The sequence below is a fragment of the Streptomyces manipurensis genome, assembly GCF_049570255.1.
GTDB lineage: Bacteria > Actinomycetota > Actinomycetes > Streptomycetales > Streptomycetaceae > Streptomyces > Streptomyces manipurensis.
Map to the genome: position 1 here is coordinate 3150684 of NZ_CP186950.1, position 112143 is coordinate 3262826.

Consider the following 112143-nt stretch of genomic DNA (forward strand, 5'->3'; position numbering starts at 1 on the left):
CAGCACAATGCGTTCCGGCGGAATCCCGCCGCCCGCACCCCTCTGGAGGAAGAATGCGCATCCCCGCCCGCCGAATGGCCCTGGCCGCCTTCTCCGCGGCCGCCGCGACGGCCCTTTTCACCGCCCCGGCCGGCGCGACCGTTTTCGAGCAGGGCATTTCCGTGCACGACGACGCCCGCATCACCGAGGACGGCGGCGTCATCCTTTCCGGTACCTACCACTGCGAGCAGGCGTCACCCGAGGGGGCGATGCAGGTCAAGGCGACCGTCGAGCAGGACGGCGGCCGGCTGAGCATCGGCGGGGAGCAGATCGTCTGCGACGGCACGGAGCGCCGCTGGGTCGCCCACGCGCCGGGCGCGTACGCGAACGTGCGCGCGGGCACGGCCAAGGTCACGGCGGAGCTCCAGGAGATCCACCTGTCGGGCCTGTTCCCCCGCTCCGTGGACACCGTCGCGCTGGACAGCAGGGACGTCACGTTCCGCCGGGGGAACTGAGACCGCGTCGGCCGGTACGGCGCCCGAGCGCCCGAGCCCTCCCGGGCGGTCCCGGGCCGTCAGCGGCACTCGGGCGCGGCGCCCGTCATCGACATGAACTCCACCGACCGGCACCCGGGATCCGCGTGCGGGCGGCCCGTCGTCCAGTCCAGGACCCTCGGCACCCCGGCGGCCAGCAGGAGCACGGCGAGGACGCCCGTCACCGCTCCCCTGCTCAGCCTGCGCACAGCACGTTCCGTTCCATGGTCCGCATCATGGACCCGCCCCGGACGGCCCACAACTCGGCGTCGCCGTCCGGTCACGCCGTGCTCCGCGGATTCCCCCCGACGTCGAACTCGCACCACACCGCCTTGCCGTCGCCCCGGGACTCCACGCCCCAGTGCGTGGCCAGCGCGTCCACGAGCAGCAGCCCGCGCCCGGTCGTGGCCGCCTCCCCCGGGCTGCGCCGCCGCGGCCACACGCTGGAGCGGTCCTTGACCCACAGGCGGATCCGCCGCACCGGCTCCGGCAGCACCTCCATGGTCAGCACGGCTCCGCCGTCGGTGTGCAGGAGGGCGTTGACCAGCAGTTCTCCGGCGGCGACCTCCACGTCGTCGGCGAGTTCGGGCACCCCCCAGTCGCGCAGGGCCTGGCGCAGGGCGTAGCGGGCCTCGGACAGCCCCTCCGGGTCGGCCTGGTGGACGTACTGGTGGATCCGCGGGGCCCGGTGGGTGCCCGGATCGGGGGCCCGGCGCAGGACCAGCAGGGCCACGTCGTCGCCGGAGCCCCAGCGCTCCCACAGCCGGTCGGAGAGGTGGTCGGCGAGCGCCCCCGCGTTCTGGGGGCCGCTGCGCACGGCCTGCGCGAGGGCGTCCATGCCCGCGGTGATGGTGGTGCCGGGCTCCTCCACGAGGCCGTCGGTGCAGAGCACCAGCGTCTCCCCGGGGACGAGGTCGAGCTGCGTCTCGGGGAACTCCTCCTGCGCGAAGGCAGAGGCCACCCCCAGCGGCAGCCCGCCCCGTACGTTGGGCCAGCCCGTCCGGCCGTCCGTGTGGCGGATCAGCGGGCCGAGGTGGCCCGCCCGGACGGCGCGTACGCCGCCGGTCTCCAGGTCGACCTGCGCGTACAGGCAGGTCGCGAAGCGCTCGGTGTCGAGCTCGGCGAGGAAGCGCGAGGCCCGCGCCAGGACGGTCGACGGGGGGTGGCCCTCCCCCGCGTACGCCCGCAGCGCGATCCGCAGCTGGCCCATGATGGCGGCCGCGTGGGTGTCGTGGCCCTGGACGTCGCCGACCACGAGGCCGACGCGGTTGCGGGGCAGGGCGATCACGTCGTACCAGTCGCCGCCGACCTCGCGCCCGCTCCAGGCGGCGTGGTAGCGCACGGCGATCTCGCCGCCGCTGATCTCCGGAATCCGGCGGGGCAGCATCGCGGCCTGCAGGCCCGTCGCGAATTCCCGCTCCTGGTCGAAGAGGAGGGCCCGCTGGAGGGACTGGGCCACGATGCCGGCGAGGCCGAGGCACAGGTTGCGTTCCTCCGGGCTGAACTCGCTGCGCCGCCGGTAGAACAGCACCAGTCCCCCGATCGCCTTGGCCTGGGCGATCAGCGGCAGGTAGGCGGCCGCGTCGAAGCGGATGCGGCTCAGATAGTCCGCGAGCAGCGGGAACTCGCCGCCGAGTTCGGAGAGGGAGGTGACGAAACGTGCCTGCCGCGTCAGCACCACGTGGGACAGCGGCAGCGAGCCGTCCAGCCGGGTGAACCGGCGCTCGCTGAGGATCTCCAGCGACTCCCCGCTCAGCGCGATGATCTTGATGGTGCCGCCCTCGACCAGCCCGAGTGCGAGCCCGTCCGCGCCCAGCCGTTCCAGCGCGCCCGCCCCGGTCAGGGCGGCCGTGACGTCGTCGACCGTCACCGCGCGCGACAGGGCCTCGGTGGTCCGCTGGACGATGGTCGTCTGCTGGGCGCGGGCCGCCTCCAGCTTGCGCAGCAGCGTCGCGTGGGCGAGCTCCGCCGCCGCGTCGCGGACGATCCCCGCGATCCGGTCCGGCTGCCCGTCACCACCCCTCAGCACCCGGCCCGAGGTGTGCGTCCACTGGTCACGGCCGTCGCGCCGGTGGACCGTGAAGTAGGCGCCGTAGGTGTCCCCGCCCTCCTCCAGGACCCCGGTGACGGTCTCGCGCAGCCGGGCGGCGTCCTCCGGCCGGACCCGCACCGCCAGCCCGTCGGCCGTACCGGCGAACTCCGCGGGCTCCACGTCGAAGAGGGCCAGCGCGGCCGGGTCCGTCGTGACCCGGCCCGAGCGCAGGTCCCACTCGAAGCTGCCCATCCCGTTCAGCGCGAGCCGGTCCCCCGGGTCGGTCGCCGGGGACCGGCCGGCCGGGCCGGGTCCGTCGCGCTCCGCAGCCGCCACCTGCCCCGCCCCCTAACGGCCGGGCCAGTACGGCTGTGAGATCAGCCGCTCCCACTCCTCGTCGGGATGGCCCGGCAGGGTGCGCCCGGCCGCGCGCCAGCGCTCGACGACGGAACGGTAGATCGTGGGCTGGTCGGCGGGGTGGGGCGGCGCGTACGACCCGCCGTACGACGCCCCGTACGACGACGCCCCGTACGGACCCGCGTACGGGGCACGGTCGTACCCGGCGGGTCTGGCCGGAGCGGTCTGCTCCGCACGGCTGGCGGGAATGCGCACCCAGCCGCGGCCCTGTGCTCGCTCGGCGCTCATCACGGACCCCTCTCACCGCGGATCTCACCGCAGATACGTCTTCGGATGCCCCGGGGGTACCCCCGGACGCCGCCCGGGGACGGCGACCCGGCCGGACCGGGCACCGCCGGAGGACCCCGGCCGCGGACCCCGGGCGCCGAGGCGCTTGCGGACTCCTCTCACCAGTCTCCCCGCCGTGAAGCCCGCGCCGTGCACGAATCGCATGGAAGGGCCGAATGAGGGAGCCGTGAGCAGCCCCGCGAAGAACAGCCCGGGCCACGAGGACTCGAATCCGGGGCCCAGCTCGGGCGCCCGGCCGCTGCCCACGGTCGCCAGGGCGGCGCGCAGCCCCGCGTCCAGGAGCTCCAGCCGGGCCAGGTCCGGGGAGAAGCCGGTCGCCGCGATCACGTGGGCGGCGTCCAGGGCGACGGACTGCCCGTCCGCGGCGGTCAGCTCGAGCCGGGTCCGCTCGCCCACCGCCGCCGCCCGGCGCAGCTCGTGCCCGAGCAGGACGGGCACCCGCGGCTCGAAGCGGTCACGCAGCCACCAGGCGCCGGCCGGACCCAGCGCGGTCGCCGCGATCCGCTCCCGGCTCCGCGCGGGCAGCCGGCGCACCGCCCACGGCAGCTCGGACCACACCCAGCTGCGCCAGCCCGTGCCCAGGCCGCTGTGCGGTTCCCGCAGCGCGCGCAGCGGGGGCCGGCCGAGCGGCTGCGGGACGGTGTTCCAGTTCAGCCGGGGGCGCCGGGCCACCAGGGACGGCCGCGCCCCCTGCTCGGCCAGCAGGGCGGCGGTCTCCAGGGCCGCCTGCCCGGCCCCGAGCACGGCGACCTCCTGTCCGGCGAAACGGGCCAGGTCACGGTGGCCGCTGCTGTGCGAGTAGTGCCCGGGCGGCAGCTCCCGCAGCGCCTCGGGGTACTGCACGAACGGCATCACCCCGACCGCGAGGGCGACCGTGCGCGCGAGCAGGGGCGGGCCCTCGGCGGTGCGGATCCGGAAGCCCTCGCCCTGCGGGGTCACCTCCGTGACGGTCACCTCCTCCACCTCGGGCGCGGCGTGCCGGGCGAACCACATCCCGTACGCGCTGAACGTGTCGATGGGCAGCGGAGTGCCGTGTTCCGCGACCGTGCCGCGGGTCGCGCAGTAGTCGGCCAGGGTGTGCCGCCCGTCCGGCGCGGACAGGTTGGAGGACCAGGGCTCCGACTTCAGGTACATCCCGTCCGGCATGTGGTCGCGCCACGAGGCCATCGGCCGCCCCAGCAGCCGTACGGTGAGCCCCGCGCCCGCCGCGTGGGCCGCGATGGACAGCCCGTACGGACCCGCGCCGATCACCACGAGGTCCTCGATCCGCGTCACCGCCGCTCCTCCCGCTCCATGGTCACCGCACCGGACGGCCCCGCCGCACCGGACCTCGTCAACGTGTCACCAGCTCGTCCGGCTCGGACGGAGCCTCCGGTGGGGCCGGCCGGGAGGCCGCCCCTCCGGGAGGCGGCTGCTCCCGCTGCCGGGGCGCCCGGACGACCGCGCGCGCCGTGCGCCGCCCCTGCGCCGGAACCCCCCGCAGGGCCCTCGCGCCCTTGCCCGCGCCGCGCCCCACGAGCGCGGCGAGCATGGCCACGAAGGGGCCCGGGTCGTCGGCCGCGAACCACGCCGTCTCCACCCGGCCCCGCCCGGTACCCGGCCGGACCGCCGGGGAAGCGGCCCCGGTCGCGGCGGTCCGCGCCGGGGCGGTCCGCGCCGGCCCGGTGGCACGCCCCCGCGGCAGGGACCCGCCGCGGACGGCCGCCAGCAGCGCGTAGTTCTCCGCGACGAACACCCGGCCGGGCCCGCCCGAGGGCTGCGGCACCTGCTGGCCCGTCAGGTCCAGGTACGTCGCCCGGACCACGTCCAGCCCCGCCGCGTCCGCGAACAGCCGGAACTGCGCCCCCGGACGGGGGTTGAAGTCGACCAGGCGGAAGACCCCGTGCTCGTCACGGCGGAAGTCCAGGTCCAGGATGCCCTGGTAGCCGAGCCGTTCGGCCAGCCGCAGCGCCGCCTCCTCCACCGCCGGGTCGGGCAGCCAGCGGCCCACCGCGGTCAGACCGGTCCGCACCGGCCAGGACAGCTCCTTGCGGCCCGAACCCGCGAGCAGCGGGCGCCCGCCCCGCGCGAAGGCCCCGTGGAAGAACCAGTCGGTGTCGGGGCCGGCCGGCAGGAACCGCTGGAGCAGCAGCCGGCTCCCGGCCTCGGCCGAGCGCTCGTACAGCCGGCGCGCCTCGGCGGGGGTGCGCACCAGCGTCGTGCTGCGCAGCCCGTCGGCCCCGGCGGGCAGCAGCCAGGGCCGGCTCCACTTGGCCACCACGGGCGGGCCGAGCCGCCAGGCCGCCTCCGCGGCCTCCGCACCGCTCGCCGGGACCACCGTCTCGGGGTGCGGGACGTCCCAGCGCGAACACAGGCGCGAGAGCTCGGCCTTGTCTGCCACCCGGGCGGGCAGGTTGTCCGGCTGGTGGGGGACGCGGAACCGTTCGCGGAGCGCCGGCGCGATCCGGGACACGGCGATGGCGCTCAGGTCGTCCATCGCGATGAGCACGGCCGGGCGGCCGATCCGCTCCGACACCCCGGTCAGACACTCCAGCAACGCCTCCGGCGCCTCCGGGTCCAGCCCGCCGGCCGGACCGGCGTGCACGGCGCGCAGATAGCGCGAACGCACCACGGGACCTCCCCCGGCCTCGACGACGGCATGCACCTCCACGCCCTTGCGGCCAAGGGATCTGACGGCGCCGAGGGTTCCGTGGTGGAACGGATTGCGGTCGAGTCTCAGCACAATGGCGGGCACATGGTTGGCGAACGCGTGCATGGAAACGGTGTCTTTCACCTAGTCGGACCAAGCGGGGGTGGCGTGCAACTGCTAATGGCCTAGGCGGGCGTCACCGAACAGGCCATTCGTCAGATCTGATGCCTAACGTCTCTGCCAAGCACACCGATTCGGTAAAGCTCGGGAGACGCCATGCGCAGACCACGCCGCCGACTGGCGAGCACCTGTGTCGGTACGGTGACGGCCGGCCTGCTGGCCACCGGAGCCGCCCTCGCGGCACCCGGCGAGGGCGCGGCCCGGGGGTCCCGGGCGAGCGACACCGCCATGGGCGCCTACCTCGACTACGGCCCGAACGGGGTGGCCCGCATCGCCCAGCTGTCCCGCTGGCTGGGCGGCAAGGAGATCCGCGTCGGCCACACCTATCTCCCGGGCGACGTGTGGCCGGCCATCGAGGGACGCGTCTCCTTCCTGGAGGACTGGGCGAAGTGGCGCCGGGCCAAGGACGACCGGATGTTCGTCCTCAACGTGCCCATGCAGGCCCGCAACGAGGCGCGCGTGCCCGACCGCGAGGTGGCCCGGCTGATCCGGGCCGGCGCCCAGGGCAAGTACGACGTGCACTTCGAACGGCTGGCCGAGCGGCTCGTGGAGCTGGGCGTCCCGGACACCGTGATCGTCCTCGGCTGGGAGATGAACGGCATCACCTACACGCACCGCTGCGCCCCCGACCCGGAGAACTGGAAGGCGTACTGGAGGCGCATCGTGCGGACGATGCGCTCCGTGCCCGGCCAGGACTTCCGCTTCGACTTCGCCCCCAACCGGGGTACGGACGCGATCGGCTGGACGAAGTGCTACCCCGGCGACGACGTGGTCGACATCATCGGGATGGACTCCTACGACCAGGAGCCGGGCCAGGACTTCGACGACCAGATCACCCAGCCGTACGGACTGCGCCATCACGTGGACTTCGCGGCGGAGCACGGCAAGGAGATCTCGTACCCGGAGTGGGGGCTGTTCCGGCGCGGTGACAACGCGGAGTACGTACGGCGCATGCTCCAGTGGATCGAGCAGCACGAGCCGCTCTACCACACCATCACCGACTACTGCCCGCACGGCGTCTGGCAGTGCAAGCAGAACCCGGCGGCCTCGAAGGTGTTCCGTGCGGCGATGACGCCCGTGCCGGACCCGGTGGTCCCGACCCCGGTCGTGCCCACGCCGGTGGTCCCGACGCCGGTGGTGCCCACTCCGGTGGTCCCGACGCCGCAGGTGCCGACCCCGCAGGTCCCCACGCCGCAGGTGCCGACCCCGGCCGTCCCGACCCCGCAGATCCCGACGCCCGCCGTCCCCACCCCGGTCGTCCCCACCCCCGTGGTCCCGACCCCGGTGGTCCCGACCCCGGTGGTCCCGACGCCCCAGGTGCCGACCCCCGAGGTCCCCGTGCCCGTGCCGACGCCCGTGGTGCCGACGCCCTCCCCGGTCGCGCCCAGCCCGGCTGTCCCCGTCCCCGTACCGAGCCCGGAGGTCCCCGTACCGGCCAGTCCCACACCGAGCGGCAGCACGAGCCCGGGTCAGAGCCCGGCGCCCACGCCGCCGGCACCGCGGCCCCCCGCTCCCCCGCTCAACAGCCGGCAGTGGTGCGTGCCGCTCAACTTCGGCGAATGGCTCTCCAAGATGGTCGGCACGCAGTCGGTCTGCTTCAAGGTCGACTGGCCCTTCTAGGCGGGTCATCGCACCCGCAGTTCGTTGAGCCGCGCCCGCCAGTCCCTGGCGGCCGGCAACGCCTCCCGCAAGGCGTCCACGGCCCGCTCGCGCCCCGTGACCTGCGACTCGTGCAGCCGCAGCAGGGGCGCGAGCGCGTGCGTGGCCAGCAGCAGCCGCTGGTTGACGACCGTCTCGGGCCGCCAGTGGTTCTTGTACGGTTCGCTGCCCCGCAGGAAGCTCACCACCGGCCGGCCGTCCGCGAGGGCCCGCCCCGCCTCGTAGCGCAGCAGCAGCGTCGCCACGTCCACCTTCCGGGCCCGCAGGTCCGGATCGGCCCCGTACAGGTAGCCGCCGCTGAGCCCGGCGGACAGCAGCGTGACGTTGGCCGCGACCACCTTCCCCTCGAGGCGGAACTCGGTCAGCCGGCCCTCCCCCGCCCGTACCATCCGGCGGGTGGCCCGGGTGAGGTGCTCGGCGAAGCGGGGCCTCATGTGCTCGGGGGTCACCCCGCGCCCGCGCCACTGCTTCTCGTGCAGCCGCAGCAGGGTCCGTACCGCGCGCGGCACCTCCTGCTCGGTGACCTCGTGCTCCTCGATGCCCGCGGCGTCGGTCTTGCGCAGCTTGGCCCGCACCCGCTGGGCACCGGACGCCGGCATCCGCTTGACCAGCTCGTCGAACGGCAGCGTCGGCAGCTCCATGCAGGTGGAGTCGGTGAGCCTGCGGCCGATGCCGGGCCACCGGCGGTACAGCTCCTCCGCGACGGCCCCCGGACGCACCTCCCGCAGGTCCACCACCGCTCCGCGGGCCGCCCGGTGCAGCCCCTGGGCCAGTGCCGCGACGACCTGGTCGGCGCACTCCGCGGCGGCGAGCACGTCGAAGTAGTCGGTGATGGGGCCGCCCAGCGGGACCAGCAGCGGCATCGGCCGGTGGACGAGCATCAGCGGGGCCGCGCCGACCAGCTCCTCGCCCCGGCGGACCAGGACGATCCGCAGGCGGCCCTCCTTGCCGTAGGAGAGCCACCAGGAGTGCAGCCAGGCGTGGGTCTGGAAGGGGGTCGCGGTGGGACAGGCGCGGACCAGGCGGTTCCACGACTCCTCCAGCGCGGCGAACTGCCGGGGGTCGCGGCACAGCGTCACCGACAGGGCACCGGCGGAGCCCGCACTCATCGCACGGACTCCTTCTCCTTGGTCTCGGTGTGCTCACCCTGCGCGGGAAGGCTCGCGTACTCCTCCCCCACCGGCTCGGTCCGGGGGCTCCCCACCGGACCGGCCGCGCCCTCCTCGGGCCGGCGCGCCCGGCCGGGCCGGGCCAGCAGCCACAGCCCGCCGAGCAGACCGCCGGCGCACGTGCCGACGGCCGCGCTGATGGCGGCGGACGGGGACGCGGGATCGGTCGGCGCCACGGCCTGGTTGAAGAGGAGCAGCTGGACACCGGTGTTCTTGGCGGCCTGGTTGCTGCTCAGCGAGAGGGCGTCCGCGACCGCGTTGGCGATGTCCGCGGCCTGCGCCGGGCTCGTGGACGTACCGGTCACCGCGATCATCGGGGACTCGGGCGAGGTCTCGGCCCGGACCAGCGTGCGCAGCTCGCGGGCGGTGACGCCGGCCCGCGGCTGGGCGTAGGCGAGCGTGGAACTGCTGGTGGCGATACGGGCGTACGCCTGGGCGAAGCCGAGGGCGGTGGCGGGCTCGGTGGTGTCGTCGGGCACGGCGACGACATAGCTGGTGGCGGCGTACTCGGGGGCCTTGAGCACCCCGTACGCCCCGCCCGCGGCCAGGCCCAGCAGCGCGCAGGCGGGCAGCGGCCACCACGCGGGCACCGGACGGCGGCGCGGCCTGCGCTCGGAGCGGTGGTCCGGCTTCTTCCCGGACTTCTTCTCGGACTTCTTCTGATCGGCGGTATCGGCCATGGACCTGCTCGCTTCCTTGGGTGGAGGGGGGTCCCCGGGGTCCCGTGGGGACGGCTTGCGGTGGTGCGGACGGATCAGGCGGTGCGGACGGGTCAGCCCGTGCGTGCGGACGGGTCAGCCGGTACCGGACGGCTCCCCCGGACCGGGGCTCCCCGGTTCGCGGCGGGCGCCGACGACGGTCGTGGCGGCGGAGCCGGCCGACGCGCCGGGTCCCGTCCCCGTGCCCCGCGGCTCCGGGCCGGGCCCGGGCACCCGGGCCGCCGCGGAGCCCGCCCGCGCGGAGCCCGGTGCGGCCGACAGGGCGAGTTCGTACACGTCCAGCAGCTGCCGCGCGCTGCGGGCGATGTCGTAGCGGCGGACCACCGGCGGCGCGGGCAGCCGGCGTGCGCCCGCCTCCATGTGGCCGCGCAACGCGGCGACCAGCTCCTCCGTGCCGGTGCCGATGCGCCGGGCGCCGGGGGCGTGCGCCGCGGGCAGGTCGTCGATGGCCGGGCAGGTCACGTGGAGCACCGGCAGCCCGGCCGCCAGCGCCTCCACGACCGCGAGCCCGAAGGCCTCCTCCCGCGAGGGCGAGACGAAGACGTCCATGGCGGCCAGCAGCGCCGGGATCCCGGGGGTGCGGCCGTCCGCGCTGTCACCCAGCGGGTCGCGCTCGCCGAGCAGGTGGATCCGGCTCTGCGCGCCCAGCTCGGCGGCCAGCCGGCGCAGTCCGGCCCGTTCGGGTCCGTCCCCGGCCAGCAGCAGGTGGGCGCCCGGCAGGGCCGCCACGGCCCGCACCAGCACGTCGAACCGCTTGCCCGGGACCAGCCGGCCGACCCCGCCGACCACGAAGGCCCGTTCGGGCAGCCCCGTACGGGACCGGGTGGCCCGCCGCACGGCCTCGTCGAAGCGGAACCGCGCGGCCTCGATGCCGTTCGGGACGACGTGGACGCGCGCGGCCGGCACGCCCCAGCCCTCCAGCCGGGCCGCGACGGTGTCCGAGACGGCGACCGTCGCCGCGCCCAGCCGTTCACTGGCCAGGTACAGCGCCCGGACCCCGCCCGAGAGGGGGCGCCCCTCGATCTCGCCCTCGCCGAGGGAGTGTTCGGTGGCCACGGTCGCCCGGGTGCCCGCGAGCCGGGCCGCGAGGCGCCCGTACACGCAGGCCCGGTACAGGTGCGTGTGCACGAGGTCGTAGCGTCCCCGGCGGATGAACCGCACCAGCCTCGGCAGCGCGCCCAGGTCCCGGTTGCCGCTCATGCCGAGATGGACCACCCGCACCCCGTCGGCGCGCAGGCCCTCGGCCACCGGCCCCGGGTTGGTGAGCGTCAGCACGTCGCAGCGCATCGGCAGGTGGCGCAGGACCAGGCGCAGTTGCTGCTCGGCCCCGCCGACTCCGAGTCCGGTGATGACGTGCAGGGCCCTGACCGACTCGATCCCCTTCACCGGTGCACCGCCCTGCGCAGGCACCGGACCCGGTGGCGCAGCTGCTTGACGCGCAGCCGCGCGCCGCCGTCGGCCTGGCTGACGTGGGTGCGTGGCAGGGCGTACGGGCCGGTGAGGCGGCCGGGGTCGATGGCGCAGGCGTATCCGTAGCCGGCGGCCCGGGCGGCCTCGACGACGCGCGCGTCGAGGTGGCCGTACGGGTAGCAGAAGCCTTCGGGGAGGGTCCCGGTGAGCTCGCGCAACAGGTCGCGGCTGCCGCGCAGTTCCTGCTGGAGGACGTCGTCGGGGGCGGCGGTGAGGTCCTGGTGGAGCAGTCCGTGCGAGCCGATCTCCTGTCCGGAGGCGGCGACTTCGCGGATCCCCTCGGCGGTGAGCAGGGACTTGCGCGGGCCGAGCGGGTCCCACACGTTGTCCACGCCGAGCCGCCCGGCCAGCACGAAGAGGGTGGCGGTGCAGTCGTGGCGCAGCAGCAGCGGCACGGCGTGGGTGAGGAAGTCGGTGTAGCCGTCGTCGAAGGTGAGGCCGACCAGTCCGGCGTCCCGGCCGGCGGCGCGGGCCTTCAGCAGCTCGCCGACCGACACCCCGCGCAGGCCGCGCGAGTGCAGCCACCGCAGCTGCGCCTCCAGGGTGAGGGGGGTGACGGTGATGCCGTACGGGTCCTCGGCGGGGTCGGTGAACTCGGCGACCGAGTGGTACATGAGGACCCACGGCGGGGCGGTCCTCCGGGCGGGGACCACCCCGGCGGGGGCCGTGTCGGTGTCAGCGGGCATTGCGGAACCTCTGGGTGAACTGGGAGATCTGACCGGGCAGGGCGGTGACTTCGAGGGCGCGTATGGCCGTGCCGGCGGCGCCGAACATGGCCGGGACCAGCAGGCAGCCGAGGGCCGCGCTGAGCAGCGGGTCGGGGATCATGGGCCCGGCGATCCAGCCGGTGGCGCACGCGGCGGCGGCGGCCACCGCGAGCCGACCGATGCTGACGGCGACCTGGCGGACCTGGATGTCGATGATGCGCCGGCCGAGGCCGGTGAGCAGCAGCACGGCGGTGGTGGTGATGCCCGCGGCGTTGGCCGCGGCGATGCCCCAGGTGCCCCACCAGCCGACGGCGAAGGCCCCGGCCGCGATGTTGACGAGCAGTCCGGCACTCATCGCGAGCGCCGGGAACCAGGTGGGCCGGGCGGTCGAGAAGAAGGGCCGGGACAGCGCGCCGACGAGGCAGTGGCCGAGCAGTCCGAGTGCGTAGACCCGCATGACGGAGGCGGTGGCGAGGGTGTCCTCGTGGCTGAAGGCCCCGCGTTCGAAGAGGACCTGGATGATCTGCGGGGCGTATCCGATGACGAGGGCGCTGCCCATCAGGACGGCGAGGGAGGCGAGCGCGAGGTCCTGCTCCACCCGGCGCCGGGCCTTGTCGCGCTCGCCCGCGGCCATGGCCTGGGCGACGACGGGGAAGGTGACGGTGCAGATCATGAGGGAGAGCACCATCGGCATCTGCGCGACCTTCTGCGCGTAGTTGAGGTGGGAGATCGCCCCCGAGGGGAGGGAGGCGGCCAGGAACCTCTCGACGAGCACCTGCGACTGCCGGAAGACCGCGAAGAGGATGACGGGGGCGATGACCCCGAGGGCGATCAGGGTGGGGCGGTCGCGGTCGCGCCGGCTGCGGGGGGCGGCGACCCGTCTGGCGCGGGGCGGTCCGAAGCCCACGTGGCGGACGAAGGAGGGCAGTTGGACGAGGGCCATCAGCAGTCCGCCGACGGCGACGCCCGCGGCGGCGGCCCGTACGCCCCACAGGGAGTGCAGCGCCAGCATCGTCGTGATGATGCCGATGTTGTACGAGACGTAGATCGCGGCGGGCGGCAGGAAGGAGCGGTGGGCCCGCAGCGCGGCGCTGAAGTAGCCGGCGATGCCGAAGGAGAACACGGTCAGGGCCGTCAGCCGGGTGCACTCGACGGCCAGCGCGGGATCGGGCAGCCCGGGGGCCAGGACGGCGACGACGGCGGGCGCGGCGGCGACGAGCAGGGCGGCCACGAGGGCGAGGAACACCGTGAGCCGCGGCAGCGTCGCGCCCACCAGCAGCCGTACGGGGTCCTGGGCGCGGGCCTCGGTGCGGGTGAGTTCCGCCCGGCCGGCGGCCCGCCGGGCCAGGGCGTGGCTGAAGGCGGGCACCATCAGCAGCGCCATGGCGTCCTCGATGAGCAGCGTGGAGGCCATCTCGGGCACGGTCCACGCGATCAGGAAGGCGTCGCTGGCGTGCCCGGCGCCGAAGAGGTGCGCGATGGTCTGGTCGCGGACCAGGCCGAACACGGCGCCGGCGGCGGTCAGACCGGCCGTGACCGCGGCGGCCTTGGCCAGGAACCGCCCGAGCGGGGCGCTCCCGGCCGCGGCGCCGCCCCCGCCCTCCCGGGGGGCGGCTCCGGCCGTGCCGCCGGGGGCGGCGGGTCCTGGCCGGGCCGTCGCGGGGACCGGTCCGCCCGGTGCGCCCGCGCGGCGGGCCCGGGCGCGCGCCGCCCGGCGCCCGGCGGCCGGGGCCGCCTCCGCGCTCTCGCCGGTACGGCAGGCGGAACCGTCCACGGCACTGCTCCCCCCGGAGGTGATGGTCCGCCGGGCGGGTGCCCGCCCGGCGGGGGCCGGTCCGGCGACCGCCGTCCCGCGCCCTGCGGGGGTAACGCGGCCGGCGCCCTCGCCGACACGGCGTGCGCGGGAGGCGCCGGTGGCGGACGCGGCCGGGACACGGGCGGGGCCCGCCCCGGCCGGGAGGCCGGCGGCGGGCCGCCAGGGCGTGGCGCCCGTCACCGGCCGCTCGAAGCGTCGGCGGTCGCCGGGGAGGGGGACGGGAGCGCCCACCAGGCCGCCAGGCCGACGATCACGCCGGTCAGCACGGTGGACGGGCCGCCGATGTCGGCGTACAGGAAGTCGGTGAGCTGCCACACGAGCAGTCCGGTCGCGATCAGGCCGCAGTCCCTGGCCGCGCGGCCCGCGTCGGCGCCGAGCCGCCGCAGTCCGGCGACCAGCAGGGCCGCCCAGCCGCCCACCAGCGCGGTCAGTCCGATCAGCCCCTGCTCGCTCAGGACCAGCAGGTACATGTTGTGCGGGGACAGCAGGGGCTGGCGGATGTAGCCCTGGCCCGCTCCGGCGGTGTCGCTGCCGGAGGACAGGCCCAGCGAGGCGTGCCCGTCGCGGTGGGCCGGGAAGCCCTTGAGCCCGACCCCGACGGCGGGCCGCTCGCGCCACATGGACTCGGCGGCGGCCCACATCGTGTAGCGGTCGGTCACGGACTGGTCGGGGGCGCTGGAGACCTGGGTGATGGAGGTGAGCCGTTCGGCGACCATCTCGGAGCCGACGCCGAGCCCGCCCACCAGGACCACCCCGGCGGCGGCCAGCGCGGTCAGCACGGCGAGGGCCCGCCGGATCCCGGCCAGCGCCATGACGAGGAGCGCGGCGGCGAAGGTGGCGATCCAGGCGCCGCGGCTGAAGGACAGCACCAGGGGCAGGACCAGGACGAGGGCGCAGGCCCCCGCGATCCGGCGGGTGCGCCGGGACAGGCCGGGGGCCAGGGCGGCGGCGGTGGCGACGACCAGCCCGTACGCGACGACGGTGGCCATGCCCATCACGTCGCCGGGGCCGAAGGTGCCCACGGCGCGGACGTCCTCGCCCTGGTAGGAGGCGCCGGTGTGGGTGGCGTACTGGACCACCCCGAGCGCGCCCTGCACCAGGGCCAGCACCACGAAGCACCCGGCGGCCAGCCGGAACTCGCGGGCGTCCCGCACCAGCAGCACCACGGCCGCCGGGACCAGGACGAACACCTGGAGGTAGCGCACGAAGCCGGGCAGCGCCGCGTAGGGGTCCCCGGCGGTGACCGTCGCGACCGCGAGGCCCACGGCGGGCGTCCCGAGCACGAGCACGCCGAGCGGGGTCAGCGTCCGCACCCGGCCGCGCAGCGCCTGCGCCGCGCAGACGAGCACCAGCAGCAGCGAGGCGGCGTCGGCGGGGCCGACCTTCCCGGAGGCCGTCGCGTCGCCCGCGGGGAGCGGGGCGAGCAGGAGCAGCACGGTCGCGGCGAGCGGCAGCAGCGGCCAGTGCCGGCGCAGGGTGCCGGGCAGGTCGGGCCGGGCCCACGGGCCGGGGACGGCGAGGCTCATCAGCTGCCCCCCAGCCTGAAGCGGAAGAAGGAGGCGGCGGTGCGGGCGAGGATCCACAGGTCCTGCCACAGCGACCAGGTGTCGATGTAGTGGTTGTCGAAGCGGGCCCGGTCCTCGATGGAGGTGTCGCCGCGCAGCCCGTTGACCTGGGCGAGGCCGGTGATGCCGACCGGCATCCGGTGGCGGGCCTCGTAGCCGGGGTGGACGGTGGAGAACTTGGCGACGAAGAAGGGGCGTTCGGGCCGCGGGCCGACCAGGCTCATGTCACCGCGTACGACGTTCCACAGCTGCGGGAGCTCGTCGAGGGAGGACTTGCGCAGGAAGGACCCGACGGGGCTCATCCGGCGGTCGCCGGCCACGGTCCACCGGGTGGCGGACTCGTGCGCGTCGGCGCGCAGGGTACGGAACTTCAGCAGGGTGAAAGGCCTCCCGTACAGGCCGACCCGTTCCTGACGGAAGATCACCCCGGGTCCGTCCCACAGGCGTACGGCGAGCGCGCACAGCCCCATCACGGGTGCCGCCGCGACCAGGGCGATCAGGGCGAGCACCGAGTCGACGGCCCGCTTGGCGGCGCGCTCCACGGGCCGGGCCGGGCGCGGCAGCAGTGGCTGCACGGCGTGGCCCCACAGCTGGTCCGCGGGGTTCGCGGACCGCATCCCGGTGATCCGGGTGGTGCCGGCGGGGTCGGCGAGCCACAGCCGGCAGCCGTGGTCGTGGAAGAGCCTGACCAGGGAGGCGGTGCGCTCGTCGGCCTCGGGCGGGCGGGTGAAGACGGCGTGCCGGACGGAGTTCTGGATGACGGCGCGCCGGATGTCCTCGTGCGTGGTGAGCAGCGGCAGGGTCCCGGTGTCCCCTTCGGCGGGGACGGTGCCGACGAGCCCGACCGGGCGCAGCCCGAGCTCGGGACGGCCGTGCAGGGCGGCGGCGATGGCGCCGGCTCCCGTCCCGGGGCCGACGACGAGGGTGGAGGCGGGCCTGCGCAGGGCGGAGCGCCGGTGCAGCTGGTTGACGAGGCCGCGTCCCGCGCACACCAGGACGGTCTGCAGGCACACGGCGGTGAGCAGGGCGCTCCAGCCGAGGGGGTGGGTGGGTCCGGCGGCGGCGATCGCTGCGGCGGCGGCGCACCACAGGACGGCGGACCGGCCCGCCACGGCGGGGAGTTCGAGGAGGGCGGAGGGTGCGAGCCGCGGCCGGTAGAGGCCGGCCTGGGCGTGGAGCGCGGCGAGCGCGGCGGGGAGGGCGGCGACGACCGGCAGCGCGGCCGGGGCGGCCGCCAGGTGCCCGGGGAGCGCCGTGGCGGTGAGTACGGCGGCCAGCGCGTCGGCGGTCAGCAGCGGGAGCACGCGGCCGCGACGGCGGACCCGGCGGGGGCGCAGGGCGGCGCGGGCGCGGTCCGTCCTGGGGCCGCGCGGGGGGTGGATGGCGGTCGCGGAACGGCGGGCGGCCGGGTGGGGGGCGGCCGCGAAGGCGCCGCCGCCCGTGCCGCCCTGCCCGGGGTGCCGGGCTGGTGCGCTGTCCATCGTCATCGGCTGTTGCGCTCCTGGTTCAAGGGCCGGGGCCTGCCCAGCAGTTCGTGGTACAGGCCGGTGACCGCGTCCGTGGTCCGCCGCACGTCGAAGTCGGTCCGGGCGTGCTGCCGGGCCTGCTCCCCCAGTTCGGCGAGGAGCCGCGGCTCGGCGAGCAGCCGTCCCAGGGCCTTGGCCAGGGCCGTCGGGTCCTCCGGCGGCACCAGGCACAGGCGTCCCTGGCCGGGCGGCAGGCTCTCCCGGGCACCGCTGACATCGGTGACCAGGACCGGGCGGCCGCAGGCCATCGCCTCGAGCGGGGCGAGCGCCATGCCTTCCCACCGCGACGGCAGTACAACGAGATCGGCCGCCCGAAGCCACGGTCGGATGTCGGCGGCGGCTCCGGCGAAGTGGACGCCGGGTGGTGGGGTGGCGCGCAGCCGTTCGGTGTCGGGGCCGTCGCCGACGAGGACCAGGCGTGCTCCGGGGACGGTGGCGGAGGTCTCCGGCCAGGCCCGCAGCAGGACGTCCTGGCCCTTCTGGGGGCAGATCCGGCCCACGCAGACGGCGAGCGGCCCGTCGCCGGCGAAGCCGGGGGGCAGGGGCAGTGCGGCGCGGGCCGGCGTGCGGTCCCGGCCGGGACCGGGCTCGCCGGGCGTGAAGTGGCCGAGGTCGACTCCGTTGCGGATCACCGTCCAGTGGGCGGTGATGCCCTCGGTCTCGCCCGCGCGGCGTTCGGCCTCGCTGACGCAGAGCACCCGGTCGGCCCAACGGGCCCCGTACCGCTCCCAGCGCAGGGCGAGTGCGGCGGTGGCTCCGCCGACGGCGTCGAAGGACCAGGCGTGCGGCTGGAAGACGGTGGGCAGGGTGCCGCGTGCGGCCAGCCGGCCGGCCAGTCCGGCCTTCGCACTGTGGGCGTGCAGGAGGTCGGGGCGCACGCGGCGCAGCAGCCGCCGGGCGCCGAGGAGTTCGGCGGGGAGCGCGGGGCCCGGGGAGCGTCCGGCCCGCCAGGTGAGGACCTCGGCCCCGGCCGAGCGGGCGGCGTCGCCGAGCGTGCCGCCGGGCGGGCAGCCGACGACTGCGCGGATCCCCGCGGCGGTCTGGGCGCGGACGAGGTCGGTGACGACCCTGGCCACACCGCCTTCTACGGGCTGGACGAGATGGAGGACGGTCGTGGGCTGCGTCGCCCCGGGGTGCGTGGGCACGTGGAGGGGTCTCCTGCGTTCAGCGGCGCGCGTCTGTCTGAACGAAGAGCACACCGAGGAAATGGCCTTGGCTTTCGCCCGTGAACCGGAAGTTCAGCTTGCGGGCTCCCTCGGACAGGGCGGGACTCAGGTCGAACACGTCCGCGTCATATCCGAGGTTATTCATATGTTCGGGCTGTCGCACGAACGACTGACCACCGAATTCCGTGATCGTAGAATTCATAACATCATTAAAAGGATTTTCTTCATCACTGAGGCTGGTCCGGCGCCCGCTGTCGGCCGTCACGGTGAGTGAGTCACCGAGGGTGCCCCGGTCCCCGTCGTAGGCCACCACCCCGACCCGGCCCTCCGAGCCGGCCGGGGCGTCCAGGCCGTCGACCTCGACGACCCCGTCCCCGGCCCGGGCGGCGAGCAGCTCGAAACCGTCCCACAGCGAGATCCTGCGCAGCGGCTCCTGCGGGTGCTCGTAGGCGACGACCAGCGTCCAGCCGCCCCAGGCCCCCACCTCGGAGTGACCCATCGCGATGTTCAGCTGGGAGACCGTCCACATCCCCGCGCCGCCCTTGCGGACCAGCGGGGTCACGTCGGCGGAGGCCTGGTAGGCGTCGCTGCCCGCGTCGGTGCGGTGGCCGATCACGGTGTCGGCGAGCACCTCCTTGTAGGCACCGCCGGGCTCGGCGACCAGCACCCGGCCGTTGTCCTCCGGCGGCTTCTGCTCACCCACCCGCAGGTTCCCGCCCCAGTAGAGGCGGGCGTACGAGACCTTGGCGCCCTTGGGGACCTTGAGGTCGGCCCGGGTGGAGTTGTAGGTGTCCGGGTCCTTGTCGACCTCGCTGTAGAACATCTCGAAGTCGCTGTTCACCCCGGCCGCGCCGCGCTTGACCTCGGCGCACGGCTCGGCCTGCGCGGACTCCTCCCGGCGGCAGCTGATGCCGGAGTTGGAGGCGCGCACCACCCCGCCGTGCTGCACGGCCTGGTAACGCTGGGTGAAGGGGATCCGGGGCAGTTCCTTCGGGGCGGGCACGGTGGCTGCGACCGCGGGGGCGTTCACGGAAAGTGCGAAGCAGGACATCAGGCCGAGCGTGCCGAGGATTCTGCCGGAGGAACCCATGACCCTGTCTCCATTTTCGATCAAGGGGACAAAACAGGAGTGCACTTTGTCAGAAATCGGGCTGGAAATCACGTCGGACTCGCTCGTACGGCCTTTTGAGCGACGGCACACACCCTGCCGGCGAACGGCTCGTTACCCGGAGCACCATTGTTCGAACCGAGAAAGAAATACGGGCCGGGGCGGTCCCGCGCACGGACGCCCGCGCGCGGACGCCCGCACGCGCGCACGCGCGCCCGTACGCGCACGGTTCCGAGCCGGCTCCAGCGGCCCCGTCCGAGCGCCTGAGCGTCAATCACATGGCACGAAACGCCTGCATCCGGGTGAAGCCACGCAACCCGAACCGGGGCCCGGCCGTTGATCCGGGTGCTCCACTACCGGGCAATCCTGCAAAAAAGGGACGACAATGATCAAGAAGATGATGGCCTCGGCCGCGGTTGCCGCCTCGGTCGTGGGCATGGGTGCCGCCATGGCCCCGCAGGCGATGGCGATCGGCAACGACAACGGCGTCAACTCCGTCAACGGCAACAACTCGGCGCAGATCTACGGCAACCAGGCCACCTACGGCAACATGAGCCCGCAGATGGCGCTCATCCAGGGCTCCTTCAACAAGCCCTGCATCGCCCTGCCCGCGAAGGCCAACGTCCAGTCGGTCCTCGCCCTGGTCAACGTCGGCGTCCAGGACATCCCGGTCCTGTCCAGCCCGCAGAACCAGCAGTGCACCGAGAACTCCACCCAGGCCAAGGGCGACGAGGCTCTCTCGCACATCCTCAGCAACATCCCGATCCTCTCCGGCAACGCCTCCGCCGGCAGCTGATCGAGCCCCGCGCCAGCGAGGCCGCCGCACCTTCGGGTCGCGGCGGCCTCGCCGCATGTCGGGCCCTGTTCCCGTAATACGGGAAAACAGTGGAGAAATGTTCCGCCAGAGAATTCGGCCGGGCGGCGGAGTGAATTTACCGAGGCACCGGAAAATCCGGTTTCTTTTGCCCCGGCCACTCGTTGTTGATTCTGCAGTGGATACGCCTCTGCGGGAAGGATCGGAAGCAAAATGACGTACAAGAAGGCATTCGTGCTGGCCGCCGGCGTTCTGATGGCCGCCGGAGCCGCCTCCCCCGCCATGGCCGACGCCGCGGCCGAGGGCGCGGCCGTGGGTTCCCCCGGTGTCCTCTCCGGCAACCTCGGCCAGGTCCCGGTCCACGTTCCGGTCAACGTCTGCGGCAACACCGTGAACGTCATCGCCCTGCTGAACCCGGCGTTCGGCAACACCTGCGTCAACGCCTGACGCAGAGCGTGCGCCCGCGAGGGCAGACCTCCTCGAAGTGGTCCCGGAGTGCGCGGCGGTGCACTCCGGGACCGTCTTCGACACAGCACCGGCGCTCCTGCCGGTAGACAGGGAAGGACCCATGCGACAGGTACTGAGCCGACAGGTACTGGGCAAGGGGATGCTCACGGCCGCGGCCGCGTCGAGCCTGCTCTCGATCGCGACCGGCGCCGCCTACGCGCACAACGGCGCGACGGCAGAGGCCTCGCATTCGCCGGGCGTGCTGTCCGGCAACAGCGTCTCGGTACCCATCACGTTCTCCCCGAACGTGTGCGGCAACAGCGTGGACGGCGGCGCCGCCCTGAACCCCGCCATGGGGAACACCTGTGTCACCGGCGGCGGCTCGCACTCCGACGGCGGCCACGACTACGCACGCCACCTCAGCCCCGAGCACGCCGAGGCCTTCGAGCGCTACCTCGACGAGCGGCAGGGCCGGCACGCGGTCCCCGGGCAGCGCCACCACGAGGTGCCGCGCCCCGAGGCCGCCCCCGAGGCCCCCCGGTACGAAGCGCCCCGTCACGAGGCCCCCCGTCACGACGGCCCGCGCCATGCCAAGCCGCGCCACGAGGAGCCCCGGCACGAGGGCGGTTACGGCAGCCCCGGCGGACAGCAGGGCGAGGAGGAGTGCGACGACCACCCCGCGCCGGCCCCGCCGGCGCAGCACGGACCGCCCGCACCCGAACACCCGCACCCGATGCCGGTGCCGGTGGAGGACCACCCGGCGCCGCTGCCCGTCCCGGAGCCGTTCCCCCAGCCGCTCCCGGAGACGCCCGCCCCGCCCGCCGCGGAGCAGCCCGCGCCGCTGCCGGCCCCGGCCCCCGCCCCGCAGCCGCCGGCCGAGGAGACGCCCCACACGCTGCCCGCCCCGGCTCCCGCGCCCGAGGCCCCCACGCCCGTGGACGAGGGCCCCGCACCGGCCCCGCCGCACGGCAGCCAGCCCGTCGAGCACCCGGTCCCGGCGCCCGGTCCCGAGGTCGTACCCCCCGGCGACCAGCCTCCGGCCCCGCCCGCCGGCGACACCCCCGTCCACATGCCCCCGGCACCCGCCCCGGCTCCGGCGCCCGCCCCGGCCCCCCTCCCCGCGCCCGCGCCCGTACCGGCGCCGGCGCCCGAGCAGGCTCCCGCCCCGGCGCACGTGAGCGCGCCCGTCCTGGCGGAGACCGGTGCGGGCTCGACCGCGGCCGCGGCGGCCCTCGCCACCGCGCTGGTCCTGGGCGGCGCCATTCTGTACCGGCGCTCCCGCGAGGTCTGAGCGGCAATACCGGTAATCGCAAGAAATATCGGCCGGAGAATCCCTCGTCGGATTCTCCGGCCGCTGTCATGTACTCGCGCTTCCGCGTTTCCGGGCCGCCCGGGAATCGTTAGCCACGGCGAAAGCGGCGCGACGGTCGCCGCTGACGCCTCTGTCCAGGAAAGAAGAGGATTCCGATTATGAAGCTCTCGAAGGTCGCCGCTGTCGTCGCCGGCTCCGTCGCCGCCCTCGGCGCCTCCGCCGCCGCCCCCGCCTTCGCCGCCGAGCCCGCGGCCGCGATGCCCCCGATGAGCCTGACGAGCGGGGTGACGGAGACGCTGAACGCGGCGGGCCCGGTCACCGAGTCCCTGCCGCAGACCGTGGGCAACGGACTGGCGGAGCAGGGCGACACCGTCAACAAGGTCGTGGGCACCGCCCAGAAGGTCAACAAGGTGCGCAACGACGTGCCGGGCACGGTGCTCGGGGTCGCGAACAACGCCACCCAGGCCTCTCCGCTGCTCGGCGGTGTGAAGCTCAACGGCGGCCAGGGCTGACCCGCTCCGGCGGGACCGGCCGGAGCGGCCGAACCTGCCGGACCCCGCCCCGACATGACTGTGGGCGCCACCGGCGATGCCGGTGGCGCCCACAGCGGGTTCCGCGGACGACGTCAGTCGTTGACGCAGACGTTGCCGAACGCCGGGTTCAGCAGGGCGATCACGTTCACGGTGTTGCCGCAGACGTTGACCGGGACGTGGACCGGGACCTGGAGCAGGTTGCCGGAGAGGACGCCGGGGGAACCCACGGCCGCGCCCTCGGCCGACGAGTCGGCGACGGCGGAGCCGGCAGCGCCGGCAGCGGCGAGACCGGCGGTGGCCAGGACCAGGGCGGCCTTCTTGGCAGAGTTCATGGGAAGTGCACCTTCTGTTCGATGTTCTGCCCCGCTCCGGGGCTCACACCGAGCGAAACGGTCCACCACCTCAGAACGACACGGCTTCACACATGATCAGACCTGTTCGGCTCAATTGTCGTAAGCATGTTGCCGTGTTGCCGTGACGCCGGCCGCCCCGTGCCCTACGGGACGGGAACGTCCGGGACCTCCGGGATCTCGGGAAGCTCCGGGAGCGGCGGGACACCGGGGATCTCGGGGAGTTCGGGCAGCTCGGGCAGCGGCGGGAGCTCGGGCAGTCCGGGGATCTCGGGCAGCTCGGGCAGCTGGATCGGCGGCAGCGTCACCCCGTCGGGCAGCAGGTCGCCCAGTGAGGCCAGGAGGTCCGCGAGGGTCTTGTTGAGTCCCGCCAGGAGGTCGTCGATGGGACCGGCCGCCGCCGCCCGCTGCTCGATCTTCTCGATCTGCTGCTGGACGGAGGCCACCCGTGCGGCCGGCGCCGTACGGTCCGCGTCCGCGGCGACCGCGGGAGCTGCCGCGCCGGCCAGTATGACGGCGGCGAGGGCCGACGGGACGAGGAGTCGGGCGCGGGACGGCTTCGGTCGGTGCATGGGCGTTCCTTCGCGTGGGGACAGGGAAGCGGATTCGGGCGATCCGATTCATCACCTACCGTGCACCAGTCCGCACGGAGCGCAACAGGATCTTGAACCGGTGCGGGCTGCGTACGGGCTTCGCGCACGCGTCCGCAGGCCGCTCACCCGGGGCGGGGAAAACCCCGCGCGAGGCAGGCCGTTTGAGTGAAGCGGCGGAACCAAAGCAGGGAAGGGCAGTTGACCAGGGCGCTCCATCAGCGGGCACTCGTGCGACAGAAGGATCAAGATGTTCAAGAAGTTCATGACCGCCGCCGCGGTTTCCGCCGTTGCCGTCGGCGCGGGCGCTGCTGCCGCTGCTCCGGCCATGGCCATCGGCAACGACAACGGCATCAGCACCGTCAACGGCAACGGCGCCGTGCAGGCCTACGGCAACCAGAAGACCCACGGCGACCAGAGCCCGCAGCTCGGCCTCGTCCAGGGCACGCTGAACAAGCCCTGCATCGGCCTGCCGGCGAAGGTCAACGCCCAGTCGCTGATCGCCGCGCTCAACATCGGCGTCCAGGACATCAACGTCCTGTCCAACCCGCAGAACCAGCAGTGCACCGAGAACTCCACCCAGGCCAAGGGCGACGAGCCGCTCTCCCACATCCTGGACAACATCCCGGTCCTCTCCGGCAACGCCTCCGTCGGCAGCTGATTTCCGCTCCCCCCGCCCCGCGCGGGGGTCCGGGCCCCCGGGCCCGCGGAGTGACGTGACGAGGGCCCCGGCAGCGTCCAGCTGCCGGGGCCCTCGCGCACGCCCGCGCACGGGCCGGGATCAGCCGGTCCAGAAGTCCCACCACCGGGTGAGGACCAGCATGCCGATCACCCCGATGTGCAGGGCGGGCGGTGCCCAGCCGAACTCGTCGAAGAAAACCCGCACGGGACGGGGGGCGGGCAGGACGCGCGTACGGACGTTGTGCGCGGTCACCGCCCAGAACATCAGCAGGGTCGCGACCCAGGCCAGACTGCACCACAGGCAGAGCGCGTTGATCTCGTAGAGGGACTGGACCATCAGCCAGGTGCAGAACGCGACACCGAACGCCGTGCCGACGTTCAGTCCGAGCCAGAACCAGCCCCGGTAGCGGGCCCCGGAGAGGAGGCCGGCGCCGACGCACACGACCACCGCGTACGAGACGAGCCCGAGCATCGGGTTCGGGAAGCCGAAGGCCTGGGCCTGGTCGCTCTGCATCACGCTGCCGCAGGAGACGACCGGGTTGAGACTGCAGGCGGGCTTGAAGTCCGGGTCCTCCAGCAGGAGGAACTTGTCGAGGGTGATCACCCAGGAGGCCAGCACGCCGGCCGCGCCGGTGAGGACCAGCAGCCAGGCGAGCCCCTTCGGGGCGGCCCCCCGCTCGCCCTCGGGCCCGCCGCGGGAGCGGGTCAGCTGTCTGGGGACGCCCACAGTATTCGTTGCCATGCACCCCATAGTCCCCTGATTCCACCCAGAGCGGGCCCAACCGTGTGCATCCGTAAGCAAGTTGACCTGAAGGTGTGGCGGGAACCGCCGATGCTTCCCGGACGTTTTACCGAACCCCGGACGTGATGTCAGAACCAGGGGTTACGTTGAGCATCCGCGAAGTGACAAGCTGCGACGGCCTGGAGACCCCCCTTGAGCGATCCGTACGAGACAACCGAGGCGCACCTCGGCCGACTCCTCGGCCGCGCCCTGAACTCCTTCGACCTGCCGGACCGGCTGGTCGAGCGCCTCGGCACGGCGCTCGCCCACAGTTCTTCGCTCTACACCACGCACCACAGTCCGGCGGCGGGGACCTGGCGGGAGACCCACCGGCACACCTACCTGCTGGCCGACGGCGGAGCGGTGTCCCTGTGGGAGCTGTCCTACCGGCCGGAGGTCGACGGGGCCGTACGGCACGAGGTCTTCGCGAGCAAGGCGGAGGCCTGCCTCGCGGTGACGCGCCTGTTCGGGGAGCCGGTGGCCGGGACCGCCCAGGACGCGGTGCTGCTGCCGGGTGACGAGGAGCCGGAGGGCGACGCGGCGGCGCTGAGCGCGCTGTTCGTCCCGGCGACGCCGGTGCACCGGCACCGGGAGTACGCGGTGGAGGAGTCCGCCGACCACGCCCGGCGCGTGCTGCGCCGGGCGGAGAATCCGGACCGGCCCGGCGAGCGGATCGCGGCCCGCCTGCGCGGGGCGTACGCACACCAGATCACCCAGGCCTTCGGTGCGCGGCAGGCCCTGTCGAACGGGCGGGACGCCGGCTTCAACCTCTACGAGCACGCCTTCGTGCTGCTGGACGGGACCGAGCTCAGCCTGTGGGAGGTCGAGCACACGGCGACGCCCGACGGGCGGCACATGTGCGAGGTGTACGAGAGCGAGGCCGCCGCGCGGGAGGCCATGGAGCTGCGCGCCCGCGTCCGCTGACCCCGGGGTGCCCGCCCGAGGCGGGCGGGCACACCGCGGCGCAGTGCGCGAGGCCCGCCCCTCGGGAGGGGCGGGCCTCGCGCGCTGCGTACGGCCGGGTCCGGGTCGACGGGATCCGGCGTCCGCGTCCGGCTAGTGGGCCGGGACCTTCTCGGTGACGGCGCCCGCGTGCTCCGCGGCGCCCTCGCGCTCGTCCATCGGCAGGGCCCTGCGCGGCAGGAAGAACATCACCGCGAAGATGGCGACCAGGACGGCCACGACCCACCACAGCGCGCCCCGGAAGGCCTCGACGTACGGCGGGCCGAAGATCATGTCGTCGTCCATCTGCCCGAAGAAGACGACGGAGGTCAGGGCGAGCCCCAGGGCGTTGCCGGTCTGGCCGGTGGTGTTGATCAGGCCGGAGGCCGATCCCGCGTCGCGTCGCGGCACCTCGGACAGGATCGTGTCGTTCAGCGGCGCGACGATCAGGCCCATGCCGACGCCCATGACGACCAGCGGGGTGGCCATCTGCCAGGAGGTGATCTCCATGCCGTAGTGGTCGGAGAGCCAGATGTAGAGCAGGAGGCCGGCGGCCATCGTCAGGGCTCCCGCCTGGAGGACCTTGCGGCCGAAGCGGGGGACGAGCTTCTCGACGGACAGGCCGGCGGCGACCGAGACGGCGATGGAGAACGGGATGCCCGTACAGCCCGCGCGCAGGGCGCTCCAGCCGAGGCCCATCTGCATGTACATCGTCCAGACCAGGAAGAAGATGCCGGTCGCGATGCCGAAGGTCAGCTGGACGGCGATGCCGCCCGCGAAGCTCTTGACCTTGAAGAGCGAGAGCTCCACGAGCGGGGAGCCGTCCTTCTTGATCTTGTACTTCTCGTACGCGATGAAGGCCGCGAACACCAGCGGAGCGGCGGCCATGCACACGAAGCCCCACACCGGCCAGCCGTTCTCCCGGCCCTGGGTGAGCGGGAAGATCAGCAGGACCAGGGCGGAGGTGGCGAGGACCACGCCGACCAGGTCCAGGCGCAGGGCCTGGGGAGCCTTCGACTCGGTGATGAACTTGCGGCCCAGGATCACGCCCGCGATGCCGACGGGCAGGTTGATCAGGAAGATCGGGCGCCATTCGAGGCCGAAGAGGTTCCACTCGGTGAGCAGCGCGCCGAGCATCGGGCCGGAGACCGCGCCCAGACCGACGATCGCGCCGAACATGCCGAAGACCTTGCCGCGCTCCTGGGGCGGGAAGGTGACGTGGATGATCGCCAGGACCTGCGGCACCATCAGCGCGGCCATGCCGCCCTGGAGCAGGCGGGAGGCGACCAGCATGCCCGGGTTCGCGGCGATGCCGCAGAGCAGCGAGGCGGCGGTGAAGCCGGCGATGCCGATGAGGAAGAGGCGCTTGCGGCCGAAGATGTCACCGAGACGGCCGCCGGTGATGAGGCCTGCGGCGAAGGCGAGTGCGTAGCCGGCGGTGATCCACTGGATCGCGCTGGTGGAGGCGCCGAAGTTCTGGCGCATGCTCGGTATCGCGATGTTGACGATCGTGACGTCGACCAGGTCCATGAAGGCCGCGGTCATCACGATGGCGAGCGCCAGCCAGCGGCGGCGGTCGGCGGGTGAGCTGGGTGCGTCGGGAGCCGTGTCGATCCGCTCTTCCGGTGCGGGCCCGTTCTCTCTTTCGGGCGATGTCTTGGACGTCTCGGTGGTCATGAGGAGAAACCTAGACGGGATATAGGTCAGATGGTGTCCGCTTTCACTGGCAGCCTGGTGACATGACCGACACCCCGGCACGGCTGCTCTCCCTGCTGTCCCTCCTCCAGACGCCCCGCGAATGGCCCGGCAGCGAGCTCGCGCACCGCCTCGGCGTGAGCCCGCGGACCATCCGCCGCGACATCGAACGACTGCGCGACCTCGGCTACCCCGTGGAGGCCACGCTGGGAGCCGGGGGCGGCTACCGGCTGGTCGCCGGCGCGGCGATGCCCCCGCTCCTCCTCGACGACGAGGAGGCGGTGGCGATCGCGGTCGGGCTGCGGGCCGGGGCCGGGCACGCGATCGAGGGGGTCGAGGAGGCCTCCGTACGCGCCCTGGCCAAGCTGGAACAGGTGCTGCCTTCACGGCTGCGGCACCGGGTCGGCGCCCTGCAGTCGGCGACGATCGCCCTCACCCGGGGGGACGGGGCCAGCGTGGACCCGCGCACGCTGACGACGATGGCCTCCGCGGTGGCCGGCCCCGAGCGGCTGCGCTTCGCCTACCGGGCGAAGGACGGGGCCGAGTCCCGGCGGCTGGTGGAGCCGTACCGGCTCGTGAGCACGGGCAGCCGGTGGTACCTGGTCGCCTACGACCTGGACCGGGAGGACTGGCGGACCTTCCGGGTGGACCGGGTGGAGGAGGCCTTCGCGACGGGGGCCCGGTTCGCGCCGCGGGAGCTGCCGATGGAGGCGGAGGAGTTCGTGCGGCGCGGGCTGAACGGCCGCGGCACCTGCCCGGTGGAGGTCACCTTCGCCGCGGAGCCGGCCGTACTGCCCCCATGGCTGCGCGACCACGCGCAGGCCTGCGGGGACGGCGGGGCCCGGGTGCGGTTCGAGAGCGGGGACGCCCCCGAGTGGCTGGCGGTCCGCCTCGCCCTGTCGGGCGTCCCGTTCACCGTGCAGGCTCCCCCGGCGCTGGTGGAGGCGGCCCGCACGCTGGGGGCGCAGCTCACCTCGGCGGCGGGAGCGGGCGCGCCCTGACGGCGGGCGGGCACGGGGCCGCGCGGGGCAGAAGGGAGCCCCGGCACCTGGGGGGATAGGTGCCGGGGCTCGTTCAGGGGGGCGGCGCCCGCGCCGCCCGGGGCGGTTACGCGACCGCGTCGAAGCCGGTGTCGCGCGCCATCCGCTTCAGCTCCAGCAGGGCGTGCTTCTCGATCTGGCGGATCCGCTCCCGGGTCAGGCCGTGCTGCTTGCCGACCTCGGTCAGGGTCCGCTCGCGGCCGTCGTCGATGCCGTACCGCATCTTGATGATCGACGCCGTGCGCTGGTCGAGCTTGCCGAGCAGGTCCTCCAGCTCCTCGCTGCGCAGCAGCGAGAGCACGGACTGCTCGGGCGAGATCGCCGAGGTGTCCTCCAGGAGGTCGCCGAACTGCGTGTCGCCCTCGTCGTCCACGGACATGTTCAGGCTGACCGGGTCGCGCGCCCAGTCCAGTACGTCACCGACGCGCTTCTCCGTGGAGTCCAGCTCGGCGGCGATCTCGGCGTGCTCCGGGTCGCGGCCGTTCTCGCGGTTGAACTCGCGCTGGACGCGGCGGATGCGGCCGAGCTCCTCGACCAGGTGGACGGGGAGGCGGATGGTGCGGGACTGGTCGGCGATGGAACGTGTGATGGCCTGGCGGATCCACCACGTGGCGTACGTGGAGAACTTGAAGCCCTTGGTGTAGTCGAACTTCTCGACGGCGCGGACCAGGCCGGCGTTGCCCTCCTGGATCAGGTCCAGCAGGGGCAGCCCGCTGCGCGGGTAGCGGCGGGCGACGGCGACGACGAGACGGAGGTTGGAGCGGATGAAGATCTCCTTGGCGCGCTCGCCCTCCGCGGCCAGCGCCTCCAGCTCCTCGCGGGTGGGGGGCTCCCCCTTCCGCTCTGCCTCACCGTCCAGGATCTGCCGGGCGTAGACGCCCGCCTCGATGATCTGGGAGAGCTCCACTTCCCTGGCTGCGTCGAGGAGCGGGGTGCGCGCGATCTCGTCCAGGTACATGCCGACCAGGTCGCGGTCTGCGATCTCCCCGCCCGCAGCGCGAGCGCTGCTCGTGGACTGACGACGGGCGACGGCGCGGGTTGCCATGCGTGCTCCCTTGCGATGAGTTCGGTCGCGGTGCGGCTGCCGGACGCCACCGGTGGTGCGCTGGTGCGTCCCCGGACACTCTCCCGAGTGCCCGCTTCCGAAGGAAACAACGACTGGAATCGGGACAGAATTCCCGCGCCGCCCCCTCTTTCTCGAGATCTTGCAGTATCCTGCCCCGCCCTCAGCGGGACGCCGGCCGCAAAAACCCGAAGAGCCGCAGGTCAGGCCGGAAGAGCGAACCGTTCCGGCGCCGCACTCGACCACACGCTCACCCATGAGGACGGCCCCTGCCACCGTTTGGTTGCCCGCCCCGGCACCCGAACCCCATACGCCCCACAACCGGGACCTTCCCCGCGAACCGGTCCCCCGCGAGCGCGCCCGGACCGGAGGCGGACCGCTAGCCGAACTGGAGGCTGCGCTTCGAGAGGCCCATCCAGAAGCCGTCCACCGTGTCGCGGCGGGCGTCGAGGTCGCCGGCGGCCTCGGCCGCGCCGAGGGTCACGAAGAGCGGGGCGAAGTGTTCCGTGCGGGGGTGGGCCAGGCGGCCGGACGGGGACTTGGCCTCGAAGTCCAGCAGGGCGTCCAGGTCGCCGGCGGCCAGCGCCTCGTGGCCCCAGGCGTCGAACTCGGCGGACCAGCCGGGGACGCCCGGGCCCTGGTGGCGCAGGGCGGCCAGGTTGTGGGTGAAGAAGCCGCTGCCGACGATCAGGACGCCCTCGTCGCGCAGGGGGGCGAGCCTGCGCCCGAGGTCCATCAGCCGGCGCGGGTCCAGGGTGGGCAGGGACATCTGCAGGACGGGTATGTCGGCCTCGGGGAACATCTCGACGAGCGGTACGTACGCGCCGTGGTCCAGGCCCCGGTCGGGCAGGTCCTGGACGGGGGTGCCGGGGGTGCGCAGGAGGCGGCGGACCGAGGCGGCGAGCTCCGGGGCGCCGGGGGCGTCGTAGCGGACCCGGTAGTAGTGCTCCGGGAAGCCCCAGAAGTCGTACACCAGCGGTACGCGCTCGGTGGCGCCGAGGGCCAGCGGGGCCTCCTCCCAGTGGGCCGAGACCATCAGGATCGCCGTGGGGCGGGGCAGCCGCGCGGACCAGGCGGCCAGTTCGCCCGGCCAGACCGGGTCGTCGGCGAGCGGCGGCGCGCCGTGGCTGAGGTACAGCGCCGGCATGCGGACGTCCCGCCGGGGCGGGCCCGCCGGGTCCGAGGGGGTGGGGGCCGGGGATGCGGGGGCCGGGACCATGGGGTGCTCCTCCGTGGTGCGTGCTGCGGGGCCGGTGCCGGAAAAGACCAACCCCACCTGGTTCAAATTTGAACCAGGTGGGGTGTGCAGTCATTCCCGGGCGGGCGCCGCCGTCAGTGGGCGATCACCGGCACCTTGAACTCGGCGTCCTCGGGCGAGCCGGAGGCCACCGGACCTCCCGCACCCGGACGGCCGGTGTTGATCAGCGTCACGGCGATGGCCGCGCTGGCGGCCAGGATGCCCACCGCCCACCAGATCGCGGAGGAGTAGCCCTCGACCATGGCCTGCGCCTGCACCAGCTGCGCCGCGGGACCGCCGGCGGCGGCCTCGGCCGCGTGGTCGGCCAGGTACGCCGTCGTCGCCGAGGCGGCGATGGTGTTCAGCAGGGCCGTGCCGATGGCGCCGCCGACCTGCTGCGAGGTGTTGACCATCGCGGAGGCCACTCCGGCGTCGGCCGGGTCCACACCGTGCGTGGACAGGGACATCGCCGGCATGAAGGCCGTGCCCATGCCGAGGCCGAGCAGCAGCTGCGCCGGGAGGATCAGCGTCGCGTACGAGGATCCGACCTCCAGCTGGGTCAGCATCAGCATGCCGGCCGCGGCCACCAGGAAGCCCGGGCCCATCAGCAGGCGCGGCGGGACGCGGGTCATCAGACGGGCGCCGATCTGCGTGGAGCCCGTGATCATGCCCGCGATCATGGGCAGGAAGGCGAAGCCGGTCTTGACGGGCGAGAAGCCCTTCACGACCTGGAGGTAGTACGTGAGGAAGAGGAACAGGCCGAACATCGCGATGACGGCCAGGCCCAGCGAGAGATAGACACCGCCGCGGTTGCGCTCCAGCAGCACGCGCAGGGGCAGCAGCGGCGACTTCACCAGGGCCTCGACCAGGACGAACCCGGCCAGCAGGAGCACGGCGGCGGCGAACATGACCAGGGTGACGACGTCGGTCCAGCCCTCGGACTCGGCGCGGGTGAAGCCGTACACCAGGGCCACGAGGCCGAGGGTGGAGAGCAGCACGCCGGGGATGTCCAGCGGGGCGCGGTTGCGGGAGCCGGCCGGCTCGCGGATGACCATCCAGGCGCCCACGGCCGCGACGATCGCGAACGGGATGTTCACGTAGAACGTCCAGCGCCAGTTGAGGTACTCGGTCAGGACGCCGCCGAGGATCAGGCCGACGGCGCCGCCGCCACCGGCGATCGCACCGTAGATGCCGAACGCCTTGGCGCGCTCCTTGGCGTCGGTGAACATGACGGCCAGCAGGGACAGGGCGGCCGGGGCCAGCAGTGCGCCGAAGGCACCCTGGAGGGCGCGGGCGCCGAGCATCATGGCCTCGCCGTTGGCGGCGCCGCCGAGGGCGGAGGCCAGGGCGAAGCCGATGAGGCCGACGACGAAGGCGTTGCGGCGGCCCCACTTGTCGGCGATGCGGCCGCCGAAGAGGAGCAGTCCGCCGAAGGCCAGCGCGTACGCGGTGATGACCCACTGGCGGTTGCCGTCGGAGATGCCCAGATCGGTCTGGGCGGAGGGGAGGGCGATGTTCACGATGGTCGCGTCGAGGACGACCATCAGCTGGGCCAGGGCTATGAAGACGAGGGCCTTCCAGCGACTGGGGTCGGCAGCCGGCGGGAGCGTCGCGGCCGTTTTTGGCATGGGGGTACCCACTTCACTGTGCGGAATGACTGAAAAAGGCTAGTTCGGGAGGGTTGGCGGTGTCACACGGTTTTCCGTGCCAGGTCTTCCAAGGTGGCCGCCGTACCGGGGAGTTCGGAGGAGGCCGGCGCCCTCAGCCCGTCGAGGAACAGCTGGAGGTGGCGGTGGGCGAACCGGTCGGTGTCGAGGCAGGCGGTCCCGGGGAGGGGCCGGCTGAGCTGGGAGAGGGCGACCATCAGGTCGCCGGCGCCGATGTCCGTGCGGACCAGCCCGGCCTCCTGGCCCGCGGCCAGCAGGCGCTCGACGGCAGCCTGCAGGGCGATGCGGGCGTCGAGGAGTTCGGGGTGCTCGCGGTCGAAGCCGTCGGCGAGCATCGGGCACAGGGCTCCGATCCGCTCGTCGGCCGCGGCGTGCGTGAACCGGCACAGCGCGGCGAAGGCGTCGGCCTCCTCGGCGAGCGCCGCCTCGGCCGAGGCCGACACCCGGTCCATCGTGAACAGCACGACGTGGTGGACGAGGGTGGGCCGGTCGGCGAAGTGCCGGTAGAGGGTGGCGTTGCCGATGCCCGCCCGGCGGGCGACCTCGTCGAAGGGCGCCCCGGAGCCGAACTCCACGAACACCTCGCGCGCCGCGGCCAGGATCCGCTCGCGGTTGCGGACGGCGTCGGCGCGCGGGCGCGGCAGGGCGCCGGCCGGCTCGGCGACGGTGGTGGCCGCCGGTGCGGCGGTGGTGGCGCTCTTCATTCCGGGGCCTCCTCGGGCGGTCGACGGCATCGGGCGGATCGGACTGCGGGGCCGGCACGCCACAAACGGGGATTCGGTCCCCGCTTGGCGGGACTCACGTACAAACGGGGATCCAGTCCCCGGTTATTTCACCCCCTCGTGTGATCCGGGTCACAAGCCCCTCCACGTTCGGCCTCTCCCGGCGCGCGGGCGCGCCACGCCCGGCGGAGGGTGGGCGGACAGGGCGCAGTCCGGACAGGGCCGGCTGCCGCGGACCCGAAGGCGATCTCCATGCCGCAGACCCGCCACCGGATACGCAGACCACGCCTGACCGGCGCGTACATCGGCCTGACCGCGCTGGCCCTCGGCATCACGGCGACCGCCAGCACCGGCACCTCCGGCCGAGGCCAGTCGGCGGCCGGAGCGGTGGCCACGACCGTCGAGGCGGCCCTCGCACCCTGCCGGATCGCCGGCACCATGGGCGTGCAGTTGTCCGAGGGGCTGCCGACGCCTCCGGGGTACTCCCGCTCGACGGGTGAGGTCCGGGCACTGAACCTGATGATCGACTTCCCCGACGCCAAGGGGGAGGGCACGGCCGCGGACCGGCTGGCGGAGTTCTTCCCGCAGACCGCGGAGTGGTTCCGCACCAGTTCCTACGGCCGCCTGTCCTACCTGGCCGAGGCGCCGATAGGGGGCTGGCTGCGGATGCCGATGCCCTTCGCCGCGTACGGGATCGAGCGCGGGTCCTCGTACGAGCCCGGCTACCGCCAGCTGGTCGAGCACATCGCGAAGGCCGCCGACCCCGAGGTGGACTTCAGCCGGTACGACCTGGTCAACGTCCTGGTCACGCCGAACGCGGGACCGTCCGCCCTGGACACCGTCCTGTCGGTGACCTTCTCGGGCAACGGCGAGGCACCGGTGGCCGACGGGGTGCCGCTCGCCAACACGTCCTTCGTCTACAGCCGCCAGGACGACGGCTCCGGGACCTACCGGGAGACCGGCTACCGCGTCCTGCCGCACGAGAACGGACACGTCTTCGGGCTGCCCGACCTCTACACGGCGGACGGCGGGAGCACCGTCGGGCACTGGGACATCATGAGCGAGGACTGGGGGGCCAACAACGACCTGCTGGGCTGGCACAAGTGGAAGCTGGGCTGGCTGGACAGCACCCAGATCAGCTGCGCCTCCAAGCCGGGCACCAGCGACCACGTCCTGTCCCCGCTGGCCGTGGAGGGCGGCACGAAGCTGGCCTTCGTCCCGCTGTCGGAGAGCGCCGGGTACGCCGTGGAGGTGCGGACCCGGGCCGGGAACGACGAGGCCGTCTGCAAACCGGGCGTCCTCATCTACAAGGTGGACTCCGACGTGGACACCGGACGCGGCCCGGTGACGGTGTCGGACAGCGCCCAGGCCAGCGGCGGCTGCACCCGGCGGCCCAACGTGCACGCCGAGCTGTCGGACGCGCCCTTCCGGCCCGGCGAGACCTTCACCGACGAGCAGGCGGGCATCAGCGTCTCGGTGGTGGGAGAGCTGCGCAACGGCAGCTACCAGGTGCGCATCACCCGGCCCTGACCTCGTGGCGGGGTCTGCCGCGCCCCCGCCACCGGGCCGGGGCCGCCACGGGGTTCAGTGGTCCGCGAGCGCCCGGCGCAGGACCTCCACGACCTCGCCGCGGTGTGCCGCGGCCAGCAGGAAGAAGTGGTCGCCGTCGAAGCGCCGCACCCGGCAGGAGCCCGTGGTGTGCCCGGCCCAGCCGTCCAGCGGCTCGTGCGGGACCAGTGGGTCGGCCGTCCCTCCCAGGGCGTGCAGTGGCACGTCGAGCCGTACGTCCTCGAAGCCCGCGGCGGCCTCCCGGCCGAGCTCGATGTCGGCGCGCAGCACCCGGGTGACGTGGGCGAGCATCTCCGGGTCCTCCATGACCCACGCGGGCGTTCCCCCGCCGTCCCGCAGCAGCCGTACGGCGTCCTCGTCGCTGCTGGTGGCGTGGGCCCGCCGCGGGGTCCGGCCGGGGACCTGGCCGGAGACGACCGCCGCCCGGCAGTCCGGGCCGAGCAGCCGGGCGGCCCGGGCGGCGAGGAGCGCGCCTAGGCTGTGCCCGAAGACCACCGTGGGCAGCGGCTCGCGGGCGAGCACCTCGTCGCGCACGCTGTCCATGACCTCGCCGAGGGTGCAGCCGGGGGTCTCGCCGAACCGGCGCTCGCGGCCGGGCAGCGACAGCCCGAGCACTTCGACGTCCTCGGGAAGCGGTTCGATGAGGGGGAAGAGGGTGTTCGGCCCGGATCCGGAGTGCGGGAACACCAGCAGGCGCGACCGGGGTGCGGGCTCGGTGCCCCGGTTGCGCAGCAGGGGCCACCACAGGCCGTCGGGGGCGGGCTTGGGCCGGGCCGTCGTCTTGGCCGTCGTCATGTCGGAGACTCCCGTCACGGGCAGTGGATGATCTGGCCGGCGTAGGACAGGCCCCCGCCGAACGCGAAGAGCAGGACGGGGGATCCGGGCCGGATCCCGCGCCGCTCGACGAGCTTGGACAGCGCCAGCGGGATGCTGGCGGCGGAGGTGTTGCCCGAGTCCACGACGTCCTTCGCGACGACGGCGTTGACCGCGCCGATCTTGCGCGCGAGCGGCTCGATGATCCGCAGGTTGGCCTGGTGCAGGACGACCCCGCCCAGGTCCTCGGGCTTGACGCCGGCGCGCTCGCAGACGCTGAGGGCGACCTCCGGCAGGGCGGTGGTGGCCCAGCGGTAGACGGACTGCCCCTCCTGGGCGAAGGTGTGGGAGGGCGCCTCGATGCGCACCGCATGCCCCATGTCGGGCACGGCCCCCCACACCACCGGGCTGATCTCGGGGTGTTCGGAGGCGACGACCACGGCCGCGCCCGCCCCGTCACCGACGAGCACGCAGGTGGTGCGGTCGCTCCAGTCGGCGAAGTCGGTCAGCTTCTCCACCCCGATGACGAGGGCCTTGGTGGCGGAGCCGGCCCTGATGCTCTGGTCGGCCAGGGCGAGGGCGTGCGGGAATCCGGAGCAGGCGGTGTTCACGTCGATGGCGGCGGGGGCGGCGGCCCCGACCGCGGCGGCGACCCTGGCCGCCGTGTTGGGCGAGCGGTCCTGGGCGGTGCAGGTGGCCACGATGACGAAGTCGATGTCCGCCCCGGTCAACCCGGCGTTGGCCAGGGCCCGTTCGGCGGCCTTCGCGGCCATGTCCGCGACCGACTCGTCCTCGGCGGCCCTGTGGCGGGTCCGGATCCCGACGCGGCTGACGATCCACTCGTCGCTGGTCTCGACCATCTGCTCCAGATCGGCGTTGGTCAGGACCTTCGACGGCTGGTAGTGACCCAGGGCTAGGACACGCGACCCGGCCATCAGTGATTCCCCCCTCGTTCCACGGCCCCGGCGGAACACCGGGGCCGACCCGTGGTCAGCCTATGCAGCGGGCCTGTCGTCCTCACGCGGCTTTCACGCCGACCAGCGACAGCCCGTTTTCGGCCACATCCGGGCGGCGAGAAGGAGCCCGGCGGCGCGCAACGGGAGGGGCCCGCACACCGGGTGGCCGTCGTCGCCCGGTCCCGCCGCGACCCGTCGGCGCCCGCCGGCGCGACCCACCGGTCCGATCCCCGGGCGTCCGGGGCCCGGTATCGGCTACGGTCCTTCGGTGTGAACCGTACCGAGCGGCTGTACGCCCTGGTGGAGGAGTTGCGTGCGGTCTCGCCCCGCCCGCGCAGCGCCCGGTGGCTCGCCGAGCGCTTCGGCGTCAGCATCCGCACGATCGAACGCGACCTCGGCGCCCTGCAGCAGTCCGGCGTGCCGGTCTACGCCGAACCGGGCCGCAGCGGCGGGTACGTGGTGGACAAGGAACACACCCTGCCGCCCCTGACCATCACCCCGGCCGAGGCCGCGGCGCTGGCCGTGGCCCTGCACCGGCTGTCCGACACCCCGTTCGCCGCGGACGCCCGCTCGGCGCTCCACAAGGTGTTCGCCGTCATGCCCGAACGGGAGCGCCAGGCCGCGCGCGAACTCGCCGCCCGGGTACGCCTCACCGTCAACCCCGTACGTCCCTCCGAGCTCCCCCGCACCCTGCGCGAGGCGCTCTCCACCGGCCGGCTGCTGCACCTGCGCTACGCCGACGCCCGGGGCGCGACCGCCGACCGCACCGTGGAGCCGCTGGGCTTCCTCGGCGGCGACCACTGGTACCTCGTCGGCTGGTGCCGGCTGCACTCCGGCGTACGGGGCTTCCGCCTCGACCGCATCCGGGAGGCGCGGGCCCTGGAGGAGACGGCGGAGCCCCGCCCGATGGACCTGTCCGAACTCGGCACCCTGGGAGGCGCTCTGGTCCCGCTCGACGAGCTCTACAGCTTCGCTTGAGCCGCCTCCCGGGGGCCTAAACACCGACAGGGGGTTGTCGCCGGCGGCCCGGAGGCTGGGTGACCACGAACCGACCACGGAGGGCACCCATGTCTGCGACGACGACCCCCACCACCGACTCCGCACAGCTGACCCGCGAGGCCGGGACCCGCCTGGTGGAGGGCTGGACGGCGCTCTGGAACGGAGACGTCGCCCTCGCCGAGCGCATCCTCGCCCCCGGCTTCCGGCTGCACTTCGCGGACGACTTCGACGGCACCGGCTCCGCCGCCACCTTCGGCCAGGAGGAGCTGATGGCGTTCATCTCGGCCAACGGCCACGCCCTCACCGGCCTGACCTTCGCCGCCGACGCCGCGCCCCTGGTCGACCCCGAGCGCGGCGAGATGGCCTGCCGGTGGATCGAGAGCCAGGACGGCGGCCGCGGCGAGACCGTGGTCCGCAGCGGCATCGACATGTTCGCGGTGACGGACGGCAGGATCTCCTCCGTGTGGTCCCTCACCGGAAACCGCCGCTTCGCCGGCTGACCCCACCGGCCGCCCCACCCGCCACAGCACCCGATCACCGCAGGTCAGCGAGGAAAAAACCAGCCCTGGAGAACGGCAACGCCTTATGGGGGCGCATCCGTGCAACACGATCCGCTAGGCTGTCGGTGGCCAGTTGGCTACTGGGCGCATGCCAGGGGACGAGTCCGCGAGGACGTCGCGCCCGGCACGCGCGCATGCCGACCGTCCAGTGCGCCTTCGTAGCTCAGGGGATAGAGCACGGCTCTCCTAAAGCCGGTGTCGCAGGTTCGAATCCTGCCGAGGGCACAGCGTGTGGGCCCCCAGCCGTCAGCGGCTGGGGGCCTTCGTCGTGGGTGTGGTTGTATGGCCCCCGTGTCGCGTGACGCCGCCTACTGAGATGTGGGCCGGGCGGTGGTCGGGCAGGCACCTGTTCAGAAGGACCGGGCCCATGGGCGCTTACGCCACCGGCTACGGGTGATCTCCCTCGGTTGTTCCGCCGCCATCCGACGCGCACACACCGTGAGGACTTCCACACCCCGTGTCATCCTTTTCTTCTTTCAACCAGAACGTCATCGACGAGTTCAGGGCGAACGCCGGCAAGGTCGGCGGCCCCTTCGAGGGGGCCGAGCTGCTCCTGCTCACCACCACCGGAGCCAGGAGCGGCAGGCCGCACACCGTGCCGCTCGGCTTCCTGCGCGACGGGGGCACACCGCTCGTCGTCGCCTCCGCAGCCGGCGCCGACCGGCACCCCGCCTGGTACCACAACCTGCTCGCCCGGCCGCTCGTGCAGGTCGAGACCGGATCCGAGGAGTACGAGGCCGTGGCCGTCCCCGCCGAAGGGGCCCGCCGCGAGGAGCTCTTCGCCCGCATCGTCCGGGACGAGCCCGGCTACGGCGCGTACCAGGAGCGGACCGCACGGGTGATCCCCGTCGTGGCCCTCCACCGCAGCCACGAACCGGCCGTCGACGAGGGCGGCATCGCCGGGAAGCTGCTGTCCGTGCACGGCTGGCTGCGGGCGGAGCTCGCGCTGCTGCGGGAGCTCGTGCGGGAGGAGCCGGCCGACGGCGGCCGCGGCCCGGCCCCGCTCGGGCTGCAACTGCGCCAGCACTGCCTGGCGTTCTGCCATTCGCTGGAGTTCCACCACCGCAGCGAGGACGCCGGCCTCTTCCCGTACCTGGAGCAACAGCACCCCCACATGCGGGAGTTCTTCCGCCGCATCGGGGAGGAGCACCGGATCGTCGCCGGACTCCAGGAGGAGCTGGTGCGCGCGCTCGACGCTCCGGGCGGGAACGCGAGCGGGGGGTTCAGCGAGCGCGTCGCCCGCATGAGCCGGGAGCTGGAGGCTCATCTCGACCACGAGGAGGCGCAGTTGCTTCCGGTGCTGCGGGCCCTGGAAGCGTGATGCGCGCCTCGGCGCCACCCTCCTCCCGGTTGCGGAAGACGAGGGTGGCGCCGAGGACCCGGGCCTGTCCTGCGGCGATGGTCAGGCCGAGGCCGTGGCCCTTGCTGGTGCCCTCCGTACGGAACCGCTGCGGGCCGGTGGCGAGCAGGTACTCGGGATAGCCGGGGCCGGAGTCGGCGACGGTCAGGGAGGGCCCGTCCACGGTGACCGTGACCGGGGCGGCGCCGTGGCTGTGGGCGTTGGCCACGAGGTTGCCGAGGATCCTCTCCAGGCGGCGCCGGTCGGTCTCCACCCGCACCCCGGAGATCACGGTCAGGGCGGTGTCGGTGCCCGACGCGCGGATCGTGCGCGCCGCCAGCTCGGCCAGGTCGCAGGAGTCGGGGTCGACGTGCTCGGTGCGGGTGTCCAGCCGGGAGATCTCCAGCAGGTCCTCGGTGAGGGAGCGCATGGCCTGCACCCGGTCGCGCACGAGCTCGGCGGGACGTCCGGGCGGCAGCAGCTCGGCGGCCGCGTTCAGGCCCGTCAGCGGGGTCCGCAGCTCGTGGGCCACGTCCGCCGTGAACCGCTGTTCCGCTTCGAGCTTGCCCTGCAGCGAGGAGGCCATGGTGTCCAGGGCACGGGAGACTGCGGCCACCTCGTCCTTGTTGCGCGACCTGTCGTCGACCCGGGCGTCCAGGTCTCCGGCGCTGATCCGGCGGGCGACCTGCGCGGTCACGTGCAGGCGCCGGGTGATCCGGGTGACGCCGACCGCCCCGATGAGGAGGGTCACGCCGATGGCCAGGCCGGAGGAGCCGAGGATGGCCCGGTCCAGTTCGGCGATCGTGCGCTCGGCGCCGCGGAAGTCCACGGACACGGCTATCGCCGCACCGTGCTCGGCCGGGCCCGCCGCCCACATCACGGGGCGGCCCCGGGAGGTGCCGACCGCCGTGCCGCGCTTGCCGGCTGCCGCGAGGGCGCGCAGCTCGGGGGGCAGCCCGGCGGGGTCGAGGCCCTCGCCGCGGGGCATCCGCGCACCGTCCTCGTAGGCCTCGATCGTCCGCTCCAGCCGCAGGAGCGCCTTCTCCCGGGCCGTTCCCACGGTCTGGCGGGTCATCGCGCCGTGCACGAGGCAGCCCAGCAGTGCGGCGAGCCCGCAGCACATGAGGGTGATGAAGACCGTGGCCTTCCAGGTCAGGGTCGAGGTCCAGGCGGGCAGACGCGGCTGCGGCCGCCGCCGCGCGCCGCGCTGCGTGTCGTTCATGGCTAGGTCACGGTAATGCGCCCACCCCGGTGCGTGAGCGGCGGGATCCGGCCTGATCCGGCCGGATCCCGCCGCTCACGCCATTCATGCCCGCACGGGAGGGTCGTCCGCTCACGTGCGGGGCGTCCGCGCGTCCGGTCCCGCGCGACGGTTCAGCTCAGGCCGCTGGTGCGTTCGCCGATCCGGTCGCCCTGCGGAGTGCCGGCCCGCTTGAGCTCGGCCTTCGTGTGCAGTCCGCCCTTGACCTTGCTCCGCACCGGACCGTCGAAGCCGTGGCCCGGGGAGCGCGGCGGCCGTGCGCCTTCCTGCGCCCGCTCGATGGCGGCTCGGACGTCCCGCTTCTGCTCTTTGCTCATCCCGTCGTCAACTCCCTCAGGAAGCACCCAATCGGACTACTGGGATCGTATGCACATATGGGTATCGACGCACCCGGACCGGACGGTAAAGAATCCGGGACGGCGACCGGCCCCCGGACCGGCCCGGGCCCCGCCGGACCGGATCAGGGAGCGCCGGGACCACGGACCGGGACGGGCCGCTCCGGCGCCCCCACCGCCTCGTGCACCAGCTCCTCCGGACAGGGCGTGCCCCGCGGCAGCTGGTACTTCGCCGCCACCCGGTACTCCCCCGGCGCCGGCGCCAGCAGCTCCGTCCACACGTCGCCCTCGGCGTCGGGCTGCGCCTTGAACAGGCACCCGGCCGCGTTGTCGAACTCCTTCGGCTCGGACCGGTCCGCCTTCGACGCGGCCGTCTCCTGCGGCGGCGCCACCGGCTTCCCGGCCGCGTCCACCAGCCCCAGCCACGGCGAGTGCGGGATCCGCACCAGGACCCGCCCGGCCTGCTTCACGTCGACGACCAGCCGGTCGGCGCCCGCGCGCACCACGGTCGCGGGGCCCGCCACCAGGTTCGCCGGGTCCTGGACCTTGAACAGCCGCCAGTTCGCGTCGCCCCACACCTGCTGGAGGTACGGCAGCCCGCCGCGCACCAGCTTCGCCTCGTCCTCGCCGCCCGAGTCGGGCTTGTCGGCGGGCAGCACCACGTAGTGCACGGCCCAGCGCTCCAGCCAGGACCGGTAGCTCTCGGCGGTGAGGGTGTCGTCGTAGAAGAGCGGATTGCGCTCCAGGTCCGCCTGCCGGTTCCAGCCGCGCGCGAGGTTCACGTACGAGGGGAAGGCGGAGGACTCGCGGTGGCTGCTGACCGGCACGACCTCGACCCGGCCGCGGTCCGCGCCCGCCTTCTGCAGCTGGTCGACGAGCGGGGCCAGCTCCCGGTTCCAGGCGGCCACCGGGGTGGTGCGGACGATGTCCGTGACGCTGTTGACGGTGATCCAGGTGTTCAGCCCGACCAGCGCGAGCAGCACCCCGTACCAGCGGCGCGTGCGCGGCACCTCGTAGGCGAGTGCCGCGAGCAGGACGGCGCCGCCGAACAGCATCACCATGCGGGTGACGTTCGAGCCGACCTGCGAATCGATCAGCCAGGTCAGGAAGACGCCGAGGGCGTAGACGGCGGCGGCGATCCGGACCGTCTTCCAGCGCTTCGGCACGAGGAAGAGGATCAGCACGGCGAACAGGAACGGCAGCCCGGCAGACCCGATCTTCATCGGCTGGGTCCCGGAGAACGGGAACAGCCAGGCCGACAGGCCCACGACGGCCACCGGCGCCAGCCCGAGGGCGTACGCGCCCGGGCGCCGCCCGCTCAGGAACAGCGCGGCCGCGATCACGCCGAGGAAGAGACCGGCGACGGGGCTCGCGGCGGTCGCGAGGCCGGCCAGCGGCGCCGCCACGGCGGCCTTGGCCCAGCGCCGCTCGGCCCACTTGCGGGGCCAGCAGAACACCGCGGCGACCGCGCCGAGGGCGAAGAGCACACCGAGGCCGAAGGTCACCCGGCCGGAGAGGGCGTTGCAGAAGAGCCCGTACACCCCGGCGAGGGCGGGCCACAGCGGCTCGCGCACGGCACGGCGGCAGCGGGTGAGGATCAGCGCGAGCAGCCCGGCCGACACGGTGCCCGCGATCATCATCGTGGTCCGCACGCCGAGAACGTGCATCAGGTACGGCGAGACCACGCTGTACGAGACGGGGTGCATGCCCCCGTACCAGGCGAGGTTGTAGGCGGAGTCCGGATGGCGGCCGACGAACTCGGCCCAGGCGTCCTGCGCGGCGAGGTCACCGCCGCTGTTGGCGAAGCAGAAGAACCAGACGACGTGCAGGACGGCGGCGACGAGGGTGGAGACGGCCACCGGGTGTCGGCGGCAGCGGCCGAGGAACCCGCCGGACCGGGTGGTCGCGGCGGATTCCGGAGCGGATGCCGGGGAGGGCAGCCGCTGCGGTGCGGAGGAGGGGGCGGCGGGCGCGACGCCGTCGCCGGGCGACGCGATCGTCGCCGGACGCCGGCCCTGCTGCTCGGCGGTGGTCACTGCGCACTCCCCAACCCGTGGATCCGCACCGGCGCACACCTGCGTGCCCCGGGTCCCAAGACGCGGACCGGCGCCCCGGGGTTGCCCGGGGCGCCGGTCCGCGCCGTACCGTCGTCCGGCACCGTCAGCCGACGCGGGTCAGCTTGCTGCCGATGCCCGGCGAGGCCAGGTCGCTCTGCAGCGCGACCGGCACCTTGACCTGGCTGGCACCCTCGCCGACGGTCAGCAGGCCGACCTCGGTCCCGGCCTTCGCCGTCTGCGGCATCGGGCCGCCGCCGTTGCCGAGCTTCACGTCGACGGTCAGCGAGGCCCAGCCGATCGCCTGGACGTCCGCGGTGGCCACGACCGGCGTGCGGCCGCCGAGGCCGTCGTCGACGTAACCCACGACGTCGCCCTTCTTCACCACGGTCGCACCCTCCAGGGACTTCTGGGTGGCGACGAGGAGCTGCTTGCTCGCGGCGAGCACGCTGTCGATGATCGGCGGCTTGTGCTGGCCGAGGACGGCTCCGACGATCAGCTGGTTGGTGTTGCCGATCTTCTTCTGGGCGGCGAAGAGCAGGTTTCCGCCGGCCTTCGTCGTCGTGCCCGTCTTGATGCCGAGGGAGTCGTTGAACGGCACCAGGCCGTTCCAGTTCCGCCACTCCTTGCCCGACGGGTCGACCCACTTGGGCTTCTTCGTGATGTCGAGCAGCGTCTCGATCTCGACGAGCTTGAGCCCCAGCTTCACCTGGTCCTCGGCGGTGCTGACCGTGGTCGCGTCCAGGCCCGAGGGGTCGGTGTAGGTGGTGTTGGTCATGCCGAGTTCCTTGGCGGTGTCGTTCATCTTCTTGACGAACGCCTCCTGGGAACCGGCGTCCCAGCGCGCGAGCAGCCGCGCGATGTTGTTGGCCGACGGGATCATGATGGCGGCGATCGCGTCGTACTCCGAGATCTTGTCGCCCTCCTTGACCGTGTCGAGGGTGGACTCGTTGTTGACGGAGTCGTTCTTCTTGCCCTCGGTCTCGGCCGTCTTGTCGACGTCGATCATCGCGCCCTGCTCACCCTTCTTGATGGGGTGGTCGCGCAGGATGATGTACGCCGTCATCGACTTGGTGACGCTCGCGATCGGCACGGGCTTCTGCTCACCGGACTGGCCGAGCGTGCCGAGCCCGGCGGCCGCCATGTACGCCTGGCCCTCGGAGGGCCAGGGCAGCTGCGGCTTGCCGCCCTCGAAGGTGTACGAGGACTTCGCGGTCATCACCAGGGTCGGCTCGGGCAGCGGGCGCACCAGCTGCACGATGCCCAGGATGATCGCCAGCAGCACGACGAGCGGCGCGTAGATCTTGAACCGCCGGATGGCGGTGCGCAGCGGGCTCGGCGGCGGGGGCGGGTTGTTCGTGAGGTCCGCCAGCATGTCGAGCGGCGGCTTGGGCGGCAGCGGCTGCTGGGTGGTGCGCTCGGTCCGGTCCGCCGCGCGGTCGAACCGCTTCGTGGTGGTCTCGGAGGCCGCGGAGCCGGGCGGGGCCGGCGGGGCGAGCTTCTTGTCGAACCGGAGGCCGGGGCCCGGCGTGGGCGTGGGCGACGGCTTCGGCGTGGAGGCGGGGGCGTCGTCGCCGTCGGTGCGCAGCGGTACGAAGGTGCTGGCCTTCGGCGCCGCGCCCGACTCGGGCTTGGCGGCGTCGGGCTTCGGCGCGTTCGGCTTCACGGCGCGGATGACCGTGGTGCCGGTGTCCTCCGCGGGCCGGGCGGCCGGTGCAGGGCCCGCCTTCGGGGCCCGGAAGACGGCCGTGCGCTCGCTGTCTTCCGACGGCTCGGCGGCGGCCTTGCCGGAACCGGAACCGGAATCCGAAGCGGAATCCGGAGCGGGGGCCTTCGGAGCGCGGAACACCGCGGTGGTGTCGCTGTCGCCCGAGGGCGCCGCGTCCGGCCGGGGCGCACGGAAGACGGCGGTGCGCTCGCTGTCGGCCGGCTCGTCGGCGGTGTCGCCACCGCGGGTCGGCGCATCCGGCTTCGCCGGGGCGGCCTTGGCACCGCCGCCCTTCGTCGCGTCGCCGTCCGCCTTCACCGTGGCCACGCGCGGAACCCGGAACACGGCGGTGCGCTCACTGCCCGCATCGGCAGATCCGGAACCAGAAGCGGAATCTCCACCGGCGTCGGTTTTCCGGTCAGCGTCCGCACCGTCGGCGCGCGCGCCGGAACCGGAGTCCGGGGCGGTGTTCGCCTCGCCGGCGGGCTTCGCGGCGGCGGCCCGCTCAGCGGAACCCCTGTCGGCGCCGGTGTCCCGGGCGGCGTCCGCGTCGTCGGCGGGCTTCGCAGCCGGTCGTCCCGCGGCAGCCGGGACCGGGGCGGAGGCTCGCTCCTCGACCGGGTCGGCAGCGCCGTCGGCGGGCTTCGCAGCGTCGGCGCGCGTACCGGAACCGGAGTCCGGGGCGGGCTTCGCCTGAGGTGTCGGCTCGTCGGCGGTCGGGGGGTGCTCCTCGCGCGCCGGCGCGGGCTCGTCCGTCGTGGCGACCCAGGCCGCCACCGCCTCGCGCAGCGCGTCACGCTGCCCGGCCTCGGTTTCGGCCACGGCTTCGCTCTGGGTCTCGGAGGCGGCCACGGCCTCGGGCTCGTCGTCACCGGCAGCCGCACCAGCGGCAGCGGGCTCGTCGTCGCCGGCCGCCGCGCCAGCGGCCTCGGCTTCGGACGCCGCCCCGGTGTCCCCCGCACGGGCGACACCGCCCTCGGGATCCCGCGGCCGGAACACCGACAGCCTCGGGTCACGTTCCGCGGACGACCGCGCCGCCCCCGGCGCTGCTTCATCTACCGACTTGTCGGGGGACTCGCCCGCCACCGCTCCTCCTCATCGCCGCCACGTTCGGCTGTCCGAATGTCTAACAGTGTCCCGTCTAGGGGGCATCGCCCCCGTGCCAGACGAGAACGACATAGCTGCGGGTTCCCCCACAAAGCGGCCACGCGCTCTCGACAGATGAATGTGAGAGGCGTCACCCTGTCACTCATCCACGCGGGGAGGCATGGATGGGCAGGAGCCGCAGAACAATTCCGGAGGAGCTTCTGCTGCTCGCCTTGGACCCGGCCACGGGTACCACGGCGCAGCCGCAGTCGCTCGACCTCGGCCTGGCCGGGGCACAGCTAGTGGAGCTGGCTCTGGCAGGACGGATAGCCCCTGATGGGGATCGTATCGCCGTGGTGATGCCACGGCCGACAGGAGATCCGACTCTGGACTCCGCACTGGAACTGCTGCGCAGGCGCGGCAGCCCGGTACGGGCCGTCCACTGGATCGGCGGACCCCGGCTGGGGCTCCGTCAGATTTACCTCGCCCATCTGGAGCGCTGCGGCATGGTCCATGCCGTCGCGGGACAGATGTGCGGTGTCCTTCCGACGACTCGCTACCAGGCGACGGACACGGACATCAGCCGGGAGATCCGAGCCCGGCTCGACAGTGCGATCCGCACCGGCGTACCGCCGGACCCGCGGACCGCGGCGCTCGCCGCGCTGGCCCACTCGGTCGGCCTCGGCAAGCACCTGTACCCCGGCAACGAGGGGCGTTCCTCCAGGTCCCGGCTGCGGGACCTGATCCGGCACGACCCGATGGGCGGACTCGTGGCGCACGCCGTGATGGACGTCCAGAACGGTGTGGCCGCGCAGCCACGCCGCGACCGCGCACCGGCACCGCCGGCCGCCCGGGCCACGGCGAGCGGCGTTCCGCTGCAGCCGCGCCGGACGGGTGCGATGGCCCGCGTGGCCGCGCACTGATCCACCCCCGGTGAACGGCCGGGATCCCCCCGGACCCCGGTCCCGTACAGCTCCACCGCAACGCGTCCGAACCGGCATCGCATCGCAACGCATTCGCAATGCCGCCATCGCTCCGAGCACGACCACAGCACCGCCATCGCCGCGTCCGGCGTCCGTGAGGATCCGGTGCGGGAGCCCGCCGGCGCGCGGGGTGTCAGGGCCGGTCCGCCGACCCCCGTCACCTCGCGCGTCTGTGTTTTTCCCTGCCGTTCCCCAGCGGCGCCGCCCGCTTCGGTGGCAGTCTGCTCAGCATCAGACACGCAGAGAGACAGCTGCTGCACGACAGAAGAAGGCGGAGGTGCCGTTCCCGTGGCGTCCAATGTCAATCCCACCGTCCGACGCCGCCGACTCGGGATGGAGCTGCGCAAGCTCCGCGAGGACAAGGGCATGACGGCCGAACAGGTCGCCGAGCGCCCCCTCGTCTCCCAGTCGAAGATCAGCCGGCTGGAGAACGGCCGTCGTTCCATCAGCCAGCGCGACGTCCGCGACCTGTGCGACGTGTACGAGGTCGAGGACCGCAGGCTGATCGACTCCCTCATGCAGATGGCGAAGGACTCCCGCCAGCAGGGCTGGTGGCACGCCTTCGGCGACATCCCGTACAGCGTCTACATCGGCCTGGAGACGGACGCGGCCAGTCTGCGCACCTACGAGCCCCTGGTGATCCCCGGGCTGCTGCAGACCACGGAGTACGCCCAGTCCCTCGTGCGCGGCGCGTGGCCGGAGACCGCCCCGGCCGACGTGGAGAAGCGCGTCCAGGTCCGGATGCACCGCCAGAAGCGGCTCTCCGAGACCGACAACAACAACCCCGACCTCGGTCCGCTGCGCCTGTGGGCGGTGATCGACGAGGCGGCGCTGCGCCGGCGCGTGGGCGACGTCCGGCTGATGACCCGGCAGCTCGAGTACTTGATAAAGCAGTCGGAGCAGCCGCACGTCACCGTGCAGGTGATGCCCTTCGAGCTGGGCGCGCACCCCGGCGTGAACGGCCAGTACGCGATCCTGGAGTTCCCGGACGCGTCGGACTCGACGGTGGTCTACATCGAGGGCGTGACGAGCGACCTCTACCTGGAGAAGGCCAACGACGTCCAGAAGTACAGCGTGATGTACGAGCACCTGCGCGCCCAGGCCCTGGGCGTGGACCAGACCAGGGACTTCATCCAGAACATCATCAGGGAGTATTCCGAATCGGCGGAATAGTCCGGGAATGCCGGGTACGAGCCGTGAAGGGGTCGGAACCGTACACCGTCACCTCCCGGCCACAGAAGGCCTGAATGGAATATGCCACCCGGTCGGGTGAATGCTTCCTTCACCCGTCAGGAGCTGCCGGTAGCGTCGCTCGAGTCGGCCGGAAATGGCCGACGAGCCACCGGAACTACTCGCTCACCGGAGAGAAACATGGCCATTCACCTGGGCTCCAACGACAACTGGGTCAAGTCCTCCTACTCCGCCAACGGCGCCTGCGTCGAGGTCAAATCCCCGGCCGTGGCGGCGATCGCCGTCCGCGACTCCAAGGTCCAGGACGGCCCGTCCCTCACCTTCGCGCCCGGCTCCTGGACCGCCTTCGTCGCCGACGTCACCGAGGGCCGGCCGGGGCGCCTCGTCTGAAGACCGCCCGGCACCCCGCCCTCCGGGGCGGCCGCACCACCGACCGGAGCCCTCTCGACCGACCCGCCGTCTTGGCCGAGGGGGCTCGGCCGTGTCCGCGTGCGAACGGCGGCCGCGGCGGTCAGCGCAGGAGGTCCACGTACCGGTCGGTGCCCGGCACCGTCGGGATGAACGGGGCGACCAGCTCCACCCGCCCCAGCCCCGCCTCCGCGACCTCCGCGTCCAGCCCCCGGAAGCGGTCCCAGCAGGTCCGCGGGTCCTCCTCCAGGAACCACAGCAGCGTGAGCCGGGTGTCGACCCCCTCCACCTGCCTGACGTACGTCATCCGGTCCCCGGGCAGGGGGGTGGGCCGGAAGACCGTCACCATGGCGGCCGGCGAGCCGTGCAGCCGCTTCGGCAGGGCGCGCGAGCGCAGCCACTCCAGCAGCACGGCCCGCTGCTCCGGGCCGTCGGCGTCGACCACCTGCAGCACGAGGCCCGCGTACGGGTGGTCGAGGGCGTGGAAGTCCCGCGGACCGGCGGCGCCGTCGCGGTAGACGGTCGCCTCGTGGTCCTGGAACGCGGTGAAGACGTGGGTGCGCGCCTGGTGGACCCGGCCGTCGCGGCCCAGCCGCTTGTTGATCCCGACGGTCCACTTCATGTGCTCGTCGTAGCGGCCGTCGGTGATCCAGTACGTCGACAGGTAGCAGCCGGTGGTGACGGGCTGGGCCACCGCCGACTTCTCCGGGTAGCGCAGCTCCTGGAGTTCGCGCGTGGCCACCCACCGGCGCCCGGCGTACATCCAGGGCATGGCCATCGCCCCGGCGTAGTAGTGGTCGTCCTCGTACCAGCGGTTGTACGCGTACTCGTGGCCCGGGTGCGGCTCCACCATGGTGATCAGCGCATGGCCGGGGCGGACGCCGTAGGGGCCGACGGCCGCGAGCGCCGCGTAGTCCTCGGCACGGGTGTCCTGCTGCGGGTCCTGCTCTGCTGTCGTCATGGCAACGGTGTAGCTGATGCCACGTCAGATGGGGAGCCCCGGGCGCACCCGAACCGGCCTCAGTGCGAGATGCCGACCTTCAGCAGGACGATGAGCAGCCCGAGGAAGAGGTTGATCACGCCGGCCAGCGCCATCATCCGCCGCGAGGCCCCGGCCCGGCTGGCGGCCACGGTGGCCCATCCGATCTGCCCGACGAGCGCCACGATCAGCGCCAGCCACACCGTCCCGTGCCCGCCCAGGCCGAACCAGGGGCTGACGGCCACGGCGAGGGCCGGCGGGACGGCCGCCTTGATGATGGGACGTTCCTCCTTGGACGTCTCCCGGACGGCCTGCCAGCTCAGCCGCTGCACCATCCGGGCCCCGAACAGCCGCGCGAAGACGTGCGCGGCCCAGAAGACGATGCCGGTGCCGAGGAGCAGCACGATGAGTTCGAGCCGGGGGAACGGGCCGGGTGCACCGGCACCGACCACCACGGACGCGGCGAGCATCGAGCCGTAGACGGCGCCGGAGTAGTCGGCCTCACCGGCCGGGCGGTCCCGGCGGCGCGGTACGGGCGCGGTCACGCGCCCGCGACCCGCAGGGGGTGCCATTCGAGGGTCTTCACCGGGCTCTCCCTTCCGCGCGGGGGCGGGACCACCGATCCAGCCCCATTGTGCCGCCGCCCGCCCTCCCGGGCATCCGCACCGGCCCCGGCCCGGGGGCGTACGGGGCGCAGGGCCGCCGGACGGGGCGGGAGGGCCGGGGGGGCGCCCGGGGCGTCTCCCGGGCACCCGTGCGGCGGCGGTCGCCGGGTGGGCGGCCCCGCCCACCCCCTGCCCCCCCTCTCCGCCTCTTCCCACCGCCGCACCGCTCCCCTAGCCTGACGACCCGTCAGATCCATGCGCCGGGCAGCACCCCGGTACGGACCGCCGCGGAGGACCGCCATGCTGCTGCAAGGGAAGACCGTCATCGTCTCCGGCGTCGGGGCGGGACTCGGCCACCAGGTCGCCGCCGCCGTCGTCCGGGACGGCGGCAACGCCGTTCTCGGCGCACGGACCGAGGCCAATCTCGCCAAGTCCGCCGCCGAGATCGACCCCGACGGACGGCACACCGCCCTCCTCCCGACCGACATCGGCGACGAGCGGCAGTGCGAGGCGCTCGCCGCCCTCGCGCGCGAGCGCTTCGGCCGGATCGACGCCGTCGTGCACGTCGCCGCCTGGGACTCCTACTTCGGGGGCCTGGAGGACGCCGACTTCGGGACCTGGCAGCAGATCATCGACGTCAACCTGCTGGGGACGCTGCGCATGACCCGCGCCTGCCTGCCCGCCCTCAAGGAGAACGGCGGGGCCGTCGTCATCATCGGCACGCAGTCCGCCGTCGCCGCGCCCAACGAGGTGCAGCAGGCCGCCTACGCCGCGTCCAAGGGCGCCCTGACCTCCGCCATGTACTCCATGGCGCGTGAACTCGGCCCCCACCGGATCCGCGTCAACACCGTGCTGCCCGGCTGGATGTGGGGGCCGCCCGTACAGGCCTTCGTCACCTTCACCGCGCACACCGAGGGGGTGCCCGAGGCCGAGGTGTACGCGCGTCTGACCCGGCGGATGGCCCTGCCCGACCTCGCCACCGACGGGGACGTCGCCGACGCCGCCGCCTTCCTCGCCTCCGACCGGGCCCGGGCGATAACCGGCCAGTCCTTGCTGGTCAACGCCGGTGAGCTGATGAGATGAGCCACACCGTCGCCGGCGCGTCGGATCGTATGCTCGCCACATGACCACTCCGAGTGACGCTCCGACCGACAACGCGATGCGCCGCGCACTGCGACGGGCCCGCGACGGCGTCGCGCTCGACGCGACCGAGGCGGCCGTACTCCTCCAGGCGCGCGGCGAGGCCCTGACGGACCTCGCCGCCTCCGCCGCACGCGTCCGGGACGCCGGCCTCGCCGCCGCCGGCCGGCCCGGTGTCATCACGTACTCGCGCAAGGTGTTCATCCCCCTCACCCGTCTCTGTCGGGACAAGTGCCACTACTGCACCTTCGTCACCGTCCCCGGGAAGCTGCGCCGCGACGGCCACGGCATGTACCTCTCGCCGGACGAGGTCCTCGACATCGCGCGCAAGGGCGCGGCGATGGGCTGCAAGGAAGCGCTCTTCACTCTCGGCGACCGTCCCGAGGACCGCTGGCCCGAGGCCCGCGAGTGGCTCGACGCGCACGGCTACGACGACACCCTCGCCTACGTCCGTGCCATGGCCGTCCGGGTCCTGGAGGAGACCGGCCTGCTGCCGCACCTCAACCCCGGCGTCCTGTCCTGGTCCGAGCTCCAGCGCCTCAAGCCCGTCGCCCCGTCCATGGGCATGATGCTGGAGACCACCGCGACCCGCCTGTGGTCCGAGCCCGGCGGCCCGCACCACGGCTCCCCCGACAAGGAACCGGCCGTGCGGCTGCGGGTGCTGGAGGACGCCGGCCGCTCGAACGTCCCCTTCACCACCGGCGTGCTGATCGGCATCGGGGAGACGTACGAGGAGCGCGCCGACGCCCTCTTCGAGCTGCGCCGCGTCCAGCGCAGCTACCACGGCATCCAGGAGGTCATCGTCCAGAACTTCCGCGCCAAGCCGGACACCGCCATGCGCGGCATGCCGGACGCGGAGCTGGAGGAGCTGGCCGCCACCGTCGCCGTGGCCCGGCACATCCTGGGCCCGAGCGCCCGCATCCAGGCCCCGCCGAACCTGGTGGACGCCGAGTACGCCCTGCTCATCGGCGCGGGCATCGACGACTGGGGCGGCGTGTCCCCGCTGACCCCCGACCACGTCAACCCCGAGCGGCCCTGGCCGCACATCGAGGAGCTCGCCGCCCGCACCGCGGCCGCCGGGTTCGAGCTGCGCGAACGCCTCACCATCTACCCGGAGTTCCTGCAGCGCGGCGAGCCCTGGCTGGACCCGCGGCTGCTGCCGCACGTACGGGCGCTGGCCGACGCCGACACGGGCCTGGCGGACGAGTCCGCGACCGTGGAGGGCCGGCCGTGGCAGGAGCCCGACGAGGGCTTCGCCTCCTACGGACGGACCGACCTGCACGCCGCCGTCGACACGGAGGGCCGCACCGGGGACCGGCGCGAGGACTTCGACCACGTCTACGGCGACTGGGAGGCCCTGCGCGAGGCGGCGGCACCGGGCATGGTCCCCGAGCGCATCGACACGGACGTGCGCGCCGCCCTCGCGCAGGCCGCCGACGACCCGGAGCGGCTCACCGACGACCAGGCGCTGGCCCTGCTGCACGCGGACGGGCCGGCCCTGGACGCGCTGTGCCGTGTCGCCGACGACCTGCGCAGGTCGGTGGTCGGCGACGACGTCACGTACATCGTCACGCGGAACATCAACTTCACCAACGTCTGCTACACCGGCTGCCGTTTCTGCGCCTTCGCGCAGCGCCGCACGGACGCCGACGCCTACACCCTCTCCCTCGAGCAGGTCGCCGACCGGGCCGCGCAGGCCTGGGAGGTCGGCGCGGTCGAGGTCTGCATGCAGGGCGGCATCCACCCCGACCTGCCCGGCACCGCGTACTTCGACATCGCGCGGGCGGTCAAGGAGCGTGTCCCGGGCATGCACGTGCACGCCTTCTCCCCGATGGAGGTCGTCAACGGCGCCACCCGCACGGGCATGTCCGTACGGGACTGGCTGACGGCGGCCAAGGAGGCCGGCCTGGACTCGATCCCGGGGACGGCCGCGGAGATCCTGGACGACGAGGTCCGCTGGGTGCTGACCAAGGGCAAGCTCCCGGCAGCGGACTGGATCGACGTGATCACCACCGCGCACGAACTGGGCATCCGCTCCTCGTCCACGATGATGTACGGGCACGTGGACCAGCCCCGGCACTGGCTCGGGCACTTCCGCACGCTGTCCGGGATCCAGCAGCGGACCGGCGGCTTCACCGAGTTCGTGACACTCCCCTTCATCCACACCAACGCCCCGGTGTACCTGGCGGGCATCGCGCGGCCCGGGCCGACGGTCCGCGACAACCGGGCGGTGACGGCGATGGCCCGCCTCCTGCTGCACCCGCACATCACCAACATCCAGACGAGCTGGGTGAAGCTGGGCGCGGAGGGCGCGGCCGAGATGCTCCGGTCCGGGGCCAACGACCTCGGCGGGACGCTGATGGAGGAGACCATCTCGCGGATGGCGGGGTCGGGTTACGGCTCGTACAAGTCCGTCCGGGACCTGGTCGCGATCGCGGAGGCGGCGGGGCGGCCCGCGAAGGCCCGTACGACGCTGTACGGGGAGGTGCCGCAGGAGCGGCAGGACACGGCCCGCGCCTCGGACGGGCACCTGCCTGCCCTGTTGCCCGTGCTGGACTGAGCACGACGGAGGGGGTCCGCGGCCGCCGCCCGGCCCCCCTCCCCCGGTGTCCGTCAGCCGACCAGCAGGTCCTTCCGGAGCTGCTTCAGCTCGCGGGAGTCGATGCCGAGGCCGTCCGGCGGAGACCGTCGGATGAACGAGGTGTGGCCGGTACCGACCGACTCGGAGGCGAGTGGCAAAACGTGCCACCGGCCAGATCGGCGGCCGAAAGCGTTCGCATTCCGGCCGATCTCCGCCCACTTCCGCGCCTCTTGGCGCACCGTTTCCGGATCCGATCGAACATGTCCACTACAGTGCGGATTCCGCGTGCGCGGCAGGTGTGAGCCGGGCGCCGGGCATCGGATGGACGGTTCGGCGGGGGCACGGTGCCGGGGGTGGACGAAGTGATCGGTACGAACGACGACACGGGCGCGGGCCCGACGACGGACCCCGGCGCGGTCACGCGGCCGGCCCGGCCCGCGGGCGACGGCCCGGCAGCATCCCCCGCGGCGGCCGCGGCCGCCGGAGCGCCGCGGCCCGAGGCCCGCACCACGGACCCGGACGGAACCGCGGGCACGGGCGGAACCGCGGGCACCGGCGCAGGCGCAGGCCCCGGCACGAGCCCGGCCCAGGGGCCGAGGACCGACCACGGCGACCGCGGGACCCCCGGGGGCGCGGCCGCGGCGCGGCTGCGCGGCGCCGCCCCGGCCGGGGCACCGCATCCCGCCGCGGCACGGTCCCCGACTCCCGCCGGCGGGATCCGTACCGGCCTGTGGGGCCGTTCCGAGCAGCAGGACTTCCGCAGCCGGATCCGCGGCACCCTCCTCGGGGCCGCCCTCGGGGACGCCCTGGGCGCCCCCCTCGCCGGGCTCTCCCTCGACGCCATCCGCGAGGCGCACGGCCCGGACGGAGCAGCCGGACTCACGCCCTTCCACGGCCGCCGCGGCACCGTCACCGCCGCCACCCAGCTCACCCTGTTCACCGTCGACGGGCTCATACGGGCCCACGTGCGCCGGGACACGGGCGCCTGGCACCCGCCCACCGACATCCACCGCGCCCACCGCCGCTGGTACGCGACCCAGCACGAGTGGGGCCCGGACGAGCGCCGCACGGACAACGGCTGGCTCGCGCGCGAGGAATGGCTCTACGCCCGCCGCGCCCCCGACCGCGCCTGCCTGTCCGGGTTCGCCGAGGACGCCCTCGCCGGGCCGGACCGGCCCCGGAACCCGACGGCCCGCGGGCCGGCCGCCGCCACCCGCTCGGCACCGTTCGGGCTGCTGTTCGGCTGGGAGCCCTCGCTGGTCCTCCAGTTGTCCGTGGAGTGCGCCGCGCAGAGCCACGGACACCCCACCGCGCACCTGTCGGCCGGCGCCTTCGCCGTCATCGTCCACGGCCTGACCCGCGGCGACTCCCTCGACTCCGCCGTCCAGCGCACCCTCGGCCTGCTCGGCGCCCGCCCCGGTCACCAGAGCGTCACCGACGCCCTCCAGCGGGCCCTGTCCGCCGTCGCCCAGGGTCCGCCCGGCCCCGAGGTCGTGCAGTCCCTCGGCGCCGGAACCGGCCCGAAGGGACCGGCCGCACCGCGGCCGGTCGGCACGCCGAAGGCGACGGACGCCCCCGGAGGACCCGACGCGGCCGACGGTGCGGACGGACCGGACGCAGCCGACGCCCTCGCCGTCGCCGTGTACTGCGCCCTGGTCGCCGAGGACCTCGCGCACGGCCTGCGCCTCGCCGTGAACCAGGGCGGCGACTCGGCCGCCGCGGGCGCGCTGTGCGGGGCGCTGCTCGGCGCCCTCCATGGAGAAACGTCCCTGCCGGGCGCCTGGCTCTCCGAACTCGAGGGCCGCGCCGCCCTGCTGGAGATCGCCGACGACTTCGCCCTGGAGATGACGCAGGGCCCGGCGCTGCACGGCCCCGCCGCGCCGTCCTCCGGCTGGGCGGACCGCTACCCGGCGGGCTGACGCCCCCTCAACAATCGTGCGCCCAGCCCGTACCGTGGCGGGTCCCACGTCTCGGAGGTGTCAGCGCCCATGCGGATCGCCACGACCGTCTTCCTCACCGACCGCACCGTCTCCCCCGTCCGCCTGGCCCGCAGTCTGGAGGAGCGCGGCTTCCACGGCCTGTACCTGCCGGAGCACACGCACATCCCGGTCTCCCGCGAGACCGCCGCGCCCATGGGCGGCGAACTCCCCGAGATGTACGGGCGCACCCTCGACCCGTTCGTGGCCCTCGGCCAGGCCGCCGCCGTCACCGAGCGGCTGCGCCTCGGCACCGGCATCACGCTGGTCGCCCAGCACGACCCGATCGGCCTGGCCAAGCAGGTGGCGACGCTGGACCACCTCTCAGGCGGCCGGCTGACCCTCGGCATCGGCTACGGGTGGAACGTGGAGGAGGCCGCCGACCACGGGGTGGAGTGGCGCACCCGGCGGGAGCTGGTGCGCGACCGGATGGCACTGATGCGCGCCCTGTGGGCGCCCGAACCGACCGCCTACGTCGGCGAGTTCTCCTCCGTCCAGGCCAGCAGCGCCCACCCCAAGCCCGCCCAGCAGCCCCGCGAGCTGGCACCCGGCGTCCCGCTGCACGGTCCGCGCACGCTGATCGGCGGGGCGGCCGGCCCGAAGCTGTTCGCGGCGATCGCCGACCACGCCGACGGCTGGCTGCCCATCGGCGGAGGCGGCCTGACCGAGTCCCTCCCCGTGCTGCGCCGGATCTGGGAGACCGCCGGGCGCGACCCCAAGTCCCTCCAGGTGGTCCCGTACGCCGTGCAGCCCAGCCCCGGCAAGATGGCCCACTACGCCGACCTCGGCATCGAGGAGGTCGTCCTGCAGCTCCCGTCCGCGCCGCAGGACGAGGTGCTGCGACACCTGGACGACTTCGCCCGGTACCTGTGACGACACTTCCTAGGGCCGCACCGGGGCCTCGTACCCGTCCTCGTAGGGGAAGAGGGCGAACGGGGCCTCGCGCCGGAAGAAGGTCTCGGCCCGGGTCATGGCCCGCTCGTCGGAGTGCACCTGGCCGGGCTTGGAGCCGTTGCCGAGCAGCACCCCGCCGAAGCGCATCCGCAGGTACGCCGCCGTGTGGTGCAGGGTGGTGACGAGCCCGTCGGCGACGACCTCCTCCTCATGGGCCATGGCCGTGACGCCCCAGAGGGTGCGCCCCGCCATCCGCCGCTTGAAGTCCATGCCGGGCACGCCCAGCCAGCCCGACCAGTAGTCGAGGTAGCGCTTGGCCGGTGCGGAGAGGGAGTACCAGTACAGCGGGGAGGCGATGACGATGTCGGTGGCCTCCAGGGTGATCCGCCGCAGCTCCTCCTCCTGCGCGCCGACGGGCCAGGTCCCGTCGGCGTGGCGGCCGTCCTGGAAGTCGGGCAGGGGGTCCCCGGTCAGGTCCAGCCAGTGCCGGGCGGTGGCGGCGGGCAGGTGACCGGCGGCGGCGCGGGCGAGGGCCTCGGTGTTGCCGTCCGGCCGGGAACTGCCGAGGACGAAGAGGAACGAGCGGCGGGTGTCCGGTCCGGCGGGCTGGTCGGTCGTCATGTCTGCGGCTCCGGTCTCGAGGTCACGTACCCCGCGTGCAACTCCGGCCGCCCGCAGCCCTATTCCGCGCCCGCCCCGCCCCCTTCAGGCGTCCCGGACCACCACGACGGCGACGAGCTCCCCGTCGCGGGCCCGCCCCAGCCACACCGGGTGGACGCCGTCCGAGGCCAGGGCGAAGGCGGCCAGCTCCGCGCCGGACGCGGGCTCGCGAACGCGGACGGCGAAGGCCGGCGGTTCCGCGTCGGGATCCCACTCGGCGAAGTCGCCGTCCTCGAACACCGTGAGGCAGCGCTGCCGGAGCGACTCCCACTCCGCGGCGTCGCCGAAGGCGCCCGTCGCGCCGTCCGTTCCGAAGCCGTACGCCTCGCCCGACCCGAGGTGCCGCGGGTCGTCCCCCGGCCCGAGGGCCATCTCCCAGGTCACCGCCGGGGCCTCGCCGAGACGTACGCGCAGCGCCGTCGACTCCTCCTCCTGCCAGCCGCCGCGCCGTTCGCCGTCCCGGCCGAGGGTGGCCCGCGCCTCGTCCAGCGCGTACTCCCCCGGCGGGACCGGGATGACGATCTCCGGCGGGCCCTCGGCCAGCGGGCAGCCGACGGCGAGCAGCCCGCCGGGCAGGGTCAGGGTGCCCGCCGGCTTCGGCTCCGCGGAGGTCATCGGGCCGCCGTAGGGGCCCTCGCCCAGGGGTGTTCCCGGCCGGAAGCGGGCGCCGATGTCGACCGTGGAGAACACGGGCGAACGCCGCCGGTCCCACGGCACGGGCGCGTCGGGCGTCCCGGCCGTGGCGAGGTGCTCCCGCACCCAGTCGGGCAGGCCGTCCCCGGCCGGCAGGGCGGGCCAGGCCCCGAACGCGGGCCGCGCCGACCACACGTCCTCCCGCGGGACCGTCGCCGCGGCCTCCAGCCAGTCGCCGCGCACGCCCTGCGGCTGGTGGGAGATCCGGGCCCGGCCCTCGGCGGAGATCTCGACGACGGTACGGGGCAGGTCCCGGTCGTCGCCGCTCTCCGGTCCGTCCGCGGGGTCGTCGGGACGGCTGCGGACGATCAGCCGTCGGTTCAGCAGCAGGGTCTCGTCGGACAGCAGGCTCAGGTCGGCCTCGAGGACCGGGCGGCCCAGGCCGTCGTACCCCCACACCTCGACGATGCCGGCCTCCCAGGACACGTACCGGACCACGGACGGCGTCCCGCTTCCCGGCTCCCGGTGCAGCACCACGTACGGCGTTCCGGCGGCGTCCCGCGCGGCGGCCTCCGCCGCGGACAGCTCGGGCCCGGCGGTACGCGACACCGGGTCCCACCCCTGCGCGTACGTCACCTCGACGCCCGTCCCGGAACCCCGATCCATGTGCCACCGCCCCCTCGTCACGATCCTGGGCGCACGATATCGGCCGCCGCCGACAGCGGCGGGGGCCTCCCGGTGTTCCGGGAGGCCCCCGCCCGTTCGGCCACCCCCCTCTTGTCGCTCCCCCCGAAGCAGCGGCACCAGCGGTGGCCCGGCTGGTCAGCCAAGACGATCCTAGGCCGTGGACACCCTCTCAAAGAAGGGTGTTTCCCCAGGTCAACCCCGGTATGGCCGATAACCGCCCACGGCCTGAATGCGCACCCGGCCCGGCCTGGCGCCCGTACCGCACGGCGCCGGGCCGGGCCGGACGTCCAAGCGGAATCCGCGCGCCGGCCCGTGCGGCCGGAACCGGCCACCCCGTGCCGCGACCGCTACCCGGCCGCCGCCCGGAACCGCGCCAGGACCGCCTCCCGGTACGGCGCCGGGCTCACGCTCAGGTCCCCCGCGAAGGACCGGTCCAGCACCCGTGCACCTGCTGTTCGTGGCGGCGGTGGCGGCCCTGATCGGCTTGAGCCTGCTCCTCGTGGTGGCGCGGGTTGCGCAGCCCGAACAGGAAGGTGAGCGGGACTCGGCGCGGGGTCCCTGGGGCTCGTGGGCGAGCAGGGCCTCGTAGAGGGCGTGGGTCTGCGCCCGGTCGCCTCGTAGCCGGGCCGGCCCTCGCGCATCAGCGGCCACTGCACCTCGACGACGGCGTGCGTGTACGCGCCGACGGCCGCGTGCACGCGGCCGTCGGCGGCGGGGAAGGCGTCGGCGCTGCGAACGACGGCGGCGAGTTCGCCGGCCTCGCAGGCGACGATGTTCTGGGCGTTCTCGCGCTGGGTCTACAGGGTGACCACGACGGGTCTTCCGGTCCGGAGCAGCAGCGCCCGCGGGACGGGGTCAGCCGGCCTTGGGGGTCTTCGGCAGTCCGGAGTCGAGGGCCGAGCCGGCTCCGGCGAGGGAGGTGTCCGTGGCCTTGGAGGCCGCACCGACGGCGCCCGCGGTGACCCCGATCGCGGTCTTGGTGTCCTCGACGGTCTGCGCGGGGTGGTCGACGATCTCCAGGACCCGGCCGGCCACGGGGGGCGCCTGGTCGGCGTGGGCGTCGGCGTGGGCGGCGACGGGGGTGAGGGCGAGGGCGGCGCCCCCGGTGAGGACCAGGGAGGCGAGGGTGCGCTTGATGGCAGTCATGCCCGGCCCAACGACCCCACCGCGCCCGGGGTCACCGCCCGGCACGCCGGCGGCCCCGGATCGGGGGGATCGATCCGGGGCCGCGGGGATGACTCGGCGGGTGGCGCGGGACGGGCGGGTCAGTCCTCGACGACCAGGGCCGGGGTGGACTTCGTCAGGACCTCGCCGCGGAAGAAGGCGGGGCTGCGGCGCTCGGTGACGAACATGATCACCAGGCCCAGGGCGAGCAGGCCGACGCCGATGACGAAGACGCTGCCGACCCCGAGGACGGTGGAGCCGGAGCCGTAGGCCGGGTCCCACATGTCGAAGAGGGTCTTGCAGAAGACCGCGGCCAGCAGGACGCCGCCGAGGACCGGGAAGACGCCCTTGAAGAACAGGTCGCGGGCGGAGCGGCGCAGCTCGGCGCGGAAGTACCAGGCGCAGGCGAAGGCCGTCAGGGAGTAGTAGAAGCAGATCATCAGGCCGAGCGCGAAGATCGTGTCGGTGAGGACGTTCTCGCTGACCAGGGTCATGACCGTGTAGAAGAGGCCGGTGGCGGCGCCCGCCATGACGGTGGCGCGGCCCGGGGTCTTGAACTTCGGGTGGACCTTGGCGTAGGAGGGCGGCAGCGCCTCGTACGTCGACATGGCGAGGACCGTCCGGGCCACCGGGATGAAGGTGGTCTGCAGGGAGGCGGCGGCGGAGGCCAGGACGGCGATGAAGAGCAGGATGCCGAGCATCGGGCCCATCACGGGGCCGGCGAGGGCCGCGAAGACGTTGTCGGAGGTCTCCTCGTTGGCGAGGCCGAGGCCCTCGCCGCCGGAGCCGACGGCCATCTGGGCGGCGACGCCGGTGGCCAGGTAGGAGCCGACGAGGACGATCATCGCGATGAGCGAGGCGCGGCCGGGGGTCTTCGTGGAGCCGGTGGTCTCCTCGTTGGTGGCCAGGCAGGCGTCCCAGCCCCAGTACATGAAGATCGAGAGCGAGAGTCCGGCGGTGAAGGCCGCCATGGACTCGACCGCGAAGGGGTTCATCCAGGACCAGGAGAAGTCCAGGCCGGTGTCGAAGGTGCCGGCGGAGGCCTTCTGGAAGGCCATGGCGACGAACAGGGCGAGCACGACGAGCTGGAGGCCGACCAGGGCGTACTGGACGCCCTTGGTGGCGGTCATGCCGCGGTAGCTGATGGCGGTGGCGACCGCGATCAGGGTCAGGCAGGTGGCGATGTGGACGAACTTGTTGTCGTCGAGGGCCGCGATCGACGGGTTGTCCGTGATCTCGCCGGCCAGCAGCCAGAAGTAGGAGGTGGCGACGCCCGCGAGGTTGGAGAGCACGATGATCGTGGCGATCACCAGGCCCCAGCCGCACATCCAGCCGATCCGGGGGCCGAAGGCCTTCACGGTCCACGTGAAGGAGGTGCCGCAGTCCGGCATGGCCTTGTTGAGCTCGCGGTACGCGAAGGCGACCAGGAGCATCGGGAGGAATCCCGCGAGGAAGATCGCCGGCATCTGCAGGCCCACCTCGCCGGCGGTGGAGCCGAGGGTCGAGGTCAGGCAGTAGACGGGGGCGACGGTGGAGATGCCGATGACGGCGCTGCCCACGAGCCCTACGGACCCCTTGCCGAGGCCCTTCCCGCGGACGTCGCCGTCGGCGACGCCGCTTACCGTGTCTCCGGCCCTAGGCCGCACGTCCAGCTGAGTCATGGGTCAGGACGTTAGATGCTGCGTTTTCCACATCTGGAGGTTTGAACTCCGGAAGCGGAAGCCCCGGAACGCCTTGGAATCCTGAGACGCAGACCGTTCACACAGACTTAATACAAGGTTCGCTGAGGCATCCACCCATGGTTCGCGAGGACACATGGAACTCCTTTCACCATACGGAAACCGCAGGCATGTCCGTTTTGGGCGTTTCCAAACTTTCCCTCGTGACTTTGCGGTGACCAGTGGTAACAGCGGCCGCCCCCGCCCGCCACCGCCTGCCGCCCGCCGTTGTCAGTGCCCTCCGCGACACTGGCCCCATGCCCACGGCCGATGAGCTCCTCAGCGCGGAAACCGTCACCACCCTCGCCCGACTGCTCGCCCGCGCGGGCGGGCGGCGCTCGGCGCCCGCCCTGCTCGCCCGCGCCGACGCACTCGACGGGCTCTCCTACAGCGGGCGCGTCACCGCCGTCCGCGACGCCGTCCTCGCCGACCTCCCCGCCGACTGGCCCGGGTTCGAGGCCGTCGTGCGCACGGCCCTCGCCGACGAGGCCTTCCAGGGGTGGATGACCTTCCCCGTGAACGAGGCCGTCGCCGTCCGCGGACTGGAGCCCTTCGAACCCGGGCTGGCGCTCCTGCGCGAGCTCACCCCCCGGCTCACCGCCGAATCCGCGGTCCGGCCCTTCCTGCGCGCCGACCCGGCCCGCGCCCTGGCCGCCGTACGGGAGTGGACGCAGGACCCGGACCCGCACGTGCGCCGGCTCGCCAGCGAGGGCACCCGGCCCCGGCTGCCGTGGGCCCCGCAGCTGCCCGCCTTCGTCGCCGACCCGCGCCCCGCCCTGCCCGTGCTCGACGACCTCTACCGCGACCCGTCCGAGTACGTCCGCCGGTCCGTCTCCAACCACCTCAACGACATCAGCCGCGACCACCCCGAGCTGGCCGTGGAGACCGCCGGCCGCTGGCTGGCGGGCCCGGCCCCCACCACCGACCGCGTCGTCCGCCACGGACTGCGCACCCTGGTCAAGGCCGGCCGGCCCGAGGCCCTGACCCTGCTCGGCCACGCCCCGGACGTCCCCGTCACCGTGCGCGGGCCGGTGGTGACCACCGCGCGGGTCGCCGTCGGGGAGTACCTCGTCTTCGACTACGCGGTCACCAACACCGGCACGCTCCCCGCCGACCTGGTCGTCGACTACGTCGTGCACCACACCAAGGCCAACGGCACCCGCACCCCGAAGGTGTTCAAGCTCGTCACCCGCGCACTGGCCCCCGGCGCGACCCTGACCGGCACCAAGCGGCACTCCTTCAAGCCGATCACCACCCGCCGCTACCACTCCGGCGAGCACCTGGTGCAGCTCCAGGTCAACGGCCGCGTCCGCGGCGAGGCCGCGTTCTCGCTGGACGCCGGATGATCACTACGGCATGCTGCGGGACATGACCCACGGAATCGAGTCCCGCCCCGCCCGGTGAGCGCCCGCGCAGAGCGCCCGGCGCTCACCCCCGGCACCTCACTCCACGACTACGCCGCCTTCCTGCACGGCATCGACCCGGACGGCCGCGTTCCGTCCGGCGGACATCCCCTGCCCGGTGGCCCGCCGCCCGGCCCACTCCGTTCCAGGGAAGTGGAGCGCGTCCTCACCGAGCTGCTCCCTCCCGCCCTCGCCGACCCCGATCCGGCCCGCGCGGCCGCGCGCCTCGACCGGTGCCTGCCCGAACGCGGCATGCACCCCGACGACGTGTACGGACTCGCCGGGCTGCCACTGCCCGACGGGGCCGCGGCCCGCGCACTCGGCCGCAGGCTGCTCCTCACGGCGACGGATCCTGCCGCGCTGGCGGTGGGGATCAGCCTGGTCGGCAAGCTCGGCGGCCCGGAGGACGTGCCGGGCCTGACCACGATCGCCGTGCTGGAGGGCTTCCTCCAGCCCGTCCTCCACACCCTCGCGTCGCTCCGCTGCGACACCGAGGTGCTGATCCGGCTCATCGGCGTCCTCCACCCCGACGACCACGCACGGGTGATCAGCCAGCTGGCCTCCCGCGACGACCCCGCGGCCCGCGACTGGCTGCTGAACCTGCCCGTGGGGCCCCGCACCGGCAGTTCCCAGGCCCGGCACGTCGCCCTCGCGGTCCGCCTCGCCGACCTGCTGGAGGCCGAACACCCCGGTACGGCCGTCCTCGCCCAGGGCGCCCGGCTGCTGAACCGGATGGCTCCGGAGGGCGGGACCGGCTCTCCCGCCGAGATCCTCGCGTACAAGCCGGCCGTCCGCATCTACGAGGCGCTGGTGCGCCGCGCCGACCGGCTCCCGCCCACCCTCGACCACCACGCGATCCTGCTGTCCCTCGCCCTGGACCTCTCCAGCGGCCCGCCCGTCCTCCTCGACTGGCGGCCGGGGCTGCGCGAGGAGCTCCTGGTCCGGCTGGACCGGCTGCTGAGCACCCCGGACTGGGCGGCCGCCCCGGCCGGCGCGCGCACGCACGAGGACCGCTGCCGGGCTGGCTGGATCCGGCGCATGCGCCGGGAGCCCTTCGACCGCACCACACCGGACGGCCTGCGCATCCACGTGGTCGAACGGGACCCGCGGTTCGGCGACGACGTGGAGACCCGCATCCTGCTCGACGGGCGTCCCCTGGTGCCGCGGGTGTTCCCCCAGGGCCGCAGCCCCGCGCCGGAGTTCGTCCTCGGCAGGGACCTGCTGCGTGCGACCCCCGAGGAACGCGAGGTCACCCTGGCGACGGCGTACTGCGCCGAAGGGTGCTGCGGGACGCTGACCGTGACCGTGCGACGCGACGGCGACCACGTCGTGTGGCAGGGGCGCCATCGGGACGACCCCGGACCACGGCTGCCCGAGCACCGCTTCGACGCCGCGGCCTACGACGCCGAGGTCGAACGGGCCCGGACGGACGACACCTGGTGCCGGCCCGCCCGGGGCACCGCCCGGCTCATCGCGGCCGGGCTCCACGAGCGGCCCGGGCTACTGGCCCGCTGGGGCATCCCGCTGAGCTGGTGCGGTACGGCCGGACCGTACGAGGAGACCGTCGTGCTGCGCCTCGCGTTCGGCCCCGGCGTCTCGGGGGCCACGGGCCGCGAGGCCTCCCGGTGGGTCCGGATGGAATGTCGGCTGCCGGACGACGGGCGGCCGCCCGCGCAGCGGGCCGCCGCCGCGCTCGAACGTCTCGCCACCACGGATCCGCGGACGTACGCCCGCTTCCGCGACGGCAACCGGGAGTACGCCGCGTCACTGGGCCTGCGCCTGCCCGGCGACGACTGACGGGACCGGGGCGGCCGCAGGACCCGGCCGCCCCGAAGCCCCCGCCCGGCCCTGACCCCGGCCCTGCCCCTAGCCCGGCCAGACGATCGACTGGATCTCGCTGTAGGCGTGCAGGGCGTACGAGCCGACGTCGCGGCCGACCCCGCTGCGCCGGAAGCCGCCGAACGGGGCCTCCATGTTGCGGCCGATGGTGTTCACCCCGACACCGCCCGCGCGCAGCCGCCGTGCGATGCGGAAGGCGCGCGCCGAGTCCCCGGACCACACGTAGCTCAGCAGGCCGAAGTCGCTGTCGTTGGCCAGCCGGACCGCCTCGTCCTCGTCGCCGTCGAAGGGGACGACCACGACGACCGGGCCGAAGATCTCCTCGCGGACCACCCTCATGTCGTTCGTGCAGTCCACGAGCAGGGTCGGCGCGACGTAGAAGCCCTTGCCGTCCCCGACCACCGGGCGCTCCCCGCCGTACGCGATCCGCGCGCCCTCCTTCTTCCCCAGTTCGACGTACGACTCCACGCGGTCGCGGTGCGCCGCCGAGATCACCGGGCCGACGACCGTGCCGGCCGCCGCCGGGTCGCCGACCTTCATGAAGGCCAGGTAGCCGGTGAGCTTCTCGACCAGCTGCCCGTACACCGACCGGTGCACGATCACCCGGGTCGGGGCGGTGCAGATCTGGCCGGAGTAGAAGGAGAAGGTCGTGCCGATGCCCATCACCGCGGCGTCCAGGTCGGCGTCGTCCATGACGACGGCCGCGCCCTTGCCGCCGAGCTCCATCAGCTGCCGCTTCATCGTGCGGCCGCAGACCTCCGCGATGCGCTGCCCGACGCCCGTGGAGCCGGTGAAGGACACCATGTCCACGTACGGGGAGTCCACGGCGGCCTCGCCGACCTCCACCGACTGCCCGCCGACCACGTTGACGACGCCCGCCGGGACCCCGGCCTCGTGCAGCGCCTGCGCCATCCGGAAGACGGACAGCGGGTCCTGCGGGGCCGGTTTGACGACGACGGTGTTGCCCATGGCGAGGGCGGGGGCGACCTTGCCGGCCGGGTTCGCCCACGGGTTGTTGTAGGAGGTGATGCAGGTGACCACGCCGACGGGCTGGCGGACCTCCAGCGCGCCGAGGATGCCCGCCCGCCCCATCGGGCCGGCCTCGGTGACCTGCGGCGGCAGTCCCTTCTCGACGGGCTCCAACGCGCCCTTGGCGTACCGGCGGAAGCGGGACACGCCCACGCCGACCTGCATGCCGCGGGCGATCCCGGTCGGGGCGCCCGTCTCCGCCTGCGCGAGGGCCGTCCACGGCTCGAACGCGCGCTGCATGATGTCCGCGGCCCGGTCGAGGATCGCCGCCCGGGTCTCGGGCGCCGTGCGCGACCAGCTCTCGAAGGCCTCGGCGGCGGCGCGGGCGGCGTCCGTGACCTGTGCGCGGGAGGCCTCGGGGGCGAGCCCGACGACCGATTCGTCGGCCGGGTTGACCACGTCGTAGTGCCCGCCGGCCGGCTCCACCCACTCGCCGCCGATGTAGAGGGACTGGGCGTTCACCGGGTGCTCACCGTCCTCGTGTCCCGGCCCGACCGCAGCACGGTGCCGGGGACCGCGCCGGTCACCTCGTCGTCGCGGACGGTCTCCACGCCGTTGACCCGTACGGAGACGATGCCGATGGCCCGCGCGTCCAGGCGGGGGCTGTTCCCGGGCAGGTCGTGGACGAGGGTGGCCGGGCCCGCCTCGATGCGTTCGGGGTCGAAGAGGACCAGGTCGGCGTGGTAGCCCTCGGCGAGGCGGCCCCGTTCACGCAGCCCGAACAGCCGGGCCGGGTCGTCGGTGAGCATGCGTACGGCCTGCTCCAGCGGCACCAGCCTGCGGCCGCGCAGGCAGTCGCCGAGGAAGCGGGTCGTGTACGGGGCTCCGCACATCCGGTCCAGGTGGGCGCCTGCGTCGGAGCCGCCGAGCATGACGTCCTCGTGCTGCCAGGTCTCGGCCCGCAGGGCCCAGCTCGCCGGGTCGTTGTCGGTGGGCATCGGCCAGAGCACGGTGCGCAGGTCGTCGTTGGCGCAGATCTCCACCAGGCACTGGAAGGCGTCCTGGCCGCGTTCGGCCGCGATGTCGCCCACGACCCGGCCGGACAGGCCCTCGTTCTCCTTGGTGTAGGTGTCGCCGATGACGTAGCGGTCGAAGTGGGCGAGGCGGCGGAAGACGCCGGCCTCCTTGCTGTCGGCGCGGCGCAGCATCTCGGCGCGTACGTCCGGATCGCGGAGCCTGGCGATCCGTTCGGGGACGGGCAGGCCGAGGACCTCTCCCCAGCCGGGGATGAGGTTGAGCGCGCAGAAGGTGCCGAGCGACATGTTCATGGGGGTGAGGATCGGCATGGTGAGCGCGACGATGCGGCCGCCGGCCTTGCGGGCGCGTTCGCTGGGGATCAGCTGGCGCGGGACCCGTTCGGGGACGGCGGCGTCGATGGTGAGGACGTTCCAGTTCAGGGGCCTTCCGGCGGCGGCGCTCATGTCGACGAAGAGGTCGATCTCCTCGTCGGAGAACTGGTCGAGGCAGCCGGCGACGATCGCTTCGAGCTGGGTGCCCTCGTGTTCGGCGACGGCCTTCGACAGGGCGAGGAGCTCGGCGGGCTTCGCGTGCCGGGAGGCGACGGGGGCGCCGGATCCGTCGGAGTGGGTGGAGGACTGGGTGGTGGACAGGCCCCAGGCGCCGGCGTCCATGGCCTCGTGGAAGAGGTCGAGCATCTGCTGCAGCTGCTCGGGGGTGGGCTGTCCGCCGACGGCGTCCTCGCCCATGACGTGCCGGCGCAGGGCGCAGTGGCCGACCATGAAGCCGGCGTTCACGGCGATCCGGCCCTCCAGGGCGTCGAGGTACTCGCCGAAGGTGGACCAGGTCCAGTCGACGCCCTCCTCCAGGGCTGCCAGCGCCATGCCCTCGACCTTGCTCATCATCCGGCGGGTGTAGTCGGCGTCCTCGGGGCGGGCCGGGTTGAGCGGGGCGAGGGTGAAGCCGCAGTTCCCGCCGGCCACGGTGGTGACGCCGTGGTTCATGGAGGGGGTGGCGTACGGGTCCCAGAAGAGCTGGGCGTCGTAGTGGGTGTGCGGGTCGACGAACCCGGGGGTGAGGACGAGGCCGGTGGCGTCCTCGCTGGTGCGGGCCTCTTCGGTGAGGGTGCCGGGTGCGGCGATCGCCGCGATCCGGCCGTCGCGTATCCCCACGTCTGCGACGCGGGCGGGGGCGCCGGTGCCGTCCACGACGGTCGCGCCCTTGATCAGGTGGTCGAGCATGACGTCCCTTCTGCCGGTGTTCGCGTTGCCGTCCGTCTCGTGGGGCCCCGGCCGGTGGCCGCCCGGCCGGGGCCGGTGTGGGACGGCGGTCCGGGAAGACGCCGTCCCCGTCATTGCGCCCCGCAGGGGTCAGGCGGACTGCCGGAAGCGGGTCGTGCGGTGGACCGGGTCCGTGTCGATCTCCGGGATCACGTGCTCGCCGATCAGCTTGATCGTGGTCATCGTGTCCTCGTAGGAGACGCCGGTCGGCAGGCCGAAGGACAGCTGGTCCGCGCCGGCCTGCTCCCAGCGCTTGCACTGGGCCCTGACCTCGGAGGGGTCGCCGCAGATGAGGAGCTCCTCGGCGATGAGCAGCTCGATGATCTCGGCGTTGTACTCGGGGAGGGTCTCGGGCCACTCGGGGATGGCCTCGGGCCGCGGGAAGGTGTCGTGGTAGCGGAAGACCAGCGACTGGAAGCGGTTCATGTTCGCGTTGACGGCGATCTCCACGGCCTTGTCGTGGGTCTCGGCGCAGATGGCGGTGGAGGTGACCATCACGTTGTCGTTGACGAAGGCGCCGATGGCCTTGGCCTCGCGGATGGCGGTCTTGTACTGGTCGAGGACCCACTCCATGTCGGAGACCTTCTGCACGCTGAAGCCGAGGACGCCGAGGCCCTTCTTCGCGGCCATCGCGTACGAGGACGGCGACCCCGCGGCGTACCACATGGCCGGGTGGGCCTTGCCGTACGGCTTGGGGAAGACCTTGCGCGGCGGCAGCGACCAGTGCTTGCCCTGGAACCCCTCGTACTCCTCCTGGAGGAACATCTTGGGGAACTCGGCGATGGTCTCCTCCCAGATCTCCTTGGTGCCGTTCATGTCCTCGATGCCGGGCAGGAAGCCGAGGATCTCGTGGCTGCCGGCGCCGCGGCCGGTGCCGAACTCGAAGCGGCCCCTGGAGAGGTGGTCGAGCATGGTGACCTTCTCGGCCACCTTGACCGGGTGGTTGACCGGGGCGAGCGGGTTGAAGATGCCGGAGCCGAGGTGGATGCGTTCGGTGGCGTGCGCGAGGTAGCCGAGGAACACCTCGTTCGCCGAGAGGTGCGAGTACTCCTCCAGGAAGTGGTGCTCGGAGGCCCAGGCGTACTTGAAGCCGGACTTGTCGGCCTGGATGACGTACTCGGTCTCCTCGACCAGCGCCTTGTGCTCCGCCTGGGGGTCGACCTTGGACCGCGCCTCAGGCACGTATCCCTGCACGAAGAGCCCGAATTCCAAGGGGGTTCACCGTCCTTTGATTTCTGACGTTCCGTCAGATCCGATGTCCCGACTGTTCCACCGCGGGGGCGCGAGCGTCAATAGCTGACGCCTCATCAGATGCCGCGCCTGACGACCGGCCCGCGGCGCCTACAGGATGCTGACGCCCGCCATCCACCCGCCGTCGATGACGAACGGCTGCCCCGTGATGTAGGAGGAGTCCTCGCAGCTCAGGAACAGCGCCAGCCGGGCGACCTCCTCCGGCCGCCCCACCCGCCCCAGCGGGACCACCCGCCGGTAGAGCGCCGCCATCGCCTCCCCCGCCTCCTCGGTGACGCCCCCCGGTTCCAGCAGTCCGGGGTTGGCCATCGGGGTGTCCACCGCCCCCGGGCACATCGCGTTGACCCGGACCCCCTGGGCCGCCAGCTCCAGGGCGGCCACCCGGGTCAGGCCGAGCACGGCCGCCTTGGTCGCCGCGTACGTGCCGACGTACGCCATGCCGGTCAGGCCGGTGTAGGAGGAGGTGTTGACGATGGTGCCGCCGCCCGCCGCCGCCAGCTCCGGAGCCACCGCCCTGATCCCGAGGAACGTCCCCACCTGGTTGACCTGGACCACCTGTTGGAACTCCTCCAGCGGGGTCGCGGTGAGCTCGTTGAAGCGCAGGATCCCGGCGTTGTTGACCAGCCCGTCGATGTGGCCGAAGGACTCCTTCGCGGCGGCGACCGCGCCCGCCCAGTCCTCCTCCCGGCCCACGTCCATCCGCACGTAGCGGGCCCGGTCCTCGCCGATCTCCTTCGCGACCGCCGCGCCCTGCTCGTCCAGCACGTCCCCGAGGAGCACCTTCGCCCCCTCGGCGGCGAACAGCCGGGCCTCCTGCTCGCCCTGGCCGCGCGCCGCGCCGGTGATGACGACGACCCGCCCGTCCAGCTTGCCCATGCGGTCCTCCTAGAGGTGGGGGGCGACCTCGGCCCCGAAGGCGGTGATCTGGTCGACGAGCTCGGCGCGGTCGCGGCTGCGGAAGCGGACCTGGATCTGGTCCACGCCCAGCGCCGCGTACTCCCGCAGGGACTCGGCCAGCACCTCCGGCTTGCCGGTCAGGGTGCGGCGGCCGGTGTCCCAGCCGGGCTCCCCGACGTACAGGGCCTCGGTGATGGCGCCCACCTCGAAGGGCGCCTCCACCCCGGCCCCGGCGCGCAGCTCCCGGATCCGGGCGATCTGCCCCGGCAGCCGGTCGCGCGGGTCGCCCTGCGGGAGCCAGCCGTCGCCGCGGACCGCGGCCCGGCGGACGGCGGCGGGCGAGGAACCGCCCACCCAGATCGGAACCCGCTCCTGGGCGGGCCGGGGCAGCTGCCCCAGGTCCCGGAACGAGAACAGCTCGCCCTCGAACTCGGGGTACTCCTCCGGCCCGAGGGCGGCCCGCAGCGCGTCCAGCGTCTCGTCGAGCACGGCCCCGCGGCGCGCGAAGTCCACGCCGAGCACCTCGAACTCCTCCTGGACGTGGCCGGCACCCACACCGAGGACCAGCCGGCCCCCGCTGAGGTGGTCGAGGGTGGCGTACTGCTTGGCGCTGACCAGGGGGTGGCGCAGCCCGAGGATCGCGACGTGGCTGAGCAGCCGTACGCGCTCGGTGATCCCGGCGAGGAAGGAGAGGGTGGCGACCGGGTCGTACCAGACGGTGCTCATGGGCCCGGCGAGCCGGCGCGGGATGGCCACGTGGTCGCAGGTGGCCAGATAGCCGAAGCCGGCGGCCTCGGCAGCCCGCGCGACCGCGGCGAGATCGGCGGCGCCGGCCGAGGCCTCCCACGGTTCGGCGTAGAGGGTGCTCTGCGACTGGACCGGGAGCTGCATCCCGTAGACCAGCCGACCTTCCGGAAACACGCGCGTCATGGCGGACCCGCCTCGCCTTCGTCTGCCGATTCGTCCTACCGGTGCCGGGCCATCGTGATACCTGACGCCCCGTCAGACAAGAGGCGGTACCCGATCGCGCAGGACGCACGCCGTTGCGGGTACGGGTGCGTACCCGTACCCTCTTTCTCATGGGAAGGAGCACCCTCATGGCCGACGCGAACATCCGCATCCCCGAAGAAGCCAAGGACAGACTCGCCGCCATAGCCGCGGCCGAAGGGCTGTCGCTGCGCGCCTACCTGGCGCGGCTCGCCGAGACCCTGCTCACCCCGGCCGAGCGCGCCGAGCGGGCGGAGCGGGCCCGCGCGGCACTGAACGCCTGGACGGGCTACGACCCGACCCCGGCCGAGCAGCGTGATCTCGACTGCGAACTCGACCGGCGCCTGGCGGAGGCGAGGAACCGGTGACGGAAACGCACATCGTCCTGGACGAGACGGCCATGCTGGCCGCAGGCCAGGGCAACGTCCTCGCCTCGCGGCTGATCCACCGGGCGCATGCCGAGGCCGGCTGGTTCCTCTACGCGCCCACCTGCGCACTGGTCGAGGCGGACCGGGTCCGGCCCGGCACGGCGGAGCATCTGGCCGCCCTGCCGGGCATCACCATCCTGGACCTGGACCTGCCCGCCGCCCTGGCCGTCGCCGGGCAGGACACCTGGGCCGCTGCACACAGCCGGTACGCGGCACAGCCCACACCCGAGCGGCCCGACGGCGCGGTCGTCGCCACGACCTTCCCGAAGCGCTGGGAGGGCGAACCGGTGCGCGTGCTGGACCTCGGCGACTGAGGGTCAGAAGCCTTCCGGGCCCATGGCGATGACCGGCTTCGCCGACGGGTCGAGGAACTGCAGGAGCGTGCGCATGCCGTCCTTCGGGATGCCGACGCAGCCCTGCGAGGGCCCGTCGTGGTCCACGTGCAGCCAGATGTTGCCGCCCTTCTCCTCGCCCTCCGGCTTGACCGGGTCCAGCGGGGAGTTGCCGGGGCGGCGGTTGAAGTCGATGGCCACGACGTAGTCGAAGGAGCCCTCCAGGGACTCCCCGTTCACCCCGCGACCCGTCGCCACGAAGCCGTCGTCCTCGTCGTACGGGAGCCTGGTGCCCGGCGGCTTCGACAGCAGGCCGCCCGCGTCCGTCAGCGCGAAGACGCCGACCGGCGAGGTCAGGTCCCCGTACGTGCGCTCGAGGGACCAGCCCTTCGCCCCGTTGCGCGCCGGCCAGCTCTGGACCTTGGTCCAGTCGGCCCCGGCCGCCGGCCGGGTGTACAGGGCGGCGGTCGCCTCCGACGAGTCCACCCCCTTGCCCGTGACCAGCACGAGCTGGCGGGACTCCGCCGGGATCCGGGCCCGGGTCTGCTCGCTGATGCCCGTCAGGCCCTGCATGACCGACCGGGGGGTGTCGCGCGCGGCCCGCCCGGCGGCCGCCGGGCGGGAGTCGGCGCGGACCTGCTGCGCCGCGCCCGCCGTTCTGCCCGGGTCCTGGGCCACGCACGCCCAGCCTGCCGCGCAGGTCATCAGTCCGAGGATGGCCGCGAGCGCCGCGCGACGCCCCGGGCGCGTCGCACGGGTCGCACGGGAGATGCGGGATCGGTCCCGACGGTGCTGGCTCATCCAATCGACCGTACAGCAGGAGACGTTCGCAGCCCGGGTGCCCGCGTCGCGCGCGCCCCGACCGCCCCCGGGAGGCGGACACGGACCCCGGGAGGCGGACACGGGCCGCCGGGGCGACCACGGGTACGACCACCGGCCCCGCGTTCGACCCGGCCCCGCCCGCGCCCCGCCCCCGCCCCCGGCCGGCCGAGGGCCCGGCGCGGAGGGTGAAACGGCAGGTGAGGGAGGTGCCGCAAGACCGTCCCCCGGGAGCGATCACGGGCGTACGCTGAACCGATGATGCGAACTCCACGTCACGCGGCGCGCGTTGTCATCCTGTCCCCCACCGGGTCGGTGTTCCTCTTCCGCGAGAACAACGTGGAGGTGGGGATCCACTGGCTGCCACCGGGCGGCGGCATCGATCCCGGCGAGAGCCCGGAGGACTGCGTGCGGCGCGAGCTGCGCGAGGAGACCGGCTGGACCGACCTGGAGCCCGGCCGGCTGCTGTGCACCTGGGAGCACGACTTCACCCACCAGGGGATACCGGTCCGCCAGCACGAGCACATCTACGTCACCACCGGCCCCCACCGGGAACCGGTCCTGGAGGCTCCGGACATCCACTGGCAGTGGCTCCCGGCGGACCGTCTGGCCACCCTCGGCGAACCGCTGTGGCCGCCGCGCCTCCCGGACCTCCTGGCGAACACCCCCGCGGAGCCGGTCCACCTGGGCCTGCTGGCCTGAGCGTGAGCGCGCCCTAGCGTCCGGCGGGGGACGCCGCCTTCGCCCCGGCCGTGGCCTTCGCGAAGAGGGAGGCCGCGTAGTCGCCCAGGACGGTGCTGGTCGAGACGTCGTCGGTGTCGCCGCCCGTGAGGACGCCGATGATCTTCCCGTCGCGGGCGATCCACGCGCTCCCGCTGGTCCCGCCGGGGAAGTCGGCGCAGTCGAAGCGCTGCTGGGTCGCACTCTCGCGGACCGCGACCGCCGTGCAGGTACGGGGGACCTTGCGGTCGGCGGGGTAGCCGGTGACGGTGACCTCCTCGCCGGCCCGGCCGGTGGTGTCGAGGACGGCCGCCCCGGTCACGTCCTCGACGGCCCGGCCCCGGTCGTCGGGGGCGAGCCGGGCGAAGGCGAGGTCGAAGTCGTCGTCGGTGCCCTCGGCCCAGCGGTCGTCCTCGTAGACCTGCTGGATCCTCCACGTGCCGTACGGGGCGACCCCGTTGGCGTAGGCGGGGGCGAACACGGCCGTGCCGTCGCTCTGGTCCCCGTCCATCAGGCAGTGCCCGGCGGTGACGATCAGGTTCCGGCCGGGGCTCTGCACGACCGTGGCGGTGCAGAAGTGGTCGCTGTCCAGGCCGTCGGTGAACAGGGCCCCGGTGAAGGCGGCGGGCCCGCCGGGCGGCGGCGTGACGGCGGGCGGCAGCGTGCTCCCGGGCGCGGCGGAGAGCTGGGGCCTGGCCTCCTGGGCCCGCGGGGACGCCGGGGAGGAGGTCGACGGCTGGGCGGCCTTGGCCCGGACCGGGGCGCTCGCCTCGGGCGGCGGAGCCAGCTCCGCCACCGCGGCGGAGGCCCCGAGGGCCGCCGCAGCACACAGCACCGCCGTCACGACGGTCCGCTTGTCCACCGGCATGATGATCCTTCCGCTGTGCCCTGGCGAAGCATGCCTTGACCGCAGGGGCGGGTGCAAGGCAGTGGAGACCGCCCCCGGGGGCCGTCCCGGACGCACCGGCACCCCTACGGACACGGCAACTCGGCCACCCGAAAAGGTGTTTGGCCGATTGACCTATCATCGCCTCGATTCCCGCCGCCCCACCTCTACCCGGCGCGGGGGAAGCGAATCCCGACGAGAGGTCGACGAGAACTTGCGATTCACAGGCAAGCACCGGATATCCGTCGTCGCCGCAGCGGCCGTGGCCGCCGCCGTGGGGAGCCTGACGCTCTCCGCCACCGCCTTCGGCACCGAGGACACCGGAACCACCCCGGCCGCCGCCACGGCCTCCGCGACGACGGCCGGCGCCGCGGACACCGCGCCGCCCACCGCCGAGGCCCCCGACACGCACGCCGAGGACTCCACCGTCCACGGCAGCGACGGCACGGTCTTCCGGGGCGGGGTCATGTCACTCGACGACCGCGCGGCCGCCCGGCCCGCCGCTCGGTCGGCCGGGGCCGCCGCGGCCCCGGCCGCCGGCGCCGACGCACCCGCACCGCCCCAGGGCGAGGGATGGAAGCTGAGCGGGTCCACCCAGTGGCTCGCGACCGGTTACACGATCAAGTTCTACGACCGGAAGTCGGCGGACTGGCTGGGCCCGTACGTCCAGGCCACCGCCGCCGACCTGCGCCGCATCACGAACCTCCCGGTGACCGTCGACACCAGGCCGGTCGGCTGGGAGTACGTCCGGCCCAAGGGCGAGGTCGTCCTGGGCGTCCTGCACCGTCCGTGCGTACCCCCGGCCGAGGGCGGCACCATGGGCAGCAAGGGCTGGAAGGTCGTCCGCGACGGCTCCGGCACCGCGAACCTGAGCTGCGGCTTCACCAGCTCCTCCGTGCCCTCCACGGTCACCAGCGGCCACGCCTACATCGACGACTCGTTCTTCACCGCGGCCGGCAAGCCGACGGCCGCCATGGGCGAGACGTACATGCGCAACCACGTCAGCCACGAGATCGGGCACACCCTGGGCCTCGCCCACGCCAACCGCAGCCTGACCAAGAGCGACTGCGTGAAGGGCACCGACTCCGGCCAGTTCCCGGTGATGTGCTCGCCGACGTACGCCTACCAGGACAAGCGGGCGGGCACCTACGTCCAGCAGTACGACGTGCAGGGCCTGCGCGTCCTCGCGGCGGGCGCCGGAGCCGTGCTGCCCCCGCAGGGACGGGTCGGCGGGCTCGGCGGCAAGTGCCTGGACGTCAAGGGCGGCAAGGCCGCCAACGGCACGCAGATCCAGCTCTACACGTGCAACGGCAGTGCCGCCCAGTCATGGATCCTGGGCGGGGACGGCACGTTCCGCGCCTTCGGCAAGTGCCTGGACAACGCGCGCAACGCCACCGCCGACGGCAACCGGATCACCCTCCACGACTGCAACGGCACGCCCGCGCAGCGCTGGTCGGTCAACGCCAAGGGGCAGATCGTCCACGTGGCGTCGGGCAAGGTCCTGGACGTGAAGGGCGGCGCGACCGCCAACGGCACGGTCGTCCAGCTCCACACGGCCAACACGAACAAGCGACAGGTCTGGGTCGCCCCGAAGTAGCCGCACCCCGGCGGGCCCGGCGCGCGTAGGGCGATCGCCCGATCCGCCGGGCCCGCCTTAGGGACCACGCTGACGGCATGCGTACACGGATCGCCCGGGAGACCTGGGGCACGGGACGGGTCCTGCGGGACCGCAACGCGGGGCTCTACCTCCTCGGGGTGGTGGTCTCCGGCTTCGGCACCAGCGCGATGTGGCTGGTCTCGGGCGTCTGGGTGAAGTCCCTCACCGGCTCGGACTCCCTCGCCGCGCTGACGGTCTTCGCCCTGTGGGCGCCGCTCCTGGCCGGCCCCGCCCTGGGCGCGCTCGCCGACCGACTGCCGCGGCGGCTCGTGCTCGTCGCCGGGAGCCTGGTGACGGCCGCGCTCCTTCCGCTGCTGCTCCTGGTCGACTCGGCGGAACGGGTGTGGCTGCTCTTCGTCGTCCTGCTCGTCTACGGGACCTGCGGCGTGCTCCAGGACGCGGCGGAGGCGGCCCTGGTCCCGCGGGTCGTGGGCGCCGGGCTGCTCGGCGACTTCAACGGGCTGCGGCTCACGGCCTCCGAGGGCATGAAGCTGCTGGCGCCGCTGGCGGGCGCGGCCCTGTTCGCCCGGTTCGGCGGGGCTCCGGTGGCGCTGCTGGACGCGGTGACGTTCGTCCTGGCAGCGGGCGTATTCGCGGTGCTGCGGATCCCCGGGGACGACCGGCCGGAGCGGGCAGGTGGGGCCGGGGAGACCGGTGGGGCCGGGGAGACCGGCCACGGCTCCGGGGGCTTCGCCGGGGTCCTGGAGGGCGCCCGGCGGCTGTGGGCCTCCCCCGCCCTGCGCCCGCTGGTGGCCGCCGGGGCCGCGGTGATGTTCCTCGCGGGGCTGAACGGCGCCTCGGTGTACGCGGTCGCCGACGACGTGCTGGGGCGCCCGCCCGCCTGGGTCGGGGTGCTGTACGCGGTGCAGGGGGCCGGCTCCGTCCTCAGCGGCCTGGTGGCGGGGGCGCTCCTGCGGCGGATGCCGGTGGCGGTGTTCACGGCGGCCGGGGCGGCGCTGTTCGCGGTGGGCGTGGGCGCCAGGGCGCTGCCGTACGACGCGGCCGGGCTCGCGGGCAGCACGCTGATCGGGTTCGGCCTGCCGTGCGTGCTGATCGCCGTGCTGACGGCCGTGCAGCGCGAGGTCCCCGAGTCCTCGCTGGGCCGCGCGGCCGCCACGGCCAACACCCTGGTGTACGTCCCGAACGCGCTGGCGCTGGCGTTCGGCGCCGGGCTGATGGCCCTCGTCGACGTACGGGCGGTGCTGGCGACCGTGACGGTCGCGGGCGGGGCGGTGGCGCTGCTGCTCGTGGCCGGCCTGCGGCCGCGGCCCGACGGGGCGTGACCCGGCCCGCGACGGGGCCGGACCCGACCCGGCGGCCGTGACCCGGCGGGCCGGCCGCGACGGCGTACGGGTCAGGCCGGGGAGCCGGGGCCGGCCCAGAGTCCGTCCGGGGTGAGGCCGAGGAGGTCGATGGCGTTGCCGCGCACGATGCGGTCCACCACGTCCGGCGCCAGGTGGCCCATCTGGGCCTCGCCGACCTCCCGGGACTTCGGCCAGGTGGAGTCCGAGTGCGGGTAGTCCGTCTCGTAGAGGACGTTGCCCGCGCCGATCGCGTCGAGGTTGCGCAGCCCGAAGGCGTCGTCGAAGAAGCAGCCGAAGACGTGCTCGGCGAAGAGCTCCGAGGGCGGGCGGGTGACCTTGTCGGCGACCCCGCCCCAGGCCCGGTTCTCCTCCCAGACCACGTTCGCGCGTTCGAGGATGTACGGGATCCAGCCGATCTGCCCCTCCGCATACATGATCTTCAGGCCGGGGAAGCGCTCGAACTTGCCGCTCATCAGCCAGTCGACCATCGAGAAGCAGCAGTTGGCGAAGGTGATGGTGGAGCCCACCGCGGGCGGGGCGTCCGCGGAGGTGGACGGCATGCGCGAGGAGGACCCGATGTGCATGGCGATGACCGTGCCGGTCTCGTCGCAGGCCTGGAAGAAGGGGTCCCAGTCGTCGGTGTGGACGGAGGGCAGCCCCAGGTGCGGGGGTATCTCCGAGAAGGCGACCGCGCGCACGCCGCGCGCCGCGTTGCGGCGGACCTCGGCCGCGGCCAGCCGGGCGTCCCAGAGCGGGATCAGGGTGAGGGGGATCAGGCGGCCGGCCGCGTCCGGGCCGCACCACTCCTCCACCATCCAGTCGTTGTAGGCGCGCACGCACAGCAGCCCGAGCTCGCGGTCCTGGGCCTCGGTGAAGGTCTGGCCGCAGAAGCGGGGGAAGGTCGGGAAGCAGAGGGCGGACTGGACGTGGTTGACGTCCATGTCCGCGAGCCGGTCGGGAACCGAGAAGGACCCCGGGCGCATCTGCTCGTAGGTGATGACTTCCAGTTTGATCTCGTCGCGGGCGTACCCCACCGCGGTGTCGAGGCGGGTGAGCGGCCGGTGCAGGTCCTCGTACACCCACCAGTCGCCGATCGGGCCGTCGTCTCCGGGCGCTCCCATGACGGGGGCGAACCTGCCTCCCAGGAAGGTCATTTCCTTCAGGGGGGCGCGGACGACGCGCGGTCCGGTGTCGCGGTACCGGGACGGGAGCCGGTCCCGCCAGACATGGGAGGGCTCCACCGTGTGGTCGTCCACCGAGATGATCTTCGGGAAGGTCTCCATGTCCCATACCGTAGCGCTGATCTGACGAACCGTCAGCTAGTTGGCCTGTGATCGGTCAGGGACGGGCTGACGTGTACGCGCGAGACAGGGCAGACTGACCCTTACACCGACGGAAGGCAGGGGGACGACAGATGGACGGCGTACCGGCCATCCCGCACCCGCGGACCCACCCCGAGGCCCGCGCGGCTTCCGCCGCACCCGAAGCCGGTCCCGCGGCCACCGCCGCGGCCCCCCTCCACCCCGCCGCGGCACCCGGCGCGAAACCCGCCACCTCAACCGGAAGCCGAACCGGAACCGACACGGAACCCGTGGGACCCACCGCCCCCGCCGGGGACGACGGCCCCGGCGGCGGCGAGTCCCGGTTCGCGGTGCTCGGCCCCGTCCGCGCCTGGCGCGGCACCGAGGCCCTCCCCTCCGGCACGCCCCAGCAGCGCGCCCTGCTCGCCGTACTCCTCCTGCGCGACGGCCGCACCGCCACCGCACCCGAACTCATCGACGCCATCTGGGGCGAGGACCCGCCACAGCAGGCCCTCGCCACCATCCGCACGTACGCCTCCCGGCTGCGCAAGGTGGTCAGCCCCGGCCTCCTCGTCACCGAGTCCGGCGGCTACGCCATCCGGCTGCGCTCCGCGGCCACCCTCGACCTCGGCGTCGCCCGCGGCCTCGCCGCGGACGCCGAGGGCGCCCGCGCCGCCGGGGACCGCACCCTGGCCCGGACCCTGCTCTCCCGCGCCCTGGACCTGTGGGAGGGCGAGCCGCTCGCCGGAGTGCCCGGCCCGCACGCCGAGACCGAGCGCACCCGGCTCGCCGAATGGCGCCTCCAGCTGCTGGAGACCCGCCTCGACCTCGACCTGGAGGTCGGCCACCACGCCGAGGCCGTGTCCGAACTGACCGCCCTCACCGCCGCCCACCCGCTGCGCGAACGCCTCCGCGAGCTGCTCATGCTCGCCCTCTACCGCAGCGGCCGGCAGGCCGAGGCCCTCGCCGTCTACGCCGACACCCGGCGCCTCCTCGCCGACGAGCTCGGCGTGGACCCGCGCCCCGAACTGTCCGCACTGCAACAGCGCATCCTGAACGCCGACGCCGACCTCGCCCGCGCGGAGGACCCGGCCCCGGCCGCCGCGACCGCCCCTGTGAGGCCCGCCCAATTGCCCGCGACCGTACCCGACTTCACCGGACGCTCCAGCTTCGTCGCCGAGCTCGGCGCCATCCTGTCCGGCGGCGCGCAGGACCAGGTCATGGCCGTCTCCGCGCTCGCCGGCATCGGCGGCGTCGGCAAGACCACCCTCGCCGTCCACGTCGCCCACGCAGCCCGCCCCCACTTCCCCGACGGCCAGCTCTACGTCGACCTCCAGGGCACCGAGGCCCGCCCCGCCGAGCCGGAGGCCGTCCTCGGCTCCTTCCTGCGCGCCCTCGGCACCCCCGACACCGCCATCCCCGACTCCCCCGCCGACCGGGCCGCGCTCTACCGCTCCACCCTCGACGGCCGCCGCGTCCTGGTCCTCCTCGACAACGCCCGCGACGCCGCCCAGGTCCGCCCGCTGCTGCCCGGCACCGCCGGCTGCGCCGCCCTGGTCACCAGCCGCGTCCGCATGGCCGGACTCGCCGGGGCGCACCTCGTGGACCTCGACGTGATGAGCCCCGACGAGGCCCTCCAGCTCTTCACCCGGATCGTCGGCGAGGAACGCGTGCGCGCCGAACGGCAGGCCGCCCTCGCCGTCGTCGGCGCCTGCGGGTTCCTGCCGCTCGCCATCCGCATCGCCGCCTCCCGGCTCGCCTCCCGCCGCACCTGGACCGTCTCCGTCCTCGCCGCCAAGCTCGCCGACGAACGCCGCCGCCTCGACGAGCTCCAGACCGGAGACCTCGCCGTCAAGGCCACCTTCGAGCTCGGCTACGGCCAGCTGGAGCCCGCCCAGCAGCGCGCGTTCCGCCTCCTCGGGCTCGCCGACGGCCCCGACGTCTCGCTGTCCGCGGCGGCCGCCGTCCTCGACCTGCCCGAGTACGACACCGAGGACCTCCTCGAGGCTTTAGTCGACTGCTCCCTCCTGGAATCCGCCGCTCCCGGCCGCTACCGCTTCCACGACCTCGTACGCCTCTACGCGCGTGCGTGCGCGGAGCGCGACGAACAGCCGCCGAGCAGCCGCGAGGCGGCCCTGGACCGCCTGCTCGACTTCTACCTGTCCACCGCCTCCGGGGTGTACGCCCTGGAACGCCCCGGCGACCGGCTCCCCGCGCACCTGTCCGACACCCACTACCCCGGCCTGGTCTTCGCCGAGCCGCGCGCCGCCCTGGACTGGCTGTACGCCGAGGCCGACCCGCTGCTGGCCTGCGTACGGCAGGCCTCCGTACGCGGCGGCGATTCCCCGAGCCCGGTGCTGCGCCGGGCCGTGGACCTGCTGTGGGCCGCCAAGGACCTGGCCGAGTCGGGCGCCAACTCCAAGCAGTACGAGTCGGCGGCGGTCGCCCTGCGCGACGCCGCCCAGGCGGCGAAGGACCCGTACGCCGAGGGCCGCGCCCGCACCACCCTCACCAACGTCCACCTGGTCGCGGGCCGCTTCACCGAGGCCGACGACGAGGCCCGGGAGGCCACCGCGCTCGCCCGCGAGGCCGGCGACCCGCTGCCCAGCTGCTGGGCGCCCAACGACCGCGGGATCATCGCCCTCTACCAGGCGCGGTACGCGGACGGCGAGCGCTACCTGCGGGAGGCCATCGAGGGCTTCCGCGCCGACGGCAACCACGTCGGCGAGGCGAGCGCCCTGTGCAACCTCTCGCGCATCCACGTGGAGCTGGGCCACCTCTCCAGTGCCATAGACCTCGCCCAGCAGGGCATCGCCATCTACGACCGGATGGGCCTGTCCCTGCGCCTGGCCAACGGCCGCTACGCGCTCGGCATCGCCCTCACCCAGGCCGGCCGGCTCGCCGAGGCCCTGTCGGAGCTCGCCGAGGCCCTGTCGCTGTTCCACGAGAACCGCCAGCCGCTGTGGGAGGGCGTGACCCACTTCCGGCTGGCCGAGGCCCACCTGGCCGCCCGCCGGCCCACGCTCGCGGCCGCGCACGCCGAGCAGGCCATCGCGCTGCGCGGCATCGGCGGGGAGTGGCGGCGGGCGACCGTGCTGACGGTGCTCGGCAAGGCCCTGCGCAGGCTGGGCCAGACGGACCGGGCGCGGGCGTGCTGGCGGGACGCGGAGACCGTCTTCACACAGCTCGACTCGGCCGAACTGGCCGACGTGCAGAACCTCCTGGCCACGGAGATCGCCGCCTGACCTGCGCCGACGCCCGATGAACGGCGCGTTCATCGTTCGTTTATCGCCGAACGGCACGATAGGTGCATCGACCCGGTGCGTCGGGGGACATCCGGGCCGTTTGGAGGACACCCGTTCGGCGGTCATCGGGGGAATCGCCGAACGGGTCCCACCCATCCATCAGGAGAACCGATGACGACGAACGAGAACATCCTGCCGACCGACGGCACCGTGAAGCCGCTCGACAACCACGCCTCGGGCACCGACGTCGAGACCCTGGACAACCACGCTTCGGGCATCGAGATCAAGCCCGTCGACGAGAAGGCCGCGGGCGAGGAGATCCAGACGCTGGACAACCACGCGTCCGGCCCGCGTCCGTAACACCGGCACGACCTACGGGGGGGGATCCACGGGGGAGCCACGGGGGGGCTCGGAGGATCCACCGGGGGAAACACGGGGGAACAACGGGGGAACGGCGGTCGTGGTGGCCCGGAGGGGGAGCCACCGCGACCGCCGCACACGTGTGCCCGGAGCCCGGGAGTCCGGAGTTCGGGAGCCCCTGAGCCCGGGAGTCCGTGGCTCGACCGGCGGGAAGCCCTAGGCTGGTGAGGTGTTCTCCTCCCACGGGCCGAGCGTCCGCGAACTGGCAGTGCAGGGCCTCTCCTCCGTCGAGCGGGGCTACGACCTCCTCGCGCCGAAGTTCGACCACACCCCCTTCCGCACCCCGGACCGGATGCTCGACGCCGTCGAGGAGACCCTCGCGCAGAGCGAGGGCACCTTCGGGGCCGGCCTGGACGTGTGCTGCGGCACCGGCGCCGGCATGGGCATGCTGCGCCGGCTGTGCCGCGACCGGATCACCGGAGTGGACCTGAGCGCGGGCATGCTCGCCGAGGCCGGACGCGCCCACGCCGGCGACGACCGCGTGGAGCTGGTCCGGGCCGACGCCCGGGACCTCCCGCCCGAGCTCACGGGCGGCTACGACCTGGCGGTCAGCTTCGGCGCGTTCGGCCACTTCCTCCCGTCGGAGCGGCCCGCGCTCTTCTCCGGCGTCCACGCGGCGCTGCGCGACGGCGGGGTCTTCGCCTTCCCGATCGGCGCCCCGCTCCCGCCGGGCTCCCCCGTGTGGTGGGCGGTGACCGGCTTCGACGCGGCGATGCGGCTGCGCAACGCGGTGTGGCGCCCGCCGTTCGTCATGTACTACCGCACCTTCCCGCTCGGCGGGGTGCGCCGGGACCTCCGGTCGGCCGGCTTCGCGGTGGAGACGGTCCCGATCCCCCACTTCGGCCGCCGGCCGGACGGCACCCCGCGCTGGCGCCTGGTCCTGGCCCGCCGCTCCTGAGGCCCCGCGGCGGGCGGACCGGGCCCGGGTGCCGGCCGGCGGGCGGACGTGCGGTCCGGCCGGCCGGCGGGCGTCAGCGGGCGCGCAGGGTCCGCTTGAGGATCTTCCCGCTCGCGTTGCGCGGCAGCTCCGTGACGAACTCCACCGCCCGCGGGACCTTGTAGTTGGCCATCTCCCGGCGGGACCAGGCGATCAGGTCGTCGGCCGTGAGCGTGGAGCCGGGGCGGCGGACGGCGTAGGCCTTGCCGACCTCGCCCAGCCGGGGGTCGGGGATGCCGACCACCGCGACGTCGGCGATGTCCGGGTGCAGGCCGAGGAGTTGCTCGATCTCCGCCGGGTAGGCGTTGAAGCCGCCGACGATGAACATGTCCTTGATCCGGTCGGTGATGCGCAGGTTGCCGTCCTCGTCGGTGAAGCCCACGTCGCCCGTGTGCAGCCATCCGCCGGCTCTGATCGCCCCCGCGGTCTCCTCGGGGTCCTCGAAGTAGCCCTGCATGACGTGGTAGCCGCGGACGGCGATCTCCCCGGCCCGGCCCGCGGGCAGGGGCCGCCCGTCCGGGTCCAGGATCGCGATCTCCGTGCCGGGGATGGCCCGGCCCGAGGTCGCGGAGACGACCTCCGCCGGATCGCCCCTGCGGCACATGGTGACGATGCCGCTGGCCTCCGAGAGGCCGTACGCGGTCAGGACGGTGGCGATGCCCAGCTCGCCGCGCAGCCGCTCGACCAGCCGGAGCGGGACCACGGCCGCGCCCGTGACGACCAGGCGCAGGGCCGACAGGTCGTGGTGGCGGCGTTGCGGGTGGTCCAGGAGGGACTGGTGGAGGGTGGGCGGGCCGGGGAGGACGGAGATCCGTTCGGCGGCGATGTTCGCGAGGACGGTGTCCACGTCGAAGACCGGCTGCGGGACCATCGTGGCCCCGCGCATCAGGCAGGCGATGATCCCGGCCTTGTAGCCGAAGGTGTGGAAGAAGGGGTTCACGATCAGGTAGCGGTCGCCCTCGCGCAGTCCGGCGAGCTCGCTCCACACGTCGTAGCAGCGCAGCGTCTGCGCATGGGTGATCACCGCCCCCTTGGGGCTGCCCGTGGTTCCGGAGGTGAAGACGATGTCGGAGGGGGAGTCGGGACGGACGGAGTCGGCGCGCTCGCGGACGGCCCCGGCCGGTACGCCGTCCCCGCCCGCGAGGAACTCCTTCCACGTGCGGAAGGACTCGGGGGCGTCGTCGGCGAGGACGACGACCTGCTCCAGGTGCGGGAGGCCGGGCAGCGGCCCGCTCCCGGGGCCCTCGGACGCGGCCCGGCGCAGGGAGGCGACGTAGGAGGTGCCGAGGAAGGTGCCGGTGACGAAGAGCAGCCGGGCCCGGCTGCGGCCGAGGACGTACGCCGCCTCCGCGCCCTTGAAGCGGGTGTTGAGCGGGACGAGCACCGCTCCGGCCGAGACCGCGCCGAGCGCGGAGACGATCCACTCGAGGCTGTTGGGGGCCCAGACGGCGACCCGGTCGCCCGGTTCCACCCCGGCGGCGAGACAGGCCGCCGCGGCGCGCTCGACGCGGTCGCCGAGCTGCGCGTAGTCGATGCGGACGCGGCCGTCGACGACGGCCTCGCGCCCGGCGTACCGCTGCGCCGCCGACCGGACCAGTCCCGCGACGGTGCCCCACCGCAGGTCACCGCGTACGTCCTCGCCGTCCTCGTCCATGCGTGTCACCTTCCCGCGAACCCAGTAGCTGACTATCCGTCAGATTAGCTGTACCCTTCGCGGCTGTCAGTACTGGTGCACCCGGAGGTGGCGATGGCGGCAACGCTCAAGGACGCTACGGCGATAGTCGGCATCGGGCAGACCCCCTTCGCCAAACGCCTGCCGCAGTCCGAGAAGGAACTGGCCTGCCGGGCGATCCTCGCCGCCCTCGACGACGCCGGCATCGACCCCGGCGAGGTCGACGCCTTCGCCTCCTACACCATGGAGGAGACCGACGAGGTCGAGGTCGCCAAGGCCATCGGTGCCGGCGACGTCACCTTCTTCTCCAAGATCGGCTACGGCGGCGGCGGTTCCTGCGCCACCGTCGGCCACCTCGCCGCCGCCGTCGCCACCGGCCAGGCCGGCGTCGGCGTCGCCTGGCGCTCCCGCAAACGCGGCTCCGGCCCCCGCCCCTGGAAGAACACCGCCGTCCAACTGCCCACCCCCGGCCAGTGGACCCGCCCCTTCGGCCTGCTGCGCCCCGCCGACGAGATCGGCATGCTGGCCCGCCGCTACATGCACGAGTACGGCGCCACCCGCGAGCACCTCTTCAACGTGGCCATGGCCTGCCGCAACCGGGCCAACGAGAACCCCGCCGCGATGATGTACGACCGCCCGCTGACCCGCGAGATGTACATGACCTCCCGCATGATCAGCGACCCGCTCTGCCTCTTCGACAACTGCCTGGAGACCGACGGGGCGCTCGCCTGCGTGATCGTCTCCGCCGAACGCGCCCGCGACTGCCGCCACACGCCCGTCTACGTGCACTCCGTCGCCCAGGGCCTGCCCGCCCAGCACCACGGCATGGTCAACTACTGGAACGACGACCCCCTGTCCGGCCCCGCCTGGACCGCCGCCCGCCACCTGTGGAAACAGGCCGACTTCGGCCCCCAGGACGTCGACGTCGCACAGATCTACGACGCCTTCACCCCGCTCATCCCGCTCTCCCTGGAGGGCTACGGCTTCTGCGGCCGCGGCGAGGGAGCCGCCTTCACCGAGGGGGGCGCCCTGGAACTGGGCGGCCGGCTCCCCCTCAACACCGGTGGCGGCGGCCTCTCCGAGGCCTACGTGCACGGCTTCAACCTGATCAACGAGGGCGTCAAACAGCTGCGCGGCACCTCCACCGCCCAGGTGCCGGACGCCACCACCTGCCTGGTGACGGCCGGCGAAGGAGTCCCCACGTCCGCGATCCTGCTGAGGAGCTGACCGATGACCACCCCATCCGCCGCAGCCGCCGCCGAGACCGCGGACGCCCTGCTCCTGCCCGTCCCCGACGAGGACGGCGCCCCCTTCTGGGAGTACGCCGCCCGCGGCGAACTGCGCGTCCAGGCCTGCGCCGCCTGCGGCAGGCTCCGCTTCCCGCCTCGCCCCTGCTGCCCGCACTGCCGCTCCTTCGACAGCGAGTGGCGCCGCATGAACGGCCGCGGCCGCATCTGGTCCTACGTCCTGCCCCACCCGCCGCTGCTGCCCGCCTACGCCGCGCAGGCCCCGTACAACGTCGTCCTCGTCGAACTCGCCGACGCCCCGCACATCCGGCTCGCCGGGAACCTGGTCGCCTCCGCCGACGCCCCCCTCGACTCGATGGACCCGGCCCGGCTGCGCATCGGCGCCCGCGTCCACGTCACCTTCACCGAGACGGGCGGCATGGCCGTGCCGCGCTGGCTCCTGGAGAAGCCGTGACCCTGCGCGTGGAACGGGACAAGGCGACCGGGGTCGCGGTGGTCACCCTGGACCGGCAGCACCGGCACAACGCCGTCGACCCGGCCACCGCCGCCGCACTGGGCGAGACCTGGCACGAACTCCGGTTCGCCGAGGACGTCCGGGCCGTCGTGCTGACCGGCGCCGGCACCGCCGCCTTCTGCACCGGCATCGACCGCGACACCGAGGTCCCGCAGCCCGCCTCCCCCTACTCCGCCGACGACCCGCTGATCGCGATCGGCCCCAAATCCCGCGACCTGTGGAAGCCGGTGGTCACCGCCGTCAACGGCATGGCCTGCGGCGGCGCCTTCTACCTGCTGGGCGAGTCGGAATTCCTCATCGCCTCCGAGACGGCCACCTTCTTCGACCCGCACACCACCTACGGCATGGTCAGCGCCTACGAGGCCGTGTACATGGCGCAGCGCATGCCCTTCGGCGAGGCGGCCCGGATGTCCCTCATGGGCACGGCCGAACGCCTCTCCGCGCGCCGCGCCCACGAGATCGGCCTCGTCACGGAACTGACCACCCCCGACGGACTGCTCCCGGCGGCCCTGCGGGCGGCGCAGACCCTGGCCGGCTTCCCGACGGAGGCCGTGCAGGGCACCGTACGGGCCCTGTGGTCGGCGAAGCAGGCCGCCCTCCAGCAGGCCCTGGCCCAGGCCCCCGCCCTGATCGCCCTGGGCAACCTGCCGCCGGAGCGCCAGGCGGAGCTGTTCGCCGGCCGCCGCGCGGCGCCGGAGCCCCGCCTGCGCTGACCCGCCCCGTCAGCGGGTCTTGCGGGACTTGCTCGGGCCCGGCTTCGGCGTGCGCGAGGGGCCGTCGTCGTCCGATCCCGGTCCGGTGGTCGGGCCCGGTCCGGCGGTCGGGCCGGAGCCGGCGCTGCGCGTGGCGGCCGGGGCGGAGCTCCGGGTGGTGGGCTCGCCGAGCCGGCAGGTCCTGACCTCGGAGGCGCGCGCGGGATCGTCGAGGGGCACCTCGACCGTGCGGGTCTCGCGCGCCTGGAGGTCCACCCGGACCACCTCGGTCTCGACGGCGGTCCCGGCGGCGCCCTCCCGACGCAGGTCGATCTCGACGGTCGCCCGGCGGTCGAGCCGCGAGGTGAACCGGAGCGTGGTGACCGGGGTGCCGGGGCCGGTGCAGGTGACCACCGTCACGGTGGCCGGAGCGCCGGTCGGGCTCGCCGAGGCGGAGGCGGAGGCGCTGCTGCCGCCACCGCTGCTCTTCTTCTTGCTCTTGGAGCTGGAGCAGCCGCCCCCGCTGCTGCTGCCCTTGCTGCTGCTCTTGCCCTTGCCGCCGCTGCCGCCCGAGGACGACGAGAACCCCGTCAGCGCGAACACCACGGCCACCAGCACCGCCGTGAACCTGATCCGACGACCCACCACCATGTCCCTGACCTCCCCCTAGGACGGACGGCGGGTCACGCTACCAGGGGCCCCGGACACGGCGGCGGCCCCGGCCCCCGGTGGGGGCGGGGCCGACCGGCCGTGCAGGCGGAGGGATCAGGCCTCGACGACGCCGGAAGCGGCGATCTCGACCTTGCCCTTGGGGGCACCGGACTGGGAGCCCAGGGCCTCGATCTGGTCGACGAGCTCCTTGCCCTCGACGACCTCGCCGAAGACGACGTGCTTGCCGTCGAGCCAGGAGGTGACGACGGTGGTGATGAAGAACTGCGAGCCGTTGGTGTTGCGGCCGGCGTTCGCCATCGACAGCAGGTACGGGCGGTCGTGCTTCAGCTGGAAGTTCTCGTCCTCGAACTTCTCGCCGTAGATGGACTTGCCGCCGGTGCCGTTGTGGTTGGTGAAGTCACCGCCCTGCAGCATGAACTGGGGGATGACGCGGTGGAAGCCGGAGCCGGCGTAGCCGTAGCCGTTCTGGCCGGTGGCGAGCTCGCGGAAGTTGCGCGCCGTCTTCGGGACGACCTCGTCGAAGAGGTTGAAGACGATGCGGCCCGCGGGGGCGCCGTTGATGGTGATGTCGAAGTAGACGTTGCTCATGGGGTCCATCCTGTCACTCCCGGTGCGGTGCGCTACCCGGCGGGGCCGGAGCCCCGCCTCCGCGCAGCTCAGCCGCCCGTACGGGTGCCCGTGCCCTTCGCCGCGTCCAGGGCGTACACGCAGCGGTCCTTGCTGCACGCGTACACCACGCCCGCCTCCGCCACCGGGGCCCCCGCGATCTCGCCGCCCGTGGCCAGCTTCCAGCGGAGCTGGCCGCCCGCCGCGTCCAGCGTGTACAGGCAGTGGTCGGCCGAACCGAAGTGCACCCGGCCGTCCGCGACCGCCGGCAGGCCCGTGATCTCGCCGCCCGCCGCGAACCGCCACTTCGGGGTGCCGGTGACCGCGTCCAGGGTGTACAGCGCGCTGCCCGCCCCCAGGTGGACGTTGCCGCCCACCACCAGCACCGGGTCGGAGGACTGCCGCGACTCCGTCGCGATCCGCCACCGGTCCTTGCCGGTGGCCGCGTCCAGGGCGTACACGGTGCCCAGGTAGTCGGCGAGGTAGACGCCGCCACCCGTGACGGCCGCGCCCGGCGCGAAGGCCGGCGGGGCCAGGAAGACCGCGGGGGCCTCGAAGTGCCAGCGCACCCGGCCCGAGGCCCGGTCCACGGAGATCACCCGGGTGCCGGCCGCGACGTACACGTTGCCGTCCGGGGCGGGCGTGACCCGCACCGGGACGTTCCCGCAGGCCGCCGCGTCGCCGATCGGGTACGACCAGGACTCGCGGCCGCTGCGGGCGTCCAGGGCGCGCAGCCGCGCGTCCTGCCACACGTAGACGGTGCCGTCGTGCAGCACGGGGGCCGCCTCGGGCGTCTCGAAGTCGCTCTGCGCGCCCGACAGCTCCCACAGCTTCTGGCCGCCGGAGGCCTCCCAGCCCTGCACCCCGCCGCCGCGCGTGGCGGTGACCACCGTGCCCCGCTCGGCGCGCAGCGCGTACACCCAAGCGTCGGTGGACAGCCGCCAGCGCTCCGAGCCGTCGGAGGCGTCGAGCGCGTACAGGGAGGGTCCGTCGGAGGCGTGGATCCGGCCGTCGGAGACGGCCATGGACCAGGCCACGTCGCGGGTCTTGAACTGCCGGCGGCCGCTCGCCACGTCCAGCGCGTGCACCTCGAAGGAGGTCACGTACAGCAGGTTGCCGGCGACGGTCGGGGTGCCCCACACCTCGTTGGACATGCGGAAGCGCCACGGGCGCCAGCGGCCGCTGTCCGGCGCCGGGCCCTGGCCGGGCACGGACCGGGTCGTGGCGGCGAGGGAGGGCACGGGCGTCGACCCGTCGGGGCGGCGCACCCAGCCCGTCGCCGAATCGCTGGTGGAGGCGTGCGGGGCCGGGGCCGCCGCGGTCGCCCGGGGGCCGGGCCCGATCGGCACCGGGGAGCCGCCCAGCCGCACCGGTTCGCCGGAGGGCGCCGGGGACATCGGCGGGTGGTGGGGGCGCTGCGGCACGGCCTGGCCGGTCCGCGGGTCCACCCAGCCCTCGACGCCGCGCGGGCGCCGGTGCGTGGCGACCTCGGAGGCAGCGGCCCCGGCACCGGGCCCGCCGCGTCCTGCGGAACCGCCGGAACCGGGCGCGGGCACGGAAGCCGCCGGTGTGCGGTTCCCGGCGCGCCGGGCCTCGATCATGGCGACGGCGCGGGACGGCAGCCACGCCGACGCGGTCCCGCTGTCGTCGCCGCCGTCGAAGAGGTGCGGGGCGAGCTGTGCCTGGAGGTCGGCCGGGGTGGGCCGCAGCGTGGCGTCCATCTGCATGCAGGACTCGATCAGCGGGCGGAGCTCCTCGGGAAGCCCCTCCAGGTTCGGCCCTTCGCGCAGCAGCATGAACACCGTCTCCACCGGGTTCGCCCCGTGGTACGGCGGGTGCCCGGTGGCCGCGAAGACGAGGGTCGAGCCGAGGGAGAAGACGTCGCTGGCGCCCTTGACGCTGCGCGAGTCCTTCGCCTGCTCGGGCGACATGTAGGCGGGGGTGCCCACGGCGACGTTCGTCATGGTCAGCCGGGTGTTGGAGACCCCGCTCGCGATGCCGAAGTCGATCACGCGCGGGCCGTCCTCGACCACGAGCACGTTGGACGGCTTCAGGTCGCGGTGGACCAGGCCGGCGCCGTGGATGGACTGCAGGGCCTCGGCGATGCCGGCCGCGAGCCACCGCACGGCCTGGGCGGGCATGGGCCCGCACTCGTTGACGATCTCCTCCAGGGAGGGCGCCGGGACGTACGCGGTGGCCAGCCACGGCACGGCGGCCCGCGGGTCGGCGTCGACCACGGCCGCCGTGTAGAAGCCGGACACGGCCCTGGCCGCCTCGACCTCGCGCGTGAACCGCACGCGGAACAGCTGGTCCTCGGCGAGCTCGGTCCGCACCGTCTTGATCGCGACCCGCCGTCCGGACGCGGACCGCGCGAGATAGACCAGCCCCATGCCGCCGGCGCCGAGCCGTCCCAGCACCTCGAAGGGGCCGATCCGTCTCGGGTCGTGCTGCGTCAGCTGCTCCACCACTCGCCTCCACACCTCCCCGTACGGGCCGCGCACCGGGCCCGCTCCCACCGGCACGGGTCCCTGCCCCGTGCAGCGTCTCGACCCGGGGCGCAGCCCGGGTCGCGCACCCCGATTCTGTCAGGCCCGGGCCCGGTCCGGCCCCGGCACGGCGAGCAGGGCGGTGTGATCTGCCCGGCGAACCGTCGTCGGAGCCCTGCGGAGGCCTAGGGGGTGTCCGCGGTGCGGGGTTCCGACAGGAGCCCGAAGACCGCCCCCTGATTGTCCGCGACGACCGCGATGCGCCCGTAGGGGGTGTCGAAGGGATCCGCGGTGACCCGGCCCCCGAGCCGCTGCACCGTCGCCACGGACCGGTCGCAGTCCGGGACGGCGAAGTAGGCGAGGAAGTGCGCGGGCATGATCTCCGGGAAGGCGTCGGTGATCAGGCTGCGGCCGAGGACGGCGGTGTCCGTGCCGGGCGCGGTGCCCGGCGGGGACCAGATGCGGTATTCGACGCCCGCGTCGTCCTGGTCCTGCGGGACGTAGCCGAAGACCTTGGCGTAGAAGACGTCGACGGCGTCGCGGGCCCGGGTGTAGACCTCGCTCCAGCAGTACGTGAAGGGCTCCTGCTGGGCCTCGAAGCCGTGGTGGGTGCCCGGCTGCCACAGCCCGAAGACGGCCCCGCCGGGGTCGGCGGCCATGGCGGCCGTGCCGTAGGGGCCGACGGGCATCGGGTCCATGACCATCTGGCCGCCCGCGGCGCGGATGCGCTGGGCGCAGGCGTAGGCGTCGTTGGTGTAGAGGTAGACGCCCCAGACGGTGGGCATGCGGCCGTCGGGCTTGGGGGCGAGGGCGGCGACGTTGCGGCCGCGGCTGTAGGCCTGCGTGTAGTGCCCGTAGTCGGCCGCACCGTCGCCGAAGGTCCACCCGAAGAGCTCGCCGTAGAACCGCTTGCCCGCCTCGACGTCCGGAAGCGAGGCGTCCACCCAGCAGGGTGCGCCTTCCACGAATGCGGCCATGGGCCCGGTTCCTTCCGTTCTGCGGGGGTGTGTACCCTCCCACCTCTCTCAGCCATGGTCCGCCCGAAGCCTTGTCCACAGCCTGTTGATAAGACTATTCGGGGGAAACCTTGCGGAACCGGGCACCCCCCTCGGCCGGAGGCGGGGGGTGCGGCGGCGTGCTTCGGCGGGGCTTCCGGGGGGCCTGCGGCGGGGCGGATCGCGGGCCGGGCTGCGGGCAGGATCTCGGGCCGGATGGCGAGCAGGACGGCGGCCCGATCGCGGCCGGATCCCGCGCCCACGGCCGTCGCGGACGGGCTCCCGCCCAGGCCAGGGGGGCCGTAACCCCATTTGCAGGCGGCCGAATAGCGCGCCGATCCCCCCTCGGTAAGCTGACGGCATGACAGGACAAGTACGCACCGTCGACGGGCGTGTCGCCGGCCGGCGCGGCCAGGCGACGCGGCAGAAGCTGCTCGACTGCCTCAGCGAGATGCTCAGCTCCTCGCCGTACCGCGACGTCAAGGTGATCGATGTCGCCCGCAAGGCCGGTACCTCCCCCGCGACCTTCTACCAGTACTTCCCGGACGTCGAAGGCGCCGTCCTGGAGATCGCCGAGCACATGGCGACCGAGGGCGCACAGTTGACCTCGCTCGTCGAGGGCCGCACCTGGGTCGGCAAGTCCGGCTGGGCCGCCGCCGAGGAACTCGTCGAAGGCTTCCTGGACTTCTGGCGCCGCAACGACGCCATCCTGCGCGTGGTCGACCTCGGCGCCGCCGAGGGGGACAAGCGGTTCTACAAGATCCGCATGAAGATCCTGAACTCGGTCACCAACTCCCTCACGGAGTCGATGAAGGAGCTCCAGGCCAAGGGCAAGGTCGACAAGGACGTCAGCCCCGCCGCCATGGCCGGTTCCCTGGTCGCGATGCTGGCCGCGGTCGCCTCGCACCAGAAGGGGTTCCAGACCTGGGGGGTCAAGCAGGCCGAGCTCAAGCCGAACCTGGCCCTGCTCGTCCACCTCGGCATCACGGGCAAGAAGCCCACCCGGTAACGGCGGACCCTCCCCGGGGTCCGCCCCCGCACGGATCAGCGGCGCTCCAGCCGGAAGAGCCGTATCTCCCGCTCGATGCGCGCCTGGTACGTGGCGTACGGCGGCCAGAACCCCAACACCGCCTGCCACGCTGCCGCACGCTCCTCCCCCGACAGCAGCCGGGCCCGTACGGCGATGTCCCTCCCTTGCCAACTCACGTTCGCGTCCGGGTGCTTGAGCAGGTTCCCGGTCCATGCCGGGTGCCCGGGCCGGCCGAAGTTGGATCCGATCAGGATCCAGCTCGTCCCGCCGTTCTCGGGCATGCAGGCGAGCGGGGTGGTGCGCGGCTCGCCGGTCTTCGCACCCTTGGCCGTGAGGATCACGCCCGGCAGCATCTGCGCGCTCAGCAGGACCTTGCCCCGGGTCAGCCGGTGCACGGCCTTGTCCAGGGCGGGGATGACGTGCGGGGCGATCCTGGCGAAGACCATGGTCGAGGAGACCTTCTGCATCAGCCGGACGCCGGGTGCAACACGGGCCATCAGACGGTCACCTTCTCCTGGGCGGACGGGGATGTGGAGGGGGACGTTGGGGTGGACGCGGGTGTCGCCTCTGGTGCGGGTGCGGGTGCGGGTACCGGCGCCGGGGTGGTGGGCGCCGGGGTCCCGGCGGGCTGCGCGAACAGGCCCGCGCGGTCCGCGGCGTGCGCCCGCAACCGGTGGACCGGTCCGAAGAGCAGCTCGTCCGCCGCCGCCCGCTTGAAGTAGAGGTGCGCGTCGTGCTCCCACGTGAAGCCGATGCCGCCGTGCAGCTGGATCGCCTCGCCCGAGGTCACCCGCAGCGCCTCCAGCGCCTGGGCCAGCGCCAGAGCGCCCTGCTCGGGGTCCCAGGCCGCGTAGTAGACCGCCGACCGGGCCGCCTGCACCCGTACGTACAGATCGGCCAGCCGGTGCTTGACCGCCTGGAAGGACCCGATCGCCCGGCCGAACTGCTCGCGCCGGCGGACGTACTCCACCGTGCGGGCGAGCGCGTGGTCCGCCGCGCCGACCGCCTCGGCCGCGAGCGCGGCGGCGGCGGTGCGCCCGGTGGCGGCGAGGGCTCCGAGGACGTCGGCGTCCTCGTCGCCGAGCAGTTCCGCGGGGACGTCGCGCAGCTGGACCACGGACTGCGGCCGGGTCTCGTCGAGGACCGCCTGCCGGGTCCGTACGAGGCCGGGCGCGTCCTCGCGCACGAGGAAGAGCAGGGTGCGGGAGCGCGCGAAGCCGCCCGCGTGCGCGGCGACGAGCAGCAGGGAGGCGCTGTGCCCGTCGAGCACCTGGGGGACCTCCCCGTACAGGCGCCACCCGCCGCCCGCCGCCTCCGCCCGGGCCTGCACCCCACCGGCCCGGCCGCCGCCGGCCCACTGGCCCGAGGGGTCTTCGCCGGTCAGCGCCAGCGCCGTCGCCAGGGCCGGGCCGGGGACGGCGAGGGCCGCGGTCTGCCCGCCCGACGCGAGCGGCGCCAGCAGCGCGGAGCGCTGGGGCCCGGTGCCGAGGGCCGCGATCAGGGGCGCGCAGAGCACGGCGGTCGCCAGCAGCGGCGAGGGCAGCAGCGCCCGCCCTGTCTCCTCGCAGGCCAGCACGAGATCGGCGGCGCCGCAGCCGACCCCGCCGTACTCCTCGGCGACGGCGAGGCCGGGCAGCCCGAGCTGCCGGGCGAGCCGCTGCCACAGCTCGCCGTCGTACCCGGCGGCGGTACGGACGGCGGCCTTGACCTCATCGGCACCGCAGCGCTTGCCCAGGATCTCGCGCAGGGTACGGCGTATCTCGTCCTGCTCCGCAGTGAAGGCGGCATCCATCGTCGGGCTCCTCCCCGTATCTGACGGGGCGTCATGCTAGGGCGGGCGGCGGCAGATGCCCAGGGGTGGAGGCCGATCCAGTCTGGTATCTGACGTGCCGTCAGATGTAGGGTCGTCGTATGCCTGGACCCCTGAGCGGCTCCGCGTCCACCTCCTCCTCCGTGTCTGCGACTGCGACTGCGGCTGCGGCTGCGGCCTCGTCTGCGTGTGCGCCTGCGGCCGCGTCCACGTCTGCGTCTGCGTCTGCGTCTGCGTCTGCGGCCACCTTCGCGTCCGCCTCCACCGGTGCCGGTTCCCCACCGCGCCGACGGGTCGCCGTCGTCGGCGTCGCCCTCTCGGACTGCGGCCGGGTGGACGGCCCCACCCCCTACGCCCTGCACGCGCAGGCCGCCCGCCGCGCCCTGGCCGACTCCGGCCTGGACCGCTCCGTCATCGACGGCTTCGCCTCGGCCGGCCTCGGCACCCTCGCACCGGTCGAGGTGGCCGAGTACCTGGGGCTGCGCCCCACCTGGGTCGACTCCACCTCCGTGGGCGGATCCACCTGGGAGGTCATGGCCGCGCACGCGGCGGACGCCATAGCCTCCGGACAAGCCAACGCCGTCCTGCTGGTCTACGGATCGACGGCCCGCGCCGACATCAAGGCCCGGCGCCGCACGTCGAACCTCTCCTTCGGGGCGCGGGGACCGCTCCAGTTCGAGGTCCCGTACGGCCACACGCTGATCTCCAAGTACGCCATGGCCGCCCGCCGGCACATGCACCAGTACGGAACCACCCTGGAGCAGCTCGCCTCCGTCGCCGTGCAGGCCCGGGCCAACGCGGCGACCAACCCCGACGCGATGTTCCGCGACCCGATCACCGTCGAGGACGTCCTCTCCGGCGAGATGATCGCCGACCCCTTCACGAAGCTGCACTGCTGCATCCGCTCGGACGGCGGCTGCGCGGTGCTGCTGGCCGCGGAGGACTACGTACCCGACACGGCCAAGGCCCCCGTGTGGGTCCTCGGGTCGGGGACCGCCGTCTCCCACACCACGATGTCGGAGTGGGAGGACTTCACGGTGTCGCCGGCAGCGGTCTCCGGCCGCATCGCCTTCGAGCGGGCCGGGCTCACCCCGGCCGACGTGGACCTCTGCGAGATCTACGACGCCTTCACCTACATGACCCTGGTGACCCTGGAGGACCTCGGCTTCTGCGCGAAGGGCGAGGGCGGCGCCTTCGTCGAGAAGGGCCGCCTCCTGCGCGAGGGGGAACTGCCCGTGAACACCGACGGCGGCGGTCTCTCGGCCTGCCACCCGGGCATGCGTGGCCTCTTCCTCCTCGTGGAGGCCGTCCGCCAACTCCGCGGCGAGGCGGGCCCGGGCCAGGTCACCAAACCCGACGGCACACTCCCCCAGGTCGCCCTGACGTCGGGCACGGGAGGCTGGTTCTGCTCCTCGGGCACGGTGATTCTGGGACGGGGGTAGGGGGCGGGGGCCGCAGGGGCGGCATCAGGGCTGTCCTGGGGGTTTCCCGTCAGTCCCCTCGCCCCGCCGAAGCCCCCGCTACTTCCCGCCCGCCAGCGTGTGGGCCACGAGGGCGTTCGCGTGGCCGTGGCCCAGCCCGTGTTCCGTCTTCAGCCAGGCGACCAGTTCCATGTGCTTCGTCAGCGGCGACGAGCGGATCAGGTCCTGCCATTCTCCGATCGGCCGGCCGTACTTCTTCTCGATGGAAGGGAAGTAGCTGGCGGGGCCCTTGACCTGCTCGGACATGGTGCGTCTCCTCCTGGCGGCTGTGCTGCTGGTGCGTCTGAGACGAAGACCGCCCGCGATACGGAAACTCATCGGTCACGGCAAGACCTTCTCGACAGGCCCCAGCCCCCCTCCCCCACCCCCATGGTGTTCGATGGCCGCATGAGCAGCAGCGAGACCACCGCGAGCGGGCCCGGCGACGACGCAGCCGGTGACGCCTTCCACTCCACCCTGCACTCCCTCCGCGTCTGGGACTCCCCCTTGCCCGGCTTCGACACGGAGGCGGCGCCCGCCGAGCCCGTGGCGCTGTTCCGGGAGTGGCTCGTCCACGCCGCGCGGGCCGGCCAGGCCGAGCCGCACACGATGAGCCTGGCGACGGTGGACGGTGAGGGCCGGCCCGACGTACGGACGTTGATGCTGCACGACGCCGACGCACGCGGCTGGCACTTCGCCTCGCACGTCACGAGCGCCAAGGGCGTGCAGCTGGCGGCGCACCCCGAGGCGGCGCTCGGCTTCTACTGGCCGTCCGTGGGCCGGCAGGTCCGGATCAGGGGCCGGGTCACGGCCTGCGGTCCCGAGGAGAGCCGGGCGGACCTGGCGGTCCGCTCCCGGGGTGCGCTGGCGGCCGCCCTCACGGGGCGGCAGAGCGAGGTGCTGGGCTCCGTGGAGGAGTTGGTGCGCGTCTCGGCCGCGGCCTGGGAGCGGGCGGGTGCCGAGCCGGACGCTCCGGCCCCGACGTGGACGCGGTACGTGCTGGACGCCACGGAGGTGGAGTTCTTCCAGGGCGATGCCGCCCGTCGGCACATCCGCCTCCGCTACCGCCGGACCGACCTCGACCCCGCCACCTGGGTACGCGAGCTGCTCTGGCCGTAGCCGGAGCCCCGGGCGGCCGGGGCCGGCCCGGTCCGCAAGGGCGGGGCCTGCCTCAGGCCTCCCCGTCCGGCGCGGGCGTGAAGACCGCGACCCGCACCCCGTCCGCCGCCTCGCGGAAGGTGACCCGCAGGGCCATGCCGATGCACAGTGCGGCGCTCGGGCAGTCGACCACCTCGGTCATCATCCGCGGGCCTTCGGCGAGGTCCACGACGGCCGCCGTGTACGGGACGCGGGTGCCGAAGGGCGGCAGGTCGTTGCGGTGGACGACGGACCACGTGTAGAGGGTGGCGCGGCCGCTCGCAGGCTCCCAGGCGACCCGGTCCTCGTCGGCCCAGCAGAACGGGCAGAACTCGCGCGGGTAGTGGTGCGCCCGCCCGCAGTCGGCACACCTGCGCAGCAGGAGTCGGCCCTCGGCGGCCGCGTCCCAGTAGGGCCGGGTGAAGTCGTCGATCTCCGGGAGGTCGTACCGCGCGCCGCTCACGGGAACAGTCCGATCACCGCGTCCAGGGACCAGGTCTGCCAGGACATGGCGAGGAGGGCGACGAACGAGATGAGCGCCATCATGGCGTTCTGGCCCTGTTCGGCCCAGTCGTGGATCATCAGCACGAGGTAGAGCAGGTTGAGCAGCAGTCCGCCGATCAGGGCGACCGGGGTCAGGAAGCCGAACACCAGGCCGAGCCCGATGGCGAGTTCCGCGTAGACGACGATGTACGCCATCGCCTTCGGGCGGGGCGCGACGACCCGTTCGAAGCCGCCCTTGACGAAGGTCCAGCGGTGCTTGGCGGCGACGTCGGCGGCCCACGCGATGCCGGTTCCGCGTTCGAACCAGCCCTTCTTGTCCTTGTGTCGCCAGCTCTCCAGCCACCACAGGCCGAGGCCTATTCGGAGCACGGCGAGCCATTCGGCCCCACTGAGCCAGACGGTCTGCATCCCTCACCCACTCAATAGATCTGACGGTACGTCAGTTCAGCGGATCCGCAGCGATCCCGCAAGGCCCCGGCCCGCCCCACCCCGGGGCCCGCCGACGCACGCGCCCCCGCCCCCGCCCTCACCCCGCCGCGAAGAGCCGTCCGTAGTGCACGACGCCGGACGTCGGCGCGCCCGCGGCGCGCAGCGCGGACCAGAGCAGGGCCTGGTTCGCCGTGAGGACGGGCCGACCGAGGGTGGCCTCCAGCGCTTCGACGGCGCCGACCGAGCGGAAGCCGTTGCCGCCGATGACGACCGCCTCGGCCTCGTCGGGCACGCGCGGGACCACCCACTCGTACAGGTCGCCCGGCCGGACGAGGTCCCGACCGTCCCGGCCGTCCCGGCCGTCCGGCAGACCACACGGGGCGGCGTACGGGACCTCGAAGCCGGCGTCCTCGTAGTAGCCGCGCCCGAGGTCGCTCAGCGTCCCGTCGAACCAGGGCGGATCGACCAGGCAGATCCGGCCGACGCCCAGGACCCTCAGCGCCTCGACGGTGGCCAGGCAGCTGGTGACCACCGGCAGGCCGTGGGCGCGCTCGCCCAGCCGGGCCACCATGTGCGCCTCGGCGCGCCCGCCGATGACGTACGCGGAGCTGGTGAAGGCGTAGGCGATCACCGAGACCGGTGCGGCCGCCAGGAGTTCGACGGCGTCGTCCACCCCGGGCGGCTCGGCGAAGGCCCGTACGGAGGCGAGCGCGACGGTGGGGTCCTCGCCGCCTCCCCTGACGACCGCACCACCCCGCCGCATCGCGGCGAACGGCACCCGGGCGGCGTGCAGACCCACCCCGGGCGGGGCCATGGCGCGCAGCTCCGACTCGGGGCCGACATCGGCGTGCGGGGTGAGGACACCGAGGCGGACGTGGACGTCCCACCCGTCGGAATGCCACATCGCGGATTCCTCTCCGGAGGGGGCGGAATGCCCCACTCTGACAGGTTTCACCCCGTCACGAGACCGAGCCGCGCCGCCACGAGCCCACGAGGCCGACCCGCACCGAGCACAGCGGGACGCACCGCACCACGGCACCGCAGGACACATCACAGGACCCACCCCGGGACCCGACACCGCACAGGGCCCACCCGCACCGTGATCGATCCGCAATCGATTCCCCGCCCGACCGAGACCCATCAACCCAGCGTGGCGATACGATCACACCTCATGCCCGGAGTCCCCACAGCACCCGACATGACCACCCAGCCTCGCCCCGTGTACGTCATCGGGGCCGGCCCAGGCGGCCTCGCCGCGGCCGCCGCGCTGCGCGCCCGCGGGATCCGCGCCGTGGTCGTCGAGAAGTCAGACGCCGTCGGCTCGTCCTGGCGGCGCCACTACGACCGGCTGCACCTGCACACCACGCGCCGACTCTCCGCCCTCCCCGGGCTGGCCATGCCGCGCCGCTTCGGGCGCTGGGTCTCCCGCGACAACGTCGTGCGCTACCTGGAGAAGTACGCCGAGTTCCACGAGCTGGAGCTCGTCACCGGCGTCGAGGTCACGCGTGTCGACCGCGCGCCCGAGGGCGAGCCCGGCTGGGTGCTGCACGCCTCCGGCGGGCGGGTGCTGACCGCCGGGGCCGTCGTCGTCGCCACCGGCTTCAACCACACGCCCAGGCTGCCCGACTGGCCGGGCCGGGAGACGTACACGGGCCGGCTGCTGCACGCCGCGGAGTACCGCTCCCCCCGGCCGTACGAGGGCCAGGACGTACTGGTGGTCGGCGTCGGCAACACGGGCGCCGAGATAGCCGTCGACCTCGTCGAGGGCGGCGCGGCGCGGGTGCGCCTCGCCGTGCGCACCGCTCCGCACATCATGCGCCGCTCCACCGCGGGCTGGCCGGCCCAGCGCAGCGGCATCCTCGTACGCCGGCTCCCCGTACGGCTCGTCGACCGGCTGGGGTCGTTCGTGGCGCGGGCGTCCGTGCCGGACCTGACGGCGTACGGGCTTCCGCGCCCCACGACCGGCCTGTACAGCCGCGTCAAGGAGGGGGCGATCCCGGTGCAGGACGTCGGCCTCGTCGACGCGGTGCGCGCGGGGAAGGTGGAGCCGGTGGCGGCGGTGGAGTCCTTCGACGGGGCCGAGGTGGTGCTGTCGGACGGTTCCCGGATCACCCCGGACGCGGTGGTCGCGGCGACCGGGTACCGGCGGGCCCTGGAAGACCTGGTCGGCCACCTCGACGTGCTCGACGAGCGCGGCAGGCCCGTGGTGCACGGCGCCCGCACCCCCGCCCGGGCGCCCGGCCTGTTCTTCACCGGCTTCAGCAACCCGATCAGCGGGATGTTCCGCGAGATGGCCCTGGACGCGGAGAAGATCGCCCGGGTCATGCCCCGCCACCTGGGCTCCCGCAAGCCGGCGCGCACCCGCACGCGCCGCCGCCGCGCCGAGCCCGGTTCGGCCACGGGCCTCCCGCCGGTGGCCCCCCTCGCCTAGACAACGCCGCCCGCTCGGTCCGGGGGACGCCAGGCCGGCCCGTAGAGGTGCCGGGCCCGGTCGAGGTCGACCGGGCCGTCCTCCTCGGCGGGCAGGTGCAGGAAGAACTCCACCTGCCACGCCTGCGTGGCCGCCGCCTGGCGGCTGGTGGTGGCCACCCAGGGCGGGTAGACGCGGAAGGCACGCTTCCCGCCGCGGCCGTCCTCGGACACGATGCCGCGCCGGCGGAGTGCGGCGACGGGGAACACGAACTGGCCGCAGTGGAGCCCGTCGCGGCTGCCGATGACGAACAGGTCGACGGGGTCGGCGACGTCGAAGGGCTGGATGGGGCCGCCCGGGGAGCGCTTCCACACGGTCACGAACTGTCCGGCCTTGGTGGGCGTGGTCCTGGCCGCGCGGAACCGGACCGCCCGGCCGTCCAGGGTGAAGGTGTGGGCCGCGTACTCGGCACTCTCGGCTTCGGGGACGGGCCGCGAGCAGGAGAATCCGCACGGGTCGTAGACGAGCGCCTTCGCCGCGCGGAGGTCGCCGTGCACCGGGGCGGTGTCCGACCACGGCTCGGACGTGACGGGGCCGGACGCCACGGGGCCGGACGTGACGGGGTCGGGAGGGAAGGGGAGGCTCCGGCTCTCGGTCATCCACCCACCCTGCCACGCAGGTCCGACACCCCCCGCCGCCGCAGGCACGGCCGCCGCCACCGCCGTCGCCCCCACCCCCGTCAAGGCCACGGCCACGGCCGAAATCGCGCTCTGGACCGCCTCCGCGGACATCTGTCACCGTTCACCACACCACCTCCACCAGCTTTCCCGCGCGGGCCTGTTCCTGACGGCGCGTCAGTTCAGTAATCTGACTGCACGTCAGTTATTGAGTTCCATAGAGGTTCATCGAGCAGGAGCGGGCGGAACGATGCTTGGATCTACTCACGGCACCCTCACCACCGACTTCCGCGCACGGGTCGAGGCCTGCGGGGAGACCCCCAGGACGGCCGTCCACTCGTCGGCGGCCCCCTCGGCCGACGACGCGGTCCCCGTGGACGTCAGCGGACGGCCGCTGCAGGCCGACGTGCCCGACCTCGACCGCTTCTTCCGGCCCGAATCCGTGGCCGTCGTCGGGGCCTCCGACGCCGACGGCCGGCCCAACGCCGGCATCACCCGCCGCCTGATCGCCTGGGCGGAACGCGTCGGAGCCCGGATCCACCCCGTGCACCCCACCCGTCCCACCGTCTTCGGCCGGACCTGCTACGCGTCCGTCGCCGACCTGCCCGAGCAGGTGGACCTCGCCGTCCTCCTCGTCGCCGATCCGCTGCCCGTCATCGAGGAACTCGCCGAGACCAAGGTCCGGTTCGCCGTCGCCTTCGCCTCCGGCTTCGCCGAGACCGGGGACGAGGGAGCCGCCGCCCAGAAGCGGCTCGCGGCCGCCGTCCGCCGCTCCGGCCTGCGCCTGCTGGGGCCCAACACCAACCTCAACGCCTTCGAGGAGTTCCGCGAGGACCTCGACGGCCCGGCGATCGCGCTGATCACCCAGTCCGGCCACCAGGGCCGTCCGGTCCACACCCTCCAGGAGCTGGGCATCCGCCTCTCCCACTGGGCGCCCACCGGCAACGAGGCCGATCTGGAGGCCTCCGACTTCATCTCCTACTTCGCCGAACGGCCCGAGGTCGGTTCCATCGCCTGCTACCTGGAAGGCCTCAAGGACGGCCGGTCCTTCCTGCTGGCCGCCGACCGGGCCGCCCGCAACGGCGTCCCCGTCGTCGCCGTCAAGGTGGGCCGCACCGAGACCGGCGCGCGCATGGCCGCCTCCCACACCGGCAAGCTGACCGGGGCGGACAGCGTCGTCGACGCCGCCATGCGCCAGTTCGGCGTCATCCGCGTCGACGGCCTGGACGAGCTCCAGGACACCGCCGCGCTCCTCGCCCGGGCCCGCACGCCGCAGGCCGACGGCGTGGTCGTGTACTCCATCTCCGGCGGCACCGGCGCCCACTTCTCCGACCTGGCCTCGGAGGCGGGCCTGCACCTGCCGACCCTGTCGCAGGCCAAGCAGGACGAACTGCACCAGTGGATACCGGAGTACCTGAACGTCGCCAACCCCGTCGACAACGGCGGCCACCCCGTCGGCGACTGGCGCGGCCGGAAGATCATCGACGCGATCCTCGCCGACCCGTCGGTGGGCGTGCTCATCTGTCCGATCACGGGCCCCTTCCCGCCCATGAGCGACCGGCTCGCGCAGGACCTCGTGGACGCCGCCGAGCGGACCGACAAGCTCGTCTGCGTCATCTGGGGTTCCCCCGTCGGCACCGAGGACGCCTACCGCACCACCCTCCTCGGCTCCTCCCGCGTCGCGACCTTCCGTACGTTCGGCAACTGCATCACCGCCGTCCGCGCCTACCTCGGCCACCACCGCTTCACCGCCCGCTACCGCTCCCCCTTCGAGGACGCCCCGCGCACGCCCTCGCCCTCGTACCGCAAGGCGCAGGCGCTCATGCGGCCCGGCCAGCAGCTCAGCGAACACGCCGCGAAGCAGCTGCTGCGCGCCTACGGGATACGGGTCCCCCGCGAGCAGCTGGTGACCAGCGCGGCGGCGGCGGTCCGCGCCGCCGGCCTGGTCGGGTACCCGGTGGTGATGAAGGCCTCGGGGCCGCAGCTGGGCCACAAGACGGAGCTGGGGCTGGTGAAGATCGGCCTGACCTCGGCGAGCCAGATCCGCGACGCCTACCGCGAACTCACCGACATCGCCCGCTACGAGAACGTCCCGCTCGACGGCATCCTCGTCTGCCAGATGGTCGAACGCGGTGTGGAGATGGTCGTCGGGGTCACCCAGGACGACCTGTTCGGGCCGACCGTGACGGTCGGGCTGGGCGGTGTCCTCGTCGAGGTCCTGCACGACGCGGCGGTGCGCGTCCCGCCGTTCGGCGAGGACCAGGCCCGCGCGATGCTGCGGGAACTGCGCGGCCACGCCCTCCTGGAGGGCGTACGGGGGGCGCCCCCGGCCGACGTGGACGCCCTGGTGGAGGTCGTCCTGCGGATCCAGCGGATGGCCCTGGAGCTCGGCGACGAGCTGTCCGAGCTGGACATCAACCCGCTGATGGTCCTGCCCCGCGGCCAGGGCGCGGTGGCCCTGGACGCCCTCGCGATCTGCCGCTGACGCCCCGCCCGCCGCCCGAGCCCGCGCCCTCGAACACCGGGCGGGCCGGATCCCCCGGCCGTCCCCACCCCTGAACGGGAGTCCCCCGCATGGCCAGCGCCCCAGAGGACGAGGTCCTCCACCGCACCGAGAACGGCGTCTCCTGGATCACCCTCAACCGCCCGGAGGCGATGAACGCCGTCACCCCGGCCCAGCGCGAACGCGTCATCGCCCTGCTCGCCGAAGCCTCCGCCGACCCCGCCGTCCGGGCGGTGGTCCTCACCGCCACCGGCAAGGGCTTCTGCGCGGGCGCCGACCTGCGCGGAGGCACCGGCACTGCCCCCGGCCCCGGTCCCGCCGGGGACCGGGTCGCCGGGGACCGGGTCGCCGGGGACGTGGCCCGGATGATCCGCCTGGGCGCGCAGCGCCTGATCACCGCGGTCCTCGACTGCGAGAAGCCGGTCGTCGCCGCCGTCAACGGGACGGCCGCCGGCATCGGTGCGCACCTGGCCCTCGCCTGCGACCTGGTCATCGCCGCCGAAGGGGCCCGGTTCATCGAGGTGTTCGTGCGCCGCGGCCTGGTCCCGGACGGCGGGGGCGCGTACCTGCTGCCCCGCCTGCTCGGGCCGCAGAAGGCGAAGGAGCTGATGTTCTTCGGCGACGCCGTCCCGGCGGCGGAGGCCGAGCGGCTGGGCCTGGTCAACCGGGTGGTTCCGGCCGAGGAGCTCCGGGCGGCCGCCCGGGAGTGGGCCGAGCGGCTCGCCCAGGGCCCGACCCGGGCCCTGGCCCTGACGAAGCAGCTGGTCAACGCCTCCCTGGACGGCGACCGGGCGGTCGCACTGGCCGCCGAGGCCACCGCCCAGGAGATCAACATGACCACGGCCGACGCGAACGAGGGGGTGGCGAGCTTCGTGGAGCGCCGCACGCCCAAGTACCTGGGCCGCTGAGCGGTTCCGGCGAGGCGGTCACCCCGAAGCGGGCGGCTCCGTCCGCGGGTCGGGCTTGAGCAGCGCGAACACCGCGCCGAAGGGGTCCGCCAGCCAGCCGATCCGCCCGACCTCGGGGACGTCGGCGGCCGGCATGAGGACGGTCCCGCCGTGCTGCTCGGCCCGGGCGATCGTCGCGTCGACGTCGCTCACGTGGAAGTAGGGGACCCAGCGGGCGTCCTCGCCGCCCGCCGGGCCGCCCGCGCCGTCGCCGAGCGGGGCGACCCCGCCGAAGGAGGCGTCCTCCTGGTCGCCGTCCGCGGTGCTGAGGACCCGGTAAGTCATCCCCGGGGTCTGCATCTCGGCGTACCGCCATCCGAACAGCTCGGCGTAGAAGGCGATGTCCGCGATCGGGTCGGGCACGTGGAGTTCCGACCACACCAGGGAGTTCTCCACGGAGGCGACCTCGATCCCGGCGGTGTGCCCGGGCTGCCAGCAGGCGAACTCGGCGCCCTGCGGGTCGGTGAACTGCGCCAGCATCCCCTCCCCCATGACGTCCATGGGCTCCGTGCGCACCGTCCCGCCGCCGTCCCGGACGGCGGCGGCGGTGGCGTGGATGTCGGGGGTCATGAAGTGGTGCATCCAGGCCGACCGGGCGCCGTCCTCGGTGAGCGGTCCGAGTGCCGCGACGGTCTTGCCGTCCCGCCGGAAGAAGCCGTACCCGCCGGCCTCGGGCCCGGCGGAGGCGAACTCCCAGCCGAAGACGGCGCCGTAGAACGAGGCGGCCGCCGCGGTGTCGGGGCTCCCGAGGTCGAGCCAGTTGGGTGATCCGGTGCGGAAGTCGGTGCCGAGCATGGGCCCTCCGGGGCGGACGGGGTACGGGTCGCTGCCACCTTGCCGAGCCGCCGCCCCCGCCCGGGGGTACGGGGCCGCCACCACCGCCGGTTTCACCCGTGCGGGGGCCGCCGCGGCCGCAGGCCGTGCGCCCCGGGACTCACCGCGGCGAGGGGGAGGTCCGGCGCAGGAGGCGGATCTCGGCGGCGTCCGGGTCGCCGGCCGTCAGGAAGAGTTCCGGGTGGGTCTCCGTGCCGGCCACCTGCCAGGTGCCCGCCCCGTCCCGGCAGTCCGGTACGTCGATCTGCACACCGGCCCGCGTTCCCGACGACGGGTGCTCCGCCCGCTCCTTCCAGGTGCCCGAGCCGGTGCACAGCACCGCCGACGCTCCGCTGCGCCCCACCACCACCCGCTCGGCCTCGGCCCGGCCGTCCTCGCCCAGCCGGATCACCCCGTCGTCGCCGTCGCCGCGCCAGGTGCCGACGTACTGGGCGCGTTCCAGGGCGGGCGGCCGGTACCCACCGAGCGCGCCGGCATCCCCCAGGACGACGGCGGCGGCCGCGCCGACGAGGACGAGGGCGGCGGTGGCGACGCTCGTCCCGGCCACCACCTTCCCGGGGCGGGTCCCCCGGCGGATCGCCAGGTACGCGACCAGCAGGGGCGGCACCGTGCTGCCGGCCACCCATGCGAACGCCTCCGGCCAGGAGGCTCCCGCACAGCGCAGCAGCGCGGCGCAGCCGGCCGCCACCGAGAGCGGTCCGGCCGCGGCGGCGATCCACCGGCCCGTCCCGGGCCGGGCGGGGCCGAGGACGAGACCGAGGAGGGGCCGGGTGAGCACCATGGAGTGCAGGAAGCCCAGGCACAGGAGGACCACGGGGGCGGCGACGCACAGGAAGAGGAGGCCCACGAGGGCTCCGGCTCCCCAGCCGCCCTGGCCGTAGCGGTCGCCGGAGTCGGGCAGGGTGATCCAGAGGGTCAGCCCGACGAGCATCTCGCCGACGAACACCGCCTCTGCGCCGGGTGCCAGGGCCCACCACGAGGGCAGCTGCCGCTCCGGGCCGTATGCCATCCACCCCATGGAGGAACCCACCCCGACTTGAACACGTTCAATCGCTATGGGCCGGACCTTACACCCTCCCCCGGACCCGCCCCACGGGAGCCCGCACCACCCCGCATCGGACCCGCGCCGCCCTTCCCATCTGACGATCCGTCAGCTTCAATCGACGGTGTGATGGGACACGCAGGGATGGCGGCCACCGTCGTCCGATACCTCAGGTCAGCCGGCTCCCCCACCGCCGCACCGGCGGAACACGGACCCGGATCCGTCGACGCCCTGCCGCGCCCCGACCTGCGCGCCGTCGGCGACGACGAGCGCGCGCCGGTCGCTCCCGCCGAGTTCCGGGCGGTGCTCGGGAACTTCGCCAGCGGGGTCACCGTCATCACCGCACCGCCCGACGAGGACGAGGCCGCACCGGCGGGCTTCGCCTGCCAGTCCTTCGCCTCGCTCTCCCTGGACCCGCCGCTGGTCACCTTCATGGTGGCCCGTACGTCGACCACCTGGCCGCGGATCGCCCGCGCCGGGGTGTTCTGCGTCAACATCCTCGGGGCCGAACAGGGCGAGCTGTGCCGGTCCTTCGCCGTCAGCGGCGCCGACAAGTTCGCGGGGGTGACCCACACCCCGGCCCCCGTCACGGGATCACCGCAGCTCGACGCCGTGCCCGCGTGGATCGACTGCCGGATCCACGCCGTCCACACCGGCGGGGACCACCTCATCGTCGTCGGCCGGGTCATGGCCATGGGAGCGGCCGGAGAGGGCTCGCCCCTGCTCTTCCACAAGGGCCGCTTCGGCCGCCTCGCCGACTGACCGCGCCCGCCCGGCCCCCCGCCCCGGTCCCCCGGCCCCCGGGCGCGGGCCGGGGGACCGGGGCGGGGGGCCGGGGGCCTGGGAGCCGTTCCCGTTCAGAAGGTGAGCACCCCGCGCGCCACCCGCCCGTGGTGGGCGTCGTCCACGGCCTTCGCGAAGTCCTCGACCGGGTAGACCTCCGTCACCAGCTCGTCCAGCAGCAGCTTCCCCTGCCGGTAGAGCTCGGCGTACAGGGCGATGTCCCGCTGCGGACGGGAGGACCCGTACCGGCAGCCCATGATCGTCTTGTCCAGGTACATGGACGACACGAGGAACGACGCCTCCTCCCGGAACCCGGGCACGCCCAGCAGGACGGCCTGACCGCGCCGGTCCAGGAGGTCGACGGCCTGCCGGATCAGCCGGACATTGCCGACGCACTCGAAGGCGTGGTCGGCGCCCGTCGGCAGGATCTCCTTCACCGCCGCCGAGGAGTCCGCCACCGCCGAGGCGTCGATGAAGTGCGTGGCCCCGAACTGCCGGGCCACCGCCTCCTTCGCCGGGTTCGCGTCCACCGCGACGATCGTGGTGGCCCCCGCGATCCGGGCCCCCTGGAGCACGTTCAGCCCGATCCCCCCGGTGCCGATGACGACCACCGTCTCGCCGCGGTCGACGCGGGCCCGGTTCAGCACCGCGCCCACCCCCGTGAGCACCCCGCAGCCGATCAGCGCCGCCGACGTGAGCGGGATGTCGGACGGGATCCGCACCGCCTGGACCGCCTTGACGACGGTGCGCTCGGCGAAGGCCGAGTTGGAGGCGAACTGGTGGAGCGGCTCCCCGCCGCGGGAGAAGGGCCGCCCCGGCCTCCCGATGGCCTTGCGGCACATCGTCGGCCGGCCCCGGTCGCAGTCGGCGCAGGCCCCGCAGTTGGCGAGCGTGGACAGCGACACGTGGTCGCCCGGCGCGACGTGCACCACCCCCGGGCCCACCGCCTCCACCACACCCGCACCCTCGTGCCCGAGCACCACCGGCGGCGGGAACGGGATCGTCCCGTCCAGCACCGACAGGTCGCTGTGGCACAGCCCGGCCGCGCGGATCGCGACCAGCACCTCTCCCGGACCGGGGTCCCGGATCTCCAGGTCGTCGACCACCCGGGCCTGCTTGCCGTCGAACACGACGCCTCTCACCTGGACTCCTTAGGCAGGCCGAGCACACGCTCGGCGATGATGTTGCGCTGGATCTCGTCCGAACCGCCGTAGATCGTGTCCGCACGGGTGAACAGGAAGAGGCGCTGTTCCTCGTCGAGCCCGAGCTCGTAGGGCAGCTCAGGCGCCCACGGCCCGATGCCCGCGGCCGCCGCCGCACCCCGGACCTCCACCGCCAGCTCCCCGAGCCGCCGGTGCCAGCCGCCCCACAGCAGCTTGGCCACGCTCGGGGCACCCGGATCGCCCGCGGCGCCCAGCGTCCGCAGGGCGTTCCAGCGCATGGTCCGCAGCTCCGCCCACTGCCGTACGAGGCGGTCGCGCAGCACCGGATCGGCCCGCCCCGAGGACGCGTACCGGCGCAGGACCCGGTCCAGTTCGGCGGCGAACCCGATCTGCTGGACCAGGGTCGAGACGCCTCGCTCCAGGGCGAGCAGGCCCATGGCCACCGTCCAGCCGCGGCCCTCGCCGCCGACGACCTCCGCCGCGACCGCCCCGTCGAAGAACACCTCGTTGAACTCCGAGGTCCCCGACAGCTGCCGGATCGGCCGCACCTCCACCCGGCCGGGCTGGTCCATCCGTACGAGCAGGAAGGACAGCCCGCGGTGCCGCAGGGACCCGGGCTCGGTACGGGCCAGCACGAAGCACCAGTCGGCATCCGCTGCGAGGGAGGTCCAGATCTTCTGCCCGGTGACGCGGAAGAGCCCGTCGGCCGGATCGCGCACGGCCGCCGTACGGATGCCCGCGAGGTCGGACCCGGCACCCGGCTCGCTGTACCCCTGGCACCACAGCTCCTCGCCGCGCGCGACGGCGGGCAGGAAGCGCTCGCGCTGCTCCCGGCTGCCGTACGCGATCAGGGTGGGCGCGAGGAGGTTCTCCCCGATGTGGCCGACCCGGCCGGGGGCGCGCAGCGCCGCGTACTCCTCCGCCCACACCACCTGGCCGGTGAGGGAGAGCCGGCGCTGCCCGTAGGCACCCTCGGGTGCCTCCCAGCCCTGCCCGATCCAGCCGCCGCGGCCGAGTTCGCGCTCCCAGGCCCGGCGGGCGGCGACCGCCTCGTGCTCGCTGCCCGGTCCGCCGAGGCCGCGGACGTGCGCGTAGGGGCCCGCGAGGTGCTCGGTCAGCCACGCCCTGGCGCGGCCGCGCAGCTCCTCGTCCTCGGCCCCGAAGCCGAAGTCCACGCCGTCGCCCCCTACGCGTTGGGGCGGTCCTTGGCGGCCGCCGCCCTGGCCATGGCCTCCAGCTGCGCCAGCATCGGCATGGGGTCGGTGCCGACCGTCCCCGGCAGGAAGTCGGCGATCTTCTCGGGGGTCCAGGACCCCTCGGCGTAGCCGGCGCGCAGTTCGCGCGGCTGGGCCCATACGGCGATCTTCGGTCCGGCGATCGTGTAGACCTGCCCGGTGATCCGCTCGCCGCCGACGGCGACCGCCTTGTCGGAGAGCAGGTAGGTGACCAGCGCGGCGACGTCCTCGGGCTCGCCGATCTCCTTGAGTTCCATGGGGACGCCCGCGGACATCCGGGTGCGGGCGACGGGTGCGACGGCGTTGGCGGTGACCCCGTACTTGGCCAGGCCGAGGGCGGCGGAGCGGACGAGGGAGATGATCCCGCCCTTGGCGGCGCTGTAGTTGGCCTGGGCGACGGAACCCTGGTGGTTGCCGCTGGTGAAGCCGATGAGGGTGCCGGAGCCCTGGCGGCGCATGACGGCGGAGGCGGCGCGGAAGACGGTGAAGGTGCCCTTGAGGTGGGTGGCGACGACCGGGTCCCATTCGTCCTCGGACATGTTGAAGAGCATGCGTTCGCGCAGGATGCCGGCGACGCAGACGACCCCGTCGAGGCGCCCGTACCGGGTGAGCGCGGTGTCGACGACGCGCTGCCCGCCCGCCATGGTGGAGATGTCGTCGGCGACGGCGACGGCTTCCCCGCCGGCGGCCTGGATCTCCTTGACGACTCCGTCGGCTATCTCGCTGGTGGGCTCGCCGCCCTCGATCCCGACGCCGTAGTCGTTGACGACGACCTTGGCGCCCTCGGCGGCCGCGGCGAGCGCCACGGCCCTGCCGATGCCCCGGCCGGCGCCGGTGACGGCGACGACCCTGCCTGCCAAGAAGTTCCCCACGTCCGGCCCCTTCCCGCTGTTTCTGACGGACCGTTAGATTCTATGGGTAGTCAGATGCACGCGCACAAGCCCTCGTTGCAGGCATTCACGCAAGGAGCCGTCGACGCCCATGACCCTGCCCGCCGAGTTCCACGACATCGCCAAGCGCGTCAACAACTGGGGCCGCTGGGGGGCCGACGACGAGATCGGCACCCTCAACCTGATCACCGACGAGGTCGTCCGGGCGGCGGCCGCCGAGATCCGCAGCGGCCGACGCGTCCCCCTGGCACTGCCCCTCAAGGAGGACGGGGTCCAGGTAGGCATGATCCCCGGCCGGATCAACCCCCTCCACACAATGGTGCAGATCAACCAGGAGCTCTTCGGCCCGGGCACGGTCGCGTGCAGCGACGACGCCGTCAGCATGGGCCTCCAGGCGGGCACCCACTGGGACGGCCTGACCCACGTCTCGCACTCCGGCCGGATCTACAACGGGCGTCCGGCGGGCACCGTCACCGCACACGGCCGGGCCGAGTTCAGCGGCATCCACAAGTCCCGCCACATCGTCTCGCGCGGGGTGCTCCTCGACGTCGCCCGCGCGAAGGGCCTGGACCGTCTGCCGGGCGGCCACGCGGTGACCCCGGAGGACCTGGCGGAGGCCGAGGAGTTCGGCGGGGTCACGGTCCGCGCCGGGGACGTCGTCCTGGTCCGCACCGGCCAGATCCAGGTCTACCTGGCGGGCGACCGGCACGGCTACGGCTTCCCCTCCCCCGGGCTGTCGGTCCGTACGCCGCAGTGGTTCCACGCGAGGGACGTGGCGGCGGTGGCCAACGACACCCTGACCTTCGAGATCTTCCCGCCGGAGATCGAGGACCTGTGGCTGCCCGTCCACGCCCTCGACCTCGTCGAGATGGGCATGCACCAGGGCCAGAACTGGAACCTCGAGGCGCTGTCCACAGCCTGTGCGGAAGAGGGGCGCCACTCCTTCCTCCTCTCGGCGACGCCCGAACCCTTCGTCGGCGGCACCGGCAGCCCCGTGGCGCCGGTGGCCGTCCTCTGAGGGGACGGCCCGACCGGGAAAGGACGGGAGCCGGGGAAAACCCGGCGCGCCGCCACCGGGTACGGGACCCGGTGGCGGCGCGCGTCGTACGGTGTGCGGCCGGCCGCTGCCCTGCCGGCGGCCACTGCCGCGCCGGCGTCAGTTCTGGGAGGCGCAGATGACGTCGTAGGGGCGGCCGACGGCGATGGTCAGCTTCAGCGGCCTGTCGGTGCCCGCCGGGCACTCCGCCTCGGTCTTGGTCAGGCCGAGCACCTTGTAGGTGCCCTTGCCCGCGCCGGCACAGGGGATCTCCTGGGCCTTGGCATCGATGCAGTCGCCCTGGACGAGCTGGCCGCCGCCGGCGCCCGCGTCGCCCGGGTGGTCGTCGGACAGGTTCCGGCCGCAGACGGTGTTGGTCGGGATGCCGGTCGACTTGCCGGAGCCGTAGGAGATGCTGACCTGGATCATCAGGTCGGTACCGGCCGGGCACTGGATCGCCCCGGGGAACAGGCTGGCGTCCTTGATGTCGACCGCCTTGAAGGTGGCGCCGGTGGCGGAGCACTTCAGCGGGCGGTAGCCG

At 73.8% G+C, this 112143-nt stretch carries 102 protein-coding genes and 1 tRNA gene (1 of these 103 cut by a window edge); 42 read left to right on the forward strand and 61 right to left on the reverse strand.

Annotated features, from left to right (window positions below; genetic code table 11):
* Window positions 1–53 precede the first annotated feature (53 nt).
* On the forward strand, window positions 54–494 hold the full coding sequence (locus ACPU2J_RS14465; protein ID WP_365495851.1) for a DUF6299 family protein: 441 nt from the start codon (window positions 54–56) through the stop codon (window positions 492–494).
* Window positions 495–553: 59 nt separating this feature from the next.
* On the opposite strand, the gene ACPU2J_RS14470 is transcribed toward ACPU2J_RS14465, so the two are convergent.
* The 5 genes from ACPU2J_RS14470 to ACPU2J_RS14490 form a co-directional block, all read right to left on the reverse strand.
* Window positions 554–721, reverse strand: coding sequence for a hypothetical protein (locus ACPU2J_RS14470; RefSeq protein WP_365080558.1), 168 nt, complete (start codon window positions 719–721; stop codon window positions 554–556).
* Window positions 722–792: 71 nt separating this feature from the next.
* Window positions 793–2880 (reverse strand): SpoIIE family protein phosphatase, encoded by a 2088-nt coding sequence (locus tag ACPU2J_RS14475; protein WP_423833405.1) that lies wholly within the window; start codon window positions 2878–2880, stop codon window positions 793–795.
* A gap of 12 nt (window positions 2881–2892) precedes the next feature.
* Window positions 2893–3189, reverse strand: a complete 297-nt coding sequence (locus tag ACPU2J_RS14480; RefSeq protein ID WP_399312323.1) for a hypothetical protein — start codon at window positions 3187–3189, stop codon at window positions 2893–2895.
* Window positions 3190–3213: 24 nt separating this feature from the next.
* Window positions 3214–4515: an NAD(P)-binding domain-containing protein gene (locus ACPU2J_RS14485; RefSeq protein WP_420082418.1), complete on the reverse strand. Its 1302-nt coding sequence runs from the start codon at window positions 4513–4515 to the stop codon at window positions 3214–3216.
* A gap of 67 nt (window positions 4516–4582) precedes the next feature.
* Entirely contained in the window at window positions 4583–6004 is a 1422-nt protein-coding gene (locus ACPU2J_RS14490; RefSeq protein WP_420080529.1) for an ATP-grasp domain-containing protein, read from the reverse strand.
* Window positions 6005–6154: 150 nt separating this feature from the next.
* Between ACPU2J_RS14490 and ACPU2J_RS14495 the strand changes: the two genes are divergently transcribed.
* On the forward strand, window positions 6155–7678 hold the full coding sequence (locus ACPU2J_RS14495) for a glycoside hydrolase family 26 protein (protein WP_420080528.1): 1524 nt from the start codon (window positions 6155–6157) through the stop codon (window positions 7676–7678).
* A gap of 5 nt (window positions 7679–7683) precedes the next feature.
* Here ACPU2J_RS14495 and ACPU2J_RS14500 read toward each other — a convergent pair whose 3' ends face one another.
* The 9 genes from ACPU2J_RS14500 to ACPU2J_RS14540 form a co-directional block, all read right to left on the reverse strand.
* A complete protein-coding gene (locus ACPU2J_RS14500; protein ID WP_365080546.1) occupies window positions 7684–8826 on the reverse strand; it encodes a GNAT family N-acetyltransferase in 1143 nt (380 codons plus the stop codon).
* Window positions 8823–9566 carry a lipopolysaccharide biosynthesis protein gene (locus ACPU2J_RS14505; protein ID WP_423833406.1) on the reverse strand — a complete coding sequence of 248 codons (744 nt, stop codon included), beginning with the start codon at window positions 9564–9566 and terminating at the stop codon, window positions 8823–8825. The genes ACPU2J_RS14500 and ACPU2J_RS14505 overlap by 4 nt, the downstream gene beginning before the upstream one ends.
* A gap of 114 nt (window positions 9567–9680) precedes the next feature.
* Complete coding sequence (locus tag ACPU2J_RS14510) at window positions 9681–10982, reverse strand: glycosyltransferase (protein WP_420082417.1); 1302 nt, start codon at window positions 10980–10982, stop codon at window positions 9681–9683.
* A 5-nt stretch (window positions 10983–10987) separates the two neighbouring features.
* The gene (locus tag ACPU2J_RS14515) at window positions 10988–11761 is read right to left on the reverse strand and encodes a polysaccharide deacetylase family protein (protein ID WP_420080526.1); all 774 of its coding nucleotides are present in this window, start codon (window positions 11759–11761) and stop codon (window positions 10988–10990) included.
* Window positions 11751–13556 (reverse strand): murein biosynthesis integral membrane protein MurJ, encoded by a 1806-nt coding sequence (murJ, locus tag ACPU2J_RS14520; protein ID WP_420080525.1) that lies wholly within the window; start codon window positions 13554–13556, stop codon window positions 11751–11753. Before murJ ends, ACPU2J_RS14515 begins: the two co-directional genes overlap by 11 nt.
* A 218-nt stretch (window positions 13557–13774) precedes the next feature.
* Complete coding sequence (locus tag ACPU2J_RS14525; protein WP_423833407.1) at window positions 13775–15124, reverse strand: O-antigen ligase family protein; 1350 nt, start codon at window positions 15122–15124, stop codon at window positions 13775–13777.
* Window positions 15124–16650, reverse strand: a complete 1527-nt coding sequence (locus tag ACPU2J_RS14530; protein ID WP_423833408.1) for an exopolysaccharide biosynthesis polyprenyl glycosylphosphotransferase — start codon at window positions 16648–16650, stop codon at window positions 15124–15126. The genes ACPU2J_RS14525 and ACPU2J_RS14530 overlap by 1 nt, the downstream gene beginning before the upstream one ends.
* Complete coding sequence (locus ACPU2J_RS14535; protein ID WP_420080522.1) at window positions 16647–17834, reverse strand: glycosyltransferase family 4 protein; 1188 nt, start codon at window positions 17832–17834, stop codon at window positions 16647–16649. Before ACPU2J_RS14535 ends, ACPU2J_RS14530 begins: the two co-directional genes overlap by 4 nt.
* Window positions 17835–17853: 19 nt before the next feature.
* Window positions 17854–18945 carry a DUF3344 domain-containing protein gene (locus ACPU2J_RS14540; protein ID WP_420080521.1) on the reverse strand — a complete coding sequence of 364 codons (1092 nt, stop codon included), beginning with the start codon at window positions 18943–18945 and terminating at the stop codon, window positions 17854–17856.
* A 403-nt stretch (window positions 18946–19348) separates the two neighbouring features.
* Here ACPU2J_RS14540 and ACPU2J_RS14545 point away from each other — a divergent pair, with 403 nt between their 5' ends.
* The 4 genes from ACPU2J_RS14545 to ACPU2J_RS14560 all read left to right on the forward strand — a co-directional run bounded on the left by ACPU2J_RS14545 (window position 19349) and on the right by ACPU2J_RS14560 (window position 22048).
* Window positions 19349–19759 carry a rodlin gene (locus tag ACPU2J_RS14545; protein WP_361594766.1) on the forward strand — a complete coding sequence of 137 codons (411 nt, stop codon included), beginning with the start codon at window positions 19349–19351 and terminating at the stop codon, window positions 19757–19759.
* 231 nt (window positions 19760–19990) lie between these two features.
* On the forward strand, window positions 19991–20224 hold the full coding sequence (locus ACPU2J_RS14550) for a chaplin (RefSeq protein WP_361594768.1): 234 nt from the start codon (window positions 19991–19993) through the stop codon (window positions 20222–20224).
* Between the two features lie 121 nt (window positions 20225–20345).
* Entirely contained in the window at window positions 20346–21515 is a 1170-nt protein-coding gene (locus ACPU2J_RS14555; RefSeq protein WP_423833409.1) for a chaplin family protein, read from the forward strand.
* Between the two features lie 179 nt (window positions 21516–21694).
* Window positions 21695–22048, forward strand: a complete 354-nt coding sequence (locus ACPU2J_RS14560; protein ID WP_361594772.1) for a hypothetical protein — start codon at window positions 21695–21697, stop codon at window positions 22046–22048.
* A 113-nt stretch (window positions 22049–22161) separates the two neighbouring features.
* On the opposite strand, the gene ACPU2J_RS14565 is transcribed toward ACPU2J_RS14560, so the two are convergent.
* Complete coding sequence (locus ACPU2J_RS14565; protein ID WP_030845163.1) at window positions 22162–22401, reverse strand: chaplin; 240 nt, start codon at window positions 22399–22401, stop codon at window positions 22162–22164.
* 164 nt (window positions 22402–22565) lie between these two features.
* Window positions 22566–22991 carry a hypothetical protein gene (locus tag ACPU2J_RS14570; RefSeq protein WP_420080519.1) on the reverse strand — a complete coding sequence of 142 codons (426 nt, stop codon included), beginning with the start codon at window positions 22989–22991 and terminating at the stop codon, window positions 22566–22568.
* 268 nt (window positions 22992–23259) lie between these two features.
* On the opposite strand from ACPU2J_RS14570, the gene ACPU2J_RS14575 reads away from it, so the two are divergent.
* Complete coding sequence (locus ACPU2J_RS14575; protein WP_361594776.1) at window positions 23260–23670, forward strand: rodlin; 411 nt, start codon at window positions 23260–23262, stop codon at window positions 23668–23670.
* 120 nt (window positions 23671–23790) lie between these two features.
* Here the strand turns inward: ACPU2J_RS14575 and ACPU2J_RS14580 are convergent, their stop codons facing one another.
* Window positions 23791–24432 (reverse strand): vitamin K epoxide reductase family protein, encoded by a 642-nt coding sequence (locus ACPU2J_RS14580; RefSeq protein ID WP_420080518.1) that lies wholly within the window; start codon window positions 24430–24432, stop codon window positions 23791–23793.
* Between the two features lie 192 nt (window positions 24433–24624).
* Between ACPU2J_RS14580 and ACPU2J_RS14585 the strand changes: the two genes are divergently transcribed.
* The gene (locus tag ACPU2J_RS14585; protein ID WP_420080517.1) at window positions 24625–25395 is read left to right on the forward strand and encodes a DUF6227 family protein; all 771 of its coding nucleotides are present in this window, start codon (window positions 24625–24627) and stop codon (window positions 25393–25395) included.
* A gap of 132 nt (window positions 25396–25527) precedes the next feature.
* On the opposite strand, the gene ACPU2J_RS14590 is transcribed toward ACPU2J_RS14585, so the two are convergent.
* Window positions 25528–27090 carry an MFS transporter gene (locus ACPU2J_RS14590; RefSeq protein WP_420080516.1) on the reverse strand — a complete coding sequence of 521 codons (1563 nt, stop codon included), beginning with the start codon at window positions 27088–27090 and terminating at the stop codon, window positions 25528–25530.
* 62 nt (window positions 27091–27152) lie between these two features.
* On the opposite strand from ACPU2J_RS14590, the gene ACPU2J_RS14595 reads away from it, so the two are divergent.
* Window positions 27153–28109, forward strand: a complete 957-nt coding sequence (locus ACPU2J_RS14595; protein WP_420080515.1) for a helix-turn-helix transcriptional regulator — start codon at window positions 27153–27155, stop codon at window positions 28107–28109.
* A 106-nt stretch (window positions 28110–28215) separates the two neighbouring features.
* Here the strand turns inward: ACPU2J_RS14595 and ACPU2J_RS14600 are convergent, their stop codons facing one another.
* The 4 genes from ACPU2J_RS14600 to ACPU2J_RS14615 all read right to left on the reverse strand — a co-directional run bounded on the left by ACPU2J_RS14600 (window position 28216) and on the right by ACPU2J_RS14615 (window position 32819).
* Window positions 28216–29193 (reverse strand): sigma-70 family RNA polymerase sigma factor, encoded by a 978-nt coding sequence (locus tag ACPU2J_RS14600; protein WP_361594786.1) that lies wholly within the window; start codon window positions 29191–29193, stop codon window positions 28216–28218.
* Window positions 29194–29590: 397 nt separating this feature from the next.
* On the reverse strand, window positions 29591–30358 hold the full coding sequence (locus tag ACPU2J_RS14605) for a dioxygenase (RefSeq protein ID WP_361594864.1): 768 nt from the start codon (window positions 30356–30358) through the stop codon (window positions 29591–29593).
* Window positions 30359–30543: 185 nt separating this feature from the next.
* Window positions 30544–32076, reverse strand: a complete 1533-nt coding sequence (locus ACPU2J_RS14610; RefSeq protein ID WP_361594790.1) for an MFS transporter — start codon at window positions 32074–32076, stop codon at window positions 30544–30546.
* Window positions 32077–32138: 62 nt separating this feature from the next.
* Window positions 32139–32819 carry a TetR/AcrR family transcriptional regulator gene (locus ACPU2J_RS14615; protein ID WP_420080514.1) on the reverse strand — a complete coding sequence of 227 codons (681 nt, stop codon included), beginning with the start codon at window positions 32817–32819 and terminating at the stop codon, window positions 32139–32141.
* Window positions 32820–33089: 270 nt separating this feature from the next.
* Here ACPU2J_RS14615 and ACPU2J_RS14620 point away from each other — a divergent pair, with 270 nt between their 5' ends.
* Window positions 33090–34367, forward strand: a complete 1278-nt coding sequence (locus tag ACPU2J_RS14620; protein ID WP_420080513.1) for a M6 family metalloprotease domain-containing protein — start codon at window positions 33090–33092, stop codon at window positions 34365–34367.
* Window positions 34368–34421: 54 nt separating this feature from the next.
* Here ACPU2J_RS14620 and ACPU2J_RS14625 read toward each other — a convergent pair whose 3' ends face one another.
* Window positions 34422–35201 (reverse strand): thioesterase II family protein, encoded by a 780-nt coding sequence (locus tag ACPU2J_RS14625; RefSeq protein WP_361594796.1) that lies wholly within the window; start codon window positions 35199–35201, stop codon window positions 34422–34424.
* Between the two features lie 14 nt (window positions 35202–35215).
* The gene (locus ACPU2J_RS14630; RefSeq protein ID WP_423833410.1) at window positions 35216–36154 is read right to left on the reverse strand and encodes a beta-ketoacyl-ACP synthase III; all 939 of its coding nucleotides are present in this window, start codon (window positions 36152–36154) and stop codon (window positions 35216–35218) included.
* 291 nt (window positions 36155–36445) lie between these two features.
* On the opposite strand from ACPU2J_RS14630, the gene ACPU2J_RS14635 reads away from it, so the two are divergent.
* The 4 genes from ACPU2J_RS14635 to ACPU2J_RS14650 all read left to right on the forward strand — a co-directional run bounded on the left by ACPU2J_RS14635 (window position 36446) and on the right by ACPU2J_RS14650 (window position 39055).
* The gene (locus ACPU2J_RS14635) at window positions 36446–37153 is read left to right on the forward strand and encodes a helix-turn-helix transcriptional regulator (RefSeq protein ID WP_423833411.1); all 708 of its coding nucleotides are present in this window, start codon (window positions 36446–36448) and stop codon (window positions 37151–37153) included.
* 89 nt (window positions 37154–37242) lie between these two features.
* Complete coding sequence (locus ACPU2J_RS14640) at window positions 37243–37674, forward strand: nuclear transport factor 2 family protein (protein ID WP_361594802.1); 432 nt, start codon at window positions 37243–37245, stop codon at window positions 37672–37674.
* A gap of 212 nt (window positions 37675–37886) precedes the next feature.
* Window positions 37887–37959: transfer RNA gene (locus ACPU2J_RS14645), tRNA-Arg, on the forward strand.
* 232 nt (window positions 37960–38191) lie between these two features.
* Window positions 38192–39055, forward strand: a complete 864-nt coding sequence (locus tag ACPU2J_RS14650; protein ID WP_423833412.1) for a nitroreductase/quinone reductase family protein — start codon at window positions 38192–38194, stop codon at window positions 39053–39055.
* Here the strand turns inward: ACPU2J_RS14650 and ACPU2J_RS14655 are convergent.
* The 4 genes from ACPU2J_RS14655 to ACPU2J_RS14670 all read right to left on the reverse strand — a co-directional run bounded on the left by ACPU2J_RS14655 (window position 38958) and on the right by ACPU2J_RS14670 (window position 45517).
* The gene (locus tag ACPU2J_RS14655; protein ID WP_423833413.1) at window positions 38958–40295 is read right to left on the reverse strand and encodes an ATP-binding protein; all 1338 of its coding nucleotides are present in this window, start codon (window positions 40293–40295) and stop codon (window positions 38958–38960) included. The two genes, ACPU2J_RS14650 and ACPU2J_RS14655, sit on opposite strands and share 98 nt — an antisense overlap.
* A gap of 152 nt (window positions 40296–40447) precedes the next feature.
* On the reverse strand, window positions 40448–40651 hold the full coding sequence (locus tag ACPU2J_RS14660) for a hypothetical protein (protein ID WP_361594808.1): 204 nt from the start codon (window positions 40649–40651) through the stop codon (window positions 40448–40450).
* Between the two features lie 143 nt (window positions 40652–40794).
* Window positions 40795–42705 (reverse strand): MFS transporter, encoded by a 1911-nt coding sequence (locus ACPU2J_RS14665; protein ID WP_423833414.1) that lies wholly within the window; start codon window positions 42703–42705, stop codon window positions 40795–40797.
* A gap of 124 nt (window positions 42706–42829) precedes the next feature.
* Complete coding sequence (locus ACPU2J_RS14670; protein WP_423833415.1) at window positions 42830–45517, reverse strand: hypothetical protein; 2688 nt, start codon at window positions 45515–45517, stop codon at window positions 42830–42832.
* 185 nt (window positions 45518–45702) lie between these two features.
* On the opposite strand from ACPU2J_RS14670, the gene ACPU2J_RS14675 reads away from it, so the two are divergent.
* From ACPU2J_RS14675 to ACPU2J_RS14685, 3 genes are all read left to right on the forward strand, one after another.
* Entirely contained in the window at window positions 45703–46440 is a 738-nt protein-coding gene (locus ACPU2J_RS14675; protein WP_365080482.1) for a GOLPH3/VPS74 family protein, read from the forward strand.
* Between the two features lie 348 nt (window positions 46441–46788).
* A complete protein-coding gene (locus tag ACPU2J_RS14680) occupies window positions 46789–47673 on the forward strand; it encodes a helix-turn-helix domain-containing protein (RefSeq protein ID WP_423833416.1) in 885 nt (294 codons plus the stop codon).
* 198 nt (window positions 47674–47871) lie between these two features.
* On the forward strand, window positions 47872–48081 hold the full coding sequence (locus ACPU2J_RS14685) for a DUF397 domain-containing protein (RefSeq protein WP_361594816.1): 210 nt from the start codon (window positions 47872–47874) through the stop codon (window positions 48079–48081).
* A gap of 121 nt (window positions 48082–48202) precedes the next feature.
* Here ACPU2J_RS14685 and ACPU2J_RS14690 read toward each other — a convergent pair whose 3' ends face one another.
* Both ACPU2J_RS14690 and ACPU2J_RS14695 read right to left on the reverse strand, forming a co-directional pair.
* Entirely contained in the window at window positions 48203–49060 is an 858-nt protein-coding gene (locus tag ACPU2J_RS14690; RefSeq protein WP_423833417.1) for a hypothetical protein, read from the reverse strand.
* A 59-nt stretch (window positions 49061–49119) separates the two neighbouring features.
* Window positions 49120–49623, reverse strand: coding sequence for a hypothetical protein (locus tag ACPU2J_RS14695; RefSeq protein ID WP_423833418.1), 504 nt, complete (start codon window positions 49621–49623; stop codon window positions 49120–49122).
* Window positions 49624–49983: 360 nt separating this feature from the next.
* Between ACPU2J_RS14695 and ACPU2J_RS14700 the strand changes: the two genes are divergently transcribed.
* Window positions 49984–50766: an SDR family oxidoreductase gene (locus ACPU2J_RS14700; protein WP_423833419.1), complete on the forward strand. Its 783-nt coding sequence runs from the start codon at window positions 49984–49986 to the stop codon at window positions 50764–50766.
* A gap of 40 nt (window positions 50767–50806) precedes the next feature.
* Window positions 50807–53383 (forward strand): bifunctional FO biosynthesis protein CofGH, encoded by a 2577-nt coding sequence (locus tag ACPU2J_RS14705; RefSeq protein WP_423833420.1) that lies wholly within the window; start codon window positions 50807–50809, stop codon window positions 53381–53383.
* A gap of 53 nt (window positions 53384–53436) precedes the next feature.
* Here ACPU2J_RS14705 and ACPU2J_RS14710 read toward each other — a convergent pair whose 3' ends face one another.
* Entirely contained in the window at window positions 53437–53562 is a 126-nt protein-coding gene (locus ACPU2J_RS14710; RefSeq protein ID WP_420080505.1) for a hypothetical protein, read from the reverse strand.
* Window positions 53563–54120: 558 nt separating this feature from the next.
* Here ACPU2J_RS14710 and ACPU2J_RS14715 point away from each other — a divergent pair.
* Both ACPU2J_RS14715 and ACPU2J_RS14720 read left to right on the forward strand, forming a co-directional pair.
* Complete coding sequence (locus ACPU2J_RS14715; RefSeq protein ID WP_423834968.1) at window positions 54121–55323, forward strand: ADP-ribosylglycohydrolase family protein; 1203 nt, start codon at window positions 54121–54123, stop codon at window positions 55321–55323.
* Window positions 55324–55392: 69 nt separating this feature from the next.
* A complete protein-coding gene (locus ACPU2J_RS14720) occupies window positions 55393–56253 on the forward strand; it encodes an LLM class F420-dependent oxidoreductase (RefSeq protein WP_361594826.1) in 861 nt (286 codons plus the stop codon).
* 9 nt (window positions 56254–56262) lie between these two features.
* Here ACPU2J_RS14720 and ACPU2J_RS14725 read toward each other — a convergent pair whose 3' ends face one another.
* The 4 genes from ACPU2J_RS14725 to ACPU2J_RS14740 form a co-directional block, all read right to left on the reverse strand.
* Window positions 56263–56895 (reverse strand): flavodoxin family protein, encoded by a 633-nt coding sequence (locus tag ACPU2J_RS14725; protein ID WP_423833421.1) that lies wholly within the window; start codon window positions 56893–56895, stop codon window positions 56263–56265.
* Window positions 56896–56979: 84 nt separating this feature from the next.
* Window positions 56980–58233 (reverse strand): DUF4241 domain-containing protein, encoded by a 1254-nt coding sequence (locus ACPU2J_RS14730; protein WP_423833422.1) that lies wholly within the window; start codon window positions 58231–58233, stop codon window positions 56980–56982.
* A gap of 876 nt (window positions 58234–59109) precedes the next feature.
* Window positions 59110–59400 carry a hypothetical protein gene (locus ACPU2J_RS14735; RefSeq protein ID WP_420080503.1) on the reverse strand — a complete coding sequence of 97 codons (291 nt, stop codon included), beginning with the start codon at window positions 59398–59400 and terminating at the stop codon, window positions 59110–59112.
* Between the two features lie 119 nt (window positions 59401–59519).
* On the reverse strand, window positions 59520–61079 hold the full coding sequence (locus ACPU2J_RS14740) for an APC family permease (RefSeq protein WP_420080502.1): 1560 nt from the start codon (window positions 61077–61079) through the stop codon (window positions 59520–59522).
* Between the two features lie 314 nt (window positions 61080–61393).
* Between ACPU2J_RS14740 and ACPU2J_RS14745 the strand changes: the two genes are divergently transcribed.
* The gene (locus ACPU2J_RS14745; protein ID WP_420080501.1) at window positions 61394–62482 is read left to right on the forward strand and encodes a DNA alkylation repair protein; all 1089 of its coding nucleotides are present in this window, start codon (window positions 61394–61396) and stop codon (window positions 62480–62482) included.
* Window positions 62483–62536: 54 nt separating this feature from the next.
* Window positions 62537–64336: a hypothetical protein gene (locus ACPU2J_RS14750; protein ID WP_423833423.1), complete on the forward strand. Its 1800-nt coding sequence runs from the start codon at window positions 62537–62539 to the stop codon at window positions 64334–64336.
* A 69-nt stretch (window positions 64337–64405) separates the two neighbouring features.
* On the opposite strand, the gene ACPU2J_RS14755 is transcribed toward ACPU2J_RS14750, so the two are convergent.
* The 5 genes from ACPU2J_RS14755 to ACPU2J_RS14775 form a co-directional block, all read right to left on the reverse strand.
* Window positions 64406–65869 (reverse strand): aldehyde dehydrogenase family protein, encoded by a 1464-nt coding sequence (locus ACPU2J_RS14755; RefSeq protein WP_420080499.1) that lies wholly within the window; start codon window positions 65867–65869, stop codon window positions 64406–64408.
* Window positions 65866–67605: an N-acyl-D-amino-acid deacylase family protein gene (locus tag ACPU2J_RS14760; protein WP_423833424.1), complete on the reverse strand. Its 1740-nt coding sequence runs from the start codon at window positions 67603–67605 to the stop codon at window positions 65866–65868. The genes ACPU2J_RS14755 and ACPU2J_RS14760 overlap by 4 nt, the downstream gene beginning before the upstream one ends.
* 129 nt (window positions 67606–67734) lie before the next feature.
* A complete protein-coding gene (locus tag ACPU2J_RS14765) occupies window positions 67735–68856 on the reverse strand; it encodes an LLM class flavin-dependent oxidoreductase (RefSeq protein ID WP_420080497.1) in 1122 nt (373 codons plus the stop codon).
* 129 nt (window positions 68857–68985) lie between these two features.
* Window positions 68986–69771, reverse strand: coding sequence for an SDR family NAD(P)-dependent oxidoreductase (locus ACPU2J_RS14770; RefSeq protein ID WP_361602227.1), 786 nt, complete (start codon window positions 69769–69771; stop codon window positions 68986–68988).
* A gap of 9 nt (window positions 69772–69780) precedes the next feature.
* Complete coding sequence (locus tag ACPU2J_RS14775) at window positions 69781–70722, reverse strand: LLM class F420-dependent oxidoreductase (protein WP_420080496.1); 942 nt, start codon at window positions 70720–70722, stop codon at window positions 69781–69783.
* Window positions 70723–70889: 167 nt separating this feature from the next.
* Between ACPU2J_RS14775 and ACPU2J_RS14780 the strand changes: the two genes are divergently transcribed.
* Window positions 70890–71147, forward strand: coding sequence for a hypothetical protein (locus ACPU2J_RS14780; RefSeq protein ID WP_420082415.1), 258 nt, complete (start codon window positions 70890–70892; stop codon window positions 71145–71147).
* A gap of 32 nt (window positions 71148–71179) precedes the next feature.
* The gene (locus ACPU2J_RS14785; RefSeq protein ID WP_420082414.1) at window positions 71180–71521 is read left to right on the forward strand and encodes a hypothetical protein; all 342 of its coding nucleotides are present in this window, start codon (window positions 71180–71182) and stop codon (window positions 71519–71521) included.
* Between the two features lie 3 nt (window positions 71522–71524).
* On the opposite strand, the gene ACPU2J_RS14790 is transcribed toward ACPU2J_RS14785, so the two are convergent.
* The gene (locus ACPU2J_RS14790) at window positions 71525–72244 is read right to left on the reverse strand and encodes a hypothetical protein (protein WP_399820228.1); all 720 of its coding nucleotides are present in this window, start codon (window positions 72242–72244) and stop codon (window positions 71525–71527) included.
* A 372-nt stretch (window positions 72245–72616) separates the two neighbouring features.
* Here ACPU2J_RS14790 and ACPU2J_RS14795 point away from each other — a divergent pair, with 372 nt between their 5' ends.
* Window positions 72617–73060, forward strand: a complete 444-nt coding sequence (locus ACPU2J_RS14795; RefSeq protein ID WP_361602239.1) for an NUDIX hydrolase — start codon at window positions 72617–72619, stop codon at window positions 73058–73060.
* Window positions 73061–73073: 13 nt separating this feature from the next.
* Here the strand turns inward: ACPU2J_RS14795 and ACPU2J_RS14800 are convergent, their stop codons facing one another.
* Window positions 73074–73940 carry a trypsin-like serine peptidase gene (locus tag ACPU2J_RS14800; RefSeq protein WP_423833425.1) on the reverse strand — a complete coding sequence of 289 codons (867 nt, stop codon included), beginning with the start codon at window positions 73938–73940 and terminating at the stop codon, window positions 73074–73076.
* Window positions 73941–74178: 238 nt separating this feature from the next.
* Here ACPU2J_RS14800 and ACPU2J_RS14805 point away from each other — a divergent pair, with 238 nt between their 5' ends.
* A complete protein-coding gene (locus ACPU2J_RS14805) occupies window positions 74179–75561 on the forward strand; it encodes a ricin-type beta-trefoil lectin domain protein (protein WP_423833426.1) in 1383 nt (460 codons plus the stop codon).
* Between the two features lie 77 nt (window positions 75562–75638).
* Window positions 75639–76904: an MFS transporter gene (locus tag ACPU2J_RS14810; RefSeq protein ID WP_423833427.1), complete on the forward strand. Its 1266-nt coding sequence runs from the start codon at window positions 75639–75641 to the stop codon at window positions 76902–76904.
* 71 nt (window positions 76905–76975) lie between these two features.
* Here ACPU2J_RS14810 and ACPU2J_RS14815 read toward each other — a convergent pair whose 3' ends face one another.
* A complete protein-coding gene (locus ACPU2J_RS14815) occupies window positions 76976–78208 on the reverse strand; it encodes an amidohydrolase family protein (RefSeq protein ID WP_420080492.1) in 1233 nt (410 codons plus the stop codon).
* Between the two features lie 131 nt (window positions 78209–78339).
* Between ACPU2J_RS14815 and ACPU2J_RS14820 the strand changes: the two genes are divergently transcribed.
* From ACPU2J_RS14820 to ACPU2J_RS14830, 3 genes are all read left to right on the forward strand, one after another.
* On the forward strand, window positions 78340–81471 hold the full coding sequence (locus ACPU2J_RS14820) for a BTAD domain-containing putative transcriptional regulator (RefSeq protein WP_423833428.1): 3132 nt from the start codon (window positions 78340–78342) through the stop codon (window positions 81469–81471).
* A 171-nt stretch (window positions 81472–81642) separates the two neighbouring features.
* Window positions 81643–81831 carry a hypothetical protein gene (locus tag ACPU2J_RS14825; RefSeq protein ID WP_365495912.1) on the forward strand — a complete coding sequence of 63 codons (189 nt, stop codon included), beginning with the start codon at window positions 81643–81645 and terminating at the stop codon, window positions 81829–81831.
* A gap of 229 nt (window positions 81832–82060) precedes the next feature.
* Window positions 82061–82789, forward strand: a complete 729-nt coding sequence (locus tag ACPU2J_RS14830) for a class I SAM-dependent methyltransferase (protein WP_420080490.1) — start codon at window positions 82061–82063, stop codon at window positions 82787–82789.
* A gap of 73 nt (window positions 82790–82862) precedes the next feature.
* Here the strand turns inward: ACPU2J_RS14830 and ACPU2J_RS14835 are convergent, their stop codons facing one another.
* Entirely contained in the window at window positions 82863–84482 is a 1620-nt protein-coding gene (locus ACPU2J_RS14835; RefSeq protein WP_389069372.1) for a FadD3 family acyl-CoA ligase, read from the reverse strand.
* Between the two features lie 93 nt (window positions 84483–84575).
* Here ACPU2J_RS14835 and ACPU2J_RS14840 point away from each other — a divergent pair, with 93 nt between their 5' ends.
* The 3 genes from ACPU2J_RS14840 to ACPU2J_RS14850 are packed head-to-tail and all read left to right on the forward strand — an operon-like array spanning window position 84576 to window position 86974.
* Window positions 84576–85727, forward strand: a complete 1152-nt coding sequence (locus ACPU2J_RS14840; RefSeq protein ID WP_389069371.1) for a lipid-transfer protein — start codon at window positions 84576–84578, stop codon at window positions 85725–85727.
* Window positions 85728–85730: 3 nt separating this feature from the next.
* Window positions 85731–86201 (forward strand): Zn-ribbon domain-containing OB-fold protein, encoded by a 471-nt coding sequence (locus ACPU2J_RS14845; RefSeq protein ID WP_361602269.1) that lies wholly within the window; start codon window positions 85731–85733, stop codon window positions 86199–86201.
* A complete protein-coding gene (locus tag ACPU2J_RS14850; RefSeq protein ID WP_361602272.1) occupies window positions 86198–86974 on the forward strand; it encodes an enoyl-CoA hydratase/isomerase family protein in 777 nt (258 codons plus the stop codon). The genes ACPU2J_RS14845 and ACPU2J_RS14850 overlap by 4 nt, the downstream gene beginning before the upstream one ends.
* 9 nt (window positions 86975–86983) lie before the next feature.
* Here the strand turns inward: ACPU2J_RS14850 and ACPU2J_RS14855 are convergent, their stop codons facing one another.
* From ACPU2J_RS14855 to ACPU2J_RS14870, 4 genes are all read right to left on the reverse strand, one after another.
* Window positions 86984–87604, reverse strand: a complete 621-nt coding sequence (locus tag ACPU2J_RS14855; RefSeq protein WP_423833429.1) for a hypothetical protein — start codon at window positions 87602–87604, stop codon at window positions 86984–86986.
* A gap of 114 nt (window positions 87605–87718) precedes the next feature.
* Window positions 87719–88213 carry a peptidylprolyl isomerase gene (locus ACPU2J_RS14860; RefSeq protein WP_420080485.1) on the reverse strand — a complete coding sequence of 165 codons (495 nt, stop codon included), beginning with the start codon at window positions 88211–88213 and terminating at the stop codon, window positions 87719–87721.
* Window positions 88214–88281: 68 nt separating this feature from the next.
* Window positions 88282–90699, reverse strand: a complete 2418-nt coding sequence (locus ACPU2J_RS14865) for a serine/threonine-protein kinase (RefSeq protein WP_420082413.1) — start codon at window positions 90697–90699, stop codon at window positions 88282–88284.
* Between the two features lie 203 nt (window positions 90700–90902).
* A complete protein-coding gene (locus tag ACPU2J_RS14870; protein WP_399820208.1) occupies window positions 90903–91694 on the reverse strand; it encodes a VOC family protein in 792 nt (263 codons plus the stop codon).
* Window positions 91695–92073: 379 nt separating this feature from the next.
* Here ACPU2J_RS14870 and ACPU2J_RS14875 point away from each other — a divergent pair, with 379 nt between their 5' ends.
* On the forward strand, window positions 92074–92721 hold the full coding sequence (locus ACPU2J_RS14875; RefSeq protein ID WP_399820207.1) for a TetR family transcriptional regulator: 648 nt from the start codon (window positions 92074–92076) through the stop codon (window positions 92719–92721).
* A 35-nt stretch (window positions 92722–92756) separates the two neighbouring features.
* Here the strand turns inward: ACPU2J_RS14875 and ACPU2J_RS14880 are convergent, their stop codons facing one another.
* Both ACPU2J_RS14880 and ACPU2J_RS14885 read right to left on the reverse strand, forming a co-directional pair.
* A complete protein-coding gene (locus ACPU2J_RS14880) occupies window positions 92757–93239 on the reverse strand; it encodes a nitroreductase family deazaflavin-dependent oxidoreductase (protein ID WP_423833430.1) in 483 nt (160 codons plus the stop codon).
* A complete protein-coding gene (locus tag ACPU2J_RS14885) occupies window positions 93239–94534 on the reverse strand; it encodes an acyl-CoA dehydrogenase family protein (protein ID WP_423833431.1) in 1296 nt (431 codons plus the stop codon). Before ACPU2J_RS14885 ends, ACPU2J_RS14880 begins: the two co-directional genes overlap by 1 nt.
* Before the next feature lie 350 nt (window positions 94535–94884).
* On the opposite strand from ACPU2J_RS14885, the gene ACPU2J_RS14890 reads away from it, so the two are divergent.
* The gene (locus tag ACPU2J_RS14890; RefSeq protein WP_420080482.1) at window positions 94885–95994 is read left to right on the forward strand and encodes a thiolase C-terminal domain-containing protein; all 1110 of its coding nucleotides are present in this window, start codon (window positions 94885–94887) and stop codon (window positions 95992–95994) included.
* 78 nt (window positions 95995–96072) lie between these two features.
* On the opposite strand, the gene ACPU2J_RS14895 is transcribed toward ACPU2J_RS14890, so the two are convergent.
* The gene (locus ACPU2J_RS14895; RefSeq protein ID WP_359129413.1) at window positions 96073–96279 is read right to left on the reverse strand and encodes a DUF4287 domain-containing protein; all 207 of its coding nucleotides are present in this window, start codon (window positions 96277–96279) and stop codon (window positions 96073–96075) included.
* 141 nt (window positions 96280–96420) lie between these two features.
* Here ACPU2J_RS14895 and ACPU2J_RS14900 point away from each other — a divergent pair, with 141 nt between their 5' ends.
* Complete coding sequence (locus ACPU2J_RS14900) at window positions 96421–97131, forward strand: pyridoxine/pyridoxamine 5'-phosphate oxidase (RefSeq protein WP_420080481.1); 711 nt, start codon at window positions 96421–96423, stop codon at window positions 97129–97131.
* A gap of 52 nt (window positions 97132–97183) precedes the next feature.
* Here the strand turns inward: ACPU2J_RS14900 and ACPU2J_RS14905 are convergent, their stop codons facing one another.
* The 3 genes from ACPU2J_RS14905 to ACPU2J_RS14915 all read right to left on the reverse strand — a co-directional run bounded on the left by ACPU2J_RS14905 (window position 97184) and on the right by ACPU2J_RS14915 (window position 98986).
* Window positions 97184–97612, reverse strand: a complete 429-nt coding sequence (locus ACPU2J_RS14905; protein ID WP_420080480.1) for a Zn-ribbon domain-containing OB-fold protein — start codon at window positions 97610–97612, stop codon at window positions 97184–97186.
* Complete coding sequence (locus ACPU2J_RS14910; RefSeq protein ID WP_420080479.1) at window positions 97609–98061, reverse strand: DoxX family protein; 453 nt, start codon at window positions 98059–98061, stop codon at window positions 97609–97611. Before ACPU2J_RS14910 ends, ACPU2J_RS14905 begins: the two co-directional genes overlap by 4 nt.
* Window positions 98062–98179: 118 nt before the next feature.
* On the reverse strand, window positions 98180–98986 hold the full coding sequence (locus tag ACPU2J_RS14915; protein WP_420080478.1) for a maleate cis-trans isomerase family protein: 807 nt from the start codon (window positions 98984–98986) through the stop codon (window positions 98180–98182).
* Between the two features lie 294 nt (window positions 98987–99280).
* Between ACPU2J_RS14915 and ACPU2J_RS14920 the strand changes: the two genes are divergently transcribed.
* Window positions 99281–100513, forward strand: a complete 1233-nt coding sequence (locus tag ACPU2J_RS14920; protein WP_420080477.1) for a flavin-containing monooxygenase — start codon at window positions 99281–99283, stop codon at window positions 100511–100513.
* Here the strand turns inward: ACPU2J_RS14920 and ACPU2J_RS14925 are convergent.
* Window positions 100510–101151 (reverse strand): MepB family protein, encoded by a 642-nt coding sequence (locus tag ACPU2J_RS14925; RefSeq protein ID WP_420080476.1) that lies wholly within the window; start codon window positions 101149–101151, stop codon window positions 100510–100512. The genes ACPU2J_RS14920 and ACPU2J_RS14925 overlap by 4 nt on opposite strands.
* A gap of 268 nt (window positions 101152–101419) precedes the next feature.
* Here ACPU2J_RS14925 and ACPU2J_RS14930 point away from each other — a divergent pair, with 268 nt between their 5' ends.
* Together ACPU2J_RS14930 and ACPU2J_RS14935 are read left to right on the forward strand one after the other, a co-directional pair.
* A complete protein-coding gene (locus tag ACPU2J_RS14930; protein ID WP_423833432.1) occupies window positions 101420–103654 on the forward strand; it encodes an acetate--CoA ligase family protein in 2235 nt (744 codons plus the stop codon).
* An 89-nt stretch (window positions 103655–103743) separates the two neighbouring features.
* Window positions 103744–104580, forward strand: coding sequence for an enoyl-CoA hydratase/isomerase family protein (locus tag ACPU2J_RS14935; protein WP_420080474.1), 837 nt, complete (start codon window positions 103744–103746; stop codon window positions 104578–104580).
* Between the two features lie 18 nt (window positions 104581–104598).
* Here ACPU2J_RS14935 and ACPU2J_RS14940 read toward each other — a convergent pair whose 3' ends face one another.
* Both ACPU2J_RS14940 and ACPU2J_RS14945 read right to left on the reverse strand, forming a co-directional pair.
* Entirely contained in the window at window positions 104599–105414 is an 816-nt protein-coding gene (locus tag ACPU2J_RS14940) for a VOC family protein (protein ID WP_420080473.1), read from the reverse strand.
* Between the two features lie 139 nt (window positions 105415–105553).
* Window positions 105554–106471: a hypothetical protein gene (locus tag ACPU2J_RS14945; RefSeq protein ID WP_423833433.1), complete on the reverse strand. Its 918-nt coding sequence runs from the start codon at window positions 106469–106471 to the stop codon at window positions 105554–105556.
* A gap of 168 nt (window positions 106472–106639) precedes the next feature.
* On the opposite strand from ACPU2J_RS14945, the gene ACPU2J_RS14950 reads away from it, so the two are divergent.
* Window positions 106640–107257 (forward strand): flavin reductase family protein, encoded by a 618-nt coding sequence (locus ACPU2J_RS14950; protein WP_420082412.1) that lies wholly within the window; start codon window positions 106640–106642, stop codon window positions 107255–107257.
* A 95-nt stretch (window positions 107258–107352) separates the two neighbouring features.
* Here ACPU2J_RS14950 and ACPU2J_RS14955 read toward each other — a convergent pair whose 3' ends face one another.
* Genes ACPU2J_RS14955 through ACPU2J_RS14965 form a run of 3 tightly spaced genes read right to left on the reverse strand, consistent with a single transcriptional unit; the run spans window position 107353 to window position 110548 of the window.
* Window positions 107353–108420 (reverse strand): Zn-dependent alcohol dehydrogenase, encoded by a 1068-nt coding sequence (locus tag ACPU2J_RS14955; protein WP_420080471.1) that lies wholly within the window; start codon window positions 108418–108420, stop codon window positions 107353–107355.
* The gene (locus tag ACPU2J_RS14960; protein ID WP_420080470.1) at window positions 108417–109616 is read right to left on the reverse strand and encodes an acyl-CoA dehydrogenase family protein; all 1200 of its coding nucleotides are present in this window, start codon (window positions 109614–109616) and stop codon (window positions 108417–108419) included. The genes ACPU2J_RS14955 and ACPU2J_RS14960 overlap by 4 nt, the downstream gene beginning before the upstream one ends.
* Before the next feature lie 11 nt (window positions 109617–109627).
* The gene (locus ACPU2J_RS14965; protein WP_420080469.1) at window positions 109628–110548 is read right to left on the reverse strand and encodes an SDR family oxidoreductase; all 921 of its coding nucleotides are present in this window, start codon (window positions 110546–110548) and stop codon (window positions 109628–109630) included.
* A 109-nt stretch (window positions 110549–110657) separates the two neighbouring features.
* Here ACPU2J_RS14965 and ACPU2J_RS14970 point away from each other — a divergent pair, with 109 nt between their 5' ends.
* The gene (locus ACPU2J_RS14970; RefSeq protein WP_420080468.1) at window positions 110658–111584 is read left to right on the forward strand and encodes a cyclase family protein; all 927 of its coding nucleotides are present in this window, start codon (window positions 110658–110660) and stop codon (window positions 111582–111584) included.
* 138 nt (window positions 111585–111722) lie between these two features.
* Here the strand turns inward: ACPU2J_RS14970 and ACPU2J_RS14975 are convergent, their stop codons facing one another.
* Window positions 111723–112143: the 3' portion of a hypothetical protein gene (locus ACPU2J_RS14975; protein WP_420080467.1), read on the reverse strand. It continues 284 nt past the right edge of the window; only the last 421 of its 705 coding nucleotides appear in the window; its start codon lies off the right edge, out of view — the gene reads right to left on this strand; it ends in the stop codon at window positions 111723–111725.

Bases quoted from the DNA above. Each gene is read 5' to 3' on its own strand.
- ACPU2J_RS14465 (WP_365495851.1), top strand. From the start codon at position 54: ATGCGCATCCCCGCCCGCCGAATGGCCCTGGCCGCCTTCTCCGCGGCC.
- ACPU2J_RS14480 (WP_399312323.1), bottom strand. From the start codon at position 3,189: ATGAGCGCCGAGCGAGCACAGGGCCGCGGCTGGGTGCGCATTCCCGCC.
- ACPU2J_RS14490 (WP_420080529.1), bottom strand. From the start codon at position 6,004: ATGCACGCGTTCGCCAACCATGTGCCCGCCATTGTGCTGAGACTCGAC.
- ACPU2J_RS14495 (WP_420080528.1), top strand. From the start codon at position 6,155: ATGCGCAGACCACGCCGCCGACTGGCGAGCACCTGTGTCGGTACGGTG.
- ACPU2J_RS14500 (WP_365080546.1), bottom strand. From the start codon at position 8,826: ATGAGTGCGGGCTCCGCCGGTGCCCTGTCGGTGACGCTGTGCCGCGAC.
- ACPU2J_RS14505 (WP_423833406.1), bottom strand. From the start codon at position 9,566: ATGGCCGATACCGCCGATCAGAAGAAGTCCGAGAAGAAGTCCGGGAAG.
- ACPU2J_RS14515 (WP_420080526.1), bottom strand. From the start codon at position 11,761: ATGCCCGCTGACACCGACACGGCCCCCGCCGGGGTGGTCCCCGCCCGG.
- ACPU2J_RS14525 (WP_423833407.1), bottom strand. From the start codon at position 15,124: ATGAGCCTCGCCGTCCCCGGCCCGTGGGCCCGGCCCGACCTGCCCGGC.
- ACPU2J_RS14530 (WP_423833408.1), bottom strand. From the start codon at position 16,650: ATGACGATGGACAGCGCACCAGCCCGGCACCCCGGGCAGGGCGGCACG.
- ACPU2J_RS14540 (WP_420080521.1), bottom strand. From the start codon at position 18,945: ATGGGTTCCTCCGGCAGAATCCTCGGCACGCTCGGCCTGATGTCCTGC.
- ACPU2J_RS14545 (WP_361594766.1), top strand. From the start codon at position 19,349: ATGATCAAGAAGATGATGGCCTCGGCCGCGGTTGCCGCCTCGGTCGTG.
- ACPU2J_RS14550 (WP_361594768.1), top strand. From the start codon at position 19,991: ATGACGTACAAGAAGGCATTCGTGCTGGCCGCCGGCGTTCTGATGGCC.
- ACPU2J_RS14555 (WP_423833409.1), top strand. From the start codon at position 20,346: ATGCGACAGGTACTGAGCCGACAGGTACTGGGCAAGGGGATGCTCACG.
- ACPU2J_RS14560 (WP_361594772.1), top strand. From the start codon at position 21,695: ATGAAGCTCTCGAAGGTCGCCGCTGTCGTCGCCGGCTCCGTCGCCGCC.
- ACPU2J_RS14565 (WP_030845163.1), bottom strand. From the start codon at position 22,401: ATGAACTCTGCCAAGAAGGCCGCCCTGGTCCTGGCCACCGCCGGTCTC.
- ACPU2J_RS14570 (WP_420080519.1), bottom strand. From the start codon at position 22,991: ATGCACCGACCGAAGCCGTCCCGCGCCCGACTCCTCGTCCCGTCGGCC.
- ACPU2J_RS14575 (WP_361594776.1), top strand. From the start codon at position 23,260: ATGTTCAAGAAGTTCATGACCGCCGCCGCGGTTTCCGCCGTTGCCGTC.
- ACPU2J_RS14580 (WP_420080518.1), bottom strand. From the start codon at position 24,432: ATGGCAACGAATACTGTGGGCGTCCCCAGACAGCTGACCCGCTCCCGC.
- ACPU2J_RS14590 (WP_420080516.1), bottom strand. From the start codon at position 27,090: ATGACCACCGAGACGTCCAAGACATCGCCCGAAAGAGAGAACGGGCCC.
- ACPU2J_RS14595 (WP_420080515.1), top strand. From the start codon at position 27,153: ATGACCGACACCCCGGCACGGCTGCTCTCCCTGCTGTCCCTCCTCCAG.
- ACPU2J_RS14600 (WP_361594786.1), bottom strand. From the start codon at position 29,193: ATGGCAACCCGCGCCGTCGCCCGTCGTCAGTCCACGAGCAGCGCTCGC.
- ACPU2J_RS14605 (WP_361594864.1), bottom strand. From the start codon at position 30,358: ATGCCGGCGCTGTACCTCAGCCACGGCGCGCCGCCGCTCGCCGACGAC.
- ACPU2J_RS14610 (WP_361594790.1), bottom strand. From the start codon at position 32,076: ATGCCAAAAACGGCCGCGACGCTCCCGCCGGCTGCCGACCCCAGTCGC.
- ACPU2J_RS14615 (WP_420080514.1), bottom strand. From the start codon at position 32,819: ATGAAGAGCGCCACCACCGCCGCACCGGCGGCCACCACCGTCGCCGAG.
- ACPU2J_RS14620 (WP_420080513.1), top strand. From the start codon at position 33,090: ATGCCGCAGACCCGCCACCGGATACGCAGACCACGCCTGACCGGCGCG.
- ACPU2J_RS14625 (WP_361594796.1), bottom strand. From the start codon at position 35,201: ATGACGACGGCCAAGACGACGGCCCGGCCCAAGCCCGCCCCCGACGGC.
- ACPU2J_RS14630 (WP_423833410.1), bottom strand. From the start codon at position 36,154: ATGGCCGGGTCGCGTGTCCTAGCCCTGGGTCACTACCAGCCGTCGAAG.
- ACPU2J_RS14640 (WP_361594802.1), top strand. From the start codon at position 37,243: ATGTCTGCGACGACGACCCCCACCACCGACTCCGCACAGCTGACCCGC.
- ACPU2J_RS14655 (WP_423833413.1), bottom strand. From the start codon at position 40,295: ATGAACGACACGCAGCGCGGCGCGCGGCGGCGGCCGCAGCCGCGTCTG.
- ACPU2J_RS14660 (WP_361594808.1), bottom strand. From the start codon at position 40,651: ATGAGCAAAGAGCAGAAGCGGGACGTCCGAGCCGCCATCGAGCGGGCG.
- ACPU2J_RS14675 (WP_365080482.1), top strand. From the start codon at position 45,703: ATGGGCAGGAGCCGCAGAACAATTCCGGAGGAGCTTCTGCTGCTCGCC.
- ACPU2J_RS14685 (WP_361594816.1), top strand. From the start codon at position 47,872: ATGGCCATTCACCTGGGCTCCAACGACAACTGGGTCAAGTCCTCCTAC.
- ACPU2J_RS14690 (WP_423833417.1), bottom strand. From the start codon at position 49,060: ATGACGACAGCAGAGCAGGACCCGCAGCAGGACACCCGTGCCGAGGAC.
- ACPU2J_RS14700 (WP_423833419.1), top strand. From the start codon at position 49,984: ATGCTGCTGCAAGGGAAGACCGTCATCGTCTCCGGCGTCGGGGCGGGA.
- ACPU2J_RS14705 (WP_423833420.1), top strand. From the start codon at position 50,807: ATGACCACTCCGAGTGACGCTCCGACCGACAACGCGATGCGCCGCGCA.
- ACPU2J_RS14720 (WP_361594826.1), top strand. From the start codon at position 55,393: ATGCGGATCGCCACGACCGTCTTCCTCACCGACCGCACCGTCTCCCCC.
- ACPU2J_RS14725 (WP_423833421.1), bottom strand. From the start codon at position 56,895: ATGACGACCGACCAGCCCGCCGGACCGGACACCCGCCGCTCGTTCCTC.
- ACPU2J_RS14730 (WP_423833422.1), bottom strand. From the start codon at position 58,233: ATGGATCGGGGTTCCGGGACGGGCGTCGAGGTGACGTACGCGCAGGGG.
- ACPU2J_RS14735 (WP_420080503.1), bottom strand. From the start codon at position 59,400: ATGACTGCCATCAAGCGCACCCTCGCCTCCCTGGTCCTCACCGGGGGC.
- ACPU2J_RS14740 (WP_420080502.1), bottom strand. From the start codon at position 61,079: ATGACTCAGCTGGACGTGCGGCCTAGGGCCGGAGACACGGTAAGCGGC.
- ACPU2J_RS14745 (WP_420080501.1), top strand. From the start codon at position 61,394: ATGCCCACGGCCGATGAGCTCCTCAGCGCGGAAACCGTCACCACCCTC.
- ACPU2J_RS14760 (WP_423833424.1), bottom strand. From the start codon at position 67,605: ATGCTCGACCACCTGATCAAGGGCGCGACCGTCGTGGACGGCACCGGC.
- ACPU2J_RS14770 (WP_361602227.1), bottom strand. From the start codon at position 69,771: ATGGGCAAGCTGGACGGGCGGGTCGTCGTCATCACCGGCGCGGCGCGC.
- ACPU2J_RS14775 (WP_420080496.1), bottom strand. From the start codon at position 70,722: ATGACGCGCGTGTTTCCGGAAGGTCGGCTGGTCTACGGGATGCAGCTC.
- ACPU2J_RS14780 (WP_420082415.1), top strand. From the start codon at position 70,890: ATGGCCGACGCGAACATCCGCATCCCCGAAGAAGCCAAGGACAGACTC.
- ACPU2J_RS14785 (WP_420082414.1), top strand. From the start codon at position 71,180: ATGCTGGCCGCAGGCCAGGGCAACGTCCTCGCCTCGCGGCTGATCCAC.
- ACPU2J_RS14790 (WP_399820228.1), bottom strand. From the start codon at position 72,244: ATGACCTGCGCGGCAGGCTGGGCGTGCGTGGCCCAGGACCCGGGCAGA.
- ACPU2J_RS14795 (WP_361602239.1), top strand. From the start codon at position 72,617: ATGATGCGAACTCCACGTCACGCGGCGCGCGTTGTCATCCTGTCCCCC.
- ACPU2J_RS14810 (WP_423833427.1), top strand. From the start codon at position 75,639: ATGCGTACACGGATCGCCCGGGAGACCTGGGGCACGGGACGGGTCCTG.
- ACPU2J_RS14815 (WP_420080492.1), bottom strand. From the start codon at position 78,208: ATGGAGACCTTCCCGAAGATCATCTCGGTGGACGACCACACGGTGGAG.
- ACPU2J_RS14820 (WP_423833428.1), top strand. From the start codon at position 78,340: ATGGACGGCGTACCGGCCATCCCGCACCCGCGGACCCACCCCGAGGCC.
- ACPU2J_RS14825 (WP_365495912.1), top strand. From the start codon at position 81,643: ATGACGACGAACGAGAACATCCTGCCGACCGACGGCACCGTGAAGCCG.
- ACPU2J_RS14835 (WP_389069372.1), bottom strand. From the start codon at position 84,482: ATGGACGAGGACGGCGAGGACGTACGCGGTGACCTGCGGTGGGGCACC.
- ACPU2J_RS14840 (WP_389069371.1), top strand. From the start codon at position 84,576: ATGGCGGCAACGCTCAAGGACGCTACGGCGATAGTCGGCATCGGGCAG.
- ACPU2J_RS14845 (WP_361602269.1), top strand. From the start codon at position 85,731: ATGACCACCCCATCCGCCGCAGCCGCCGCCGAGACCGCGGACGCCCTG.
- ACPU2J_RS14855 (WP_423833429.1), bottom strand. From the start codon at position 87,604: ATGGTGGTGGGTCGTCGGATCAGGTTCACGGCGGTGCTGGTGGCCGTG.
- ACPU2J_RS14860 (WP_420080485.1), bottom strand. From the start codon at position 88,213: ATGAGCAACGTCTACTTCGACATCACCATCAACGGCGCCCCCGCGGGC.
- ACPU2J_RS14870 (WP_399820208.1), bottom strand. From the start codon at position 91,694: ATGGCCGCATTCGTGGAAGGCGCACCCTGCTGGGTGGACGCCTCGCTT.
- ACPU2J_RS14875 (WP_399820207.1), top strand. From the start codon at position 92,074: ATGACAGGACAAGTACGCACCGTCGACGGGCGTGTCGCCGGCCGGCGC.
- ACPU2J_RS14880 (WP_423833430.1), bottom strand. From the start codon at position 93,239: ATGGCCCGTGTTGCACCCGGCGTCCGGCTGATGCAGAAGGTCTCCTCG.
- ACPU2J_RS14885 (WP_423833431.1), bottom strand. From the start codon at position 94,534: ATGGATGCCGCCTTCACTGCGGAGCAGGACGAGATACGCCGTACCCTG.
- ACPU2J_RS14895 (WP_359129413.1), bottom strand. From the start codon at position 96,279: ATGTCCGAGCAGGTCAAGGGCCCCGCCAGCTACTTCCCTTCCATCGAG.
- ACPU2J_RS14900 (WP_420080481.1), top strand. From the start codon at position 96,421: ATGAGCAGCAGCGAGACCACCGCGAGCGGGCCCGGCGACGACGCAGCC.
- ACPU2J_RS14910 (WP_420080479.1), bottom strand. From the start codon at position 98,061: ATGCAGACCGTCTGGCTCAGTGGGGCCGAATGGCTCGCCGTGCTCCGA.
- ACPU2J_RS14915 (WP_420080478.1), bottom strand. From the start codon at position 98,986: ATGTGGCATTCCGACGGGTGGGACGTCCACGTCCGCCTCGGTGTCCTC.
- ACPU2J_RS14920 (WP_420080477.1), top strand. From the start codon at position 99,281: ATGACCACCCAGCCTCGCCCCGTGTACGTCATCGGGGCCGGCCCAGGC.
- ACPU2J_RS14925 (WP_420080476.1), bottom strand. From the start codon at position 101,151: ATGACCGAGAGCCGGAGCCTCCCCTTCCCTCCCGACCCCGTCACGTCC.
- ACPU2J_RS14930 (WP_423833432.1), top strand. From the start codon at position 101,420: ATGCTTGGATCTACTCACGGCACCCTCACCACCGACTTCCGCGCACGG.
- ACPU2J_RS14935 (WP_420080474.1), top strand. From the start codon at position 103,744: ATGGCCAGCGCCCCAGAGGACGAGGTCCTCCACCGCACCGAGAACGGC.
- ACPU2J_RS14940 (WP_420080473.1), bottom strand. From the start codon at position 105,414: ATGCTCGGCACCGACTTCCGCACCGGATCACCCAACTGGCTCGACCTC.
- ACPU2J_RS14945 (WP_423833433.1), bottom strand. From the start codon at position 106,471: ATGGGGTGGATGGCATACGGCCCGGAGCGGCAGCTGCCCTCGTGGTGG.
- ACPU2J_RS14950 (WP_420082412.1), top strand. From the start codon at position 106,640: ATGGCGGCCACCGTCGTCCGATACCTCAGGTCAGCCGGCTCCCCCACC.
- ACPU2J_RS14970 (WP_420080468.1), top strand. From the start codon at position 110,658: ATGACCCTGCCCGCCGAGTTCCACGACATCGCCAAGCGCGTCAACAAC.